Raw genomic sequence first — 109,529 nt, forward strand, 5'->3', positions numbered from 1 at the left:
ATCTAATAGTTATTATTAAAAATAATAAAAATATGAAATTTGTTTGATTTATATATAAAAACAACATATAATTCTTATATGATTATAGGGCAGTGATAACTATTAGCAAACTGGTTGACGTTGCGAAACTGAGAATCTAATTGAAATGAAAATCACCTGCGTTTTGATTCTTAGTTAGAATTTGAGTACACCATACCTAATAAGTTATAGCTATTGATAGAAGGTCCATAAAGCGCCCCTAATAATTTAAATAGATTATTGCGAAGTCTTAACATGTACATAGTTAAAGATAATTTAGGGAATCTTGTGGTACCGGGCACACTGGGCTTGTTCTATGAATGTTACGGGTGCTGCGGGCGCATTAATGAATCTTTGTGATACTAGAGCTAAAGATAAATGGAATTCGTGGTTTCCTGTTTTAGGCGATAAGTTTAAACTATTTCAAAAATGTTAGGCAATATTCACGGAGATTTTCATATGAAAGAAAAGTTTTATTCACTATACAAGATTTTCCTTATTAACTCTTTTAGCAACAAGGTTGCATTAATGTTTAACATTATATTTCCGGTCATCTATTTTGCTATGTCTAATGCTCCAGTCTTGACTAATAACTATACTGTCGGCAAGAATCAGCTAATTAGCGGAAGTGCATATTACTTTGCCTACATTGCTTTAACAACCATTCTAAATTCAGTGATTATGGCAATGATTGAGTATCGTGATTATGGCTATTATAAAATCATTTACATGGTATCTAATTCCAAGTATTTGGTATTAATCAGTCAATTTTTGTCTCAATGGACGTTTTTAATAGTAGAATTGGTCCTTTTCAATTTAATTGTTACACTATTTTTCAAGTCTTTTTCTTATCTAGGTTATTTGCTGTTGACCACAACAATAGCAGCACTTGTATTAGTTTTGCCTTTAACTATGGGTTTGTATTTTTTGCTGACGGTAAAGTTAAAGTTACAGACTTACAGTATTGTTAATACATTAATTGTTTTTGGATCATTCATGTTAGTAACTGTTGAAACGAAAAATAAATTGTTGAATTTATTATTGCTGTGTACACCGATTAAATACCTAATGACGGGGTATGAAGTAATAATGCAATTCCTGTTTTATAAAGTAGATTGGACTACTCTTATTAACCTGTTGATTGTTATTGTATTTTATGTCTTGCTGGGAGTGATTTTTATTGCAAAACAAAACATTTCGACAATTTTTGCAAAATAGTTTTAAGGAGACAATATGGAAATTAAGCATTTGGACTTTTCTTATAAAAACAAGGAAATCTTTGCTGATTTTAACGCAAAATTTGCTGACGATCAGTTAAATGTAATTATTGGAAGCAATGGTGCTGGTAAGACGACCTTGCTTAATATTATTTATGGCTTTACTAAGGCCAGCTCTGATTCAGCTATGACTGATTTCCCTGCTATGCCTAATATTATTTATAAATTTCAAAATATGACTTTCTTTGCTGAATTGACGGTAAAACAAGCAATAAGTTTTTTTAAATCAATGAATGATCATGCTGTTGCAAGCACTGATGCGCAAATGCGCTTTTATAATGAGATAATAAAAGAATTGCTGAATACCAAACTAAGGCTGTTATCAGGTGGCGAATACCAGGCTGTTATGGTTTATTGCACTTCCATAATGGAGCGGGAATTATATCTGTTCGATGAACCCCTTAGCGGAATTGATAGCTATATTGAAAATTTGCTTTTAGAATTAATTGTGTCTCTGGTCGTCGAAAAAAAGAAAAAAGTTATTATGACCTTGCATCAATTGACTAAATTAAAATCATTGCAGGCACACATTGTATTCGTTGGCAACAAAAAATGTGTGTTTCAAGGCAATTTCAGCCAAATGCTGCATGCAACAGATACAGATGATATTGAGATTGCGTTTAAAAAAATGCATCAGGCCATATCTTGTTAAATCAAGGATATTACGCTCATACCTATCCCACCAAGAAGAACATTATATAATGTATTTTGTGTGGCAACCGGCGTACAATAACAGTAAGGATAGGTGAAAAATATGGATAGAATTGAAGCTAGAATCGATTCAGCAACTAAAAATAAAGCAAAAGAAATCCTTGCTAATCATGGTTTGACCATTTCAGAATTTGTTCGAATGACGATAACTACAGTGGCTAACAATGGTTTACCTAAATATTATTCTTTACCTAACCAAGAATTAAGCGTCTCTTTACAGGAAGTGGCTGATGATTTGTCTGGAAAAGAAAAGCTGCCGGAGGCTCATAGTTTTGAGGAATTAGAAGAAATGCTCAACTCGGATGAGTAGCCGGAGCTACAAGATAAATGAAGAAAACAATCAAATACACTAAAGGATTTAAAAAACAACTAAAAAAGCGAAGACAGGATCCGAAATGGCATTCAGTATTTAATGGGACACTTCCCCAGGAACTCGATAATCAAGAACGAAGCCCTTGGGAATTCATTATTCAATGTTTAATTGAAAATCATAAAATACCCGATTATTTTCACCCGCATGCTTTAGAAGGTTTAAACAGCATAAAAAAGCAAGTCAAAAGCAGCTAAATGATGCCAAAGCAACGGTAATTGTTCTGGAGCTTCATTTTGATGGTCACAGTGGTAATCATTTATTAGTTTACGTGCCCACACAAGAAACAGTTTTTTTAACTGGAATAGGTACGCATAGTGAATTATTTAAATAAATTATTTGCAAAAAGATATGCAATTGAAATGAGTCCCGAAAGTTAGACAACTTTCGGGGCTCATTTCACAAAGAAGCCAGTCTTTTTGTTCATAACAATTGCTGGTCGATTCAAAATGAGGCCAATTCATTCGAGCCGCTTTTTTAAAAAACTTTTGCCCCGCTGCTTGGGTTAGCATCAGGCATTCCTTTTATTCGTATATACCAATTTTGACAATTTAACTTGACCAATTATTATTAATAGCATATTATTTCCTGTATGATTGTAAAAATAATTTAGCCCAGTTAAATTTAATTTAGCTATACCAAAGGAGAAAAATATGTGTGGAATTGTTGGAATTGTTGGTAAATCTGCCCGGGAGATTGTCCTCAGCGGCCTGTCTAACCTTGAATACCGCGGGTATGATTCTGCCGGTATTTATCTGAATGACCTGCAAGGCAAAGAATATTTGACTAAGACCGCGGGTCGCATCCAGAACCTGCGCGCCAAGATGACGCCCGACGAGCAGGGAATGGTGGGTATCGGGCATACCCGCTGGGCCACTCACGGCAAGCCCACTGAGAACAACGCGCACCCGCAGTTTGACGAGACGAACCGCTTCTACCTCGTTCACAACGGCGTGATTGAAAACTACCAGGAAGTAAAAAATGAGTACCTGCAGGGCGCGCATTTTAAGTCCGATACCGATACGGAAGTAATCGTTCAGCTAATCAGCAAGATTGCCCGGGAAGAAAATGTTGATGCGTTTGCCGCCTTAAAGAAGGCCCTGACCCTGATCAGGGGGTCGTATGCACTCCTGCTGGTCGATAACACGGCGCCCGCGCACATCTACGTGGCCAAGAATAAGTCGCCGCTAATGCTTGGAATCGGCGACGGCTTCAACGTTGTCGCCTCGGACGCACTCTCTGTTCTGGATCAGACCAAGCTTTTCGTGGACCTCAAGGACGGTGAGGTTGGCGATATCACCAAAAATGACTTTAAACTTGAAACGCTTAGCGGCGAAAAAATTGACCGCAAGGCGCATAAGGTCGACGTTGACCCGAGTGCCGTGTCTAAGGGGACGTATGAATTCTACATGCTCAAAGAAATCTGTGAACAGCCAACGGTGCTGCGGCACTTGGACCAATTTTATTTGGATGACAACGGCGAGCCGCAAGTTGACCAGAAGATTATTGATGCACTGGTGCAAGCCGACCGGCTCTACATTTTTGCGGCCGGAACCAGCTATCACGCCGGCTTGGTTGGCAAGGTGCTGTTTGAGCACTTGAGTGGTATTCCAACCGAGGTGGGTTTTGCGTCAGAAGCCGGCTACCACTTTCCGATGATGTCGGCCCACCCCTTCTTTATTTTTCTGTCACAGTCGGGAGAAACCGCCGATTCCCGCGTGGTTTTGCAAGAGGCAATCAAGCGTGGCGTTCCGAGCCTGACCCTGACCAATGTGCCCGGGTCTACGCTGGCCCGCGAGGCCGACTATGCACTGGCGCTTGAGGCCGGACCGGAGATAGCGGTGGCCTCAACCAAGGCCTACACGGCGCAGGTTGCACTTGAAGCGATTTTGGCCAAGGCACTGGGTGAAAAAGCGGGCAGAAAAGCAGCAAGCGACTTTAAGCTGCGGGAAAATCTGGCACTGGCGGCCGAAGGAATTGAACAGGTGATTTCAAATCAGGACACAATTGCGCAACTGACACAAAAATATTTGGTTCCTTCGCGCAACGCCTTTTACATTGGCCGCGGACTTGACTATCCGCTGGCACTTGAGGCCTCGCTTAAACTAAAGGAAGTTTCTTATATTCAGACCGAGGGCTTTGCCGCAGCCGAACTTAAGCACGGCACCATTTCCCTGATTGAAAAGGGCACGCCCGTTATCGCGCTAATCAATGATCCCACAACCAGTGACCTATTGCGCGGCAACATCCAGGAGGTGGCTGCCCGTGGTGCCAGCGTGATTACAATTGCACGCAAGGACTTGGCCTGGGAGGGTGACGATATCGTCCTTCCCCAGATTGATTATTACCTCACGCCGCTAATTAGCGTTGTTGTGGCCCAGTTATTTGCTTATTTTGCATCTAAAAACAAGGGCCTTGATGTTGATAAGCCCCGCAACCTGGCCAAGAGCGTGACGGTTGAATGATTTTTTAGCAGGAGACCTCAGGCAGGCTGGGGCAGAGCAGTTTGCTTGTGCATTAATTCACCGTTATGCTGCCTATAATAAAATAATTAGTGAAAAAGTCGTATCTTATTACGACTTTTTGTATAATAAAGAAGTGAGGTAGCAAACTAGGGGGGAAATATTTTGGCAATCAAATTAATCGCAGTTGACCTGGACGGAACCTTGCTCACCAGTTCAAACCAAATTCTGCCGGAAACAGAAAAATTATTAAAGCAGGCCAGCAGCCAGGGCATTCAGGTAGTCTTAGCCACCGGGCGTCCATTGTCGGGCGTGATGCCGTTTAATGAACAACTGGGTTTAACGGGCGCGAAACAATATAATATTGTTTTTAATGGTGCCGTGATTCAGAACGTTGCGGGCAATGTCCTGATGAACCAGGAAATGGGTTACCGTGATTTTACCAGTATGAGGCGGCTACAGCGGCTTGCACACGTGAACCTGCACTTTGAGACGCCCGAATGCTTTTGGACCTGTGACCGTGACCTGGCAACCAATCTTTGCGTGAATGCTGCGGTAAACAACAGCATGATTAAGGCCCGCAAGTTCGAGGAGATTCCGCAGGACTTTTCATTCAACAAGGTAGGTTTCAGCGTGATGCGTGATCTGCAGGAAGTGGACAAGTTTTGGAACAATATTCCAGAATGGGCCTTTGCCAAGTATGATATTGTGCGCAGTTTTCCTGAAATTATTGAAATAAACATCATGGACGCCTCCAAGGGCAATGCACTCGTGCAGCTAGCCGACCGGCTCGGGATTGCACAGAACCAGGTGATGGTTTTTGGCGACCAGGGCAACGACGTCTCCATGTTTGCCAATCCTGATTTTAAAAAAGTTGCGATGGGCAACGCCATCGGCATGATTAAAGAGAGCGCAGACTATGTGACTGATGACAATGATCACGACGGCATTGCCAAGGCACTGAAGAAATTTGTGCTCTGAGGAAATGAGTTGAATATTATGACCAATAAAGTTAAGGACCAGAATATTTCTGACGCCGAATGGGAAGTAATGCGCATTGTCTGGACGCTGGGCGAAATCCATGCGGGGGACGTGATCGACCAGCTCCAGGCCAAGATGGGGTGGTCCGAATCGACCATCAAGACCCTGATGGGGCGCTTAGTTAAGAAGGGCCTGCTAAAAACACGCAAGGATGGGCGTCGTTTTGTTTACACGGCTACTGTCAATCAAGTGCAGATGATGATTCAGGTCACCAGTGAAATGATGGGCCACATGTGTGACATGCACAAGGGCCAAGTGATGATTGAAATCTTGAAGGAGATGCCCCTATCAAAGGGCGATATCACGACGATTGAAGCTGAGCTTGACCAAAAGAAGGCGGATGCACCGGCAATGGTTGACTGCAACTGCTTGCTAGCAAAACAACACGAGTGTAAGTAATAGTTATTGGGGGGATTATTGATGAAGAAGTTTGCTAGTTTTTTATTGCGGCTTATTTTTGTTGCGCTGGTCTTGTTGTCCGGCTTTTTGCTGCTGAAGAGTCCGGTAACCATTAGCCAGCCCAACGTGCACAAGATGGCCCGGACAACGCTCAAGGAGAATATTGCCAAGAGCGGGGATGTGCGCCTGAAGGCTTCGCTGGAACTGGCCCAGAGCCTGGGTCTGGTCAGCAAATTGGTTGACCAGCTGCCGGCGGAGTACCACTATGATGCGTCCTATGCCAGTCTGTACGACCTTAGCACTAGCTACCAGGAAAACGGCGAGGTAACGGCTAAGAACTTGAAATTACCGGAAAAAAATGCGGTTCAAAAGGCAGTTGCCACCGGGATGCTGGAGAAGATGAATGACACCCTGAAGCAAAATTCCGCCAAGATCAAGAAGAGCATTGATATTTTTCACTACTTCTGTTTCGGTGCACTAGTCGTCTTTGTCCTAGCTGCCCTCTTGGGCCTGTTTGGCAAGTACCTGGCTGCGGCCTTTCTTATTCTGGGATCTATCGGCACGTTTGGCGCCCTGCAGTTTTATGCGCACAACTACGTCCGCTACCTGCAAGAAGAGCTCGGACACGGTACCGTTTTAACCACTTCGCCGCTTCTCTGGGTGGGCCTGGCGATTGGCGTGTTGACGGCGCTGACCTGGGTGCTGTACTTGAAGCAGACCAAAAAGAATAATTAAGCGCTTTGAAGTGCTCCATAATAGTTAGACATTAATCTGACTATTAGGAGCACTTTTTTCATGACTAAATATTCAAGTGATTACAAAATTGAAATTTGCAGTAAATACTTATCTAATATCTAACCAAGAAACTTTAGCTAGTCTAGACCGGGAATATGGCGTTGATTATACTTGAATCAAGGCCTGGGCAGAACGAGCCTGCGAATACGGCTTAATCGCTTTGAAGGTTAAACAGGCCTGGCCAACTTATCCTCCTGAATTCAAGCTGACTTCAGGCAAAAAAGTTTATATTTCGCCGGTCATCGATGAAACTGGATTATGACATGCTGGCAGAGCTCAAGCACAAGCTGCCTGAGACGCTCAACCTATTTTGCACTCGGACCAAGGCTTGCAATACTGCCATTGCGGCTATCAATCTAAATTAAGGCAGATGAAGATTAGACAGAGCATGTCGCGCAAGGGCAACTGTCACGATAATGCATCGGGAGAAACACAACCGCATTAAGATTAATTCACTAGCAGAAATGCGAGTAGTACTGCGCGATTACGTGTACTGGTTCAACCACATCAGACGATCAAACAAACTAAAATACGCGACTCCAAGCAAATATCGGAATTGTGCATTGGGTCCTGCTTAATGATAAAATATCTAACTTTTTAGTTGCGCTTCACTTTTTATCTATAGTTTGATAGGAGGGCTTTTTTATGCTTTTTATGTAGGATCTTAAGTAAATTAAGCTTATATGCCAATATTTTTTGCATTTTCAAACCAATTGGTTTAATATGTTTAATTGGTTAGCTTACTAACTAATTGGAGGTTCAAAATGGAAAGAAAAATAGATGCAAAGCTGATATGCTCAATCTTTGCAGCCGGATTAATGTCCTTTTCGGGTGTTTTGATTGAAACTGCGGGCAACATTACTTTCCCCGTGTTGATGAAGGAATTCGGCGTTAACATGACGGCGGTACAGTGGATGACCACGGGCTACCTCTTGATTGCATCAATCGTGATGCCACTTTCGGCCTACCTCAAGAAGAATTTCAACTCACGCCAGCTATTCATTACGGCGGCCGGCTTCTTCATCTTAGGGCTGATGATTGATGCTGTGGCCAAGTCATTTGTGGTCCTGGTAATTGGTCGTATTGTGCAGGGTGCGGGTGCCGGAATTGCGATTCCACTGATGTTCAATATTATCTTGGAACGGACGCCGTTGGATAAAATTGGCTTGCTCATGGGCATTGGGACGATGATTACGGCGGTGGCACCCGCATTGGGACCGACGTTTGGCGGTCTGATCGTCAACCTGCTGGGCTGGCGCTACATTTTTATTTTTATGCTTCCGGTCATGATCGTTTCGCTTATCATGGGGCTGGTTTCAATTACCAAAGATGCTGACCAAAAGCAGCGTATGAAATTGGATGCAACAGGCTTTATCTGCATTGCTATTGCCTTCATTGGGCTGATTCTGGCTTTCAGCAATCTGGCCGCCGTCCTGCAAAAGCCATTAGCTTTCTGTATGCCCTTGGCTGTTGGTGTGCTTGCGCTGGTGTTCTTCATCAAGCATTCGCTGAAAGTAGAAAACCCACTGATTAATATCCGTGTGCTTAAGATTAGCAAATTTACCTTGGGCCTGTGCGCCTACTTCTTGTTCCAGATTAACACGCTTGGCTTGTCCTTCATTTTGCCAAACTACGTGCAGATTATTAACAAGTCGACCGCAATGACGGCGGGTCTGCTGCTTCTTGCCGGGGGACTAATCGGTGCGATTGCATCACCAATTGGGGGCCGGCTGCTCGATAATTACGGTGCACGCAAGCCAATCATGACGGGGGCGGTCTTGGAAATAAGCGGAGGCTTCCTGTTCTGCAGCTTTGCCTCATCCTTGACTTCAGGGAAAATTATTTTATTCTACATCATTACGATGCTGGGGATTGGCCTCATCATGGGCGATACGATGACCGCTTCCATTAACGAACTCGACCCAAGCGAAAATACGGATGGCAATGGCCTGTTCAACATGGCCCAGCAGTTTGCCGGAGCCGTGGGAACCGCAATTGTGTCCGCAATTATGCAGTTCACGCAGCAGATTAGTACAAGGGCTACTGCCGCCGGCAAACTAATTGATGGTGCCCGGAGCGGATTGATTTTTTTGCTGATTTTGGTGATTATTGGTGTATACTTGCTCTATAGGGCAACAAAGCCAGTAGCAAAGAAGGACTAGTGAATGGACAGGTTAGGGTTGGTTCTGCAGCGGGTGCAAAATACGTTCAACCGCAACGTCGACCGGTACGCAAGGAGTCTCGGCTTGACGGGGACGCAGATGCTGATAATCGAATATTTCAACTCGTTTGCATCCAAGGGTTCAATCTATCAAAAGGACATCGAGCGCGAGTTTAACATCAGGAAGTCAACCGCAACCAACATCCTGCGCTTGATGGAACAAAATGGGCTGATTGTCAGGAAGGTTGATGCGCGCGACTCGCGCTTGAAGAAGATATTGCTGACGGATAGGGCTAAGGAGCTTGAACAAGAGATTACTACGTATTTTGTTAATTCGGAAGAAATGACGGCCCGCATCTTGGGTCAAACGATCAAAAACGAATTAATGGCCAACCTGCAGAAGCTTAACGAGGCCTTAGCCGAAAAGTAGATTGATAAAAAACGCCAGTTGCCGCTTTGGTTAGCGGAACTGGCGTTTTTGCTGTGCATTAAATTATTATCTCTCGTAGTTCGGTGCCTTTTTGGTGATCTGAACGTCGTGCGGGTGGGATTCGCGCAGACCCGCATTCGTGATCCGGACGAATTGCGCTTTTTCGATTAATTCGGCGATTGTGGCTGCACCGACGTAGCCCATGCCGGAGCGCAGGCCGCCGATAATCTGGAAAATGATATCGGAAACATCGCCCTTGTACTCAACCCGGGCCTCGACACCCTCCGGTACCAGCTTGTTGGCCTCGTTCACGCCGCCCTGGAAGTAGCGGTCTGATGAACCGTGGGCCTGCGCCATTGCGCCCACCGAGCCCATGCCGCGGTACGTCTTGTACTTTTGACCGGCACTTTCGAAGATTTCACCCGGCGCTTCGGTCGTACCCGAGAGCATGCTGCCGAGCATCACGGCGTTGCCACCGGCGCCGAGGGCCTTGACGATGTCGCCTGAGTACTTCATCCCGCCGTCGGCGATGATGGGCTTGTGGTATTCACGGGCAGCCGTGGCGGCATCATAGATGGCTGTGATCTGGGGCACGCCCACGCCGGCCACCACCCGTGTCGTGCAGATTGACCCGGGACCGATGCCGACCTTGACCACGTCAACGCCGCTGTCAAAGAGGGCGCGGGCCGCGTCGCCCGTGGCAATATTGCCAGCGATTAGCGTGACGTGGGGGAAGTGTGCGCGGATCTCCTTGATCTTGCGCAGGACGCCCGCAGAGTGGCCGTGAGCCGTGTCGATGACGATTGCGTCGGCACCCTTTTCAAGAAGGGCTTCCGCACGCTCGAAGGTATCGCTCGTGACGCCCACAGCGGCTGCGACTAACAGGCGGTTCTGGTCATCGACTGCCGCCCGGGCAATATTTGTGGGCACGACAACGCTCTTAACGTTGGCCACTTCGCCGGCCTGCGCGCTAATCGACATGTTCTTGTGAATCACGCCGAGGCCCCCCTGCAGGGCCATGGCGATTGCCATCGAACTTTCGGTGACCGTGTCCATGCCCGCACTGATCAGCGGAATATTCAGTTTGAGGTTTGGCGCCAACTCCGTCTGCAGGTCAACCTCATTGGGTAAAACGTGACTCTCAGCGGGAATTAACAAAACGTCATCGAAGGTCAATCCTTCTTTAGAAAACTTCGTTGTCCAACTTGCCATCTAATGCACTCTCCTTGCTAAAACATCTGACGATAAATTTATTCCACTTTACTAGTGATTGGGCCGGTGGTCAAGGGTGAAATATATCATATTTTTCTGGAGGGGATAAAAAAGCTGTGGCAGCGGCAACTAAAATACACGAACTATTTTTGATTTAAAATAAAATATTGTAAAGATTAATAAAACTTGCTATTATTTATTTAAGCACTAAAGCGGCGCACTGGTTAAGCAATCAATGCATAATGTTCGTGTTTATCCAAAAGGATAGTAAAGCGGTTTTCTGGTGCCACTTAGCATTTGCGATCTGAGGAAACCTGAATTAAGTGAAGGAGTACGTGATGACAGAAAAGTCCCTACATCAATTTATCGCCGGCCTGCCCAAGGCCGAATTGCACGTGCACGTTGAGGGCACGCTCGAAGCAGAATTGGAATTTGCCTGCGCGCAGAGAAATAACATCGACATTGGTGCCAATTCGCCGGCGGATGTTGACCACAGCTACGGGTTTGGCCTGACGGAATTTTTGAAGGCCTATTACAAGGGGATGAGGGTTCTGCGGACCGAGCGCGACTTCTACGAGTTGACCTGGACTTTTTTGCAAAAAATGGCCCAAAGCAACGTCAAGCACGTGGAATTGTTTTTTGATCCCCAGGCCCACACCAGCCGCGGGGTGGCCTTTGAAACGGTAATTGCGGGCATTCACGCCGCAATTGTGGACGCCCGCGCCCTCGGCGTTGATACGCAGCTGATTATGTGCTTCTTGCGTGAGTTTTCCCAGGAAGCAGCCCGAAAGACGCTGCTTGCGGCTCAGCCTTATCATGAAAAGGGCTGGATCTTGGGCGTCGGTTTGGATTCGGCCGAGCATCACAACCCCCCGCTCAAGTTCATGCAGGTTTTTGCAGAAGCCAGAAGTCAGGGCTACTACCTGACGATGCACTGCGATCCCCAGCAGGTTGATTCGGTGGAGCATATCAAGCAGGCGCTTGAGGTGATCGACGTTGACCGCCTGGACCACGGCATGAATATCATTGATAATAATGATCTGCTGGATTACTTGGTTGACCAAAAAATCGGCATCACGGCCTGTCCCATTGCCTACTACTACACCCGCAAGGACATGGAGCAGGATGCAATCACCCAGCTGTTCGACCGGGGCGCACTGGTCAGCCTTAATTCGGATGACCCAGCTTATAAGGGAAATACCTACATTAATGATGTTTACTATCAGTTCGCCTTGAAGTGTGGCTGGGGTGAAAAAGAACTGACGCAAATCGCGCGCAACTCTTTTGCCACTTCCTGGATCAGTGCAAACGCCAAACGGGCTTACCTCGAGCAAATAGATGATTATGTGACTAATTTCAAATAATTGGTGGTCGACCTTTAAAAAGCATAGCTGCTGAATTTGCGTCTAGTACGCAGATTTAGCAGCTTTTTTTGAGCTTTAATGTTTACAAAAGTAAACAAAGACGGTATACTGACTTTAGTTTACAGATGTAGACGTAGACTGAACTTGTTTAAAAAGGAGCTTGCGGTTATGACTAAAATTATTGTTTTGCTGGCTGGAGTAGTTGCTATTGCCTTTATTGCTTGGTGGTTCTTTACTAAGCACGAGGTGCAGGCGGCGCGTGCGGATGTAAAGTCCAGCGGCCAATCCATTGACATCAAGGTCAAGGGCGGCTACCTGCCCGAAAAGGTTGTCTTAAAGAAGGGCGTTCCGGCCACGCTGAACTTCAAGCGGGTCGATTCTTCCACCTGTCTTGACCACGTCATTTTTTCTGACCTGGGCGTCAATGAAAAGCTGCCGCTGAACCAAACGGAGCAAATCAAGATTGATACCAGCAAGCCGGGTGAGTACGACTGGGCCTGTGGCATGAACATGTTCCACGGCAAGGTTATTGTTAAGTAGTTGGGCAGAGGGAGAACGGGGACAAGACTAGAATGAAAACTGCTACGCGTTTTTGGATATCACTACTGTTATCTCTGCCGATGCTGGTCGAGATGGTCGTTCACCCGTTTACGGGCTGGATACTGCCCGGTGGTGCACGGACAATGTTTGTTTTAACCACGATCATCATGCTAACGTCGGCCGGTCCCTTCTTGACCAGCTCGTGGTCCGCATTTTTAAAGCACCATTCCAACATGGACACCCTGGTGGCCCTGGGCACCTTGACGGCTTACCTATATAGCATTTACGCAATGTTTGCGGGCAAGCCGGTCTTCTTTGAGAGTGCGGCCTTTGTCATTACCTTCGTGCTTTTGGGACAAGTATTAGAAGAAAAAATGCGCAGCAACGCCTCGAGCGCCATGAGCAAATTGCTCAACCTGGGCGCGAAGAATGCACTGGTCAAGCGGGGCAACGATTTTTTCGAAGTGCCAATTGACCAGGTGGTCGCGGGCGATCTGATTCAAGTTAGGCCCGGTCAGAAAATCCCGGTCGACGGCAAGATTGTCTCTGGTACTACCGCTATCGACGAATCGATGGTCACGGGCGAAAGCCTGCCGGCAACGAAGCGGGCCGGCGATCAGGTGATTGGCGCAACCATCAACCAGTCGGGTTCAATCGTCTTTGAAGCCGAAAAGGTGGGCAGCGACACGATGCTTTCCCAAATTATTGCGATTGTCAAAAAGGCCCAGAGCAGCCACGCCCCGATTCAGAAGCTGACCGATAAGGTTGCTGATATCTTCGTGCCGACCGTCCTGATTATTGCGATTATTACATTTCTGGTGTGGTATATTGTCCTGGGCAAGAGCCTGCCCGGCGCTCTGATTTTTGCGGTTTCTGTGATGGTGATCGCGTGTCCGTGTGCACTAGGCCTGGCCACGCCGACCGCACTGATGGTCGGGACGGGCCTCGGTGCCAAGAAGGGCATCTTGATCAAGAACGGTGAAATTCTCGAGGCCGCAAATAATCTTGATACCATTGTTTTTGACAAAACGGGTACAATCACTGCAGGCAAGCCGCAGGTAACGGATGTAGTCGGCGAAAAGCAGCAAGTTCTGCAATTGGCTGCCAGCCTGGAAAGCCTGTCTGAACACCCGCTAGCGCCCGCCATTCTGGCTGCTGCCAAAAGGGCAGGGGTTAAGAATCTGCCAGCGGCCGACTTTAAGGCGGTTGAAGGCCAGGGCATTCAGGGCAAGATTAACGGCAAAGAGGTCTTTATCGGCAAGCCTAAGCAGAATTTAGCGGATGATGCTGATTCTGAACTGCAGGCGAAAGTTGCAGCCTTGCAAAAAGAAGCCAAGACCGTTGTGCTTGTAACGGTTGGACAATCGGTTGCGGGCGCAATTGCCATTCAAGATGCGCCCAAAGCGGATGCACGCAAGGCCCTGGCCGATCTTAAGCGCCGCGGACTGGAAACCGTGATGCTGACGGGCGACAACAAGCAGGTTGCCCAGTCAATTGCCGCGCAGGTCGGCATCGACCGGGTGATTGCGGAAGTCTTGCCGATTGACAAGGCCAACGCGATCAAGGATTTGCAGAAGGACAAGCATGTTGCCTTTGTCGGTGACGGCATCAACGATGCGCCCGCCCTGACCCAGGCCGACGTCGGGATTGCAATGGGCTCGGGCACCGACGTTGCCATCGATGCCGGGGGTATTGTCCTCATCAAAAACAACCTGGAAGACGTGGTGCGGGCACTGGACCTGAGTCAAAAGACCTTCAAGCGGATAAAGCTGAACCTGTTCTGGGCGTTCATCTATAATGTCCTCGGCATTCCGGTAGCTGCCGGCCTCTTTGCCGGCATTGGTCTGATACTAAGTCCCGAGATTGCGGGCCTAGCCATGGCCTTCAGTTCGCTGTCGGTCGTAACCAGCTCAGTGCTGCTCGGCAAGGCGAAGATTAACTAAAGGTTACCAACAAGAAAAGACAGCCGCACTGCGACTGCCTTTTTGTTTTGCCTAAACCCGTGCCAAATTTTTGAGTGGCCTAAAATTTAGTTGCTGCTTATCCTTATAGTGGTTAGCAATAATTATTAACATGAGTAGGCAAAAGCTGACGACAAATCTGATCTCGATTTTGGACGTCCTACTGTGTGAGCTCATTTTTGATAAATTAAATGCGGTTTTATCAATTGTAGTTAGTTGTACTTGTGCTGCCTGGTCTGCAGGACGTGCTTGATCTGCAGAACGTAAGCGGCGATCCCGACGATCAGCCAGACTGCGGTAACGAAAACGCCGCTGGTCAAGTCGGCGTGGCCGAACTTGATCAGGTTGATGGGACCGTAAAACGGGAAGAGCAGCGCAATCTTTTCCAGCCAGCTCGGGTAGGCCGTGATAACGACCAGGACGCCGGCTGCGAGGCTCATCACCGCCTCGACGATGTTCGACAGGAAGTAGGGGTCGTTCATCTCCCAGCTAACCGCCCAGGAGGTGAAGCCCAGGACGAGACCGAACAGGCACAACAGGGGCAGGACGATGATCACGCGCCCGATAATTGCAATGGGTGCACCGAAGAGCAGGGCCAGAAACAGGTTGGTTGCTGCCAAGGTCAGTCCGGCCAGGAGTGCGACGAAGACCTTGTCGAGCCAGTAGCGGGGGCTGAAGGGCCGCTTGGCGATCAGCTCGTAGTCAACGCCGAGCGCAGCGTCGTTGATTAGCGACTGCGTCATTGTGCTCAAGGAGAGACGGGCAGCGTCAATAGCGATTGACGCGAGGACCACGTACCAGTCGAAGCGGCCGGTGTACTGGGCATCGATCAAAACGAGCAGTGCCATGTCGACCACGGGCGTAATGAAAAAGTAGACCAGGATCGTACGCCAGTTGGATAAGAACGATAGTGAAGAAAATTGTGTTTTAAGCATCAGATTAAGTTTAATTCTCCCTTCTTGCGTGCCAGCTGGTTGATTTTTTTGACCATTAAGGTAATTAATAAAAACCAGAGCAATAAGCTGCACAGGTAGGCCGGCCAGTGAAACGTTGGGTTGCTTCCCGTTAGGTAGGTAATCGGAGTCGTCATCGGAATAAGCCACTGCGCAACGGCAATCAGCGGTCTTAAAAGGCTGGGATTGCCAAACAGTCCCGAGAGCAGGACAATCGGCGTTCCGATCAGTGCCTCGTAGGTAATCGCGTTCGGCGTCAGCGTGAAGAATGACGCAATGAAGATCCCCATCGTCGCCATGGCCAGCCAGAGCAGGACGGTTATCAGCACGAACTGAGCGCTAATGGGGCCGGTGGCGCCCCCCAGAATCTTGGCCAGCAGCCAAGCCAGGGGAAAGGCGGCCAGGCCGTAGGTGGAGGCGGGCAATAGGAGCGCAATCAGCGATAGGCGTTCGTCGTAGGCGTTGTTGATCAAGTAGGGCAGGGTGCCCTTTAAGCGCTCAAAGCCAATGCAGCCAGCCGCGGTGGTACACGAAGACCACATGCCAAAGATGGCGCTCTGAATCCAGATGCTGGGGTTCGATAGACTGTGATTGGCGTAGGCCAGCGTGTACTGCACCAAGAAGATGGACAGCGTGCTGGATAGCGTTAGCACGACAAAATACTGATCGGAGAGGTATTCTTTAAAGTGAAACCAGAAGAGACGGAGAAAGGTCATGGTTATTTCCTCCGCAATTCTGGGGCGAGCGCCAGGTACGACTCCTCCAGCGTGGCTGGGCGGTCAATGTGAGTCACTTGCGACTTCTGGACAATATCCTTGACCGTACCGGACGAATAGACCCGACCGGCACCGATCAGGATGATGTTGTCGGCCAGGACCTCGACTTCGGACATTGTGTGGCTGGTCAGCAAAATACTGATGCCGAGGTCTGAGAGGTTTTTAATGGTATCGCGAATGCTCTTGGCAATCTCAACGTCAAGCCCACTGGTTGGTTCATCCAGTAAAAGCAGCTTGGGCTTGCCGAGCAGGGCGCGTGCAATGTGCAGCCGCTGCTTCATGCCCTTGGAAAACTGGCCGACTCGTTTGTCGGCGACGTTGCTCAAACTAACAACATCAAGCACGCGATCGATCTCGGCCTTCTGCTTGCGGTAGGGGACACGGGCCAGGTCAGCGAAGAAGGCCAGGTTCTGCCTGGCCGTTGCCCGCTGGTAGAAGCCAAGGTCGCCGCCAAAAGAAACGCCCATTTGCGGGTGCTTGGCGCTACCCACGATGTCTTGTCCGTTGAGCAGAACATGACCCGTGTCGGGCAAGAGGTAGCCGCCAATAATTGAAACAATCGTCGTTTTGCCGGCACCGTTGGGGCCGAGCAGGGAGACAATCTGCCCCTGCTTAATACTAAAAGAGATATCATCGAGGGCGTGAAATTCCGTATCCTTACTGTGATAGGTCTTTTTAATGTGTTTTACTTCTAAAATATTTTCCAAATTAATTCTCCAAAATTAAGTGTAAGTGGTGCCACTAAAAAGGAAGGTGTGGCTGAAATTATTACAGGTTAATTTGAAGATCTGGTTAACGTTGGACATTAAATCTATGAAAGTAATATATCATATTTTTATTATTATGTTAATATTTATTTAAGTAAATTACTGAACATTTTGAGAAGGGAAAAATTATGACTTCATTTGAGCACTTGCAAAAAGTGACGCTTGGCCCTGTAAGCCAAAACCAGCCGATCAAGCTGGCTGGATATGATCCGCGGTGGCCGCAGCTTTTTCAAAAAGAGCGGGCGAAGATTGAGCAGGCACTGGGAAAAACGGCGCTAAAAATTGAACACGTGGGGTCGACCGCGATTCCCGGCCTCAGTGCAAAGCCAATCATTGATATCCTGCTGGTTGTCCCGCAGCCCGCAGACGAGCGGGCGTACGTGTCCCAGCTTGAGGCGGCGGGCTACGTCCTGCGGATTCGCGAGCCCGACGAGGAAGAGCACCGGATGTTTATTGGCAGTCAGCGGCAGCTGCATATCCACGTTTATGGTCCCGCAAGCCGCGAGGCCTGCGACCTGGTTCTCTTTCGCGACTGGCTGCGCGCAAATGAACCAGACCGGGTAAAATACCAGGAATTAAAAAAGCAGCTGGCCGCAAAATCCTGGCGCACGGTCCAGGACTACGCGGACGCCAAGGGGCCGCTGGTTGCGGAGATTAAGGCGCGTGCCCAGGGCGCTTCTGCCAATAAAAAGTAGCCGATTGACGCGCACTGAAAAGATGGCTAAACTAATTGGATAGAATAACTTGACCTTGAATTATAGGAAGAAGTGAAGACTTTGTTTTTGGCATTGATGGTTGTACTTTTTATCAGTGGCGTGGTTTGCCTGGTGCTTGGTTTTAAAGCGCGCTTTGCCCCTAAGACTAACAGCCTGCTCATCTGGGGCGGTCTGATTGTGGCAATTGGGGCACTCTTCGTGATTACCGGGCTGGGGAAAGACCTGGCAAGCTCGGTTGCTGACTTCATCAGCGGCTTTCAGCACGGTCTCAATGCCCGTAATAGGTAAGCGGGGAACCTTAGTGCATGAGGTCTTAATCCGTAAAGCCCAGTTGCTGTCTCAATCCTCTTAGGCACTTGTTTAAATTTGCTTAAAAAAGCGCTATCTTTAGTTTTAGTCAATGGTCTACAGGTTAGACTAGGTGGTAAATAAGTTAACCTTGTATTTACGTTAGCGGGAGGAAATGACGCCATGGGGTTTGTTATCATGATTTTAAGTTTGTTGGTTGGTCTCGTGCTGCTGGTTGTGGGGTATGAAAACAAGAGTAGGCGCATGCTTTTGAGTCTGGGTCTGGTCCTCGTATTGTTCGCCGTTTTCCTGGCAAGCCCGCAGGGTTCTGACGTTGCCCACGGCGTTTACGATGGCCTGTGCGCATTCACGGCCACACTAAGGTAAGTTCTTAAATAGCAAAAGCTCAACTTTAGGCGTCAGGGCAAATCAAAAAGGCTGCCTTGGAGATTGATTCTTCAAGGCAGCCTTTTAACGTGGGCTGGAAATTGTCCAGCGGCTATTTTAATCAACGGACTTGAGTGCCTCCAGCATGTCCAAGTCGCGCAGCTTCTTATTGACGATGAAACCGAGCACGATGGTGATGAGCCCGATTACGCCAAGCGGCCACAGGAAGCTGGACGCTGACAAGGCCGGATTGAACATGACGTTGTCCGGCGGCACAACGTACAGGATATAGCGGTAGAGCAGATCACCGGTCAGGTAACCAACCAGAATTCCGAGTCCGGTTAATAAGATTGTCTCGCGGTAGATATACATTGTGACCTCCCCATCATAAAAACCGAGCACCTTAATTGTTGAAAGTTCACGAATCCGCTCCGCAATGTTGATGTTGGTGAGATTGTAGAGAATAACGATGGCGAGCAGGCCCGCAACAACAATCAAGACAACCATAATCAAGTTGAGCGACTGGACAACCACGTCAAGTTCCTGGCTGATTGCCGTGTTTTGAACCACGCCCGCAACCCCGCTCAGCTTCATGTATTGCGCAGCTGCCTTCTTGGTATTCTGGGCGCTGCCGTCTGCTAGGTTGACCAGGTGGGCGTTCGTCCTGTATTTGCGGTGAAAGACACGCTGGTACTGGTTGCTAGTCATGAAGGCGAAGTGTCCCATGTACATTTCGGTGATGCCGGCAACTTTCATTGAACGCCTGTGGTTGTTTTGGTCAGTCAAAGTAATCTGTCCGCCTGCTTGGACGTTTAACAGCGTGGCCAGCCGCTCTGAGATCACGACACCGTCATTGTGCAGGGCAATTGCACGCTTAGTCCTGCGGTCGTTCAGGTGAACATAGTGATCAAGCTGCTTGCTTGAACTAGGGACGATCAGGGTAATGTCTTGGGTATCGCCGGTTTTGCCCACCGTCTTGGTCATCGATTCATAGTAAACGGGCATTGTCTGCTTGACATCATCCCGGTGCAAGTTAGTGGCAAGCGCCTTTTTTTGTTTAGCCGAAATTGGCGTCTTTTGGGCAACAATTAGGTTGTAGTGGATCAAGTCGGAAAATTGCCGGTTGTTCATCGTGCTAATGGAGTTCTTAACGGCAAAGCCTGCAAAGAGCAGGGTCGCGGCGCCGCAAACACCGAAGATCGTCATCAGCATTCGTTTCTTGTAGCGGAAAAGGTTGCGGGCAGTAACCTTGTGGGTAAAGCTCAGGTGATTCCAAATAAAGGGGATTTTTTCGAGCATGATTTTTGAACCCGCTGCTGGAGGCTTGGGCAGAAGCAGGGCCGCGGGCTTTTCCCTGAATTCGCTCTTGGCAGTGAGGTAGGCCGGCAGAACGGAGCTGACCCAAGACAAGACCAGGGCTGCCAGGCTAATCTGCCACTGGAAGTGTTCTTCAATCGGCGGGATGGTCAAGGACTGGTAATAGGCGTGGTAGACAATCTGCGGCATTAAGGTATGCCCCAGGAAGATGCCGATAATAGTGCCGATGGTGCCCGACAGAAAACCGTAGAAAATAAACTTGTTGATAACAACAAAGTCATCATATCCGAGTGCCTTGAGCGTTCCGGAATTGATCCGCTCTTCATCGATAAAGCGGTTCATGGTGGTAAAGGTAACCAAAGCGGCAACAAAGTACAAGAAGATGGGAAAGACCTTGGCAAGGTCTTCAACCACTTGCGCGACCGTGGTATAAACCAGGTTGCCTTCGCCGCCGGGTACTTCGCGCCGGTTATAGACGCTGTAAGAAGGGCGGGGCATTTTTTGAACCTGCTTTTTAATCCGGGCAATCTTGCGCTCGCCGGCACTGATTTTGGCCTCGGTTTTAACCGCTTTTTGCCCTAAAAGCTCTTTTTTACCCTGCAAAATCTTTTCCTGGCGCGCAAGTTCTGCTTGGGCCTGCTGCAGCTGAGCGTTAAGTTCAGGAGACGTGCCTGCAGCCTGCGCTTTTTGGGCAAGCTCTTCCTGCTTATTTGCCAGTTGACGTGCGGCTTTTGTCAGGTCCTGCTTACCACGCTGCAGTCTCCGTTTGGCCTGTCTCAGCTTTTCTTCTTGCGGGTGCAATTTCCGGTTGACCGCCTGGTTGATCCGCTCCTGACGGTGCCGGGCGTTTTTCTTCAGCAAATCCTGCAGGTCTTTTTTGTGGCTGCTGACCCTTGCGGTATACGTTGACCCATAAGAATCGAGTCCGCGTAAGTTGCGGTAGGTCAAATTGGCTGCGGTATAGACCGTCTGGTTGAACGCACGGGATGCGACGACCGCATAGCCCTTGAGCTCACCGGTACCGCTATTGCTTTGGCCTAAGTTGACGCTGGACAGTATCTGACTGGAGCGGACAAAACCGACCACCCTAAACTTCTTGCGCTTGAGCAGGGTGGAGCCAAGCACGTTTTTCTTTTCGGTAAAACTAAGGTGCTGGCCCAGTTGATACCGCTTATGGTAATGATCAGCCAGGGCAATTTCATTTTCGCGCTGGGGCAAGCGTCCCCGTCTGAGTTCATACTTCCCGATAGTCTTCGGTTTTGAAAAGATCCGCACGCTTTCATGGCTGTTTTTGAAAACCGTGTCGGTCATATAGCCGAACTCGACCTTCTGCAGCCCCTTGGCCTGCCTGATCAGCTTAACGTCCTGCTTGTCAAAGCCATAATTGCCAATGACAGTCAGGTCAGCCGTGTTCAGCCGCTCAGCATAGTGGTTGCCCGTGGCGCGCATATCTGGTCCGGTAACCATTAAACCGACCAGGGCAAACGCGCCAATCATCATCAAACCAAGGATGGATAAGAACTGCCCCTTAGTGTGCCTGATTGATTGCCAAAAGTCTTTCCAAATTATCTTATTCATTTGTCCGACCTTCTTTACCACTTAATGCTGGTGATGTCTTCGGGGTGGTCATTGTGCTCGATCTTCGTTACCTGACCGTCATGAAAATGAATTACGCGGTCGGCGATGGGGGCAAGTGCGCCGTTATGGGTAACAATGACCACGGTCGTACCATTATTGCGGCTGCGGTTTACAATGGTCTGCAAAACGCTTTTGCCCGTTTGGTAGTCGAGGGCGCCGGTGGGCTCGTCGCAGAGCAGGATCTTGGGATTTTTGGCAACTGCGCGCGCAATTGCGACCCGCTGCTGCTCACCGCCCGATAGTTCGGCGGGAAAATTATTGATGCGGTTTTTCAGCCCGACGTCAATCAGTGTCTGTTCGGGATCAAGGGCATCGGAAACAATTTCCGCTGCCAATTCCACGTTCTCTTTTGCCGTCAGATTTTGGATTAAATTGTAAAACTGGAACACAAACCCGATATCATAACGGCGGAAACGCGTCAGCTGGCGCTTGTCGTATTTGGCAATATTTTTGCCATCAATGATGACATCGCCGGAAGTGTTGGTGTCCATGCCCCCCAGAATATTCAAAATAGTCGACTTTCCCGCCCCCGAAGCGCCGAGAATAATGGCTAATTCACCTTTTTCAATCGTAAAATTAACGTCATTGTTGGCCAGAACCTCGGTCTCGCCCGTGCGGTAGCGCTTAAAATTATGCCGTACTTCAATATAACTCATAAATGTCCCCCTGCAATTTGTTTTGTTCATGGCTGTTCTAAGCCAGATAGCGCTCCAGCACCGTCAATACTCCCATGTCATTGTTGCTGGGTGCTTCGTACCTGGCAATCTTTTTTAACCGGTCATCACCGTTTTTCATCGCGTAGCTATAGCCGGCCAGCTCAATCATTTCCTGGTCGTTCATGCCGTCGCCAAAGGCAATCAGCTCTTTCGGCTTAACGTCAAAGTAGCGCAAGAAATACTTGATGCCCTGGCCCTTGTTGACCCCGGCGGGCATGACGTCGATATTGTCGAAGCCGCTGGTTGTGCAGTGAATGCTTTCGCCGTTGTTCTGGTTAAATTTGCGCTCGATTTCCTTGGCGAGGTCAGCTGAGCAGTTGAGCGTCAGCTTCGTGAGGCTATCGCTGGTCGGAATGTCAACAAGGTTGGCGATCTCAACCATATCGGGGTAGAAGAAGTGCATGGTGTTCTTGAACTGTGCCGGAGCCCGCTTGCTGACGTAGGAGCGGTCGAGTCCGCTTGCAGCAATCCTGGTTTCAGGGTAATTGTTCTGAATAAAGCTGATCAGCTTGATGCCGGTCTTGTAGGTGAAGACGTGGCGCACAATAATCTTGTTGTCCTTGGTCAAAATGGAGCCGTTGTCAGCAACGATGTCGATGCGGTCCAAAAAGTCATAAAAGTCCTGACGTAGCCGGGATAAGGGCCGCCCGCTAGAAACGATGAAGTGAACGTGCTGCCTGCGCAGTGCGGTTAAGACGTGCTCAAAACGCTGGTGGTCAAATTTTTTGTCGTCATTTTCAAACGTGCCGTCCATGTCAATGGCGACTGCTTTAAAAGGAATAGGTTTCATTTTGTTCTCCTTTGCAATCTACTATTATCATTATATAGTACTGGACCTCTTGGGGCCAAAAACAAAAACAGACTCATGCTAAGCATGAATCTGTTTTGCCATGACGCCGCTAATTTGCCCCTTGCACCGGCTTCTTTCTGCCGACTAGCCAGCAGACCAGCACGGCAATCAGGGTCTCAAGCAGAATTAAAACGATGTTCAGTCCCAAGTGGACCTGACCGAGATTAACCATTTGGTTATGGAAAAGCTGGTTCTGTTCGCCCAGATACAGGTCAAAGATGATCGAACCGATCACCAGGGTAAACATGACGGCCCACTGTCCGCGGCTGAATGCGATGCCGTATTTTTCCTCACGCCGTCTGATGCTTGGCAGAATTACGCCAAGGCCGATCAATACGACCACCGCGACGATATTGATGATTAATTCGTACCACCAGTAGCCGCTAAAGGGCTTAATATCCTGGGGCGCAATCCCCAGAATTGTTGCGGCGGCGGTGACAAGCAGTAAAACGAGTCCGGCAAAGTAGCCGACGCGGTCGTTTTTCAGGAAAACATAATCGGAATGGAATTTTTGGGGATTCTTTCTGATCTGCATGAAGGAGAAGAAAATCCAACACGTTACACCGGGTGAGATGATGCCGTTCAAATTTAACAGCCAGTTGAAGATGTCGTTCATGTCCGGCAGGAAAATTCCTAGCAGCATGATGAACGCCGAGAGGGCAACGGTCAAAATGTAGCCGTTGATTGGCAGCCCGTTTTTGTCCTTCTTTTGCAGAAAACGCGGCATGTACTTGTCGCCCGTGTCAGAAATCAGCATCCTCGTCATGGCATCGAGCAGGACCGCCAGCAGCGCAGCATTGTAAAAGACCGACGTCCAGGCCCAGACGTACAGCAGCGTCTTGCCCCAGCCGTACTGGTGACCGACCATGTCAAAAACGTAGTAGGCGCCGTTCATCTTAAGGTCATTCGGGATGTGGTAGCTGTTAAAGTAGATTCCAAGTGCGAAGGAGCCAAAAACAGTCAGAAAAATGGTCATTACGGCTAGTGCGACCATTGCTTTGGGGAAGTCAGACTTGGGCTTTTTCATTTGGGTTACATACGGCGCGACAAGCTCACAACCGTTCAGGGCGAAGATCAGCATGGCAATCGTCGTCCAGTAGTGCATGTTGAAGTCAGGCACTAGCGTGTGCCACGTAAATGGCTGGGTGGCCATGTGCCCGCCTGATTTTGCCAGGCCCAAAAAAGCCAAGAAGACAAACATTAAGGTCATGATCAGCATTAAGCCGCCACCAATGGTCGACAGCACTTCCATCGAGTGTGAGAAGTAGTGTTCAATAATAATGAAAAGGATGAACATGGTAAAAGTCAGGAGTGCAAACTTAGTGTTGGAAATCTGACTCTGGAATTTTTCCGAACCGGTCAAGGCCCACCCAATGTCAACGATGATTTCGTTAGCCGAGTCGACTGCATAGGGAATAGAAGCCGCCCAGTACGTCCAGGCGGTGAAGTAGCCCAGAAACTCACCGTTGGTTCCGCGCACCCAGGATGAAAGGCCACCGCCGTCATCATTAAAGACGGAGCCCAGTTGGCCCACCATTAACGAATAAGGGATCACGTAGAAAAGACACATGATGATCCATGACGTGACGACGGGCATGCCCTGATTCTGGAAGTTGTACATAATATCATCGAGCCCGATGACCGTGCAGAAAGCCATCAGGGTCAACACGGGCCACGAAAGATACTTTTTCTTCGAATTCAATTCTTCCACTAAATTTCTCTCCTTTAAAAAATAATTGCAATATACATTTTACTAATTTACCGGGTCCATGACTAGGGGAAAGACCAATTTGTTTTGCTCGTGCATTAAGTAACGGCCCGGTCGGTTTCACAATCATAGGCGCTAAATGTTGATGAGTATTGAATTTTTTGTACCTGTGCGGTAAGATTAATGCGTTAATATCTTAAACTAGAGAAAGAAGGATTCTTATGTCAGGACATTCAAAATGGCACAATATTCAAGGCCGCAAGAATGCGCAAGACGCAAAAAGGGGTAAAATTTTCCAAAAGTTATCTCGTGAAATATACATGGCTGCAAAAAATGGTGGTCCTGACCCCTCTGGGAATCCTAACTTACGAATGGTAATGGACAAGGCGCACGCCAACAACATGCCGAAGTCAAACATTGACCGGGCAATCAAAAAGGCCGACGGCAATTCCGAAGAACACTACGATGAGATTACTTACGAGGGTTATGCACCTGGAGGCGTTGCGGTTTTTGTGGAGGCCTTAACCGATAACAAGAACCGCACAGCGTCGGCCGTGCGCGTTGCTTTCACCCGCAACGGCGGCTCACTGGGCGCAACCGGTTCTGTTGCTTACATGTTCAACCGGCGCGGTTATATCGTTATCGACCGGGCAACGACCGATGCCGATGAGGATCAGATGCTGCTTGACGTCATGGACGCAGGCGGCGATGACTTGCAGACCAGTGACGATGCCTTTGAAATTTATACTGACCCCAAGCAGTTTGCGCAGGTGCGCGACGCTTTGGAAAAGGCCGGCTATAAACTAGCAAACGCTGAGTTGACCATGATTCCGGAGAACACCACGCCGGTTCCTGAAGACAAGAAGGAGCAATTTGCCAACTTAGTGGATGCGCTTGAAGATGATGATGACGTGCAGAACGTCTACACGGCTGCAGCCGACGAAGACTAGATTAATTAAAAAGAATCACCCAAATTATTTTGGGTGATTTTTTTATGCGCAAATTTGCTGTGAAAGGCCCGGTTTGGGGCAACCGCGGGGAGGACACGGGGCGTTTTTTAGAAACCAACTGATACTTTTCAAAAAAACCGCCCCTTTTTTGCGTACTTAATATTGGCAGCAAAAAAACAAAGGAGGGGTTTTATGCGAATCAAAGATGTGGTTGGTTCCCTAATTGAAGATGCAATTGCCGCGCGTGCGAGCGATATCTTCTTTTTGATGCAGGGTTCTGTAGTAATTGTGAACCTGCGTGTGTTGAGCGGTGTTGTCAAGCGGACCGAGTTTAGCAGCAACGAAGGTAAAGAAATCATCAATTACTTGAAGTTTGCGGCGCAGATGGACATTGCGGAACACCGGCGGCCGCAGGTGGGTGCATTTGAATACCGCTACAAGGATGAGAATTATTACCTGCGCCTGTCCAGCATCGGTGATTTTACCGACAGCGAGTCCTTGGTGATTAGGATTATTTACCGGGTGGAGACGGGCACCTACTTTTTAACCGAGCAGGTAGAAAAAATGCGCCGGCTGACGAACAAGCGCGGATTAATCATTACCAGTGGCCCAACCGGCTCCGGCAAGACGACGACCATGTACAAGCTTGCCAAGCGTGTCGGCCACAAGCAGGTGGTGATGACGATTGAAGATCCGGTTGAAATTCACGAGGCGGAATTTTTGCAGACCCAGGTCAATCTGGAGGCTGACATCACGTATTCGCGCTTGCTTGAGGCGGCGCTGCGCCATCGTCCCGATATTTTGATTATCGGTGAGATTAGGAATGAATCGACTGCGCGGCTGGCCGTTGACGCTGCCCTAAGCGGCCATCTGGTGTTTGCAACCGTGCACGCGAAGAGCACGCTGCAGACAATATCGCGGCTTGAGAGCCTGCACGTGAATGCCAATGAACTGAGTAACTGCCTGACCGCAATCTGCTACCAGCGGCTCTTGCCCACCAATGGGGAACTTTCCTGCCTCATGGATATTGCCAGCGGCACGCTGCTGCAGGACAATATTGCCCAAAAAATACGGGGCAATTACGTTGATTGGGTTGATAACTTGGTTGCTTTAAGGAAGAGGGGTGCAATCAGTGCGCAAGTATTTGAACAGTTCCAGGAAGGGTAAGTTTACAAGTCAGGAGCAGCTGAATTTTCTTGACTACCTGCAGAACAGCCTGGCTAACGGCTTTTCCCTCAACGCCAGCCTGGAATTAATGCCAATCCTGTGGCCCAAGCGCAGAAACTTGATTGCAAGGCTCAGTGCGGGCGTTCAAACCGGGAGGAGCCTGGGTGGCGCAATGCTCAAGCTGGGTTTTGCCAGGACCATCACCACGCAGATTGACCTGGCTATGGAGCAGGGCAGCTTGGTCGAATGCTTGGCGCAGCTGGCCACCTTGATTCGGCTGAAGAACGAGCAGATCAAGAAGCTGAAGGCAGAAATGTCTTACCCAATTGTTTTGGCGGTTATGATGATGGTGCTGCTGCTTTTTATGCAGTCCTTCGTCTCCAACCAGTTCGCGGGAACGGGTGAACACAGCGGCGATATCATGCTGCTCGGCTTGCTTCTGCTGGCCTTTTTAATCACGTACTACTTGGTGCGCGTGCTTGGTCTGCTCAAGAAGCAGGACTACCAGTCGCTCAAAAGGCTCGCCCGTTATCCCTTGGTGGGGCCGCTCATTAAGCTGTACGTCAAGTACTTGCTGGTTTATGACGTGGGCCTCCTTCTTGCCAGTGGCTTCTCGCTGCAGAAGATGTGCGAGTATGCTTCCCGCCAGGAAGAGGGCTCGCTGCAGCAGTTTATCGGTGCAATGGTGGGTAGGAAGCTGGCCGCGGGCCAAAACTTGACCGCAATAATCAAGGGGGAGGCTTTTCTTCCCGATGAATTGCTGCTTTTGCTCCAAGCGGGTTCAAAGAAGGCCGACCTCAGCACGCGCTGCCTGCTTTTAGGCAAAACTTTGTTTTCGACCCTGGCCGGCAGAATTGAAAAGTTAATCGTCAACGTGCAGCCGTTCTGCTTCATTTTAATTGGACTGGGAATCGTGGGGATGTACCTGAAGCTGCTGCTGCCAATGTACGCGATGATGCAAAGTATTTAAGTCAAAGTATTTAAGTGAGGTATTTCTAAATGAAAAAGAGAATGAAAAGATATTTGGTCAAGATAATTGCTAAGACAAGGAAGGCACAGGGCTTTACCCTGATTGAGATGGTTGTCGTTGTTGCAATTGTTGTGATGCTGCTGCTTATTATTGCGCCTAACCTGACCAAGCAGAAGCAGAGTGCCGGCGAAAAGACCGATAACGCCTTTCAGACGACCCTGCAGACGCAGGTCAGCCTGTACGAAGATGACAAGGATCGAAAGGGCAAAGAGGTCAACTTTAAGAACATGTTTGACGACGGCTACCTGACCAAGCGGCAACTGGACAAGTCTAAGAAATATACGGTAAATAAAGGTGTGGTTGAAAAGGGCACGAATTAGGCCGCGCGTGGCCGGATTCACCGTGCTGGAGATGGTAATTACGCTGGCGATTGCGACTGGGTTGTTGTTGTTGGGTTCAGTCCAGCTTGGTACTTATAAGGAAAAATTGATTCTGAACAACACGACCCAGCAAATAAAGAGTTCGCTTGAACAGGCGGCTAGAATCTCAACGATTCGTCACAGGGCGGCACTGGTCAGGTACTATCCGGTGTCGAAGAGAATCACGATCATTGGCAACGGCTATTCACGGACGCTCAAGATTGATTCCGGGTTAGAAATTTACAATCTGGAAAATCTGAAAATTTCGGCCAGCGGCTCCATGCCGCCACATACAATCGTAATTACGAACCATAAGAATACTAAAAGGGTTAAACTGCAAATGACCTGGGGGCGTGCAATCGATGGTACTTAGCAAATTGAGGGGCTTTTTAATGGCGGAAAGCCTGACCGCACTGGTCATAGCACTATTCGGGGTGCTGGTGATGGCACTGGTTGTCGGCGAGAGTCGGGCAACGGAACGAACAATTGAATTGAAGACCGACCGTGCATACGCCTGGCACGTGCTGAAGAAGAATAGCCTCAGCGAGGTCAAGGTTCACGATCGAATTTACCAACCGCGAGGTGAGAAGGGGGTGTATGATGCGACGGCTAAAAAAGCCTACCGCGTTAAAAACTAGCGGATTTATGATTGCCGAAGCAGTGTTTGCGGTTTTCATTACCCTCCTGGTGGTCCTGATTTTACAGGGGCTGCTGAAGAGTCTGACTACGGCAGACAAGGCGGGGCACCGAACCGATGACGTTGTCTTTGCGTACGTTCAGTTCAACCGCTTCTTAAAAAATGACGCGGCTAAGGCTTACGTTTTTCCCAAGGCATCCAATTCCAGACAGGCGGCCATAATTAAGGTTGACAAGGATGACAACGAGAAGATGTACCTTTTGAATTTTTACAAGAATATGATCCGCGTAACCACGCCGGAGGGTGGGCACATGCCCCTTCTGCTCAATGTTGCCAGGGCAAGTTTTGTCACTAAAAAGTGCCAGGTTAAAATTGCGGTAACGGAAAAGGACGGGCGTGCCTCGGAAATTTGCTTTAAGCTGGATCCCAGACCGAAGGAGAAGAAAAAGAATGAAGCCAAAAAAACCGTTAAGGCTGAAAGCTAGTGCATTGCTAAGCAGCGTTTTGGTCCTGATGACCTGCTTAATCTTTCTGCAGTTTTACCAGACAATCTACCGGGACAGCATGCAGAATGACTTTTTGCTGATTGAGTACCTGGTTAACAACTGATTTTCTTGCGTTGACTGCCTTACTTCTATTAAAATGTCTAAGAAGATAAGGGAGATAAGCGATGGATAAAATTGTAGAATTGTTTAACAAATTTCTGGACTGTGTTACTTGCCTGCAGGATGCCTTGAACGTGTCCTTTGGCGAAGCGCTGACCGAAACGTTTGATAACCTTGAAAAGGGACAGATAAAGGTTGAGTTGGGGGCCCCCGATAAGAAAACCGTTGGCAAATTAAGTCAAAAATACGCGGGCTTGAACTACGCTGAGCTGGCACCAAAAACCAAAGTGCAAATTTATACTTACCTGACCCTCAAGGCTGTTACTGAGGATGGCTTGGATGTCAACAAGATGCCGACACCGTCGGTTGTAGCAACCATTATTGCCATGTTCATGCAGAAATTGCTCCCAACTGACCGGGTCGCAATTGCTGATCCGGCAATTGGTACAGGCGGCTTGCTATATACGGTTGTCGACCAGCTAAAAAAGGCCAATCACTCTAAGGGCGACTACCGGCTAGTGGGAATTGATAACGATGAGGAAATGCTCAATTTTGCCGACGTTGGCGCGCACCTGAACGGGCTGGACGTTGACTTGTACTGCCAGGATGCACTGACCCCCTGGCTGTTTTCCAGTCCGGATGCGGTGGTTGCCGATTTGCCGGTCGGATACTATCCGCTCGATGAAAATGCGGCTAACTTTGCCACCAGGGCCGTGAAGGGGCACTCCTTTGCACACCTTTTGTTTATTGAGCAAATAATTAAAAACCTGCAGCCGGCTGGGTACGCCTTCTTAGTCGTGCCCCGGGCGATACTTGCGGGTAAAGCCGGAAGCGACATCATGCCCTGGATATCAGAAAAAGTTTTCCTCCGTGCAATCGTTGAGCTGCCTGATAATTTGTTTCAGAACAAGTTTAATCAAAAAGCCATTTTGGTATTCCAAAATCACGGCGAGAATATCGGCAGCAGTGAGGTCTTGCTCACAAAGTTGGATACTTTTAAAAAAGAAGAAGATCTAATTGAGCTTAATGTTAAACTGAATGAGTGGTATACTAAAAACATTCATTAATTTGTGAAAAAATAAAAATCATGTGTACGGAGGAAACTAATTTATGAAAAAAGTTTTAGCGATTAACTCGGGGAGTTCTTCTTTTAAGTATAAGCTTTTTGCCTTGCCGGAAGAGAAAGTCTTGGCAGAGGGGATTGCAGACCGGGTTGGCATCGATGGTTCTTCTTTTGAAATCAAACTGGCTAACGGTGAAAAGCATTCCCAAGAAATTGCCATTCCCGACCAAGAAACTGCGGTCAACTTATTGCTCGAAGCTCTTAAGAAATACAAGGTTATTGATGATCTGGGCGAAATTGTTGGTGTTGGACACAGAATCGTTGCCGGTGGGGAAGACTTTGCTGATTCGGCCATCATCGACCGGGACAAGTTGCAAAAAATCTATGACCTGAAGGAATACGCACCCCTTCATAACCCGGCTGAGGGCAAGGGCATTGAAGCCTTCATGAAACTGCTGCCTGACGTTCCAGAAGTAGGCGTTTTCGATACTTCCTTTCATCAGTCCTTGGATCCTGTACACTACATGTACTCGATTCCTTATAAGTACTATAAGGAATACGGTGTGCGCAAGTATGGTGCGCATGGTACTTCGGTGCGCTACATTGTTGGTCGTGCTGCCGAGATGCTGGGCAAGGACGCTAAGGACTTGAAACTGGTTGTTTGTCACTTGGGTTCGGGTGCTTCGGTGACTGCTGTTAAAGGCGGTAAGTCATACGATACGTCAATGGGCTTCACGCCCCTTGCTGGTATCACCATGGGCACCCGTTCAGGTGATGTTGACCCATCCGTATTGCAATACATTATGAACAAGGATAACCTTGACATCAACCAGATGATTGAAATCCTGAATGACAAGTCCGGCCTTTTGGGCATTTCAGAAATTTCCTCCGACATGCGTGATTTGGAAAATAACTCCGATAAGAAGGCCGACTTGGCACGGGCCATTTTTGTCAACCGCGTGAGACAGTACGTGGGCTCTTACGTTGTTGAGATGGAGGGTGTTGACGCCATTGTCTTTACGGCTGGTGTTGGTGAACACGATGCTGATGTCCGTGAAAAGATCATGAAGTCATTTGAGTTCATGGGCTTAGAAGCTGACTATGAGGCGAACAAGTCAAATGGTGAAAAGTTCGTTTCAAAGCCTGATTCCAAGATCAAGGCAATGATTATCCCAACTGATGAAGAATTGATGATTGAGCGTGACGTTGTGCGTCTGGCTCATTTGAACTAAAGTAAATTTTAAATTTAGACTGTTAAGGCATGGCTCTTAGCAGTCTTTTCTTGTCTAAAAAAGGATTGAAATATGAAGGATTGGCGAACTGATCGGATTGGTGCTGCAATTGCTGGTAATAATCCATTGGTAATAGCAGAATTAAGTGGTGGCTATGCTGTTATCGGTGACACACAATTTTTGCCCGGATATTGTGTACTATTGCCTAAAAGAAAGGTTGCTACTTTAAACGATTTAGAGCTAGCAGAAAGAGTAAAATTTTTAAAAGATATGACTTTGCTGGGGGATGCGATATTATCAGCATGTAGCCCGGCAAGAATCAATTATGATATTTTAGGTAATACAGATCACTTCTTGCATGCGCATATCTTTCCGCGATACCAAGCGGAAGCACCAGAAAGATTGGTTAAGCCAGTTTGGTTATATGATTCTCATTTTTGGACAGACGCAAAATATCAATATGATGAAAAGAAGCATGGCGCGATCAGGAAGGCCATTACGGAAAATTTGAAGAGCAGAATGAGTGATTAAATTGGTAGCAATTGGTGTTGTTGATACTTTATTAAACGGCATAAAATCCTGCTTGAGACAACTAAACGCGTAATCAAACAGGCGATTGCGCAAAAAAGCGAAGTGGTCTTGTGTTCTGATTGCCCGCTAGCTGGCGGTAAACATTTTTGCAGGAGCTGGCAATCGAAGACGCTGACCAGTATGTGATTACCTTTAACGGAGCAGTAAGTAAGTCAGTGTTTGGTCAGGTACTGAAGAAAAACGAATTGAGTCGGTCAACTTACGAAAAAGTTGAACAATGTGCTAATGACCACCGGCTGGCATTTAACTTTGTTGATTCTACAAGTCGCATTATCACGAGCAATCACAATATTGGCTGGATTACGGTAGTACAGGCTTGGCAGAACAGTGCTGGCCTTTTTGTGTGAAAAGCCCAAGAGTTGGTCGAAGATAAACCTGCTATCAAGGTGGTCTTTGCCGACGAAAAGGAAAAGTCAGATGCCCTTAAAAGTGAAAAATATCAATAAGAGGGTAGCGTTAGAATTTTTGGCAAAAAATTAGCGAATGTGCCTGGCGTAGTATTGGCAATCGGCGATGAACAAAATGATGTTCCGCTGTTTAAATTTGTCGGCACTGCCGTGGTAATGGATAATGGCTCTGATTTGGCTAAGGAACATGCGAACTATGTCACGGCAGGCAAAGATGCTGTCGACATTGAGCAATCCTTTAAATTTACTTTTAACTAAGTGGCTTTGGGGTGAGATCTGGTTTGTAGTAAGTGAATCTCAAATATGTTATAATTATATTGTCTTAAGGGGATGTTTTGGGATTCGACAGGCGTAGATTCGCATTGACTGCAATTTGTAGGTCACGTCTACATAAAAACGTCACAGTTTTTCTAACTGCAAATAAAGAAAATTCATACGCATTAGCTGCCTAATTTAGGCCATGCGTTGCTTGCTACCGGATTGCTCACGTCTAGCAGCAAGTATCAACTTAGTGAGCTACGTTTAACTACCTCATCTGAATAGTTAAAAAGAGTCATTTCAGGTTAGCTAGTCCATCCTAGCCCTGTTATATGGCGTTTTGGACTAGTGAAGTTCAAATAGTATAACTATGATTGTAGATGTCAGTGACGGAATGCGTCTGGACAGGGGTTCAATTCCCCTCATCTCCATTAATTAAACCCTGTAACTATTGTTGTTACAGGGTTTTTATGTGTATAAGGTATCCAAAAGGTATCTAAGGTGCTAAATTTCGTCAAGTATTTTGACGATTTGGTTATCTGATTTTTGCTTCAATTCATCTAACATGTAAGCGTAAGTATTAGCTGTTATGCTCATATTTGAGTGCCCTAGGCGCTTTGAAATAGAGTAGAGGTCAACTCCCTTGAATAGTAAAAGGGCCACATGTGTGTGTCGCAGACTGTGGAAGTGGAAGCCTTTATCTTCAATGCCCAGTTTATCTAATTGCTTCCTTAATGTTTTATTGACGGCATTAGAAGTAGGTATAGTACCCATTTCATCAATAAATAATCTTTCGTGACTATTAACTTTAAGCTGGTTTAAAATATCCAATAGTTTCTGGTCAACCTTGATCACACGTGTCGATGTCTTATTCTTGGTTTCTTTATTAATCTCATCAGAATCATAGTCAATAACTTTACGATTATCATAATCCCAAGACTTCGTGATATGTATTTCGCAATTTTTAAAATCAATGTCGTGCCAGGTTAATACCCTAATTTCACCAGGTCGCATCCCCGTGTAGATGATGGTTAGCAACATGTATCTACTAATATACGTCGGCTTAATATCATTAAGTAGCAATTCTTTCAGCTGCTGAACTTGCTTAAAATTAAGATATTCAATCTTACGCGTTTTATCATCATTCCAAATTAGATTTATTCGTTCAGTAAAATTAATTCTGGCTAGTCCATCACTTACTGCATCTTTAACGCAACTTCGAATGGTACCGTTAGTTTTTTGAACGGTGTCTTTAGCATGAGTTTTACCATATTCGTTGAGAAAGTCTTGATACTTGGCACGTGTCATTTTTGATAATTTAGTATTCCCGAAGCTGTCTTTTAAAAGAGTATAAATGTGTGCATACCTGCTTTTGGTATTATTAGACTTGCTCGGAGCTTTATATCTTAAATACCAGTCTTTAAAATAGTCAGCAAAGACTGGATCTTGATTTGAAATTAGGTTCTGGTCCTTGGCTACTTCAATTTCATTGGCCCACTTACGAGCCTGCAATTTAGTAGCAAAGCCACTCTTAACTTTAAATTTTCGTTTGCCTAAATTGTCATACCACGATACCTGTGCACGCCACTTATCGCCGCGTTTTTCAAAATGTGCCACTGTTTTATACTCCAATATGATAAAATTAAACAGAGTAATAGCTTTGCTATAGCTCTTATGATTAGCCCTTAAGAATTAGTTTCTAGACGATTTCTTAAGGGCCTTTTTGTTTTGCTTATTTCAATGTTATCTGTAAAACTTTATTATTTGAACGCAAGTTAGTCTTATCTGATGAAGAGATTTTTAATGCAGCACCTACCTGATAAGCAGGTGAAGGTGAACTAACTAGCATAATACCGGATGACTTTCCTGGTTGAATGTTTTTTTTATCTTCAGGACTAAAAGCTATCGTTGTGTCAGATGTTGTTATTGAGAAATACTTTTTAAGAAAATCAGCAATATTGATTGGATGCTTTGATTTATTAGTAAAGCTGCTAAACAAATTGATTTGGTGATTCCAAACAACGGCGTCTCCAAAGGAAAACTCGCCTTGATTCTTTATATAGAAAGTTTGATTTTTTAGGAAAATATCATACTTTTTATACTTTGCAGCTATAAGCTTTTGCTCTTTTCTTTTTTGCCTTTGGAGTTCATCTTGGATATATTCTGATTCTGTTTCAAACCAGTTTGTCTTTTTATGTGGATATGCCCAGTTATAATATCCTTTTCCCAAGAGAGCCCAATAATAATTGTGCGGAGAAGTTGCAGTTATTTTAACTTTAGTTCCTCTTTTTAGTTTTTTCTTTGTATTGCTTAAGTAATGGGTAACACTATTTTTTAACCAACGTATCTTACGAATGGTAATGCTCCTTGTTATAATTACCGTTCGTGGCTTAGTTCGATAATTGTCTCTTTTATACCAATAAGAATACGGTTTATAATTTGTAGCATTAACAGTATCTGGTTTTGCAAAGGTAAATAAGCTTACTAATAGTATTAATGCTAAAAAAATAATTGGTGTTTTGTGTTTCATTGTAATCACTGCTTTTCAAAAAATCATTTGACTAGTTTATACCAACCTTTAGGAGTTGGACATTGCCAAAAGTATTTACTATTACGCTTGAAATAGCCATTTGCCCAACCTTTGTGAGTAACAATCCACTCATAACTTGCAACATCCTGTATATAGACCTTTTGTCCCTTTTTCAAGATTTTAGAGCCGACTGAATATGTTCGATATAAAGGATATCTTTGTTTCATTTTATATATTTTTATAGGCTTGATTACTTTAACTTTTCTGGGTTGATAATAGTATTCTTTCCAATATTTTGCTGAAGTTTTTTGTTGTGTTAATCCAAGTGAACAGATTAAGCATATAAAAGCAACCAAACCAATGACTATTGATTTTTTTCTCATAATAAACCTCCATAAATGCCTTAGGTTTAGCGTAGCTAGCGTGGTGGACAATCTCGGCTTTATTTACCTTTGTATCTAAATTTCTTGCCACAGTCCATACAGATCATATCTACTTTTTTGGTGTTTTTGCCGGCAAAGCCTGCTATTGCACCTATACCGCCGGATAAAAAAGTTCCAGCTGCAGCCTTGCCGACTGAAAACCCCTTGCGATGCTGACCTACAACTTGTATGTTTGTGGATCTACAGTTTGGGCAATGTGGCTGGCGCATAGTGTTTATTAGAGAACCAATCATGCTTGTAACTTCTACAGCCTTTTCCAATTTGCTTGTTTTTTCTACTTGTGCTGGCTCTTGGGCAACGCTAGGAACTTCTTCAGTTTGAATATCGTTGGTAGTTTCATAATTCTGTTCATTGATAGCACCACCTCCAGTTTCAGTCTCTGGTTCAGAAAAAGTAGCTGCCTTTTTAGAAGTAGGGGCAATAACTGTTTCATTCTTGATTAGTTCAGATTGCTGCCTTAATTGATTTAAAGCTTTTTGATGTTCAAGGGAATCCTTAAGTTTTTGTTGCTCAATTAAATTTTTTGCTTCTTCAAAAGGTAATCGTTCTCTGGCAAACTCAGCCTTTATAGTATCTTTTATACCCAAAGGTAATTTGTAACCTAATGCTCTGAGCAAATATCCGTTGTCGTCAGAACATATTTTTTCTTTGCCAATAGGATATCCTTGATTATTAAATGTTAATTTTTGACCGCATATAGAACATACTTTATTTTTATTCATGATGTTTCCTCCTCACTAAAAAGCTATATTAATATAGCGCTTACATTATTTGCTAAAAAAGAAGGTCGTTTCTTCTTTTATACAGCTTAACAGTATCATCAAACATCCGGTAGGGGATGCCGTATTGTTCCATAAAAACTCCCGGTTCGTTGAAAGTGTTGAATTGTTGGGCAGCGTAATCAAAAATTAGATTTAATGAATACAAATCAGCCTTGCGTTCTTCTGAAGTCAGAGGATTACCACAATAGTAGGCAACGCCATTATCGGAGTCGCCGTTCATTATGTGGCCAATTTCATGGCCGAGAACAAAGTCAAACTCATTCGAATTCTTCATGTCATAGTTGACTGAGATTTTCCTATTCTTGAGAAACGCAACTCCAGTTTCTGCTGGTTCTGCATGAACCCCTCTAACTCTAATGTGGTGTTGGCTGGCAAAATCGAGCATGTACTTAGTTAAGCCACTCTCCATTATCATCGTCTTCATCAATATCAGCATCCATCAATTCTTTAACCATCTTCAAATACTTTTCAGGAACATGCCTGCCGCGGTACGAGAATACTTGGTCATGATCCAAATCTACAACGCCAGAATTCTTCTCTTTGGAAACAGGCGAGGGATCATCAGTATTGCCCAGCAGGTAGTCTGCAGAGGTATGCAGAACTTTAGCGACTGCCGTCAAGCTGTCAGATTTTGGTACTTGATTTTTCCAGTGGTATATAGTTCTGGTCCCTAGTCCAGCTTTGTCATTTACTTCAATCAAGGACAGTCCTTGCTTACGAGCTAATTCTTTAATACGTTCAAATGCTGTCATATCAAGCTCCAAGATAAATATGACAAAATAATTCGCAAAATTCGCAGAAATATGTTGCATATTTCGCACTTATGCGTAATAATATATTTGTCAGTTGAATTACTTACGAATTTGAGTAAATAAAAACATTGAATTTGTATGGGGAATACCGTTCAATCGCTTATTTACTATGCTTTTATATTCGCACTTGTGCGAATAAAAGTCAATGGAATTACGTAATTTACTGACAAAATTATTTACAGTTTTAGCAAAATCAAAGGAGGTGAGAGTATGCCAATTGAACAAGTTTTAGCTGAGGCAAAAGAAAAAATATTTAGCGACATTAAAATCGAAATGATTCGTCAGGGCTACACGGTTTCTAGCTTAGCCGAGTTGCTGAATATTGGGCGGCCTGCAGTGAGTTTTGCAATTCATGGTGGGACTACGCCACGCGATGTTGAGGTCCGAAGGAAGATCTATAAGGTGTTAGGAATGGAGGATTAAAAAGGAGATGAATAACATGGTTGAGCCAACAATAAAGAAATGGAATGAACGTGAAGAGCAAATGTATCACGAAACTTTATGCAAAGCGTGGAAATTCTGTTCGGAAGCTCTGCAAGATCCTAATACAAAAAATAATCCTGAATTGGTCAAAGCCACCACAGAATTATTAAAAGTGACAATTACTTACTAATTGCAATACCTGAAAATTGAAAGTGAGTAAAAAATGGAAATACAACGCATTCAAAAAGAAAGTAATTATATTTATTTTTACTTCAATAAAAACGGTGACAGAGTTCCACTAATTGCAGGTGCGTCTTTGGGGCAATCATTTAATTTTATAATCCACCCAAATGATGACATGAAAAAGCTGCTCTTAGATATATTACCTGATAAACAGCTTTCAATGGATATATACATTTGGGTAGATGGCACGGAATTTAAGATAGAGCAAAGTGATTACCAAAGAGACAAAAAATAATGTTAAGAATTTTAATAATGGTTGCCTCATTATGGATGTTAGAATTTTTGCTTATTTATCGCTCAAAGAAAGAACAAACTCGTGTTTCGCTTTTATGGGTGAGCTATCTAACACTAATCAATCTTCTTGAAACAATGTATCTAGTGCTTTCAGAAATTTTTGGTTAGTAGCAAAAAATCATGGCTAACAAAAAGCCATCCCCGAAAGGATGACTATGTTGAATGAATTACCGATAGTATCTACTGCTGACTTACTTAATTTATTAATTCTTGACGTATGCTCAACTCCTTCTTTTACTTGGTAAATGGCTGCTAATGCAGGATTGGAATTGTTGAGTTTGTTTGCGAAATTGTCACGATTATTCAAAATTTGCTTAAGAGCAGGAGATACCAGGTTGTTAGAATGCAACTTTGTTACCGTTAAGGCTTTTTATCCTTAACTTCTACTAGTTTCCTGGTAGTTCAGCATATATGTTCAACTCTTGCGAGTTGCCGAGCGCTCGTGGGACATGGTCCTATGCGTTGCACCTTCAATTAAGCTTGGCTCAGGGTTGCCATATCAATGACTTAGGCTTTCCCTGAATTCACTCGGTTCACGAGGTATATCGCTATACCAGGGGGCAATTCTATTTAATTATACCATATATTGTAGATTGATAGAAAGGGGAACACAAAATGCAGTGGTCTATTGTACAGGAAATTTTAGATAAAAAACGTTGGTCGCAAAGGATACTATCAGAAAAGTCTGGGATAGCTGTTACGACTTTAGATAAATACAAGTTCTATAACAGCGAACCGTCCTTTACCAATGTTTGTAAAATCGCTGACGCATTGGGAGTCAGCTTAGACGATTTGAGAGAAAGAAGGAAATATAATGCATGACATTCAATTGTTCAACTTTAATGGACAAGAAGTTTTAGACAGTCGAGACGTGGCCAACATGATTGGCAAGCGACATGATCATTTAGTAAGAGATATTAAGAAGTATTCTGAAGATATCTCAACCACCCCAAATTTGGGGGCGTTAGATTTTTTCATTTCATCGACGTATAAGGACAGGAAAGGCGAAATCAGAAATAATTATCTACTTACGCAGCACGGATGCGAATTTGTAGCTAATAAATTGACTGGTAAAAAAGGTAATCAATTCACTGCACAATACGTTGAGTTGTTTAACCGAATGAAACAACAAATAACTAATCCAATGGAGTTGGTTTATCAACAATGGGACATCCCTCGGACGTATGGTGGGGCTCTTAAATTGGCAGCCGCTCAACAGGAGCAGTTGGAGAAGCAAAGGCCCAAGGTCGAATACTACGACTCACAGATGCACAATCCTGGACTTATGACGACGACGGAGATTGCCAAGGACTACGGGTGGAGTGCTCACAGGCTTAACCAGGAGCTTAAGCAGCGCGGCGTCATCTACGAGCAGGGCAAAGGCAAGCGCAAGGTCTGGGTCCCGTATCGTCAATATGCTGGCAAGGGCTACACCCAGTACGAGCCGTTTGCTTATGACAGCGGTCAGCAAAAGGGACTGCACAACATTTTAAAGTGGACTCAGCGCGGCAGAAAGTTCATCTATGACCTGCTGGCAAAAGATGGCATCCGTCCAACACTGGAGCAGATGGACTTATTAGAGGGGTAGAGAGGTGAAAGTAAATGGCTGACGTAATAGACCTGCCAATTCCAATTGATGCGCTAACCACGGTGGTGGACAAGATTATGCAGAAACGTGGCTATGTACCTGCCGAGTCACTTGAAGGTAAGACCATCAAGATGAAAGAATTTTCGAAAAAGTATTGTGGCAGTAAGTCGGACAAATGGATTAGGTTATTCATTTTTGACGCATATCCTGAAGTCAATGTAAAAAATGGCGGCTGGGTGGTCAATCCACGCAAGACTGAGGAGGGAAGCCGGACATTTATTTTTGAAAAGCCGGCACAAGAGTGGCTAGACAAACACAGGTGTGAAATAGATTGGAACGCGAAACTGCCATGATGGAGAGGATACTGAAACAATGGGAATACTTTTTAAACGAATACACCGACATCGAACTGAAGACGAGGAAATCACTTCTAATCTCATTGCTGCTAGCAATTGTATTTGTGGTATTGATGATCTATGTGCTAAGTATGCCAGAGTTTCTGCCAGGAACTTAAGGACAACAAAAAAGCCCGACGGCAATCGGACTTAAAAATATAACATAAGAAAATTATACCTACAGGAGATTATACCATGAACGATGGAAGAATTAAAAAGATTGCTAAAACAGCAATAATGTTGGCTATGTTGACTACGTCAATACCTAAATTAGAGATTGAAGGCGAAGTTCTTGATAAAAAAGATATAACAAACGCTATTACGACTTTAATGGTTAGCTTGATTGAGGAGCTTGGCTTTGATGCTGAAAAAGAGTTTGAAGAAGCATTGATAAAGGGCGGTAGGTTAGCTGGAATCAATCCAATATTGGTATCTCTTTTCACTAAGATGGTAATTGGAGACAAAGCGCTCAGTAATATTTCTAACAAGGCTAATAAGTTAGTCGCTTTCTATGACAGCGTTGAGGAGGACTAGGCACAATGACTGAAGATTTAATAGCATTAAGCGATCCAAAATACGATATGGCCTTTACAGCGGCAAAAATTGACTTTCCTGCATATGACAAGCTGAAAGACCAGGTTGACTTGATTAATAGTGAATACTCTCAATATGCTGTTACACCGAATAACTTTAAAGCTGCTAAAGAAACCAGAGCACAACTTAATCATTTAAAACAAGATCTAAATAAAAGAAAAATCAGCATTGTCAAACAGGCAAACAAGCCAGTTAATGACTTTCAAGCAAAATTCAAGGTTTTATTAAATGAGATTGGTGCTGCTTCTGACCATATTAGTCAGCAGATAAAAGTATATGAGGAACATGTAAGACGTGACCGTGAAGAGCAAAATGACAGACACATCACTGAATGGTGCAAGGAAACAGGTGTTGACCCAAATGAGATTGAACGTCAAGCACAATGGTCTAATAAGACGTATTCCTATGTTGCATTTGAAAATGATGTCAAACAACAAATTTCTTTGCTGCTCGAACAAAAAAGGCAGTTTGCCGAGAATGTCAAAGTTGTCACCTCAAGAGCGCACGCACTAGGCCTTCCATATCAACATTGGGTTGAGCTGCTAAATAGCAATTCTTTGAGCAGCATTTTGGAGCAAATGGACCATTATGCTGAAGAAGTAAAAATAGCCGTTGAGCGGGAGCACAGTGAGCAAAAGCAACAAAATAAGGTCACTAATCGGGGCGGCAAGGCTGTTAATCCTGAAACGGGAGAAATCAAAGGAAAATACTACATTGCAATGTTGACCACTAAGACTGACAAGATAAAAATTGGCGGTTCTGAAGGGCAATTTAAGCGCCTGTTCCAAATTTTAGAAGAAGAAGGCTTCAAAGTAGAAAGGTGTAAATAACATGGCAGAGGAAGTCAAAGCAAGGCCCAAGGACTATGTGTCATTGGCAATTAAGATTGCCCGGGCTAATAAGGAAATTGGCACCATTGCCAAGGACGGTAGCAATCACTATCAACACTATTCATTCCAGTCGGAAGCGGCAATCAAAGCAGCTGTTCAAAAGGTTATTTCGGAAAATGGCTTTGCGATAATCCCAACGTTTGAGATTGTCGATCGTGAGCAGCAGGCTACCAAGAGGGATGGCGTTAACAACTTTGTCTACGTGCAGGGCACATTCACCATCACTGACGGCGTTGAAACCATAGTAGGGTCAATGCCAGGTGCAGGTGCAGACACAGGCGAGAAGGCCACGCAGAAGGCATGTACGAGTGCCCAGAAGTATTTCTACAAGCAGTTGTTCAATATCACTGATAGGGATGAGGACCCCGATGCAGAAGACAGCAATCCTGGTGGTGGTTATACGCGCAGCAAGCCTGCGGTTAAACAGCAGCCAGCAAGGAAGGCCCCAGTTGCAAGACCATTTACCGACCAGCAACTGCTGAGTTATCCAATTACTGACAAGAAGGGCACCGTGAAGCTGGTCCAGGTTGTCTCAGAGGCCTTGAATGGCAACGAGGAGAGCCAGGCCACAATCAAGAGCTTAGCGGGAGAGAGCCGTGAAGCTTACAAGCAGATATACGCTAGGAAGCTATATGAAAAATGGCTGGATGTTCCTACAAAGGCAGGTGCTTGATATGGCACGACTAATCAAAAGAGATCGCGGCAATTACACCAACACCAGCAACAAGTTGGTCAGAGATGCGACTTTAAGCTGGAAGGCCAGGGGAATTTTTAATTATCTGTGGAGCCAGGCCAATGAGTGGCAATTCTATGTTAGCGAGATCGCCAAACATTCTACAGATGGCGAGGAAGCATTGCGGACAGGTTTACAGGAATTAGAAGATCATGGCTATCTGAAACGGGTTAACCGTCATACAAAAAATGGTAACTTTAATGGATTAGATTGGATTCTTGATGATACAGCCGGTCTCAACCGGCAACCACAAAATACCGTCGACGGTAAAAAAGGTGAAAATGTACCAAAAAAGGAAGATTATCCGTCCGCCGAGAAAACCGTCCAACGGGAAAACCACCCGCCGGAAAATCGTCCACTAAGAACTAACAATAGTAAGAATTATCAAGAGAAAGAATTAACAACAAAAAGAAATAAAGAAGAGATTGACTCTGCGTTGATCAAAAGATTTGAAATAATTTGGGAGGAGTATCCCAAAAAACAGGGTAAGAGGGATGCCTTTCGCCACTATAAGACGTGGATTAAAGAGTCTAGCAAGCATACAGACGAGTATTTACTAGATAAGCTCAAGCAATACAAGGTCTATTTAAAGGCTAACAATACCGAATTTAAGTTCATTCAGAAGGGCAGCACGTGGTTCAATGGCAGCTTTGACGATGACTGGAGCATCAAAAAGCCAGGCAGCAACTATCAGAATGTGCCATCGATAGCACAAGATGCCTTCACTAATGGTCAAATCGAGGGCGTTGATGAAGAAGAACTACCGTTCTAGGAAGGAGGTTTTTATGACCGGAATAACAAAGCAAATGGTTAAAGCAATACAAATAAGGCGCAGGGAGACCACTGAGACGTGCCCTAAGCATCCCGACTGCCATCTGACCTACATAGAAGGTTTAGACAAAGTTAAGCCCTTTTGTGAGCAATGCAGAATCGAAAAGAACCAGGAGCAGAATCGTCGGATGCACGAAGACTTGAAAATTAAGCAGACCAAGGGCTTTCTCAGGCGCGCATCCCTTGTCGACCGCAGTGAAGTATTTGGATATACCTTTGACGGGTTCAATGCTGAGCCAAATAGTAAGGAGGCCGCAGCCAAACATGATGCCAGGCTGATTGCCGGCGCCTACCTAAAGTATCCGGATAAGAAAGGCAACACGCTTTTCTATGGTGCTGCTGGTGCGGGCAAGACGCACCTGGCGATGGCCATTCTGAATGCCGTCAACGACAATGCGGATCCGATGGAACGTTGCCTGTTCATTAGCGTCAATAAGTTGATCAGGGAGATGAAGAACTGGTTCAGCGACAAGATGGGATTGTGGTCACCGAAGCACGTAACTGATATTGTGCACGACGCCAATTTAGTCGTCTTAGATGACCTGGGCGCAGAAAGTGCCAGCAACATGGCCACATCATTTGTACAAGACACCATCTTTGACATTTATGAAAGCAACCAACGCATTATCACAACGACTAATTTGAGTATGGACGAGCTGTACAGAACATACCATGAAAGATTAGTCAGTCGGATGCAGGAAGGAGACAGAGGGCGTGTAATTGATTTTACAAAGATTCAGGATAAGAGGATTAGGATATGAAAATAACGATGATAGTTTTAGGATTTTTATCCTTGGTCATTATTTTTGGGGCCTTAGCCGTTTTAAAAAGAGAAACAAAATATAGCATAGCAATCGGAGTCACTTTGCTGGTTGTCGGTGGTGCAATGCTGCTGATAGCTTGCGTGTTGCGGGTGTATATGTTTTGGACAGCATTGGGGTGGTAAGAATGAAAATTACTTTATCAGACGGAAGAGTAATCCACGAAGATGACTATTTTGAGTTAAGCCTCAATACGAGTGAAGACTATTGGTACCTGATTTATGACGACAAAGCTGGGGCTATGGTTGACCGCTACTGCAGCAAGGAGGATTACGACAAGCTATTAGCGTTCATCGATAATCCCAAGAGAAAAAGAATTGACGTGAATGGAGAAAGTTGGATGCAGAATGATTAATAGGACAGTTTTAACCGGGCGGCTTACACGTGACCCGGAGCTCAAGGTGACAAGCAGTGGAATCTCGGTTGCAGTGTTTACACTTGCTGTTGGTCGCCAATTCACCAACGCTCAAGGCGAACGCGGAGCTGATTTTATCAGCTGTGTCATTTGGCGCAAGGCCGCGGAGAACTTCTGCAACTTTACGTCTAAGGGGTCGCTTGTGGGGATTGATGGCCGCATTCAGACCAGGACATACGACGACAAAGACGGCAAACGCGTGTACGTCACGGAAGTTGTTGCTGATAACTTTGCGCTACTTGAGTCGAAGAAGGACCGCGAGGCAGGAAATAACAATAATACCAGTTACGATAACAATAGAGCTGGAAATTATAACTCTAGTGGGGCTAGTAATAACGCCACTAGTGGTGGCTCAAGCAGCAGTAGTCGGCAGGATCCATTCAAGAGCCAGGGCGGCTCAATTGAAGTAACGGACGATGACCTGCCGTTCTAAGGAGTCGTGAATGGAAAATAAGATAGAATTCACGGTTCCGGGAGAACCACAGGGTAAGGCCAGACCGCGGTTCACTCGCGGCAAGGTAGTCAGAACATATACGCCCAGCAAAACGCACCAGTACGAGGATATGGTCCGCTACTGTGCGATGGCGGCCAGGTCCAAGGGCAAAATAAAAAAGCCAATATCCAAGGATATGGCGTTGAGTATCAAAGCATTTTTCCCGATTCCAAAGTCTTACTCGAAGAAGCGCAAGCAGGGTTGCTTGAATGGGGATGAAAGGCCAAGTAAGAAGCCTGATAGCGACAACATCGCCAAGATTATCCTGGATGGGCTTAATCCCAAGATGAAGCTGAACCACGCGCTGCACAAAGCAGAATGCGTGCATGAAGGCCTGTACAGGGATGACAAACAGGTCGTGTGTTTGCACGTTGAGAAGTGGTACGCAGAGAAGCCACGGGTCGAGATTACGGCAGAATGGTAGAAATAATTAGGAAGGATATATAAAATAGACGATTAAGTAATGATTGCATCAATAAATCTTTTTCCAAATGTAGTAAATTTAATACAATCTTTTTCAATATCAACTGTAAAATTTTTATTGTTATGTAATTTTAGATATTCTTTTTCAATAGCTTTTTTAGTGGAAATAAAATCTGAAGAATTTAAAAGATAGTCAAAAAATTCATTATCTTTGATTTGCCATTCGCCATTTTTAACGTTAATAATATTTGATGCAACTAAATTATCTAGGGCAAGTTCATTGCAAGCATAATTTATCGCTACATAATCGTCGCCCTTATCGAAATTTGTAGCTATATGATGATCATTTAAGGTTGCTTCACCTTTACCAGGACCCAAATCAATACGAAAGCGATAAGCTGGTTTATCAGAACTATCAACCGCAATTTCTTTTAAAAATTTGGCATCTTCTGGACTAAATTGGCTTAAAACTGTTGAAAATCTAGGAGATAAATATTGATTTCGGGTTTTATCTAAGGAAGACGAAATCAAAGTAGCAAACATTTGTCTTAGATTATCATCACTTATTTGATATTTCGAATCCTCTATGGTTTTTATGGCTAGGTTTAGTTTAGAAGGATCCCTATTTTCTTCAGGAATTTTATTTACGTTATCAATAATTGACTGCTTAAATTTTCTTATATGTGCGTTAGCCCATGTTGTTCCTATGTTTACCGGTGATAATAATAATTCAGAAATACCACCTAAGGTGTCACCAATATTTTTAGCTGTTGGGTTAAATAGATATTCCAGTGTACGTTGAGGTAATTGACTATAAAAATCATTAGGATCCATATAATTCTCCAAAAAGCAAAGATTACATATATGTATTATTATACACGAAAGGTAAAAAATGTTGTGGTTAAAGATACAAAAGCATTTAAATATTAAACATTGGACTTTAGTAAGACTCGCAAAAGAATCAGGTGTAAATTATGAAACACTAAAAAAATATAAATATGCTGGCCAAGAGCCCACATTTGGGAAAATTTGTAAGATTGCGACTGCATTAGATATTAGCCTAGACGAATTAAGGTACTAATAAATAAATTTAAGTTGCTAGAAAGGAGAGAGTCATGAGTTTCCCTTGGAAAGAATTACACGCACTTGAAAATAAGTGTGGGACTGCTGCTGTTTCTGACGATAATCCAATGCTAGTAGAGTTGCATAAAAAGCTCGGGGTAAAAAAGGTCAAGAAACGTAAATCTAAAAAAGCTGTTAAATTGAAGAAAATACCACCAGATGATGAACTAGAAATAGTTAATTTGATTAAGGATGGATATTCATTCAGAGAAATAGCTAAAAAAACAAGCTTTTCTAGAGTAATAATTTCTAGGATAGCTAAAAAGCATGGTTTAGAAGTGAAGTATCCGTTTAAGTATAAATTTAATAATGTGTATTTATCATCGCTAGACAATCTCAAGCATTGGGACATAAATGCCAAAAATACAATTGTTGCAAAACGTAGAATTAGAGAGGTAGATGATGAGTTTATCTCCCAAAAATATCATTGGGGTGACTTAGCCGATGGCGACCAGTACATGATTCTTGGCGATGACAGAGAAGTCTTTACGAAGCAGACGAAGCAGGCTAAGTAGGTTGAAAATGATTGGAGTTGTAGCATTGAGTCTTTTTGAAAAAGCAAAACTGAATAGGATTGCGACAGCGCAAAAGGTTAAGGATTTCTTTGCCGACGACTTCAAGCACTATTTAAACCTGGCCAACAAACATCTGTCCGACATCTCGAGTCCAACACTGGATGCAACGGGTATCATGGTAAACGATGGAGCCAATCATATAGACGAGCGGATGGCGGTTAACATTGATGCGCAACTGTGTGTGGCAGCCGTTGACCATGCGATTAGTAGTTGCAGTAATCCAAACAATATTATACTTTACCTATATTTCATTCAGAAAAAGACAAATGACGAAATTGGCGCAAGACTAGGCTATCAAAGCACCAGGCTTAATGAGTTAAAAAATGAAGCGTGTGTGGAGTTTGCCGAGCGTTTGGATTACTGGCGCAAAACCGAGGGTGCATCCCTGGATGATCTGCGCGTGTTTGAGAATGAAGAAATAGCAAAATGAAGCTTGAAAAAGCGGTCATTAAGCGGAAAAAGAGCGATGCTCAAGCGGAGAGGTTACGTGCTACTATGATAGTGTCGAAAGACTAGGATGATTCCTAATGGCTATTACGTCCGCAACGACGCTAAACTATTCCTCCTTTCATACAATTTAGAACAATTTATATGATAGAGGCTGCGGCACTGGTATCTTAGCAGGTTCGATTCCTGCTGCCGCAATAGACATAATATAAATTTGGATATAGTCTAAGCTTAAAATATTGCATGAGTATAACTTTTTTTAAAATAGAATAAATTGCTATAATTGAGTATATAGAAAGAATAGAGGATATTTTCATATGAATAATAAGTTTTCTAGGCCCTCAAAGTTTTTAATGGGTTTTGTATTTGTAGTGATTTTTGCAACTGGTTTTCTCCTTTCTAGTAAGAAGTTTGAAAACTGGAGTATTACATTCGCATATTGGTCACTTGCTATTTCTTATTTTTTCCCACTATTTTTAGCTATGGATAGCAAAGATCAGTGGGTTCTTGAAAAGGAATATAAGTGCTTCAATAATATTATTTATGAAGCTAACAAATATAGTTTTTCAATAGATAATTATATTAGAAGTGGCGAAGGGTTTGATTCTTTGATTAATGTCAATAAAATTGAACTCCTTGCAACATTAAAAAGTAATATAAACGATATAGAAAATATCAAAGCAAATTTTTTATCGAAAGATTATAATGATTCGCAGAAAGATATGGATAAAATTAATTGTTATTATAGAGAATTAAAAAGATATTTATGCAAATTAAGTAAAGATAACTCAACTAGGCAGACATATATTATTCTAAAGGATATAGAGTTCCTTATTTGTAAGATAGTTGATAATTGTAATCAGCAAATATCTAATTCTCGTTTTATAAAATCTCGTGCTTGAAGCCATGCACTCACATGAGTGCTATTTTTATGCGCAAAAATCAGGAGGTGGTGAAATGATGTGACTGATGCAGAGAGACGAATAGCTGCAGAGCATGACTATGTGCTAGGTATGAAGTACAAAGACATTGCTGAAAAGTACAGTGTGTCGATTAATACGGTCAGGTCATGGAAGACCCGCTACAAGTGGAAGCGAAAAGGGACTAAAAAAGATGTGCACATCATTTCGAAAGATGTGCACACAAATACGCCAACTGAGAAGGCTATTGCAGAGCTAAATAATAGCGAATTATCAGACAAGCAAAAGGAGTTTGTCCTTGAGTATCTAAGGATTTACAACGCAACGCAGGCTTACATCAATGTCTATGATGCTGACTATAAGGTTGCAACAGTTAATGGGCCCAGGCTGCTAGGAAATGCTAGGATTCAAGAAGAAGTCAAGCGCATCCGTGAGGCCCGACTAAAAGAACTGGCGATTGAACCATTTGACCTGATTAAGGATGTCGTTAAAGAGGCCAAGGCAGACATTGGCGATTATTTGGAGTTTGGCAGCTGGCCGGAAGAATTAAAAGATAGAGAAACAGAAGAAACTGTGACTGATGCAGACGGAAAGCCCGTTATTATCCACCACAGTTTTCTTTATTTCAAGGATAAGTCTAAAGTTGACACGTCCGTAATCAAGAAGATAACCAAGGGCAAAGACGGCGCAACCATTGAGTTGTTTGACAAGACTAAGGCACGTGACAAGCTACTGGAGTGGCTCAAGGACGAAGCGACTGACAAGGATACATCAGTCAACATTAATTTCGACATCCCAAAGGAGGGCAGCAATGCAAGTAAGTCTTAAACAGAACATTTCGCCAGCATTCTATGGACTGTTTTGGGATATTCACAATCGCAAACATGCCAATTATTGGCTCAAGGGAGGACGTGGTAGTACCAAGTCCTCTTTTATTTCGCTGATGATTGTGCTGGGAGTAATGCAGGATAAGGACGCTAACGCCATTGTTTTGCGTAAGGTGGCTAATACCCTGCGGGATTCAGTTTATGAGCAATATCTGTGGGCAATTGACCTGCTGCACGTTGATGAATACTGGCAGTCGTCAGTGAGTCCAATGCAGCTGACGTTTAAGCCAACGGGCCAACAAATCCGGTTTAAGGGTGCAGATGACCCACGCAAGATTAAGTCGCAGACGTTCAGGCAAGGTTACACGAAGTTCAAGCATTTCGAAGAGGTGACCGAGTTTAAGGGGATGGAAGAGATACGGTCGATCAACCAATCTCTTGGTCGTGGTGGCTCCGGGATCATTACCTTTTATTCGTACAACCCGCCGGCAAGGCAGTCTAATTGGGTGAATCAGGCAGTTGATAAAGAGCAGATGCGAGACGACACATTAGTCAACCTATCAGACTATCGGGCAGTACCGAAGTCATGGCTTGGAATTGAGTTTTTAGCAGATGCCAAGCAGCTACAAAGAGACAACGAGAAGGCATACAGACATGAGTACCTAGGCGAGGTCACAGGGACTGGCGCAGAAGTATTCAACAATATCACCACCCGCGAGATTACGGACGAGGAGATTGCTACCTTTGACAAGGTGTACCACGGTTTGGACTTTGGTTTTGCGAAAGACCCGACGGCTTACGTGAAGATTTATTGGGATTCGGCCAGACGCCGAATTTTTATTTTCGACGAGTTTGAACAGGTGGGCCTGAAGGTGCGTGATGCGGTCGCAATGATTAAGCAGCGCAACCCGCACAACGAACCGGTGACTGCGGACTCGGCCTCCCCCGACATGATTGCTGAATACGGCGACCAGGGCCTGAACATCTACGGCGCGATCAAGGGACCAGGTTCCCGTGACCACGGCTACAAGTGGCTGGAAGACCTGCGCGAGATTGTGATTGACCCCGTGCGGTGTCCTGATGCCTGGCGTGAGTTCACGAGCTACGAGTTCGACATTGACCTGAACGGCAATTACAAGTCGGGCTACCCGGATGGCAACGACCACACGATGGACGCCACTAGGTATGCCCTAGAAAGTTTGATTCGGAGAGGAGGTTTTGTTGAGTGGACATAACAGCAATGAAGAAGCTGTTGAAGGATACCGAAGGCCAACGCATGGCGTTCGACAAGAAGTATCAGACCTCGCAGCATTATTATAAAAATGAGAATGACATTACCAGGGTCAACAACGGCGAGTCCAAGACCAAGGAAGATGATGAAGGTAAAGCCAAGAAAAACCCGCTGCGGCGAGCCAACAACCGGGTAAGTTCGAACTTTCATCAGTTATTAGTGGACCAGGAGGCAGGTTATCTGGCAACCAAACCACCGTCGATTGACGTGGGCGACGATAAGCTTAACGTGCGGATTAAGGACACGCTGGGCGATAACTTTGCCCTGCGGCTCAATGAGCTGGTCGTGGATGCAGCCAATGCGGGGGTTGCCTGGGTGCACTACTGGATTGACGAGGATGGCCAATTTAGGTATGCGTTGGTGCCGCCTAGTCAGATTGTGCCGATTTATTCGACCGAACTCAACCGCAAGCTGGTAGCGTTGCGGCGGTCCTACCTAGAACTCGACCCAGAAACAGCCAAGAACTACTGGGTACACGAATATTGGGACGACCAGGCGTGCTACACCTACAAGTCAAAAGGAAGTGACTCAGAATACGCTAACCTGCAAGCGATTGATGACCGCTTTACCATCTATGACATGACGACTAACATGGAGACCGGTCAATCCAACGTTTACAAACACAACCTGGGCCGGATTCCGTTTATTGCGTTTCCCAAGAACAAGGAAATGCAGCCGGACCTGTTCAAGTACAAGGGTCTGATTGACGTCTACGACAAGGTCTTCAATGGCTATGCCAACGACCTGGATGATATTCAGCAAGTCATTCTAATCCTGAAGAATTACGAAGGTCAGAACCTAGATGATTTCTTGGAAAAACTCAAAAACAAGAAGGCCATCAAGATTAGGAGCATGGGTGCAGGCGATAACTCGGGCGTAGACCAGTTGACGATTGACATCCCGACCGAGGCCCGCAACTCAATGCTGGAGACGACCAAGACAAACATCTTTGTCCATGCCCAAGGCATCGATCCAACCGACTTCGAGACCAATAACGCCACCGGTACAGCCATTAAGATGCTGTATTCGCACCTGGAGCTCAAGGCAGCCAAGACGGAGGCCTACTTCAGGGATGCATTAACCGAGTTGGTTCGGGCAATCATGCGTTGGCTGGGCGTATTAGATGCAGACAGCCGGCGGATTAACCAGACCTGGACCAGGACGGCTATTCAAAACGACGTGGAACGGGCACAGGTGGTCAGTCAGCTGGCTAACTGGACCAGTAAAGAAGCAATAGCCAAGGCCAACCCAATTGTGGAGGATTGGCAAGAAGAATTGCAAGACCAGCAGCAGGACTTGAAGGACCGCAGCGATCAGTATGGTCAACCTGACGGCCTGAACGGCGATGATGACGATGGCGAAGCTTAATTACTGGCAGCGGCGGTTTTTGCAAGAAAAGGACCAGCAACTGACTAATGCGGCCCAGTATGAGGCTGCGATGCGGGCGAGGCTAAAGGAGGCCGAGCAGGCACTGGAAAAGGAAGTTGACCATTGGCTCAAGCGCTATGCTGCTAACCAGGAGATTGACATCCAGGAAGCCCGTAAGATTTTGCAGACCATCGGAACCCGTGACTGGCACATGACTCTCAAGGAGTTTGAAGCCAAGGCGAAGGCGGGTGGATACGACAAGGAGTTGAATGCGGAATACTTCCGCAGTCGGTTATCGAGACTCGAAAACATCAACGAGCAGCTAACTCAGTTAATGGCGCAATACGCTGAGGATGAAAGCAATCATTTACAGCAAGGTTTGTCGAACCAGTACCAGGATACATACATGCACACCGTCTACAATACGCAGATGCAGAGTGGGCAATTGTCGAGCAACTTTGCCAACGTCAATGCCTATCAGGTGCGGGCAATTGTCAACAAACCATGGCGTGGCAGCAACTTCTCTAAAAGGATTTGGCAGAATTACACAGAGGTCTTACCAAACGAGCTAGGTGATGCCCTGCTAAGGGGTACCGTCCTGGGTTATTCGCATAACAAGATCTATGAGATGATGCGTCAGCGTCTGAAAGATGTTGAGGACTACCAGCTGCATCGCTTGATTATTACTGAGATGGGCCATGTGGCCGAGTCAGCAACAGCTGATGCTTACAAGGAAGAGGGTATTGAGCAATACCAGTACCTGGCAACACTTGAGTCGCATACCTGCGAAGAATGCGCACACCTTGATGGTCGGATTTTTGACCTGAAGGACCGCAGGGACGGTATCAATTATCCCTTGATCCACCCCTATTGCAGGTGCACGACGATGCCATACAAGGAGGGGTTAACAAATAGCAAAGAACGCTGGGCAAGGGACCCTGAAACGGGCAAAGGCTATTATGTTGATGATATGGACTTCCAAACTTGGAAGAATGCCATTGATCTTCAATTAAAAAGTAAAGATTTACCTAATAATGCTGAAAGATATGTGTCAAGTGGTAAATATGACTGGAATGAACTTAATGCAGAGCAGTATAATAAACATGTAAAGGGAACGCCCGAATTTGATAACTATAATAAAGGGCGTAGTCGACCAATAAGTGAATTAGTGATTTCGCCTACTGAGACACAAGCGTTAATTGACAAATACGGTAAGAAACGCAAGAATACGGATAAACAAAGGATATTGTTCAATCATGATTCTTATATAGGCTTATGGGCAGACATCAATGGCAATTATTATCCAACTAAGCAAGGACGTATCGGCTACAGTAAGAGGGGCTGTCATGTCACACCTCAGAAGCCAGATTATTTAAAGTAAGGAGGACAAATCATGAACCCACAAAAAATGACGATTAAAGAAATTGATCAGCATTTCTACGGCAGGAATGTCGAGTTCACTTTAAAGAATGGTAAACATAAGACGATATTTGTCGAGGACATCTTGAATGAAGATGATGATGAGCCTGAGCTTACTTTCATTGGCGGGACTTTAGAAGATGAGATAGGCATTTCTGATATTGTTAGTGCAGAACCAGCATAAGGAGCATGAAGATATGCATAAAAATGATTATGAAACTATTACTTATAAAACTTTGCAATATTTTAAAGAATGCCACGACAATGTGGAAGGTATTGATCCTGAACAACTAGGAAAGATAATGGCCGATGTAAACCCAGATAAATTTAAAAATGTCTTGAAAGATTTAATGGAAAAAGGTTATGTTGACAAAAAAGCTTTTGCTATAGATTTTCAAAATAACATGACAGTAAACATTCTAGGAACTAGCCCCATAACAGATGAGGGCTTACGTTATTTATCTGAAAATTCTGATATGACGAGGTTGTACAAGACATTAAAAGAAGTCAGAGATTGGCTTCCATTAATGAAGTAAGTTTAAAGCTAATGAAGTAAGTTTAAAGCAGCAAAACAGCTGCTTTTTATTTTGCCCTGAGCATGGCGTAAAAAGGCTTATTTTTTATACCTTGGATGTGGTCGCCCCACGTAAAAGATTGCGAGAGAGGAAACAAAATGAAAAGAGAAGATTTAAAGAAGTTAGATTTAAGCGATGAACAGATTGACAAGGTCATGAGCCTACACGGCGCTGATGTTGAGGCGATGAAGGCCAAGACTGACGAACTGGGTAAGACTAACGAATCCTTGCAAGCCCAGATTAGCGAGCGAGACAAGGACCTGCGGAGCCTGAAGAGGCAAGCCAGCGACAACGAGGAGCTATCAAGTAAGTTTCAGGAGCTGCAGTCCAAGTACAAGCAGGACACGGAGAACCTGGCTAAGGAGCTAGAGCAGACCAAGCTGAACAGCGCTGTTGATACTGCTCTGACCTCGGCTAAGGTGCGCAATACCAAAGCTGCCAAGGCCCTGTTGAACCTCGACGAGGTCAAATTCAACGACAAGGGCGAGCTGACAGGGCTCAATGACCAGATAAGTTCGTTGCAAAAGTCAGATGGCTATCTGTTCGATGAGGGCAACAGGGAACCCTACCACCCGCAAGGTGGTAATGGTGGCACTAACCCTAATCCGGCAGATGTCATGAAAGAAGTTTTTGAAAAAGGAGAGAATAATAAATAATGCCAACAGTTAATTATGCAGAAGCGTACCAGAAAGCGGTACAGGAGGCGTTCTATGACGGCTACCTCTACACCAGCAACTTATGGAATTCGCCATCAAATGGCCTGATTCAGTTTGACGGTGCTAAACACATCAAGCTGCCCAGATTAAATATTTTAGAAGGCCGTAAGGACAGAACTAGACGAGAAATTACCCAGATTGCTGCCAACTATTCCAACGACTGGGACTCATACGAGCTGAAGAATGAAAGATACTGGAGCACGCTAGTTGATCCGTCGGACATTGATGAGACCAACCAAGTAGTGTCGATTGCCAACATCACGAGGCAGTTTAACATCCAGCAGAAGATGCCGGAGAAGGATCGCTATATGTTTAGCAAGCTGTTCAAGGAGAAGAATGACAAGGACAGCGGCAAGGGTATTGCAACGGATACGCTAGACGAAAAGAACATCCTGACGGCCTTTGACAGCATGATGGTCGACTTTGACGAGGCGCGGATTCCCAACCAGAACCGCTTCCTCTATGTGACGCCGAAGATTAATGCAATCCTGAAGCGCGCTGAAGCCATGAACCGCGCCCTGTCGCTGAAGGACCCGAACAAGATTGACCGCAGCGTCTATAGCCTCGACGATGTCAACATCATTGTTATTCCGTCAGACCTGATGCAGACCGAGTACGACTTCTCGGATGGGTCCAAGCTAGTTGATTCGGCCAAGCAGATTCAGATGATGCTGATCTATAACGGCGTGCAGGTCGCACCGGAGAAGTACCACTTCGTCGGCTTTGATGCGCCAACTGCAGCATCTAGCGGCAACTACCTCTACTACGAGCAGTCTTACGATGACGTGCTGCTGCTCAGCACTAAGACAGCTGGCATTCAGTTCGTTGTAGCTGACAAGCCGAGTGCACCAGCAGCACCTAAGAGTGGGAAGTAGCAATGAATGACGAACGCAAGAAAGAGATTAAGGATAAGGTCACCCAATTGCTGGGTGATGAAGTCGATGACGTTGTAGTTGACTTCAACTTGGATAGGGTAATCCAAGCGGTGTCCAATTACACTAACGTGCCGGTCAAGGAGTTGCCGGTTGAGATTGACACCACCATCGTGGCGATGTGTATCCGGCAGGTTCAGACTCACGATTGGCTTAAGGGTGATGCGGTCAACTCAATCAGTGAAGGCGACGTGTCGGTTAGCTACGGTTCACCAGTTGACCTATACGCTAAAGTGCAGCAATTGAACCCGGTAACAGACAACTTCATAAACGAGTTGAACCACTTCAGGAGGCTGCCTGATGATTGATGTCTTTAACAAGCTAACAGTGGCAGCACCTCAGCTGTGGAATGACAAGGTAACCATTTACGGCACCAAGAAGGTGACTAATGCCCACCACATCGTCAACAATGAGCCCGTAGAGCTTATCAGAGACGAACCGGCTAAGGTTATCCTCAAAGGGTTAAAAGCTAGTGAGCAGTCCTTTTTTGGGACTGACGAATACGATGCCAAGCTATTGATTCGTACTGGGATTGATATTCCAGCCGGGGCCAAGATTGTGGTGACCGATGTCAATGGCAAGACAGTCACATACAAGCGGGCCAGCAAGGGCTATTCTGGCTATGTGAGCCATCAAGAAGTAGCTATGGTGAGGGATGAGAAAGCATGACAGCATTTGGCGACTTTGACGACAAGGAACTGCAAGAATTTGCGGACCACGTCCACGAGACCATCGCTGGTGGTGTGCTCAAGCAGGAGCTGACCAAGAGCACTAAGCAGTTGGGCCAGCAGTACAAGCGCAATGCCCAAGAGCTGACACCGGTTGCGACGGGTGACCTGCGCAGGAGTTGGCAGCTTAAGGGGCCGTTCTTTTCAGGTTCAAATATTTCGATTGAGCTCAGAAACAACAAGGAATATGCATCCTTCGTTGAATACGGTCACCGGCAGACGCCGGGCAGATATGTGCCGGCAATTGGCAAGCGGCTCAAGGCCAGCTGGGTGCCAGGGCAGCATTTCTTGGAGAAGGCGACAAGTGCAACCAGTAACCAAGTGCCGGAGCTGCTCACTCCGGTTATCTGGGACATCATGAGGAGGTTGATGAACGAGTGACGATTATCGAACGGATAGCGGATGAACTAGCCAGGATTTTTCCGGATGCCATCATCTACACCGAAAATCAAACAGGCGGTTTTGAAGAACCGTCTTTTTTTATCGAAAAAATCGGGACTGATGTGGCCAGTCAGATGTTCGACCGGCAAGCACGAAGCTACAAGTATCAAGTGATTTACTTTCCTGACCCGGAGCATCCCAAGACTGACATGGAGCGGGTGGAGGACTATCTGCTCAGTGGCCTCTTGGAGCTGAAGGACTATGCGCTCTTGCGTAATAAGGAAATAACCCAGCAGGAGGACAGCACTCTGGTCTATCAGTTCGAGGTCTGGGGCCGCTTTTACCCCGAAAAAGACGAGATTAAATTACAAAACGAAGAAGTGAAAGGAAGTTTCAAATGACAGTTTGGAAAACACAAAATAAACGCCGGCCAGGTGCCTATATCAATGTGATTGGCAAGGGCAACGGGCGGCTCAACACCGAGATTGGGCGAACACTGTTGCCAATCAACACACAGCTTGACTGGGGCGTTAAAGGAATTATCAAGCTAGACAGTGAGTCCAACTTCGAGGCCAAGCTGGGCCACGACATCAATGCCCCAGAACTGCAAACCCTGCATGAGGTACTCAAGGGTGCCAATACGGTGCTGCTTTTAAATAACAACGATGGCCAGGCGGCGACTAATGCTGACCCAGCCTTACCCTGGACCTTTAACGCCCAATATCCGGGCACGTTGGGCAACAGGTTACATGTAAGCGTCAAGAAGGAAGACGACAAGGTGACTGTATCAACGCTGTTTGGCACCAAGATGGTGGACCAGCAGATTATCAGCGTCACCAAGCCTGGTAACCTCTTTGACAACGACTACATCAAGGTCAAGCTCAACGGCGAATTGGCACCGCAGCCTAGCGGCCAAAGCGATGACAGTAAAGGTCAGCAACCCAATGTGTCCGGTTCAAAGCTGGAACAGCTGAAAAATGATATTACCGTCAACCTGACGGGTGGAACCACGGTACCAAGTCCGATGACCGACCTCTTTGGAGATGCTTTAGAGAACGAGGACTACGATGTGGCCACCACGGCCGGCTTTGAGCTCGATGACCCAATCCACCAGATTTTGATTAACGAAATCAAGCACTTGCGTGAAGACATCGGCGTCAAGGTACGCGGAGTGATCCCGGCAATCAAGGACAAGGTCAACTATGAGGGAATCTCAACCGTGGCCAACGGCGTAGTCTTAGGAGACGGTACAGAATTGCCAGCAACAGTAGCAGCAGGCTTCTTTGCCGGTATGTCAAGCTCAGCTGATGCGGCCAAGTCACTGACCTACGTGGAGTACCCGGATGCAATTAGCGCATTTCCGAAATTCAGCAATGACCGCACAATCGAAGCCCTGGAGAAGGGTCAAATTGTCTTTACGACCAAGCGCAACGAGACCGTGCTGATTGAACAGGATATCAACTCTTTGACCAAGGTCACCGAGGAGAAGCCAGTCTTCTTCAGCAAGAACCGCGTTGTGCGGACGATGGACACCATTGTTACCAACACGGAAGAGACTTTCAATACCATGTTCATCGGTAAGGTCACTAACAACGCTACCGGTAGGGATCTTTTTAAGGCTAACCGAGTAAGTTACCTGCAGGGACTCATGGATGCAAATGTGATTGACAACTTTAAGTCGGACGATATCACGGTGGAGCCAGGTATTGACCGGGACTCAATTGTGGTCAACCTGGCCGTGACACCGCTGGACTCGATGGAAAAACTCTACATGACGATGGTCGTGCAATAAATTTAGGAGGAATTTAAATGGCAGACGAAACAGTAAGCACAGTAGGTAGCTTTTTAAATGGCCGTGACACCATCTCTACCAAGGATGCTAAGGTATATGTCACGATTAACGGGAAAGTTATCCCGCTGATTGAATGCAAGAAATTTAGCGCCAAGCTGGAGAAAAATAAGGAAGACGTACAGACGCTCGGTAGCCGCTGGAAGCACAAGAAGGTCACGTCCGTGGAAGGGACCGGTACCCTGGGCGGCTACCTGATTTCATCCAACTGGACTAAGTATGCTCTGCCCTACATCGACGGCGGCAAGGACCTCTACTTTGAGATTACGATGACAATCAATGATCCAACAAGCCGGGCTGGAACGCAGACCTTACATTTCGGCGAGGTCAACCTGGACGATGTACCGTTTGCAGACTTTGAAGCTGACGACGGCGTGATGGACTGGGAATCAGACTTTACCTTCGAGCAAGTTAACCTGGTTACACCTTTTACTGGTTTTGATTTATAAAGGAGAAAAATAAATGGCTTATAACGTGGATGATTTTTTAGCAGAAAACGTCAAAAAGGAAACAGAAACTCAGGAGGTCAAAATCAAGGGCTTTAAATCTCCTATTGTCATTAAGGCCTTGTCAGCAAATGAATTTAATGAGATTCAAAAGCAAGCGACAACGAGTTACCTCAACAAGAAGACCCACCAGCGGGTCCAAGAAACCGACCAAAACAAGGTCGTGGACCTGATGATGGCAGCGGCTGTAGTTCAACCTGACCTAAACAATGAAAAGCTGCAGAAATCCTGGGGCTGTATTGCAGATCCAGCAGGCGTTCTCAAGAAGATGCTTAACGCCGGTCAATACACTGACCTAGGCCAAGCAATTCAAGAGCTGTCGGGCTTTGATATTGACAACATTGATAACTACGTTAAGCAAGCAAAAAACTAATAAGTGAGTCCTATGGCGACTTCAGTCTGTACTACTACGTTCTGAATGAATACCATTGGACTCCCCACCAGTACGCCAAGTTATCGCTTAAGGAAAAGGCATTGGTGATGGCGGCGATTGAGATTAGGCGTAAAGAAGAGGAGAAGCAGGAGCGTGAGGCTAAGCGTAAGGCGCGTTCAAAGCATATTTAGTAAGGAGGATAAGTAATGGCAACAATTAGCAGCACGCTCAAAATCAATGATGCCTTCAGCAACACGCTCAATAAGTTCAACGCTGGTGTGCAGCGCAGCGTAGGCCTGGGCAACCGGTTGAAGAATGCAATGAATGGCGGTAGCAACAGCATGCTCTCGCTCAGAAATGGTGCCAGTTCTGCTGGGGTCGGCTTAAAGCAAATTATTGCTGGTTCGGCCTTTGGCGGCATGATTAGCTCTGCAGCTAGTGCGGCTACCGCTGGAATTCGGTCGATGGTGGGCGAACTGAACGAAGCGAGCGTATCATGGCAGACGTTTGACGGCAACATGCATCAACTGGGTCGGTCACCGGCGCAGATTGCAGCTGCTAAGGGTGAAATGCAAAAGTTTGCCCAGGACACGATTTACTCAGCCTCTGATATGTCGTCAACCTACAGTCAGCTAGCAGCAGTTGGTGTTAAAAACACCACCAAGCTGGTTAAAGGGTTCGGCGGCTTAGCTGCAGCAGCGACTGATCCTAAGCAGGCGATGAAGACTCTTAGTCAACAAGCGACACAAATGGCAGCTAAACCAACGGTGCAGTGGCAGGATTTCAAGCTGATGCTGGAACAGACGCCCGCTGGTATGGCAGCCGTGGCAAAGTCGATGCACATGTCGACTCAAGACCTAGTCAAAAATGTTCAGGCCGGTACGGTCAAGACGCAGGAATTCCTTAGTGCGGTCGCCAAAACTGGTACTAACGCTAACTTTACCAAGATGGCCACACAATACAAGACGGTTGGCCAAGCAATGGACGGTTTGAAAGAAACCTTGGCAAATGGCCTGCAACCGCAATTTCAGAAGCTTAGCAAAATTGGGATTAGCGCGATTGAGGGCATAACCGATAGTCTGGGAAACCTAAACTGGAATGCCTTTGGCGATGGCATTATCAATGCCATCAACTACGTCAAGCCGATAATTGACAAGTTCAAGCTAGGCTTGATGGATGTCTTTGATGGCTTCAAGAGCTCAGGCGCAGGTAGCGAAATTGGCAAGATGTTTCAAACAATTGCTGATGCGGCTAGCAACCTGACCGATACCATGAGTACCGGAACGGGTGGCACTAGCTTCTTCACCATGATTGGGTCAATCTCAGGCAAATCAATTGCGGGATTGGCCAAGGCAATAAGTGCGATTGCAACGGTCATCGGCAAACTAAGTCCTGGCAGCCTTAAGGCGCTGGGCGCAGCCTTCTTAATCCTGAAAACAGGAACGAAAGGTCTGGTTTTCACTGCCGTTGTTGCGGGGCTTAACAAACTGAGTGAGCTAAAACCGGGAACCTTGAACAACCTTGCAGAAGCAATAAAAAATCTAGCTATTGCATTTGCTGTGCTCAAAGTGATTGGCACAATTGGCAAGGGATTATCAAGTGTCTTTGGCTTTTTCAAAAAATTAAAAAGCATGAAAACGCCTAAAGTACCAACGCCTGAAGTACCTAAGACAGGTGGTATTCTTCAAAGTGCAGGAGCATTTATGAAACTCGGTGCAGCCTTAATGGCAGTAGGTGTTGCAGTCGTGCTAGTTGCTAGTGGCTTCTGGATACTAGCCCAGGCCGTAACATCACTAGCAAGCGGTGGCGGCACTGCCATTGCCGTATTCTTTGGAATGATTGTGGCAATTGGTGCTCTAGCAGTTGTTGTTAAGCTATTAGGACCAGCCTTTATTAGTGGCGCAGCGGGGTTTTTAATTTTTGGCGCAGCGCTATTGGTAATTGGTGCTGCCATCTTTATTGCCACCGCTGGGTTGGCACTGCTAGGGATGCAATTGCCCAATATAGCAAATTATGGGGCTCAAGCAGCGCTGAATATTCTCTTGCTTGCTGGAGCCATCGCGGTGTTTGGCATTGCGGCAATCGTGGGTGCCGTCGGAGTAATTGGTCTGGCACTCGCAATTGTGGTTTTAGGCGTTGCAATGATAGTTGGCGCCGTTGGTGCCGCACTGTTGGGTGCAGGACTAATGATCTTGGGTATCTTTGCAATTGTAGCAGCCATCGGGGTAATGCTGCTGAGTGTGGGAGTGGCCTTACTAGCTGCCTTCTCATTGGTGGCCGCCGTCGGTCTGATTTTAATGGGTGTTGGAATTGCCTTGGTTGCGGTAGTTGCAATGATTGCGGCTGTTGGAATGCTGCTCTTTTCAGTTGCCCTAGCGGTGGCCACGCCACTTATTTTGGTGGCCGCCGTTGGTGTTTTACTTCTAGGTGTAGCAGCCATTATCTTAGGTGCTGGCCTAATGGTGGTTGGCGCTGCTTTGATGATGGTTGCTGCCGGTATGGTAGCAGCAGGTGCAGCTGCAATGATGATGGTGGCCATGTTCATTATGGCAGGCACAATGCTAGTTGCTGCAATCACGGGTGCTATGCAGAATGTGGTTAGTGCGGTACGTAACGGTGTGCAGAACGCGGTTAATGCAGCCAAAAGTTTTGGCAGCGCATTGGTAAGCGTTGGTAAAGACCTGATTCAAGGCCTTATAAACGGTATCACGTCAATGATCGGTTCAGCTGTTAGTGCTGTCAGCAACGTTGCCGGCAAAGTAGTCGGTGCAGCTAAGAGTTTCTTCCACATCGGCTCACCGTCAAAGCTGTTCAACCAGTATGGTCGCTGGCTAGACCAGGGCCTGGCGATTGGCCTGAACCATGACGCAGATGTTGCTGCTAACGCTTCAGCAAGTATGGCTGCAGGTGTAGTTGCTGCTGCATCAGATATGACGCCAACGCTTAATCCACTAGCAATCAGTAAATCTAATGCTGGTGACATGCTAGCTAACGGGTTTAATCGGGCTTACGACGCGATTAATCAAGTTGGTGGCGCATTAAGCAGCCTTAACGGTGCCAGTGCAGGTATTGGCATTGATGAGACTGACCAAATTGACACTTCATACAGCGGTGATGATAACAATCCTAATAGTCTGATTGGCGCCAAGTTTGGCGGCTTCGGTAGCAAGTCAGACGACCACAGTGCCACCGTAACCATTGAGAACGGGGCAATCCAGATCAATAGCTCTGGGGATGCTGAATACGATGCTGAAATGCTAGTAGAAAAAATTGAAAACTATTTGCTTGCAAAAAGAGACAAGTCTTTAAGTTAGAGGGTGATATGAATGGATGGCTTCGGCGTTTTTTTGACAAACTATAAAAACAACAAGACGATCCAGTTGCCGGTCAACCCGGCTGAGTTGAAGCTCAAGTACGAGGGCGATGACAAGAGTCAGACCGTCGTTAACTTAGGTGAAGTCAACCAGCTGGGTGAACTGAAACTGGTTGAGACTACGATTGAAAGTACCCTTCCGGCTGCTGAGACAACCTACCTGGCAGTCGATGACCTGAAGGAGCCAGACTACTACATTGACTTCATCAAGAAAATCCAGAAGGCCAAGGGCCACCTGCAGCTGGTTGTGGCTAATACTAAAATTAGCCTGCCAATGACAGTATCAAGCTTTGAGTATGGCTTTGAGGGTGGCTACGACGAGGAGTACAAGTACACGCTGACGCTCAAGCAGTACCGTAAGTTTTCCGCCAAGAAGATGGGTAAAAAGTCCAAAAAGAAGAAAAAGTGCAAGCCCAAGAAGGGCAAGAGTCGGATCTCGCCACCCAAGAAGTTTGGTGTTGGGTCTAGCGTAATTGTCAACGGACGACTGCACATGGATGCCACTGGTCGGGGACCGGGTGCGTACGAGAAGCACGCCAAGCGGCAAGTGATTAACATAGCGACCGGCAGCAAGTATCCGATTTGCGTGGGCATCAACGGTGTGGCCCGCGGCTGGGTGAAGAAAAGCGATGTGAAGAAAGCATGACAGCAACAACGTTTAAGCTCAAGCGGCGCAGCAACATGTACCGCAATTCTAAGTCTAACCCCGCTGGTACAACCTATGACCTGCGCGAGGTAGTTGCTAATATCAAGTGGACTACGGACCTGAATTTTTCGGCCGGCGAATTGACCTTTGACCTGATTCAAGGGCCGCACCCGATAATCCCCTACACGGGCGATATCATCACCTTTAGGTGGGATCACCACAAGATTTTCTACGGCTATGTTTTTAAGTATGAGGTCAAGGAAGACAACACGGTCAGCGTGACGTGCTACGACAAGCTGCGTTATCTGAAGAATCAGGATGCAATCGTGTGGAAGGCCGGCACCGTGGCGGACCGCTTCAACAACGTCTGCAAGCGTGCAGGCTTGAAACACAAGGTGGTCAAGCCACCAAGTCACAAGGTGGCAGCGGAGGTGTGCGATGGCAAGACTTACTTCGAAATGATTAAGAGTGCCGTCACTAAGACACTGACAGCTACCCAGCACATGTACTACGTGTACGCCAACTACGACGTGGTGGAATTGCGACGGGCACCCTACAAGAAGTTGAAAATCATCATAGGCAGCAAGTCGGCGATGACCGGCTTTTCTTATGCGGTGGACATCAACAGCACGGCCAACGTAGTGAAGGTAGTCCAGAAGGACACCAAGAAGTCGCAGGCTAAGTCGGCCACAGCCAAGCAGGATGATCCTAAGCGGACGTCGTTCAAATCAACGAGTGCCCAGGGTAAGTCCACCAAACAGTGGGGCAAGCTGCAAGTCACGGTCAACAAGAAAAACAAGGCTAACCACGCCCAGATGGTCCAGCAAGCCAAGGACGAGCTGCGCAAGAAGAATAAGGCCAACAAGGAACTTACGCTTGATTGCATAGGGCACGTGGACTTGGTTGCTGGCAATGCAGCCACGGTCGAGATTACAGACATCAATAAGACTTTGAAGAATTGCCCAATCCTGAAGGTCGAACACAATTTTGGCACGGCTTACACGTGTCACTTGACGATGAAAGTAGGTGCAGCATGGCTGGCGAACGCTTAACAGAATGGATTTCAGGCCGTGGCGGCAGTGATAGCGAATATACCGACGTGATCTTTGGACTGGTGACATCGGTTAAGCCGCTCAAGGTGCAGCTATCCAACAGCATGGTAATTGATGATAGCTTCCTTGTGTTAGGCAAGCATATCGGTAAGTTCAAGCTGCCGGGCAAGGCCACCATTGAGGTTAAATCGCACGGCGACCAAATTGGCAACGTGTCGGGCAACAGGCCCACGGTGAGCGAGAAGATTACCTTCAAGGAGATGGAGTTCGATAACAGCCTCAAAAAGGGCGATAAGGTGACCATGATCCGCATGGACGGTGGGCAGCAATTTTATCTATTTGAAAGAAAGGGGGAAGACGATGGATGAGGATGACATTATCGTCACAGAGGATGATGATGGCGAAGCGGAACTGGAAGACCAAGATATCGACACCGATGGCGATGACGATGAAAGTTTGGACGATGAGCCAACACTGACCTTTAAGGTCGAAAATGGCCGCATCAGGTCCAAAATTGATGAGCAGGTGGCGATGATTCAGGCCGTCGATAAAATCCTGCAGACCGGGCGCCTGGTCTATCCCATTTACTCCGACCAGTACGGTAACGACCTGAACGACTTAATTGGCAAGGACATGGCTTATGCCAGAGTTGAGGTTGAGCGGATGCTCAAAGAGGCACTGCTGGCCGATGACCGGGTGACTGACGTGCGGGTTGACGAGATTAAACAAGTCGATAAGGACAAGCTGGCCGTTAAAGGAGCGTGCACAACGGTCTATGGCCAGATAGCAGTAGAAAGTGAGGTGAACCTCGATGAATCCAGATGAGTATGCAGCAGAATATACGAGTCGCGACTTCCAATACTGGCTAGATAAGATGCTGGACGAGGTACCAGACGATATTGACCAGCGTGAAGGCTCAATTGTTTATGACGCACTAGCGCCGGCCGCAATGGTTATGGCCCAGCAGTCGCTAACGATGGCCACAATTGTCCGGCAGTCCTACATCAAGACGGCTCAGGGTGAGTTTTTGGACTACCGGGCAACGGAGCACGGCACGGAGCGCTATGCGGCCACGCACACGGAGGTCAGGGCCAAGTTCCTGGACTCAGACGGTAAACCGATTGATAACGTGAGAATAGGCGATAAATTTGCCAGTATCGGCGAAACGCCTATTTTTTATACCGTGCAAAAGATCAATGATGACTTGACGGGCGAACTAACCGCTGACGAAGTAGGTACAGGCGCCAATTCATACATCGACCAGATTCTGCCGGTAACCTCCAACGATGCCTTATCGTGGGCCGAGATCATTGAGATTGTGGCCCCGGCCAGGGATGCCGAGACAGACGATCACCTGCGCCAGCGGCTACTGAGAGCCGATGACTGGGTAGCTTATGGCGGCAACTTGACTGACTACTTGAGCATGATCAGCAAGATTAGCGAAGTCGGTGCGGCCCAGGTCTATCCCATCTGGAATGGTCCGGGTACCGTGAAGTTAGTAATTGTTGACAACGATTTGATGCCAGCAAGTCCCACCTTGATTAAGAAGGTCAAGGATACGATTGATCCGGTGGACCGGGAGGCTGAAGGCTATGGTCTAGCCCCAATCGACCATCAGGTAACTGTTGTAGCCCCGACGTCGCTAACGGTTGATGTGACTACCAAAGTAATAATTGACAGTAGCCAGAACGTAGCTACTGTGAAGGCTAAGATCGAAGATTCGATAAATGAATACTTTAAGTTATTGCGGCATAGCTGGAACATGGTCGACCCGCAAACGGGACGAGGCTACTCACAAACGATTTATCGGTCAAAAGTCCTGTCTCAAATCATGCTGACGGAAGGAGTCATCAACGCAACGATTCCTTTACTTAATGGCCAGGATGAAGACATCAAGCTGGTCTACAACAATCAGACGTCGCAGCTACCAATCTTGGGTGAGGTAGTAATCAATGATTAAACTGATGGACTATCTACCAGACTACTACAACGGCGTCTACGAGATGGAAGTAATCATGCGGGCCCAAGGCGGCGTGCTGGATGAGCTGGCGGCCAAGCAGGTACGAACACTGCTTAATGAATTCGTTACTCAAACGGATGCACGCGGTATTGCGGTCTTTGAAGACCAGATCGGCGTCAAGCCCGAATCCGGTGACGATTTGCGGACCAGGCAGAATCGGGTGCTAATGCACCTGTTGCCGCCGCGGCCAATCACTATCAGGTATCTGCGCGAATTGTTCCGGACACTGCAGCTGCCGATAACGATCAACGTCGACTACCCTAAGCGCGAAGCCATCGTAGAGGCAAAAAGAAGCGATATTAACGACCGGCAGATTGGCAGCCTTAAGTACATTTTGAACGTCTATTTGCCAGCCAACATGGCCTACCAGGTTGTGATTGCGCTGCAAGATGCGAAAGTGACCAACGACCTAAAAGTTGGGATTGGTATGTGGACCGGAGCACAGGCAATAGCGCTAGCTAACCGGGACTATATCATAATGCTGACGCAAAGCGGCACCAGAATAGTACGAAACGTCAAGCTTGGCATCGGTACTTGGGCCAAGGCTATTACTGTAGTCGCAGCCAATTTGGCGCAGTTTGAAAATGAAGGAGTGTGATAAAAATGTCAAAATATAACAAGACGGTTTTAACCGAGCAAGGACTTGAACTTGCGGCTAAGGCCGCCAAAGGCCGGGCTAAGTTTACGATTTCAAAAGCAGCTGCTTCAGATGAAAAGCTGACAGGCATAGGCATTGATGAGCTTGAGAAATTAACCCAGCTACCTGGTATCGTGCAGTATGGTCAAATTAAAGACGTAGCAAATTCGACGCAGGATAAAGACGTAGTTATTGGGGTAAGTCTTCTATTTGATAACCAAAGTCTGGACCAGAGCCACGATTTAAACACAATTGGGCTGTATGCCAAGGAAGAGGGCAGCGATGAGGAAATACTCTATGCGTTGACTACAGCAGTCGAGCCTGAAACACTGCCTGACTATCAAGATGAGGTCTTGTTCAAGTTCAACATCACCATGTTCGTGGTGGTGGGACGCGCTGACAACGTGACCGTGAAGGTGGTCGAAGATGGCGTTGTTACTGAGGACAAGCTTAAAGAGATAATTAAGACTCTACCATCCAAGAAGGACTTGACAGACCTGTCGGACAGTTTGGACTCTAAAATTAGCACGGTACAAACTGACTTAAATGAATTTAAGACCAGCACCAATCAGGCACTGAAGGATAAGGCAAATGCCGCCGACGTCTACACCAAAGCAGAGGTCGACAAGAAGCTGACAGACGTCGACGATGCAATCAAGACTGTTGACGGGATCAAGCCAGACAAAGATGGCAACGTCCAGACGGACCACTACACCAAGGCTGAGGTCGACAAAAAAGTTACGGACCTCAACTCTGCTGTTGAGGCTGAAGAGCATCGTGAGTGGACGCACCACGCGGATACTTATGAGCTCGGTGTAGCTTACTCGAAGGCACACCCAGATGTACTGGTGTCAACTCCATAAAAAGGAAGGAGAAATAAATGTTAGTTAATGGCGAAAAAGTGAACAATCTTATTTTGGGTGGAGAGACCTTCATTTCAAAGCGAGCGTTTCCGGCGTATTATGATTTCCCTAACATGAAACATACAATAGAATACTATCCAACATATGATATTAGCAGTTGTGATAAAAATACAGGCGTAAAGTTTGAGCAAAGTCATATCGCTCAAATTGCAAGTCTTGATTTAAGTGCTAATCATACTTTAGTATACGCGCAGATTCTGAGCGCTGGTGATAAGTATCTTTTACTAAAGTCTTTAGATGGTAGCGTTACTACAGGAGTGACTGGTTCTAATGTCTGGGTAAGAGGGCTACCATTGTGGTTTAAGCTATCAGAGCTAGGCGGCGAGATGATCCCCGTAAACGTTTGATGACTATGTTGCACCAACTGAAGAGTAAAATTTGTTGGATACGGAGAAATCTTGATGCTAATTTTGAGCAAGCACTCGCAGGAATAAGTTTAATTGCAATTGCTGCATCCCTATGGCTTGATCGTACCTACTTCTTTTGGCCACCTGGAATGGTCAAGATAATGAATGATCAGCGACTGGATGTGGTAATTTTTGTTTTAAGCTTTGGCTTGTTAATTAGTGCGATGCTAGATAATCCAAGCAAATTTTGGCAGAAGTTTTTTATACTAAGCTGTAACGCAGTTGTCTGCATGCTTGCGGCTACGCAACTGTGGCACGCAATTTTTGCAGGCCAACTCAGGATGGCTCACAGTGTTATTGGGGATTTGATTATTTTTATTTTGATCTTCAGATCTGCATATAAAAGTTAGAGAGGTGGTCACTTGCATGACTTAGTTAGCAATATACAAGTGATTGCTGCAGCGCTGGGAACTTTGGCCACGGCTTGGGCAGTCTTCCACAAGTCCAATCGTGAAGACTATACCAAGATAATCGATGAGGTTAGCAGCGAGAAGGACGAATACAAAAGCGAGCGTGATAAGTACAAGAGTGAGTTAGATGAGTACAAGGACAAATACTACGCTGAACATGAGCAGCGCTTAAAGCTAGAACAAGAAAATGAAAGACTAAAAGGACACTAGGCAGACAAGCTAGTGTTCTTTTTGTATGGAGGAAATTTTAAAAATGAATCAAATTGTAGGTTATTTTAATATCGCATGGCCGTACATTGTACTAGCGGCGGTCGGCATCGTAGCAATCTATTCATACGCCAAGCAACACAACCCAGCTTTTGCTGAGAAAATGCAGTGGCTATACAACGTAGCACAATACATTGTTACTCAGCAGGCAACGCATGACAATAAATCTGGCAGCGACAAGAAAAAAGATGCTACGGCAGCATTGCTTGAACAGGCCAAGAAGGCCAAGGCTAAGATTACGCCTGAAACAGCAAAAGGCATGATCGAAAAAGCTTATCTTGATACACAGAAAAACGATGTTGATTCCGATATTTCAGATATTCAAGGCATAGTTGATGATGAAGAGCTAATTGAAAATCCTAGAGCTAACACACCAGTTGAAAATGTAGAGGTGGATAGCGATGACACAGACACTCAAGAGTAGAAGTTACTTAACTGACGTATCAATGTTTCAAGGCAATAATGTTGCCTATCCATACTCTAAAGCAACAATTATCAAGCTTTGCCAGTACAACTATCCGAGTTATAACTATGCTCGCGCTAAGGCCCAAATTGCGTCTAGTAAAGCTCACGGTTTACTGACTATGGGTTATTTCTATGCAACATTTTCAAATAATGCTGCCAGAGCCAAAATAGAAGCTGAATTTGCTTGCAAAAAGGCCAAAGAGCTAGGATTGCCTGATGGTACTTACTTAGCTGTTGACTGGGAAAGTGGTAGCGGCAATGTGATAACTTGTGGTGTATTAAGTAGCACAACGGCTATTTTAGCGGCAATGGCTGTGATTAAGGGTCACGGTTATATACCATTGCTCTATTCTGGAGCTTCGGCTATGCGCAACAATATGAATATTAGGAGCATAATTAGGGCTTATGGCAATTGTCTGTGGGTAGCCAGCTATCCAACAATGGCAGCTGTTAACACCGCTAACATGGCATACTTTCCATCAATTGAAGGTGTGGCAATTTGGCAATTCACACCCAACTACCGGGGACTAAATGTTGACGGCAATATTAGTGTTTTGCCACTAAAAAATGGGGCAGGTAGTACAGGAGGAGCAAAGAAGGAAGATGATGACATGAATGTACATCCCGTTGCCAAATGGGACATTGAACGTGTCTTTGTGGTAACTAATAAAAAAGGCTGCGGTTTATATAACAGTCCTGATTTAAAGCATAAGATTAAAACCTTAGCAAAAAGTAGCATTTATAAAGTGTTTGATGAAAAGGGCGGAGCAATTGAGGTTGGCAAGAATCAATGGGTTGACGGTCGCGCTGGTTTTACCAAGTCAAATCCGATTGCGACACACGATAATATTAGCGGTCGTGTTAAGATTGTTTTGCCAAACACCCACGCATTATATAGTCCGACAGCTAACAGCAAGAAAGCTTACAAGCTAACAACTAATGCAATCTACCGCATAGTAGGGCGAAGAGGTAGATTCTTAGAGCTAAAGGACAAGTACAAGGGCAAGACTGTCTATGTAACAGGCAATCGAGCTTATGTATTATTTTAATTAACAAAATAAAGCCACTCTGGGGATTGATCTCTAGGTGGCTTATTTTATTTGAAAAAATATCAATAATTTTTCAAAAATTGTTGATAGTCTACTTATATATGTAAAGAGATGAAAAAACGAAAAAAGAAAAAGCTAATCTCGAATTCCACTTCAAAATAAATCTCGAATTAATAGCTTTTAAATTCATCTATAAAAGATGAGCCAACTATAGTTCAGCCCTTCTCTATTGTGTATAAATCAAGTATAATACTAATAGAGGTAAATATCAATGAATAACAAAGTATATAATCTTAAAAAGCAACTGAAGAAGATTTGGATACGATGCAAGAATACTTTGAGCAACGTAGAATTGAATTAAAAGGATAAATAAGGTATCCAAAAAGGTATCCAACCTCAACCTTGAATAACTTTAATAATCTATTAAATGCCCAAAAATTAGTGTTTTTGTTTAAAAAACATCACTAATTATTATAATTCTCTCCCCTCATCTCCATATATATGGCATAAAAAGCCTGTAAGATCAACTCTTACAGGCTTTTTTAATGCTTTCGCACGGCAAATGTTCGCCGACTAGTTAAATTTCGTCAAGTATTTTGACGATTTGGTTATCTGATTTTTGCTTTAATTCATCCAACATGTAAGCGTAAGTATTAGCTGTTATGCTCATATTTACGTGGCCCATGACTGCCTGAACGTCTTTAATGCTTTGACTCTTATTGAGAGTGGCGGAGGCGTGGCAAAAGCCGTGGACGGTTAATTCGCGCAGACCTTGCTTGTAAATGTTTTTTTGTCACCGATTGGATTTTAAAATTGTGACGTGCTTTGTTGCCAGGCCCCCTGAAAGGCAAGAGGTCATTGTTTTTGACAATTCCGCACTATTTCACTGGGAACAAAGAATGTCGCACAAAATTTCTCACGCGGAAAACAAACTTATTAGTTTGCAATTTTCCTGATTTCCTGTTTGATTCCGTCTTCAACTTATAACTAAATGTTATTAAAATTTAAAACATTTTCGTAATACTTATATAACTAATTTGATAGTCCTTTATCTAAAATATGGGCGATGGCCGGATTTTTGTAGATGGCCACAACGTCATATTTTAATGATGGCAATTCAGGCATGTAGACCAGGTGATCCGCATATATCTGGGGAATCGGCAATTCGCGGGGGTAAATTGCCATTCCCTGCCCCAATACAACATTTGCAAGTGCCGCATCAAAACTGTCCCGGTAGCTGACCTTTCGATAGTCAATTTTCATATTTTGCAAAACGCTTCTGATTTTTGTTTGAACGTCATTGCTATCGGTCGCAGACCATTTTTGCAAAAACAGGGGTTGCTGGGCAAGCGCGCACTTATTAACCCGGCCGTCTTCTTCAAGCATATCCGGATTGAGCAGGATGCCAAAATTTGCGGTATCGATTTTCTTTTTATGGATACTTTTGATTTTGCTGACGGCAGTTGAAAAGCCGATTAAGACATCATAATCGTCCACGTCGAGCTTGGGGATGCTATCGGAAAACTTTTCGGTGTCCAAATGCAGGTGCAGGTCCGGATTTGCTTCTTTTAAGCAGTGTGCAAACTTGATCGTCCAGTACCCGAATCCCCGCAGGTAGCGGATGCGCAAGATGCGGTGCGCGTTATCTAACTGGCCCACCTTTTGACTAAATTCATAATATTGCTTCATCAAAGGCACCGCATAATGGTAAAGGTTGATGCCGGCGACTGTTACCCTAAAGTGAGAAGTAGACCGTTCAATCAACTGAACGTTTAACTCCTTTTCCAAATTTTTGATGGCGTTGCTGATCGCCGTTTGGGAAACAAAATTTCTCTTGGCCGCTGGGGTGAAGCCTTGCGTTTCGACTACATCCATAAAGTATTTGAATGTTAGCAGGTTATATTTCATATTAGTTTGTCCTTTGCTTATAACTTTACCTAATAAGTTATTACCATTATATGTTAGCGCTTAACTGAAAGCGAGCGTAAAATCAGGTGTGTAAGAAATATTGCGGTTACTTTAAATCTAAATCAAAACCAAAAAGGAGAAATAGAAATGCTTGAAAAGTATATTTTAGCGATTGATGAGGGTACAACTAGTACGCGTGCAATCATTCTCGACCACTCTGGGAAGAAAGTAATTGATTCGCGTAAGGAGTTCAACCAATATTTTCCTAAGCCAGGTTGGGTAGAACATGATGCCAATGAAATTTGGAATTCAGTTCTGTCGACCATTGCCAATTCGTTTATTAATTCGGGCATTAAGCCGGAGCAAATTTCTGCAATCGGAATCACTAACCAGCGTGAGACAACGGTTATTTGGGATAAAAACACGGGCCTGCCGATTTACCACGCGATTGTGTGGCAGTCGCGTCAGACTTCAGACTTAGCTGATAAGCTGATTGCGGACGGGCACCAGCAGCTAATCCACGAGAGAACGGGCCTGATTCCCGATGCATACTTTTCTGCAACTAAGATTAGGTGGATTCTAGATCACGTGCCTGGTTCGCAAGAACGCGCTGAAAAAGGTGAGTTGTTGTTTGGAACAATTGATTCATGGCTGGTGTGGAAACTTACTGGTGGTAAGGTTCACGTGACTGATTATTCCAATGCCAGCCGGACCATGCTCTTCAACATTACCAAGCTGGACTGGGACAATGATATTCTCAAACTTTTGAACATTCCGCGGCAAATGCTGCCTGAGGTTAAATCGAACTCGGAAGTCTACGGTAAGACCGCTGAATACCACTTCTACGGCAGCCAGGTTCCGATTGCTGGCATGGCCGGTGACCAGCAGGCCGCACTCTTTGGGCAATTGGCTTTTGAACCGGGGATGATTAAGAATACCTATGGCACGGGTGCCTTTACCGTGATGAACACGGGAAAAAATCCGAAGTTCTCGGCTAACAACTTGTTGACGACAATTGCTTATGGCATTAACGGAAAAGTCAACTATGCCCTTGAGGGCAGTATTTACGTGGCTGGGTCCGCAATTCAGTGGTTGCGCGACCAGTTAAAGCTGATTGATGATGCACCGCAGTCGGAAGAAGCAGCCAAGCGGTCTAAGGATAGCAACGAGGTCTTTGTGGTTCCGGCCTTTACCGGTTTAGGCGCACCGTACTGGGACTCAAACGTGCGTGGTGCAGTCTTCGGACTGTCCCGTGGTACTTCCAGCGACGACTTTACTAAGTCGACGCTGCAGTCGCTTGCTTACCAGAGTCGCGACGTAATTGATACCATGTACAAGGATACCAATATCAAAATTCCGAAGCTCAAGGTTGACGGTGGGGCTGCTAACAATGACTACCTGATGCAGTTCCAGGCCGATATTCTTGGCATTGACATTGAACGGGCAGAAAACCTCGAGACCACGGCGATGGGTGCAGCCTTTTTAGCAGGTCTAGCAACGGGCTTTTGGAAGAATGTTGATGAGATTAAGAAGATTCAAAAGGTGGGCAAGACCTTCAAGCCAAAGATGAGCGCCAAGGAGCGTGACCACTTGTATGAAGGGTGGAAGTCTGCGGTTAAGGCAGCCCAAAGCTTTGCATACAAGCCTTATCAAAAGTAAATTGTGTATTATAGAAAGAGTGTAAACAATGGCATTCTCAATTAAAAGCCGTAAAGATGAAATAAAGCGCTTGAAAAATGAAAAATTAGATGTGCTCGTTATTGGGGGTGGCATTACCGGGGCGGGAATTGCCCTGCAGGCCAGTGTTGCCAATATGAAGACGGGGTTAATCGACATGCAGGACTTCGGTGGTGGAACTTCATCCCGGTCGACGCGACTGGTTCACGGCGGCATTCGCTACCTGAAGACTTTTGATGTTCAGGTGGTTTCGGATACCGTCAAGGAACGTGCGGTTATCCAGCACATTGCGCCGCACATGACACAGCCGGATCCGATGATTTTGCCCATTTATGACGAGCCGGGAACGACATTCACGATGTTTTCGGTTAAGGTTGCCATGGATCTCTACGACCACTTAGCTGGTATCGAGGGCGATTCGCCGCTGATGAAGTATGCCAACTACACCATTGATAGGGACAAGGTCCTAAAGTGGGAGCCACAGTTAAATCCGCATAACCTGAAGGGGGCCGGGGTTTATCTTGATTACCAGAATAATGACTCGCGTCTGGTTTTGGAAAATATCAAGAAGGCCCATGACTTTGGCTGCCTTACCGTTAGCCGCCTGAAGAGCATTAAGATTTTGCACGACGACAATAAACAAGTTAACGGCGTGCGCGTTCACGATAACTTGACTGGTGAAGAGTTTGACATCCACGCCAATCTTGTTACCAATGCTTCTGGTCCGTGGTCTGACATCGTCCGTGAAGAAGATGACACGATCTACAAAAAGCCGCGTTTGCGTCCGACTAAGGGGGTTCATCTGGTTGTTGACCAGTCTCGCTTAAAGGTCCCGCAGCCGACCTATTTTGGCTCAGGTACCGCCGATGGCCGGATGATCTTTACCATTCCGCGCGAGGGCAAGACGTACTTTGGAACGACTGATACCGATTTTACGGGTGATTATGCACACCCAACAGTTGAGCAGTCCGACGTAGACTACCTCTTGAACATCATTAATAAAAAATATCCGAGTGCTCACCTCACGATTAATGATATTGAAGCCAGCTGGGCCGGGGTTCGTCCGTTGATCGAGCTGGAGATTGAAGATAACACGGCCGCGGATGCGACTTCAGGCGCCAGCGTATCGGACAGTACCTCGGCTCCTTCAGCCGTATCGCGTGGCAGCTCGCTGACCAAAGCCGATGACGGCCTGATTACGCTAGCGGGTGGCAAACTGACCGATTACCGGATTATGGCCAACGGAGCGATGGCTATGATTAAGCAGGACCTGCATGATAAATTTGGCAAGGACTTTACACTTAGGGATTCAGCCAAGATAAAGGTTGCTGGTGGTGACTTTGATTCTGACAACGCCGAGGAAGAACTGGCAAATATTGCTAAGCGCGGCGTTGATGCTGGCTTAAGTGCGGATGACGCTAAGGAAATTGCCAACTTGTTCGGCTCAGAAGCAGATCAGATTTATGATAATGCAAGAAAGATTAACCCGGCCAATGGTTTAAGCCTGGGCGAAACCGCAGCATTAGACTACTCGTTAGCTGAAGAAATGGCTCTAACTCCGGTTGATTACCTGCTGCGCCGGACCTACCACGTCTTGTTTAAGAGTGATACCCTGGACCGGGTTAAGACTGGCGTTATCAAGCACATGGCGGATTACTACGGCTGGGATAAGGCCCAGACTGAAGAATACGAACGTGATTTAGAAAACGAGATTGCGGAATCACGTCTGGATAAATTGAAGAAGCAACAGTAATTGTAGAAGTAAGTAGTAAACTATCTCCCCCTAAAAGCCTGCCGGATATCCGGCAGGCTTTTTAATGGGGAAATTTATAGAGCACAAAGCAGCTGAAATTGCAACCAAAACAATATTATGATTATTCAAAGTCAGTTGGCAAAAAATCGTTTTAATTTTTGCCGGCAAAAGTTTAAACTTAATGTGAGGTGAGATACAATATGGAACCAATTTTTTTGACACCCTACTTTAGAAACAAGATCTGGGGTGGACGCAAGTTAAAGACGATTTTTGACTATGATATTCCCGATGGCAAGGTGGGCGAGGCCTGGGTCATCTCGGGCTACAAGGACGATGCGTCAACCGTTAAGGCGGGGGCCTGGAAGGGGAAGAGCCTGCGGGAGGTTTACCAGGAGCACCCGGAATTATTTGGCAATCCCAAGAGCAAGGAATTCCCGCTTCTGGTCAAGTTTCTCGATGCCAACGACAACCTGTCCGTCCAGGTTCATCCGGATGATGACTACGCCCGCAGTGTTGAAAACGATAGCGGTAAGACCGAAAGCTGGTACGTCTTGCAGGCGGATCCGGGTTCTTACCTGGTTTACGGCCACACGGCCAAGACGCGGTCTGAACTTGCGGATATGATTCACAGCGGCGACTGGGACAATCTTCTGCGCAAGGTTCCGGTCAAGGCAGGCGACTTTTTCTATGTTCCTTCGGGCACGATTCACGCACTGACCAAGGGAATCCTCGTGATTGAAACCCAACAGTCGAGCGATGTTACCTACCGTTTGTACGACTACGACCGCATCGACCAGAAGACGGGTAAGACGCGCGAACTGCACACGCAAAAGTCGATTGACGTAACGACGGTGCCCCACGTTGACCCTAAGATTGCCATTCAGTCAAGAAGAGAGCAGGATGCAAGCATCAAGACCCTGGTCAAGCCGCCACTGTCACCGCACTTTTACCTGTGGCAGGTTGACCTAGACGGAACGTGGAAGACGGGGCTAAAAGAGCACCCGTACCTGCTAGTCACGGTCATTGCCGGTTCAGGGCAGCTCGTTGCGGGTTCGCAAACGTATGAATTATCCCTAGGAAGCAATTTGATTGTTCCAAATATGATGAAGAATTTTGCGTTCACTGGTAAAATGAAAATAATAATTTCTGCACCGGGAAATGAGGACTAGTTCCCAGGAGAAAGGAAGGACGCATGATTTATATTGCTTGTGGTTCGGTTATTGCGGTTGTTGGGCTATTGTGGGTAATTTCGCCGGCTAAGAAGCCCAATCCCTTTTACGGCTACTATTCGTACCTGGCCCGGGTCAACCACGCCAGCTTTCGCTTTGCACAAAAAAGGGGCAGTTTATACTTTATTCTGTTCGGCGTGCTTCAGCTTGTGATAGGGGTTATGGTTCACCTGCTAGACTGGGACCGGTACTTCTTGCTCTGGCTTCTGACGTTTTACCTCTTCATTATTTTTCCCATTATGACAACCGAAAAAAGTTTGAAGAAGTTTCTGCTGGACCGCCACGAATTGCCGGTCGATTACGTTGATCCCGACCAGGTAAAGCATGAAAAGACCAGGGGATTCAGAGACCATAAGTAGCCATAAGCAAGAATAAGGCCAATGACGCGTAAATAAAAAGCACTTCACTAGTGAAGTGCTTTTTTGTGTACCGTTATTATAGGCTAGTCTGTTTCTTCTGTGGCCTTATGCCAGACCTTGGAAGCAGCCGGAAGCGTTCCTAAGCTGGTCATTTCATCCTTGCCGATAACAATCAAGTTATTGGGGCCTGCCGCCAGCTTGTTGAAGCTGTCCAGGCTTTGGTTTTTGAAGTAGCCTTCGCCAGCCTGGGAGAGGGAGTTTTGCAATTGGTTAATACGGTATGCCTCGGCATCCGCCTCTGTTTTTACCGCCGCGGCTTTGGCCTTAGCAGTAGCAATAAGTGCATCGTTCTTGGCCTTGGTCGTCAATTCAATGTTTTTGGCTTCACCTTCAGCTTTTTCAATGGCCGCAATTTTTTCCCGGTCGGCAGTTAGCTGCTTGTCCATTGCCCGTTGAATCTCGACGCTCGGCAACAGTTCATCGATGTTGACCCGGACCACACGGATACCGTAGAGGTCAGTTAGATCTCCGATGGCTTCGGCAAGCTGGGTATTAATACTGCTGGTTGAACCCAATGCGTCGTTCAAGTCCATGCGACCGATAATGTCGCGTAAGTGGCCACGAATCAGCTCGACCATGGACTTAACGGAATCAGTATTGTTGTAGAAGTACTTGTAGGAGTCCGTCACCAGGTAATTTAGCGTCAGGCTCGTGGTGATCTCGGCGTTATCCTTGGTAATGATTGAGTACTTGGAAATCTCGGCCGGAAACATCGCTAGAGAAACGCGGCGCATTTTCTGGACCACCGGGATAACCAAGACCAGACCAGCCTTCACGGTCCGGGAGTATTTACCCAGTGTTTCAATCAGGCCCTCATTGTTTTGCGGTACGACGCGGCAGCAAGACAAAAATATTAGGATAGCGAGAACAAAAATAATCAGATAAAGCATCAAAAACAACCTCCAGTGCAAATTATTATTTTAATAAAGTTATTTGCTAATTATAGGACGTTTTTTTATTTTTGCCAGCTTTATTTTTCTTTTCGCTTAAATGATTTTTGGCGACAGATTCCGGTATGGCGGTTATTTCATCGCGGCGCCCCTTCAATTCGGGCGCGTCGGTTCTGTAAAGTGCGGTCGTGGACTTGCGGTACCTATTGATCAGTGCGCTTGACCTGCCTTTGAGCGTGCTGCGCAGGTCTTCCATTTGCTGGAAGTTGGTCAGGTAGTCAAACTGATCCGGATCAACCGGCTTAAAGCCAGTTGGCGTATAGAAGCGCAGGAGGTTGTGGTTGTTGAGCAAGTCAGAATACTTGAGCTGCTTTTTCCCCTCCCGGGCTAGCTGGGCGATTTCCACCTTTTCGCGCTTAGTATAGTTAACAATCTCCTTGCCACTTTGCCGGTCGTAGACGATGCCTTTTCTGCCCTTGCCACCAATAATAACGTATTTCTGGCTGACGATTGTGCCGTTGCGAAATACGACCCAGGGCTGATAGCGCGGCGACAACAGATCGGTGCCAAACTGAATGTAGTTGTGGTTGTCAATGCCCAGAAGGTGCAACAGGGTGGGCAGGACATCAATTTCTCCGGCCACGTCCTGCCTGATTCCGCCTTTTAGCTTGGGCGAATATATCATGAACGGGACCCGCTGCATCTGGGCGTTGTTGAAGTTGTTCCAGGTATCTGAACTTTCGCCAACAACTGGTGCCAGGATTTCATTTTCAGAATTGGTCAATCCGTAGTGGTCGCCATAGATGACCACCATCGTGTCGTTGATCAGGCCAGATTTTTTTAGGTAGGAAAAGAACTCGCGGACGGCCTGGTCGAGGTAGTGGGCCGTTTCAAAGTAATTGTTGATGGACTTGTCAGGGGTGGTCGTTGTCTTAAAGCTGGGATCAAGGTCCTCATCGTCCATGTCGAAGGGCGTGTGATTGGTCACCGTAATGAATTTTGCATAAAACGGCTGCTGCATCCGTTCCAGATACTTGATGCTTTCAGCGAATAGCAGCTTATCCTTGATGCCGTACCCAATGCGGTCGTTCTTACTGGCGCTGAAGTAGTTCTGATCAAAAAAGTAATTGTAGCCCATGTTCTTGTAAACTTCGTCGCGGTTCCAGAATGAGGCAACGTTGCCGTGAAAAACGGCAGAGGTGTAGTGGCCCTTTTCCCTTAGGATCTGGGGCGCCGCCTGGAAGGTGTTGGAACTGCCCAGCGCGGTAAAAAGGGAACCGTCCGAGATGCCATAGGTACTTGTTTCCAGCATGTTTTCGGCATCGCTGGTACGGCCAATCCCCACCTGGTGGTAGAAGTTGGCAAAGCTCAGGGTGTGGCGATCGTGGTAAAGCGAGTTGAGGAAGGGCGTGACTTCCTTGCCGTTGACTTTTAGGTTGATAATGAATTGCTGGAAGCTTTCCAGGTGAATCACAATCACGTTTTTGCCCTTGGCGACGCTGAAGTATCTGGCGTTTTTAGGCAGCTTGTTTTTCTTAGTGTAGGCTAGGATCTTATTGAGGTCAGCCGTGTTGGCATTGCGATTTACTTGTTCGGTCTGTTCATTTTTAATGCCATCGTAGACCGTGTAGGCATCGATGCCGAGGTACTTGACGATATAGGAGCGATCGAAGGTGGTACCGAGCAGACGGGGACGGGATGTTTCGGCGAGAAAGACGTTTAGCACTAAAACAAGCATGCCAAAAGAAATGACCGCAAACGGGGTGAGCAAGCCGTACGCCTTCGGATCAATCGTGATCTTGCGGGCAATAAGCAGGGCAATAACAATGATTAGATCCAACCAGATAATCATGTCGGTTGGCTGGAGCATGGCTACGGCACTTTTGCCTAATCCCGGTGCGACCTTGCTGGTGTTGGCGATGGTCTTAACCGTAATGAAATCGGCAAACTGGCGGTAATACAGGACGTTGGCGAAGAGCAAGCCGGTGTTGACAAAGTCCATGAAGAGCATCACGCAGTAGGACACGATGGGCTTCGGAAAATAAAAGCCGATGCCAAAAAGAAGCAGGGCACTTCCAATGGGGCTGATCCACATAATCAGGTGCTGGTAGGGGTCTGAGAGCCCCAGGTTAAAGTCGTGGTAGGCAACAAAAACATACTTCAATGTAAATAACAAAACTAGAAGACAAAGAAAGCCTGTGCGGGTCTGAATGAACTTGGTCAGATTCTTTTTATTCAAAGTGAACGCTCCTTAGTCTTTTATTTTAAAAGTTTAAGGTGGCTTAGACAATCTTTTTGGTATTGTTAGTCATTTTTTAAGAATTAAGCGGGCAACATTGAGTATAATTTAGGTAAATACTATTTTAGGAATTGAATAAGACATGATTTTTTTAGGACCGCTTTATAATTTGCTCGCGCAGCTTTATGCAACCAGGATAAACCACTTTGCACTTATCAAGCTCGTAATGCTGGCGCTCGACAAAACAATTTTTTACTTCTTGGTTTTCATGGTGCTGCGCCTCTTTTGGCTGCTGGCGATTAGACGGCGCCGAACGGTTAAGTCCGAGGCCATGGTTTGGCTGTTTGCCTTCTACCTGCTTCTGCTGCTCATGCTGACGACCTTCCGCAGCGCATACTTTCCGTGGGCCCTCAATTTCAACTGGCACCGGCCCCTGAGTGATATCAACCTGGTTTTCTTAAAGGAAACCTGGAAAATGATTTACGCCCAGAGCAGGCTTGACTTTATTTACAACTCGTTTGGCAATGTTCTCTGTTTCATACCGTTTGGCTTCTTGGCACCGTTTGTTTTCTCTAAGAAGCAAAACTTTTTCCGCATCATCCTGGCAGGTGCCGTCTTTTCGGCTTTCATTGAGGGGATGCAATTTTTGCTGGAGACCGGGATCAGCGATATTGATGATGTTTTCTTCAATGTTTGCGGCGCAGCTTTAGGCTACCTGCTTTTTTGGGCGTGCCAGCGGGTTCGGGGTAGGTTATAATACAGTGAACGGGCACTGGTATTTGTGCCGTAAGATTGCTAAAATGGTCTTGTGAAATAAATATTTAATTCTGTAAAGGGAGCGTATTATATGAGTTTAATTAAGTTTGACAGCACGAAGTTGACGCCGTTTGTTCACGATAATGAACTAGGCGAAATGCAGGCCATGGTTGATGCTGCAAACAAAGAATTGCGGGACGGAAGCGGCGCTGGGAGCGACTTTCTGGGCTGGATTGACTTGCCGGTTGATTATGATCAGGATGAATTTGCCCGTATCAAGAAGGCCGCCAAGAAGATCCAGAGTGACTCTGAGGTTTTGGTGTGCATCGGTATTGGGGGCTCATACCTCGGTGCCCAGGCGGCCATTGAGTTCTTGAACGGGGCCTTTTATGGCAAGGGCACAGAAAAGTACCCCACCGTTGTTTTCTGTGGCAACTCGCTTTCTGGTTCATACCTGCATGACCTGGTTGAATGGCTGGGTGACAAGGACTTCAGCGTCAATGTTATTTCCAAGTCGGGGACGACGACCGAACCGGCCGTTGCCTTCAGAATTTTCAAGGAAAAGCTGATCCAAAAATATGGTGCAGAAGAAGCGCAAAAACGCATTTTTGCGACTACCGACCGGGCCAAGGGGGCACTGAAGACCGAGGCCGACGCCGAGGGTTACGAGGAGTTCGTTGTGCCTGACGATATTGGTGGCCGCTATAGCGTCTTATCCGCCGTTGGCCTTCTGCCAATCGCTGCAGCTGGTGCAGACATCGATCAGTTGATGAAGGGTGCAGCCGATGCCCGGAGCGACTACCGTGACACCGACTTAAAGAAGGCAACGCCATACCAGTATGCAGCTCTGCGCAATATTCTTTACCGCAAGGGCTACACGACCGAAATTGTCGAAAACTACGAACCAACTTTAAGGATGTTTAGTGAGTGGTGCAAGCAGCTGATGGGTGAGTCGGAAGGCAAGGACAACAAGGGTATTTGGCCAGCCAGCGCCAACTTTACCACAGACCTGCATTCCCTCGGCCAATACATCCAAGAGGGCATGCGCAACCTGTTTGAGACCGTGATCAGAGTCGAAAATCCTGCACATGACGTCGAAATTCCGGCCGATGACCGCAATCTGGACCAGCTGAACTTTTTGGCCGGTAAGAGCCTGAATTACGTCAACGAGCGGGCGTATGAAGGTGTTGTCTTGGCCCACACGGACGGCGGCGTGCCCGTTATGACGGTCAACATTCCCGACCAAACGGAACATACGTTGGGTTACCTCATCTACTTCTTTGAACTGGCAATTGCCATTTCGGGTTACCTGAATGGGATCAACCCGTTCAACCAGCCTGGTGTTGAGGAGTACAAGCGGAATATGTTCGGCCTGCTTAACAAGCCGGGCTATGAAGAATTGCACGATGACCTGACGAGCAGGTTTGGCAAGTAGGCAATGTATTATAGGCCATGCTGCTTTCGAAGAGTGTATCTGCTTGAATTTTGGTTCGATAATCTTAGAATATTAGAAAAATATAGCACGCTATCGTGATAAAATGTGCATGATAGTTATACAATTAAAAGGGTAAAAGTTAATTAAACTTTTTGCTCTTTTTTTATCAAGGTGATTTTATGAGAAATAAAAGTGTTAATACAAAATATATCTTAGCAATCATTAGCTGTGCGTTGATGGCCTTCGTGTCAATCCTAACCGAGACTAGTTTGAACGTTACTTTCCCCGTTCTGATGAAGCAGTTTCACATTGGGCTAGGATTGGTCCAGTGGACAACTACAGGATATCTTTTGATGATTGCGATTATCATGGTTTCAAGCTCATACCTCAATGAGCGCTGGTCAGCGCGACAACTATTTTTGACCGCTGCGCTTTCGTTCATTGTTGGTTCCGTTGTCGCCGGCTTGGCGGTAAATTTTTGGGCTTTGCTTGCTGGTCGTCTAATTTCTTCAATCGGTGCAGGTCTGTCGATTCCATTAATGTTTAACCTGGTAGTCGAATTAATGCCGCAGGAAAAATGGGGCTTTTACATGGGCCTGACCGGACTCGTTATTATTCTTGCACCTTCGCTTGGACCAACGTTTGGCGGAATGGTGGTTTATTACTTTAGCTGGCCGCTAATCTTTTTTAGCGTGGGACTATTGGCCCTAATAATTCTAATTATGGGTTTCTTGACGATTGAACAGTACCATGAAAAAACGCACCCGCAATTTGACTGGGTAAGTTACGGCGTGCTTGCAGCCGCAATGGTGATTTTTAATCTCGGGTTTAACCGCGTCAGCAATGGGTTAAATGACTGGGGCTTTTGGATTAGCATGATAATGGTAGCAATACTAGTGACGGTCTTCATTAGATTAGGGCGTTCTAGCCAAAAAAAGCTAATTAACCTCAAAGTCTTTAAAAATAAACCGTTCATTTTTGCCATGATCTCGTATTTGCTACTGCAGTTTATTAACATTGGTACCAGCTTTGTGGTACCTAACTACGTTCAGATTGTTAATCATGCTAGTTCCCTTGCTGGCGGATTAGTATTGCTGCCGGGATGTGTTTTGAGTGGGGTTTTAAATCCTTGGTTTGGTCACATCTATGATAAAAAGGGTGCAAAATTGCCGTTGCTGACCGGAACAATTTTCTGTTTAACAGCATGCATACTGTTTGCTATTTTTAGCTTGCACATCCCTACTGTAATAGTTGGGTTTGTATACGGCATCATGATTATTGGCCGCCAACTGGCCTTCAACAACACGATGGCTGAGGCCTCTAAGCTCCAACCCGTGGAATTGCACACGGATGCAACCGCCATTTTTCAGACGGGTCAGCAGTATGCAGGTTCTATGGGCACAACCGTAACGGCTGCAATTATTTCAGCCTGGCAAAAGCACCCCGGCAATTATGTGTTGCATACTGCACAGGGTACAAGAGTAGCATATCTTTTTTTGAGTATCATCAGTGTGGTGATCTTGGTCAGTTACCTGAATTTATTTAGACTTGAAAAAAAGGCACGGAATAGTGAGTAGAGGTGTCAATAAATTACATAACACGCAATTTGCTTGCAATTCTTTCTTGCCTTCAAAAAAGTTTGCAAAAAATTTAGCAATGCTTACGAATGTAAACATTTTGCCATGACGGTTTTTATAATAATTATCTTTAATGCAATGCATCCTGCCTGATTAAATAACCAAAAAAGTACCCCATTTTGCCCCTAAAAACGGTATAATTTGGGTAATTGAAGGGAGTTTTACTACAATGATGTGTGACAACTTGTTTTTTAAGATTTTATGGGTAATTGTTTATGGCATAACCGCTTATTACACCTTTACCGGCAACATGATGATGGGAATGTACTGGATGGCAGGCGGCATGCTTGCTCAAGCTGTGGTCGACCTGGTTTACCACTTCATGCCCGGACATCATAAGAAATGCTAAAAAGAGCAGCTTCACGTGAAGCTGCTTTTTTAATGGTCGTTTTCAGCCAGGAAACTCTGGATTATTTTTTCACGGACAGTCAGAAAGATTTGGTTGTGGCCGGTCGGGTGAATGCGGTTGGTTAGGAGAATTAGGCCGGACTTCTTGACACGGTCAAAGAGAAGCAAGACGCCCGTGTAGCCGGTATGAAGAATAAGCGGGTAGTGGAACTCGGGGTCAAAGCGCAGATCCCAACCCCAGGACCGGGGCTTAACGCCGGCCGGATTTTTGTTGTCAAAGAGCCTGGTGACGACATCCTGACCGTAGGGCAGGATATGCTGGTTGAGGCCCAGATAGCCCCGCGCAATCTTAATCAGGTCTTCCATAGTTGAAAAAAGCCCCGCTGAACCGCAATCGCTGCCCAGCTGGCGCGCCTTCGGGTCGTGGGGGATGCCCTGGAGCACCCCGCCTGAGTTTGCCGTTGTGGGAACGCAGCGCGCTTTTTCAGGTGTGAAGGTCGTATCTTGGAGGCCCATCGGCGTGATGATCTCGGTTAAGCCGACGTCCTGAACGGGGCGGCCGTAGATGGCCTTGACCACCAGCCCCAGCAGGATAAAGTTGGTGTCGGCGTAGCGCATCCGGTGCTCGAATTCGTTTGTCACGGGCAGGTGAATGATGGCGTCAAGCAGCTCGTCGTGGTTCAGCTGGTCACGGTGGTCAATCCAGCCGCGGATGCCGGATGTGTGCGTGAGCAGGTGGAAGAGGCGCACGCGCTCGTCCTTAAAGTCGGGAATAAAATCGTGGACCGGTTCGGTAAAGTTGATCTTGCCCTCACCGTAAAGCTTGAGCAAAATGTTCTCAGTGATGAGCACCTTGGTCAAGCTGGCCAGGTCGTATTCGGCGAAGGGACTGAGCTGCGTGACCTCCGGGTAGCTGCTGGCGAAGCCGACGGTCGACGTGAAGACCTGCTCGCCCTTGATGAAAGTATAGTTGACGCCCGGAACGATGCGCTCGGAGACCATGGCCTCAATTAAATTTTGGGTATTTGAATAAGCAATCATGAATTTTTCCTTGGTAAAAAACTGTCTAGCTATATTATATCCGAATGGGACGTGCTTTGGCCCTTGAAGTGATTTTGCCGGCAAAAAAAAGCCCTGCTAGTCGTTTGCCCTGCGGGGCTGAAAATGGGCTTGAAATTTAGTTTTTAGGGAAAGCTGATGGGCTTACTTGCGTATCTTCTTGTTCATCTGCGCAACCGTTTTGCGGGCAAGAATCATGGAAACAGTCCAAGTAATTAAGTAAATAAAACAGTAGGTGATGGTAAAATCCGGGAGGAATTTAAGGCTTAAAGGCATCCAGCCCGCAATTATGGCTAACAGTGTATACGAGATGTAAGTAATGAAGAAGTGGGTAACGGTTTGCCTGGTAATGCTCCACCTTTCCTGGACAAAGCACACGCTGCTGCCGCCATAAAGCATGCCAATCAGCGCCCACAGGAACATGGAGGCAAGAAACGCTTGGACGGGGGTGGCAAACTGGCGGATGAACTGCTCGGTGGAGGGTTGAACGTGCTCTGAATGGCTGGCCAGACTATAAATAATTGCAATTGCCAATCCGATTGTGACACCGATTGGTGCACTCATAAGGGAACGGGTGATAATGTCCTTAAAATTTTTCATGATAAGTATTCCTTTCTGATTTCTTGCATGTAACGGCGCGAGGTGTAGGTCGTCTTGCCGCTTTGGAGGATGACCTGGTAGATGCCGTTGCGCGTCAGTGCAAATTCCTGAATGCAGCTGAAGTTGACGATTTCAGAACTAAAAATCTGCACGAACAGGTGGCTGGGCAATAGTTTTTTGAGCTCGTAGAGCCGCTTCTTGAGCCGGTAGGCGCCGTTTTTCGTCTCACAGACAACCTCTTTGCCTTGGGTATGAATTGAGACAATTTCATAATAAGCGATAATTTTCTTGCGCCCCTCGCGGTAACCGATTATGGTCTGCTTGTTTAAGAAGTAGTCCAGATTGTCCCGCAGGTTGGTGCTGCTCTCATCAATCTCCGGCGTGTTGACGGTGACGAAAAGCTCCTTGAGGCGGGCAAGCGCTTTTTGGTTTACTAGCATAAGCATAACTTCCTTTCTTTGAAACTAAGATAGCAGAGCGACCTTAGTTTGCCAATAAAATTTGGATAACTGGTCGTTTTGCGGTCCTAAATGGCAAAAGGCAATTTTTTTGCTAAGCAAGAGAAATTTACCGTTGCATTAAAAATGCAGGTTATGCTATAATAATTTTTGCTTAACCGGTTAGCGGAAAGCACACAGTAAAAATTAAAAAACCAGGGGAAAAAGCACTTGACATTATCTGCTCTTTCCGGCATAATAATTACTGTTGATTTTGCCCGTTGGTCAAATGGTTAAGACGCCACCCTCTCAAGGTGGAGTTACGAGTTCAATTCTCGTACGGGTGATTTTTAACACTGGGATATAGCCAAATGGTAAGGCACAGGTTTCTGGTTCCTGCATGTTTCGGTTCGAGCCCGGATATCCCAATTTTTGTGATTTGTCTTAGTTTCAACTAGCTTCAAGTGTTGATACTAAGGCATTTTTGTTTTCTGTGATTTTCTGAAACTAACTGAAATTAGCCCAATAGTTTACAACATTCGGTTACAACATTTTCGCAAGGATGAATCTATTCTCTTAAATAACCGTGCACTTATTATATAATTGTCTGAGCAAGCTCATATTTGCAATACTAGCTCGCTTAAACAGGCCTAGCTTGCCTTTGCGTTTTAGTTACAAGTGTTTATGGCATAAATAATTAAAATGTCGAGAGGACGAAGTATGACGCATCTGGTGGGGCATAACTTGGAAGCTGATGAAGTTTTATAAATTCTTAGAGCTACGGTCGATTATCCTAAGATATTCGGATTTCGGATGTAGTTAGTGCGGTGCCAGCATAGACTAAAATTAACCACTATAGCAGTCTAAGTGTTAACTATTACATTTAAATAAAACCTACAAGAGGGTGTTTTCATTCAAGAAAGCAGACAGAAAATTTCTAGGGAAGTGAGGCACAGATTAGCCTTTATTTCTTATATTCCCAAAGGAGGTTGAAGCATGAAAAAAGTTGTCGCGTATCCGGTTATTCTGCACCCTGAGGAAAGAGGCTATACCGTCGAAATTCCCGATATTGAAGGTGGTTGGACTCAGGGCGAAGACATGAAAGGCGCCTTGCTAATGGCTAAGGATTTAATTAGCCTGGCTCTTGAAGATCAAACAGAGTACCCATCAGCGTCTGATCTGGATTCCATTAAAAGCGGTAAAAATGATATTAAAACGGTTGTCAGTGTTGACATGGAAAAGTATCAGCACAAAATTCAAAAAGCCGAAACAAATGATAGCAAAAGGAGGTAATTAACATGTTAATAGATCCTAAGGGACTTAGGTATTGGCGTGACACAGATGATGAAACTTTCATCGACCCTAAAGCACCGCAATGGGCCAAAGATGAATTTAAAGAATATATGAAAAAATTGGAGCAGTATGGCAGACCTGATAAAGAGGGCAGAGCAACTTATTTTAAAGCAGCACGACCGGCTGCTTTTTTGTTTTGCTAGGGACATGGCTAAAAATTATAAGGGCACAAAAAGGCAAAAGATTGACTGCTTTATTGCTTTGCTTAGAGCACAGCGTAAAAATTTGGCACTACCGAATAAAGAATTGTTTTTATTAATAAAAAGCAGTACACTTATAACCACCGGTTAGTAACCGGTGGTTATATGAACGAAGGTGAAAATATGTCAACCGCAAAAGAAAAAATTATTGATGCCGCAAGAAAGCTGTTTTCGGAAAAAGGGGTAAAAGACACGTCCATACGCGATATCGCAAAAGAAGCTGGATACTCTCACACCATGATTTACTCTTATTTTGATAGCAAACAAGAACTATTTGCTTTGATAGCGATAGAACCGCTAAATATTCTTTATGATCAGTTTAGGGCAATTTACGACTTAGACGTAACGTATAAAGAAAAGTTAAGCTTGCTTTGCAACGAGTACATCCGCTTCGGGATTGAGCACCGCAGCATTTATCCGCTGATAAGCGTGTATGAGGGCGAAAGAATCGATCAAAACAAATTTAGCAATGAAGTAAACACCGTAAGAATGAAAAGCCTCAATATTTTAGAAGAAGTATTAGACCGAGTTTCGGAAAAAGGCCTTGCAAAAGAGGTTAAGACGAATTTGGACAGGGGAATTTTTTACCTCTTACACGGGGCTATCTCGACCTATGTTACGTCCTCTGAACCAAATGAGTCACTGATACCGCGGGTTCAAAAAATTGTTGATGATATTATTGATTACACGATTTTACGAGGAAGCGAAGTTAACGGCAGGGCTTAGTTCAACTGAGTTTAATTTTTAAATTAACAAGAGGAAAATTATGTCGCAATTTTTGATAGCAGTAAATACAATATTGAGGTTTTTGATCGAAGTATTTACAGTAATATTATTTGTTTCAATTGGATTTATGAAATTTAAATTTCCGGTGAATCTATTAGTTGGGCTGGTTTTGCCGGCCATAATTGCCGTCGTGTGGTCGATTTTCGTTGCGCCCATGTCCACTAGGAGGGCATCCGTAACCGTGCGCATACTGATTGAGCTCATTATCTTTGCAGCGGCAACCTTAATGATTGCGAATAGAGTATCGCCTAGGCCTGCAATTGTTTACGGGGTGATTGTTCTTGTAAATACCATTTTTACACACATGTATATTCCGGAAATATAAGATGACCTGAATTCTGGCTTTGCCGGTGTGCGGCATAAGCGTTATGACAATTAAAATGTCTTAGTTCCAATTAGTTGGAGCTAAGACATTTTTTGCTTTTTCAAATAAAGGGTCCGTTAAATTGGCCATGAGAAAAACCGCGGAATTGTCTTAACTCCGGGGCTTGTATTTTTCTAATCAGCTTACTTTAGAGATTTTTTGTTCTTACGCAGTTTCTTCAGCGCCCAATCGCAGTGACTTGAAGTAGCAGAGATGCAGTATGATCCGAGCGTATTGTTGCCTGTCCACTGGAAAACGTTCATCGTTGGTAAACGTGTCAAGCAGCGGCATAACTTGCTCATGACTTTTAGCCAGCAGGCCTTCAATTTCTTTAAGGCTAGTTGATTGGCGTTTTCCCATAGTTTATTGCTCATCTCACGGTAATTGCGCAAATTTATAGCCTTGTGGTAGAAAACTTTGCGCGCTTGGTTATTGTTAATCCGACTTAGCAGTAAATTCTGCCATTCGTATAAATGCACCAAAACGTCACGCACGTTACGATTGCGCAGCCAATGTGTCGCCTTTAATGAACTAGTATTTAAAGCGAAATTAGCACTACGGGTTTCTTCCGATAATTTTATTTATCGTCAACTTACAACAAGGGCTTTTGCAACAGATAATAACCTTGTGCCAATAAAGGGCAGAAACTGCAATCAATTATGTCCACCGAAAATAAACATCAGGCCGGCGCCAAAGCCGCGGTTTGCGAACTTGGGGTCGAGCATCTCGCGATAAATTTTCTTGCCGTTGGCCGATAGCTGCTGCCTGATTGCCAGCGGGTTCAGGCCAAACTTAAGGTCGCTCGCAATCCTGGGCAGGTACACCTTCTTTTCCAGCTGCTGTTTGGCATAAGCAAAAATTTCCCTTTCGGCGGGCGTGATTTGATCACCCTGCAGCATTTTCGTCAGTTCTTGCAGGAGGATGTCTTCCTTCTTTTCTCTTTTTCTCATTGCAATCACCTAATTTAATTTTAAATAGCTACATTATAAATGGTTTTTAATAAAAAGCAAGCGGAATTATTATTTTTTGCTAATATTGGTGCGAGCAACAATATCGCATAAGTAAAAGCTATTTTGGCTGTCTGATGGTTGACTCAAGACAAAAATTAAGCTTTAATGAAATATACTATAAAAAGTTGATTAAATATGCGCTTTAAAACTAATCTGGTTGGTTTGAAGCCAAAGAGGTAACGGGTGATAAGGTGAATAGGAAAGTGATTGAAGCCCACCAGCTCACGAAGGAGTACAAGGTGGTTGACCGTAAAAGCACGTTGGGCTCGGCGATCAAAACGCTTTTTAGCCCTAAGACGGTGACGGTCAGGGCGGTTGACCGGTTGAACGTCACCATTGATGAGGGTGAAGCCGTTGGTTTCATCGGTCAGAATGGTGCCGGCAAAACGACGACGATCAAGATGCTCACGGGCACGCTGTTTCCGACGTCGGGCTACAGTCGGGTCACTGGTTTTGATCCGGTTAAAAGGCAGAAGGACTTCAAGCGGTCAATTTCCGTTGTGATGGGGAACCGCTCGCAGTTGTTTAGCGACCTGACGCCCCGCGACTACCTGGACTTCCTGCAGGCGGTTTATGACCGGGATGCAGCTGAATTCACCGCGACGGTTGACCAGGTTGCATGGGTGCTCAAAGTTGAGGACAAGCTGGACCTGCAGACTCGCAAGCTTTCCTTGGGGGAACGGATGAAGATCGAGTTCCTGGCTGCGGTATCCATCAGGCCCAAAGTGCTTTTCCTGGATGAACCGACGATTGGCTTAGACGTTCTTGCCAAGCGGGACATCCGGCAATTCTTGACAAGGCTGAACAAGGAATCCGGCCTCACGATATTTTTGACCTCCCATGACATGGAGGACATCGCGGCCATCTGTGACCGACTGATAATTGTTAACCGGGGCAAGCTTATCTGGGACGGCCAGACGGCGGACCTGATCGAAAAATTTCAGCAGAACAAGTACATTACCTTTAATAAGACGGCCGACTTTCGAGCGTCTCGTTTGGGTGCCACCGTTGTCAGCCAGGACGAAGTCAGGGTCACCATCAAGGTTCCGGCCAATCGGGTTGACCAAAAGCTAGGCGAGCTGACCGAACTTAAGCAGGGGACGGACTACCGCATTCAGGACCTCAAGCTTGATGACATCATCTACGAGTTGTTTTCAGGAAGGCAGCGGTAGCCATGCGTGCTTATTTTGCAATTATGAAGACGGCGCTGAAATCGATTGTCAATAATAAAAGCAGCGTGGTCATCCTGCTGCTGCAGTCGCTCGTGCCAATTGTCGTGATGGGCTACCTGTGGTCAAGCATCCTGGCACCCGGGCAAACAATTGGTGGGTTGACGCGAAACCAAATGATTGTTTACTACTGCGGCGTCAACTTCATCAACTTTTTCGTGTGGTATGCGATCGACTGGGACCTGAACAACGACATCCACTCGGGTGAATTATCCAATATTTTGCACCGACCGGTTTCAATTCAGACGTATTACTTCTGCCGCATGCTGGGCGACCGTGTAGCCAATTTCCTCCTGCTGGCACCGCTGCTCTTAATCGACCTAGGCTGCCTGCTAACGCACAACGCCATGGACATTTCCCTTGCAGCGGTCGCTAAGTTCGTGGTCAACATAATTTTGACGGCAGTTTTATGGTTTCTTTTTTCCTATCTTGTGGGCAGCCTGGCGTACTGGTTCGAAAACCTCTTTTTCGTCTTGCTGGTCAAGGAAGTGGTCGTTTCGCTGCTTGCTGGCTATTATTTTCCCTTGTCAATCTTGCCGGCGGCTTGGCGCAGGGTGCTAGGGTGGCTGCCGTTTCAATATTTTGGCGATTTTCCGGTTACTTCGCTAATCAAAGGCAGCACAACCGCCTTTTGGCTGCAGAACATCCTGCTTGAACTGGTTTGGCTGGTTATTTTCTATTTATTGGTGCTGGTGGTTAACCGCCGTGGGCTGCGCCGGTATTCGGATGTGCAGGGGTGAAGTTTAGCATGAAGCAAAATTTGTTGATGATTAAGTCACTGGTTAAGGTCTCATTTCTAAAGACGATGTCATACCGCCTGGACGTCCTGTTTGGACTGCTCTCGTCAGCCATCTGGCTGGGCGTGCCGATTATTTTTTTCAAGGTGCTCTACCTAAACGTCGACCAAATCGCGGGCTGGACGTTCAGGGCAACGCTGTTATTGGTTGGCGTTTATACCCTAATTGACGGCATCATGATGGCCTTCCTGGTCAGCTCGATGCCCAGCTTGGAACAAGATATTCGCGAGGGGACGCTTGACAACATTCTGCTTAAGCCGATTAACCCGCAGCTTTATTATTTTTTTCATTCGATTGATTTTACCCAGTTTTTAAATGCGCTGCTGGGCCTAGCTGTGATTATTTATGCTTCACGGGGGTACAGTTTTTCGCTTGCGCAAATTGGCCTCTTTGTTATTTCGTGCCTGGCTGGCGGCACCCTGTACTACTCACTCTGGTTTTTATGGACCATCTCGGCCTTTTGGTTTCCGACTAACTTTGGCCGCTCCGACCTCTTCCTCAGCATGGTTCAGATTGGCCGCTACCCCGCCAGCATTTTCCGGGGTGCCGGCAGCATCCTGTTTAATTTTTTGCTGCCCTTTGGGATGGTGGCAACACCGGCAAGCGTCGTTCTACTAGAGCACAACACGAGCGTTCTGCTGGTGCAGCTCCTGGTGGCGGCTGTTTTCGTGCTGCTGGACGTTGTCTTCTGGAAGTTGGGCGTTAGGAAGTACGATGGTGCAGGTCGCTAGCGCGCATAATTTAAAATTGAGTGCAAAAAACGCACAAGTCATTTTGACAACTTGTGCGTTTTTGGTTTCTACATTCCTGCTTGAATAATGTTCTTTTCGGCCATTGCCTTGCGCAAAGCGAGCATGGCGGTGTAGGTCGATAAAATATAGACCTTCCTCGTGGGCAGCTCTGCCACCTGGGCAATAACCTGGTCGTAGTCGCTGCATGAAGACATTTGCCCCGGATCAAAGCCCGCAACTTCCAGCCGAAAGCCCATGTCGTGTTTACGTTCGCCGCCGACCACAACCTTCTTGATTTGATCATGGTTCAACGCTTCGAATTGCCCGTCCCAGATCCAGGACGTATCGATGCCGTCCGCGTGGTTGGCGTTGAGCAAGGTAACGAGAGAATAGTCCTCCCGCTCAGTGCCCAGCATGTGCAAGACTTCGTCTAAGCCGACCGGGTTTTTAACCAAAATCAAGTTGATTTCTTTTCCGCCATAGTTAATCAATTCCTGCCGGCCAAAGACGCGCTTGTTCTTGGCGAATGCACGGGCAACCTCATCATCGCTCAAGCCGAAGTGGCGGGCAACTGCATAAGCGGTCAGCGCGTTATAGATGTTGTAGGTGCCGCCAATGTTGATGCGGTAGGTTCTGGAGCCCATTTGAAATTCCAGCTGATTGGGCGTCTCACGGATAATCTGGTTGACGGAATATGACAAGTGGGGGCGCTGGTAGCCACAGTTGGGACAGAAAAAATCGCCCAGGTTGGCATAGATTCGCTCGTGGTAGTGCAAGATATGATTGCAGCGCGGGCAGAGCACGCCGTCCGTGTTGACGGGTGCCACGCCGTCGTTTTCGGGGCGGTCGTCTGGCAAGGTGAAGCCGTAAAAAAGCTTGGGGTTAGGCAAGTTGATTGAGGAAAAGATGCTGGCGTCGCCGTTGGCAATAACGGTTGCCTTAGGTGCAAGCTTGATGCCGTCGACAATCTTTTCGTACGTGGTGTAGATCTCGCCGTAGCGGTCCATCTGGTCGCGGAAGATGTTGGTCAAGACAAAGCAGCTGGGGTGGAGCAGCTGGGTGACCATCTTCACGTTGGCCTCATCAACTTCTAAAACAGCGATATGCCGCTTGGCCGTGCCGTTTTTATGCGCCAAAAAGGCCGTGACAATGCCCTGCTGCATGTTGGAACCGGATGGGTTGGTCAGCACGTCGCCGTACTTTTCGCGCAGTGCTTCGACAATCAGGGCCGTGGTCATGGTCTTGCCGTTGGTTCCCGTAACGATCACGGTTTCGTAGTCGGCAGCCAGGAAAGACAAGATTTCCGGGTCAATTTTCATTGCCAGTTTGCCCGGAAAACTGGTCCCGCCCTTGAGGACGTTATGAAGGAAGCGGTAGCTTGCTTTTCCGGCAAAATTGGCGATTCTAGATTTTAGGTTCATATTTTTCCCTCGCTTTAAAATCACTAACAACTATAGCATAGCCGGCAAACGAAAACGAGTTTTTGATGACGATTTAACTGCACAGATTTTGATTTTCATCTATACTAGATAAGTTAGGTGAATTTATTTAAAATAAAGGAGCAAAAATGGCACAGTTATTTTTTCATTATGGTGCGATGAATAGCGGCAAAACCATTGAAATTTTAAAGGTAGCGCATAACTACGAGGCCCAGGGCCGCAAGTTTGCCCTCATGACGAGCAGCGTTGACGACCGCAGCGGCGTCGGCACCGTTGCTTCCCGGATTGGCCTGCAGCGCAAGGCCGTGCCGATTGAGCAAGATATGGACATTTTCGCTTACATCAAGGAGCTCAACGCCCAGGACCAGGCGCGCGGCGCGGGCCCGATTGCATGCGTATTAATCGATGAGGCCCAATTTTTGGCGCGGCACCACGTCATTGAGTGCGCTAAAATTGTTGATGAGCTGAAAATTCCGGTGATGGCGTTCGGTCTCAAGAATGATTTTCAGAACAACTTGTTTGAGGGCAGCAAGAACTTGCTGATTTTTGCCGATAAAATATATGAAATCAAAACAATCTGCCATTATTGCGGGCGCAAGGCCACGATGAACCTGCGGGTTCATAACGGCAAGCCCGTATATGAAGGTGAACAGGTTCAAATTGGCGGCAACGAGAGTTATTACCCGGTCTGCCGTTTTCATTATTTTCACCCGAACCAAGCACGATAGAAGGGAACAAAAACAAAATGGATAAAATTATGGCACAACTTGAGGGTCTAGTGGCTCACTACGATGAACTGCAGGAAATGATGGCTGACCCGGAAGTTATTAATGACACCAAGCGCTACATGGAGATTTCCAAGGAGGAAGCGGACCTGCGCGAGGTGGTCGAAAAGTACCGTAAGTACAAGGCCGATAAAAGGGAAATTGCGGATAACAAGGAAATGATGGCGGGCGAAGATGATACTGATCTCGTCAACATGGCAAAAGAGGAAAATAATGAACTAGAGCACGAGATTGTGGACCTGGAAGATGAGATCAAGATTCTGATGTTGCCCAAGGATCCCAACGATGACAAGGACATTATCATGGAAATCCGGGGTGCAGCGGGCGGCGACGAAGCTTCGCTGTTTGCCGGTGATCTGCTTAGAATGTACGAAAAATACGCTGAGCGGCAAAACTGGCAGGTGTCGGTGATTGACAGCGAACCGACTGAAGTCGGAGGCTACAAGCGGGTCGCCGTCATGATCACGGGCAGCAAGGTTTATTCCAAGCTGAAGTACGAAAACGGCGCGCACCGCGTGCAGCGCGTGCCGGTAACCGAGTCACAGGGACGCGTGCACACGTCAACCGCAACGGTGGCAGTAATGCCCGAGTACGAACAGGTTGACCTTGAACTCGATCCCAAGGATATTAGGGTCGACGTGTACCGGTCAAGCGGTGCCGGCGGGCAGCACATCAACAAGACGTCCAGTGCGGTGCGCATGACCCACCTACCGACTGGCATTGTGGTTGCCATGCAGGATCAGCGCAGCCAGCAGCAGAACCGGGAAAAGGCAATGCAAATCTTGACGTCGCGGGTCTACGATTATTATGAAAGCCAGAACCGGGACAAGTATGACGCAAAGCGCAAAAATGCGGTGGGGACTGGTGACCGCTCCGAGCGGATCAGGACTTATAACTACCCCCAGAACCGGGTAACTGATCACCGTATCGGCCTGACACTCAACAAGCTCGACCGCGTGATGAACGGGGAATTGGATGAGGTCATTGACGCGCTGATCGTATACTTCCAGACCAAACAGTTAGAGGAGTTGGCGGGACAAAATGACTAAGATTGCTAATTTAAGGGACTTAACTATTTGGGCAGCTGACTACGCACCGGCTGCGCGTCCCGAAGATATTGCTTTCCTGCTGTCCGAACGACTGCAGCTTACCCCGAGCGAGTTCCAGCTCAAACAAGATTTGAAGCTGTCACCAGAAGAGATCAAAACGGCGCAAAAAGATATCCGGCAGCTCGCTAAGGGGACTTCGCCGCAATACATTCTGGGCTACTCCTGGTTCTTGGGCTACAAAATCATGGTTCAGCGCGGCGTTTTGATCCCGCGTTTTGAAACCGAGGAACTGGTTGACTGGACACTCGCCCACCTCAAAACAGGCGACAAGGTGCTGGATCTTGGTACCGGGTCAGGCTGCATCACGGTGGCCTTGGCAAAAGAAGCCGCTAAGAGGGGAATTGGCAGCCTTGATTTGTATGCTTCGGATATCACCGATGCTGCCTTGAGGACCAGTGAAGAAAACTTTTTAACCTATAATATTGATGTGACCGTGCGCAAGGCCAACGTGCTGATCGGTCTTGAAAAATTTGACAAGATCGTTTCTAATCCACCGTATATTAAGGAAACGGAAAAAGAATTAATGGACCAAAATGTTTTGCAGAACGAACCTAAAGAAGCATTGTTTGGTGGTCAGGATGGTCTGGGTTTCTATCACAAGTTCGTCAAACAGGTGCACGAACACCTAAATCCTGGCGGCGAGTTCTTTTTAGAATATGGATTTAGCGAAAAAGAGCAGCTGCAGGAGCTGTTTGCAGCGCAGCTGCCCGACTTTACGGTTGAGTTTAGAAATGATTTAGCCGGCAAACCACGCATGGTAAGGGGGAAGTGGAATAAGTAATGGAAACAAGAATCTATACGCGTGAGCAAATAGGCGATGCAGTCAGGTTATTGGCCGCCGGTGAGCTGGTTGCGTTTCCCACCGAAACGGTATACGGGCTTGGTGCGCTGGCAACTAGCGAAGAGGCCGTCAAAAACGTATATGCGGCTAAGGGGCGACCGAGTGATAACCCGTTGATTGTGACCGTTGCTGATGAAGCGATGGCGGCACGGTATGCACAGGCAATTCCTGACCGTGCGCAAAAACTAATCAAGCATTTTTGGCCGGGTCCGTTGACTATTTTATTGTACGTGAAGACCGGGAGCCTGCCCCCAGCCGTCACGGGTGGACTGGACACCGTGGCCTTTCGCTGCCCTAAGGATAAGCTAACGCATGAGTTGATTGCCCGCCTCGGCTACCCGATTGTTGGTCCGTCAGCCAACACATCGACCAAGCCCAGCCCAACAACGGCCCAGCACGTCTACCATGACCTGAAGGGCAAGATTGCGGGAATAATCGATGGCGGTGAGGCCCAGGTTGGACTTGAATCGACGATCATCGATTTGTCAGTTGAAACGCCGGTCGTTTTACGGCCGGGTGCAATTACCCCCCAGCAGCTCAGCGAGGTTCTGGACGAAGAGGTCCTGCTCAACAGTGGCAAGGTGGCCGACAAGGATATCCCCAAGGCACCCGGAATGAAGTACAGGCACTACGCGCCCAGTAGCCCGGTGACTGTCGTCGATGATGCCCGCGACTTTGCCCAGATCGACTTCGATAACGAGACGGGCGTAGCTGCGCTGGGGACAGAATTGGCTGCACTGGACCTGCCCGATTGTAACAAGTTTGATTTAGGCAAAAGCCTCGCGGATGCGGATCATAACCTCTTTGCTGGGCTGCGCTACTTCGATGACAGACCGGACATTAAGCAAATTTTTGTCCAGGGCTTTCACGGCAGCGAGGAGACGCTGGCCTACATGAACCGCCTCAACAAGGCGGCAGCGGGGCACCATTTTACCGCAAAATAAAAAATTGCTTGCAAAGGACTTTAAACCCTTTGCTTTTTTGATTAGAATAGCACTAAGCACATTTGTATTAGGAGGAAGATAATGGGCAAATTTACGGTATTGAATCACCCGTTGATTCAACACAAGTTAACGATCATCAGACGCAAGGAAACAAGCTCGAACGAGTTTAGGCGGATTGTTGGAGAAATCGGTGGGCTCATGACCTACGAGATTACCAGGGACCTCCCGCTGCAGGACGTTGAGATTGAGACGCCGATCGGCAAGACCACCCAGAAGGAAATCGCGGGCAAGAAAATGACCATTGTGCCTATTCTGCGCGCTGGCATTGGGATGCTCAACGGCGTAATGGAAATGATTCCATCGGCCAAGGTCGGCGTGATTGGGATGTACCGCGATGAGGAGACGCTGCAGCCGCACGAGTACTTCTGCAAGATGCCTAAGGACGTGGCGGAGCGCAATTGCTTGATCGTTGACCCGATGCTTGCTACCGGGGGCTCAGCCAATATGACGATCAGCGCTCTGAAAAAGCGCGGCGTCAAGAACATCCAGCTGGCCGTCTTGGTTGCCGCACCGGAAGGCGTTAAAGCGGTGCAAAAGGAGAATCCCGATGTGGACATTTTTGCGGCGGCAGAAGACGATGAATTGCTGCCCAACGGCTACATTGTCCCCGGCCTGGGCGACGCTGGCGACCGTTTATTTGGCACTAAATAAGTCCGTGAGAAAATTAATTGCAGAATTCGCTTACAATCTTACACAAAATTATTGAAAGGTGTTAACATTGTATGAGTGTTCGATAATTGGGCACAAGAAGGGAGGTCACGGAGTATTGGAGAAACCATTTGTTTTTAAATTTTTAGGTTTAAATTTTGATCTTGCCGGGGTCATCGGCTCAACATTGATGGCAGCTGCTGTGTTATTCATCTGCATTTGGCTATCACGCACGGTTGAAATGAAACCGAACAAGAAGCAAAACGTATTGGAATACCTGCTCGACTTCACTGACGGTATTGTCAAAGACAACGTCGCAGATGTCGATGCACGGAAGCACCTTTCGCTTTACGCGTTTGTTCTCTTTCTTTTCATCTGGTTTATGAACCAACTGGGCTTGTTTTTGGAAGTCAAGGTCGGCGACTTTATGGTTATTAAGTCGCCAACAGCTGACCCAGTAACGACAATGTCGTTTGCAATGATGACCTTGCTTCTATCATTCACGTTTGGAATGCAAAAATTTGGCACTGGTGGTTATTGGCGCAATTATGCTGAGCCAGTCAGCTTCTTATTTCCCATCAATATGATTGAGGAAGTAACCAACTTTCTGACGCTGTCTTTGCGTTTATATGGTAATATCTATGCGGGTGAAGTTTTGTTGACATTAATTGGGAATAGCTTTGCACCTAGTTTCGGCGTTCCAACACTGATTCTGGCTGCGCCGCTTGCCATGATCTGGCAAGGTTTCTCTGTCTTCATTGGCTCTATCCAGGCATATGTTTTCGTAACTTTATCGATGGTTTACATTGGTAAAAAGGTTACAAAAGAATAATTTTTTTGGAGGTTTAAATATGTCACAGGCTTTTAAGTATCTTTCTGCAGCACTCGTTGCTGGTATTGCAGCGCTCGCTGCTTCTTGGGGTAATGGTAAGGTTATCACTAAGACGGTCGAAAGCATGGCTCGTCAACCGGAAAGTGCTGGTAATTTAAGATCAACCATGTTTATCGGCGTTGGTCTGATTGAAGCTGTCCCGATTTTGGCGATTGTCGTTGCTTTCCTGATTCTCTTCTTAAAATAATTTGCTAAGAAGTATTGTTAAAAAGAGAGAAGGGCAGTAAATGACATTTCAAACTTTATTTGCAGCCTCGTCCAATCATATATATCTTGGAAATACCCTCTGGTATTTGATTGTTTTTGCAATTTTGCTTCTCTTGATTAAGCATTATGCCTGGGGACCAGTCTCCGACATGATGGAAAAAAGACGGCAAAAAGTAATCAATGACTTAGATTCGGCTGCGGATAACCGCAAAAAAGCCGAGGTTTTGGCTAATGAACGCGAAGCGGCCTTGAAAAATTCACGGCAAGAAGCAGTGCAAATTCTCTCTGGTGCCAAGGCTAACGCCCAAAAGACGAGCGACCAGATTGTGGCCCAGGCCAACACGAGTGCCGCTGAAATTCATGAAAAGGCTAAGGCGGAGGCTGCACAAGCAAAGGCTGATGCGTTAAACGAAGCCCGTGCACAGGTAGCCGATATTTCGGTAACAATTGCGGAAAAGGTAATTGCACGGAATTTATCTGCTGATGACCAAAAAGATTTGGTTGATCAATTTATTAAGGGGCTGAACAAGTAATGGCCTTAAGTAAAGAAGAAATTGCTGCACGTTACGGTACTGCGCTGTTTGATTATGCACAGGACATGAAGGCTTTAGATGCTGTTCATGCGGATCTGGGGGAATTGGGCAAGGCTCTTGCTGAATACCCGCAGATCCTCAAAGTTTTTAGTGATCCGATTCTTGACAGTAATGAAAAGAAAGCGTCCCTGTCCGCTATTGAACGGGGACTGATTAAGGAAGTTCAAACCTTTTTGAACCTGCTTTTGGACTATAACCATTTTGGGGAACTGCCTGGCATTATTGATCACTTTAATTATTTATATAATAAGAATAAAAAAATCATGGTAGGGACCGCAATTACTTCGATCAAACTTGATGAATCACAATTGTCTGCCCTAAGTGCAAGTTATGCGCAGAAGTACGGGCTAAGTGCTGTCAACCTTGTGAATAAGGTTGACAAGAGCATTATCGGCGGCGTGATTTTACGGGTAGGCGATTGGGTAATCGACGGCTCCGTTAAAAACAAGCTAAAAAAGATTCGTGCGCAATTAATTAGTAAAGATTAAAAGAGGTGAAACCATTGAGCATAAAAGCAGAAGAGATTAGCTCTTTGATCAAGCAGCAGCTTGAACACTATGATGACAAGCTCGACATTAATGAAGTCGGGGTTGTGACTTACATAGGTGATGGTATCGCCCGGGCTCACGGATTGAACAATGTTTTGGCTAATGAACTATTGGAATTTGACAATGGTTCTTATGGTATTGCTCAAAACCTTGAATCAAATGATGTTGGTATCATTATTCTGGGCAATTTTGATGATATTCGTGAAGGTGACCAAGTCAAGCGTACTGGTCAGATTATGCGGGTGCCAGTTGGTGACGAGTTAATCGGCCGGGTTGTTAATCCTTTGGGTCAACCCGTTGATGGTTTGGGCGAAATTAAGACAAGCAAAACGCGTCCAATTGAGGATAATGCGCCAGGCGTAATGGAACGCCAGTCCGTTAACCAGCCCCTGCAAACGGGAATCAAGGCGATCGATGCGCTGGTTCCAATCGGTCGTGGTCAGCGTGAGCTGATCATTGGTGACCGTAAAACAGGCAAGACCAGTCTGGCAATTGATACCATCTTGAACCAAAAGGGACAAGACGTAATTTGTATTTATGTCTTCATTGGACAAAAGGAATCAACGGTTAGGACGCAGGTAGAGACGCTGAAGCGCTTCGGCGCAATGGACTATACCATCGTCGTTGAGGCGGGACCAAGCGAACCGGCCCCGATGCTGTATATTGCACCGTATGCGGGTACCGCAATGGGTGAGGAGTTCATGTACAATGGCAAGGATGTGTTGGTGATCTTCGATGACCTATCCAAACAGGCCGTGGCTTACCGTGAACTTTCCTTGCTTCTTCGTCGTCCGCCTGGTCGTGAAGCGTATCCCGGCGACGTCTTCTACCTGCACTCACGCTTGTTAGAGCGTAGTGCGAAGTTGAGCGACAAGCTGGGTGGCGGTTCGATGACGGCTTTGCCGTTTATTCAAACCGAGGCCGGGGATATTTCGGCTTACATCCCAACGAACGTGATTTCAATCACGGATGGCCAAATTTTCCTGCAGAGCGATCTGTTCTTTGCCGGGACACGGCCGGCAATCGACGCGGGCAACTCCGTTTCTCGTGTTGGTGGTAGTGCCCAGATCAAGGCAATGAAGAAGGTTGCCGGTACCTTGCGTACTGACCTCGCCGCCTTCCATGAACTGGAGAGTTTTGCGCAGTTCGGCAGTGATTTGGACCAAGCAACACAGGCTAAATTGAACCGGGGTCGCAGGGTTGTCGAAGTTTTGAAGCAGCCTTTGCACGATCCCATTCCGGTTGAAAAACAGGTTATTATTTTATATGCCCTGACTCACGGCTATTTGGATGCTGTTCCGGTTGAAGATATTGCACGCTTTGAAAAGGAACTGTACGATAACTTTGATAATGCTCATGCGGACCTTTTGGAGCATATCCAAAAGACGGGCGAGCTGCCTGATGAAAAAGAGTTACAAGCTGCAATTGCGCAATTTGCAGATAGTTTTTCACCAAGTAATAATTAGGAGGTAGTTTATGCCTGCATCGTTACTTGAGTTGAAGAAAAAAATTGCTTCGGTTAAGCAGACTGGCAAGATCACGGAAGCCATGCGGATGGTTTCCGCGTCAAAATTAAATCAAACGGAAAAACGCGACAAGGGCTACACGGTTTATAATGAGCACGTGCGCAAGACCCTCTCGCGTCTGATGAGTGCTGAGGTTGTCAACCACCTGCATAAGGAAAATGTTAAAGTTGACGAGGAGAGCATCGGCAAGCTCGATTACGAAAACGTATTTGGCTTGGGCATTGTTTCCGATATGGTGCAGGCACGCAAGGAAATCAAGTCAACTGGTTACCTGGTTGTCACCGGTGACCGGGGCCTGGTCGGTTCCTACAACAGTGCCGTCATCAAAAACATGATGGGCCTGGTTGAGGATTCAAGAGCGCAGCACAAAGACATCAAAATTTTGGCGGTCGGGTCTGTCGGCGCAGACTTTTTCAAGAAAAATCGCCTTAACGTGGTTTATGAAAATGATGCAATCAGCGATGTTCCCACTTTTGATGAGGTTTTGCCCATTGTTTCAACGGCAATTAAGATGTATCTGAATGGCGTATACGATGAACTGTATGTTTGTTATACGCACCACGTCAACTCGCTCTCATCTGCGTTTAGGGTTGAAAAGATGCTGCCAATTGTCGGGATTGACATTGGCGTCAAAGAAGCCGAAGCCCACAAAGATTTAGAATATGACATTGAACCGGATGTTAACGCCGTTTTAACCACTCTGGTGCCGCAGTATGCCCGTTCGGCAATCTATGGTGCAATCCTAGACGCCAAGACCGCTGAACATGCAAGTTCGATGACGGCAATGCAGAGTGCGACGGACAACGTTAATGATTTGGTTTCTAGTCTTACTACGAAGTTAAACCGTGCAAGACAAGCAGAAATCACTACTGAAATCACTGAAATTGTCAGTGGTGCAAATGCTTTGAAATGATTAAAGAAAAGGAGGTAGATATTTTGAGTGAAGGTGAAGTTGTTCAAGTAATCGGCCCCGTGGTCGATGTGAAATTCCCGCTTGATAAAAGCCTACCTGATATTAGTAATGCTTTGCGTGTAATTAAGTCAGAGGATGAGGCTGTCGTCCTTGAAGTCACGCTTGAACTTGGTGATGGTGTCCTAAGGACAATCGCCATGGAATCTACCAATGGTCTGATGCGCGGAATGAAGGTCCAGGATACTGGCGGACCAATTTCAGTACCCGTTGGCAACGATACCCTTGGACGTGTTTTTAACGTTCTGGGCAACACAATTGATAACGGTCCCAAGTTTGATCAGGATCATGCCCGCGAAAGCATTCATAAGGAAGCACCTAAATATGACGAACTGACCACGAGTCAGGAAATACTTGAAACGGGGATCAAGGTTATCGACCTGCTTGAGCCCTACGTTCGGGGCGGCAAGGTTGGTCTGTTCGGTGGTGCCGGAGTCGGCAAAACCACGATCATCCAGGAATTGATTCACAACATTGCCCAGGAACACGGCGGCATCTCTGTTTTTACCGGTGTTGGTGAAAGAACGCGTGAGGGTAACGACCTGTACTTTGAAATGAAGGCTTCAGGCGTCTTGAGCAAGACCGCCATGGTCTTCGGACAGATGAATGAGCCGCCTGGTGCCAGAATGCGGGTTGCGTTGACCGGCTTGACGCTAGCGGAGTACTTCCGTGACGTTGAGGGCCAGGACGTGTTGCTCTTCATTGATAATATTTTCCGGTTCACGCAGGCGGGATCAGAAGTTTCCGCGCTGCTTGGCCGGATGCCAAGTGCCGTTGGTTACCAGCCCACGCTGGCAACGGAAATGGGTCAACTGCAGGAACGGATTACTTCGACCAAGAAGGGTTCGATTACTTCAATTCAGGCCGTTTACGTGCCCGCCGATGACTATACTGACCCGGCACCAGCCACAACCTTTGCCCACCTTGATGCTACGACCAACCTGGAGCGTAGCCTGGTGGAACAGGGAATCTATCCGGCGGTTGACCCGCTCCAGTCGACGTCTAGCGCGCTGGACCCAGAAGTCGTTGGCAGCGAGCACTACCAAGTCGCTACGCAGGTGCAGCATGTCCTGCAGCGTTACCATGAGTTGCAGGATATTATTTCTGTGCTGGGCATGGATGAATTATCCGATGAAGAGAAGGTTATTGTTAGCCGTGCTCGTAAGATTCAGTTCTTCTTATCGCAGAACTTCTTTGTTGCTGAGCAGTTTACTGGCGTTCCTGGTTCATATGTTCCAATCAAGGAAACCATTAAGGGCTTTAAGATGATTCTAGAGGGTCACCTTGATGACCTGCCAGAAGATGCTTTCCGGAGTGTTGGTCCAATTGAAGACGTCTTGAAGAAGGCGCAAGAGATGGGTGTAACCGCTAGTGATCCGGAAGCTCAAGCATTGTTGGAAAAGTAGGGTGATGTCAAATGGCAGAACCAGAAAAACTTTTTAAGGTCAATGTGGTAACTCCAGACGGTTTGGTTTTTTCCCACCGCTGCAGCTTGGTTGAGATGCGGGCGATTGATGGTCAGCGTTCGGTGATGTATAATCACTTGCCAATCTTAACGCCGCTCGCAATTGGTGAGATTAGGGTCAAGCGTGGCCGCGAGGCAAACAATGTGGTGAATCACATTGCCGTCAGCGGCGGCTACTTCGAATTTTCTGACAACGTTGCCACGGTTATTGCTGATAGTGCTGAACAATCGAGCAATATCGACGTTTCGCGGGCCGAAGCCGCCAGAAGGCGCGCGCAAAAGGCCATGGAAGAGGCCAAGGCCTCACATGACGAGCGTTCCTTAGAGCGGGCTCAGGTTGCATTAAGAAGAGCCGTCAACAGGATCAGTGTTTATAATTCAAGTAATTAAGTCGAGCTTAAACGGATGCACATAAGTGTGTCCGTTTTTGGTTAACAGTAAAAAAGAAAAGCGAGAGATAAAATGTTTCAACTCGGTGTTCATGCTCTAATCAGTATTGTGATCTACCTGATTACGATTGGCCTGTCGTTTCAGATAATGAAAAGCGTGCAGGTCGAAAAGATTATTCGCAAGAATAGGACGTTTGAGGCCCAGCTGCTGCTGATTTTTACGGCCATTGCCCTGGGCTACCTGGTCGGCAATTTCTTCATCGCCCTAATCGATATGTCCCTGCAACTGAGCAATTTCTTTTAAAACTTGGTAAAGTGGGCGAAATGGGCGGCAAACCAGAGACCCTTTATGGTAAAATATACAATGAATATTTATGGAGGATTATCGTGGCACGAGATATAGGAATTGATCTAGGAACAGCAAATGTGCTCATCAACGTCTCTGGAAAAGGGATTGTGCTGAATGAACCGTCAGTAGTTGCTGTTAACACTAGCACAAACAAAGTAGTAGCAGTTGGCACCGAAGCATATAGGATGGTTGGGCGCACGCCCGGCAATATCCGCGTAATTCGTCCCCTGAAGAATGGCGTCATTGCCGATTTTGATATCACCGAGGCGATGCTGTCGTACTTTATCCAGAAGTTAAACGTCAAGGGGCTCATGTCGAAACCCAATATCCTGATATGTGCACCGACCGGCGTTACGTCAATCGAGCAGAAAGCCATCATCCAGGCCGCCGAAAAATCTGGCGGCGGCAAGGTCTACCTGGACTTTGAGCCCAAGGTTGCGGCTGTTGGTGCGGGTCTTGATATTTTTAAGCCGCAGGGCAACATCGTGATTGACATTGGTGGCGGCACCACTGATATTGCAGTCTTGTCCATGGGCGAAATTGTGACCAGTCAGTCGCTGCGCTACGCCGGCGACCACATGAACCAGGCAGTCGTGTCTTACATCAAAAACAAGCACAACCTGCTGATTGGCTCACGGACGGCCGAACAGATCAAGATTGAAATCGGCAGCGCATTTGAACCGGATGAGGAGCAAACGATTACGGTCCGGGGACGCGACATGGTTGACGGCTTGCCCAAGCAGGTAACAGTCTCGGCGTCTGAGATTCAGGAGGCGCTGCACGATGGGCTGATGACGATCATTGCTTCAACCAAGGAAGTACTGGAAAAAACGCCACCCGAATTGTCCGCAGACATTATTGACCGGGGCATTATGCTGACCGGTGGGGGCGCACTGCTTAAGAATATCGACAAGCTGATTTCTTACTACCTGAAGGTGCCGGTTTTAACGGCCGACCAGCCGCTTGAAGCCGTAGCACTTGGTACGGGCATATTGCTCAACAACATCGAGAAACATCAGGTTCACTAATTACCAGGAGATTGCTTTGCGTAAAATTTTGATTTTTTTAGTTAGAATTTATCAGCGGTTCATTTCCCCGGCCCTGCCCAAGAGCTGCCGGTACTATCCGACGTGCTCGGCTTACATGGTTGATGCGTTGACCAGGTTTGGCCCGGTCAAGGGGCTCGTTATGGGCATATGCCGGATTTTGCGCTGCAATCCTTTTGTGCGCGGCGGTGTTGACCCTGTGCCTGATAAATTTACTATTTTCCGTAATCCTCACCCGGAAAAATACGAGGATGAAATTATCGCCAAGAAGTTTCATCCGTATGCAAAGTAGGAGATATTATGTCAAAAAAGCCAGTAAATATTAACGTTGAAATCAATGAAGTAAAGGGCAGGGAAAATCCGACCTGGGAGGTAATTATCCCGAATAAGAAGCCGATTGGGACAATTGAAAAAGTTTCGGGGCGCTACCGCGCCACGACGGGCAAGACCCAAAGCGTGCTATACGCGAAGAGCCTTGAAAGCAGCATCAATGACCTGCTCTCATATTTTGCCCTGCACGAGAAATAACGGGCAGTGATAATTAATGGTAAAAGTAGAAAACAAAACAAGCCTTTACGACCGGATTGCCTGGAACATCGTTGTTCCCATTCTGATCCTTGCAGCGGTTGGACTTTATTCAATTTATTTTGCGGCTATCGATGATCCCAGCCACATGGGCAGTCCGGCGAAGGCCGTCCTAATGCAGGGCCTGTGGTACGTCATTTCGGTGGCGATTGTGGTCTTTGTTATTCAGTTTGACGCGGAGCAGCTTTTCCGCATTGCGCCCTACGTGTATGCCTTCGGCATTGTCCTGCTGATACTGGTTTTGTTCTTTTACAACCGTGGGGTTGCTGGAGATACGGGTGCTAAGAGCTGGTTTAAGCTGGGACCGATTTCCTTTCAGCCGTCCGAGGTGATGAAGCCGGCCTTTATCCTGATGCTGGCCCGGGTCGTTCATGACCACAACCAAAAGCTGATGCACACGATCAAGGACGACTGGCTGCTGATTGGCAAGGTCGTTGCTTGGCTCTTGCCGGTTGCCGTCCTGCTCAAGCTGCAGAATGACTTCGGGACGATGCTGGTTTTTATTGCAATTGTCGGTGGCGTTCTCCTCGTGTCGGGTATTTCCTGGAAGATTATCACGCCCATGTTCATCGCGCTTTTTGTCCTTGGGGCCACCGTGATCTTCATGGTCACGACGGCGGGGGGACAGTCCTTTTTAAGCCACTTCTTCCAGCCCTACCAGTTTAAGCGGATTATGTCGTGGCTGAACCCGGCGACCGATACCTCCAAGGATGCGTACCAGTTGTGGCTCAGCATGCAGGCGATTGGATCGGGGCAGCTGTTTGGCAATGGCTTTGGCAAGTTGAGCGTCTACGTTCCGGTGCGGGGTTCCGATATGGTCTATTCGGTCATCGGCGAATCCTTTGGCTTTGTCGGCAGCGTGGCGGTTATCCTGCTTTACCTCTACCTGATTATCCAGATGGTGCGCATCACCTTTGACACGCGGAATGCATTTTATTCCTACGTTTCGACCGGGGTCATCATGATGATTTTGTTCCATGTCTTTGAAAACATTGGCATGAGCATTGACCTGCTGCCGCTGACCGGGATTCCCTTGCCCTTTATCTCGCAGGGGGGCTCGGCTCTGATCGGCAACATGATTGGAATTGGGATGATTCTTTCGATGAAGTTTCATAACAAGGACTACATGTTC

At 46.4% G+C, this 109,529-nt stretch carries 134 protein-coding genes, 2 tRNA genes, 1 other RNA gene and 1 pseudogene (1 of these 138 running past the window's edge); 114 read left to right on the forward strand and 24 right to left on the reverse strand.

The window, feature by feature from the left end:
* Positions 1-477 precede the first annotated feature (477 nt).
* The 12 genes and pseudogenes from AC2JF6_RS03380 (at position 478) to AC2JF6_RS03435 (ending at position 9,664) form a co-directional block, all read left to right on the forward strand.
* On the forward strand, positions 478-1,236 hold the full coding sequence (locus AC2JF6_RS03380) for a hypothetical protein (RefSeq protein WP_500729363.1): 759 nt from the start codon (positions 478-480) through the stop codon (positions 1,234-1,236).
* A gap of 15 nt (positions 1,237-1,251) precedes the next feature.
* Positions 1,252-1,947, forward strand: a complete 696-nt coding sequence (locus tag AC2JF6_RS03385) for an ATP-binding cassette domain-containing protein (RefSeq protein WP_500729364.1) — start codon at positions 1,252-1,254, stop codon at positions 1,945-1,947.
* A 102-nt stretch (positions 1,948-2,049) separates the two neighbouring features.
* Positions 2,050-2,316, forward strand: a complete 267-nt coding sequence (locus tag AC2JF6_RS03390) for a type II toxin-antitoxin system RelB/DinJ family antitoxin (RefSeq protein WP_500729365.1) — start codon at positions 2,050-2,052, stop codon at positions 2,314-2,316.
* A gap of 17 nt (positions 2,317-2,333) precedes the next feature.
* The gene (locus AC2JF6_RS03395; RefSeq protein WP_500729366.1) at positions 2,334-2,573 is read left to right on the forward strand and encodes a type II toxin-antitoxin system RelE/ParE family toxin; all 240 of its coding nucleotides are present in this window, start codon (positions 2,334-2,336) and stop codon (positions 2,571-2,573) included.
* Between the two features lie 456 nt (positions 2,574-3,029).
* A complete protein-coding gene (glmS, locus tag AC2JF6_RS03400) occupies positions 3,030-4,841 on the forward strand; it encodes a glutamine--fructose-6-phosphate transaminase (isomerizing) (protein WP_500729367.1) in 1,812 nt (603 codons plus the stop codon).
* Positions 4,834-4,983 (forward strand): hypothetical protein, encoded by a 150-nt coding sequence (locus AC2JF6_RS03405; RefSeq protein WP_500729368.1) that lies wholly within the window; start codon positions 4,834-4,836, stop codon positions 4,981-4,983. The genes glmS and AC2JF6_RS03405 overlap by 8 nt, the downstream gene beginning before the upstream one ends.
* 20 nt (positions 4,984-5,003) lie before the next feature.
* Positions 5,004-5,819, forward strand: coding sequence for a Cof-type HAD-IIB family hydrolase (locus AC2JF6_RS03410; RefSeq protein ID WP_500729369.1), 816 nt, complete (start codon positions 5,004-5,006; stop codon positions 5,817-5,819).
* 18 nt (positions 5,820-5,837) lie between these two features.
* Positions 5,838-6,278, forward strand: a complete 441-nt coding sequence (locus tag AC2JF6_RS03415) for a CopY/TcrY family copper transport repressor (RefSeq protein ID WP_500729370.1) — start codon at positions 5,838-5,840, stop codon at positions 6,276-6,278.
* A gap of 21 nt (positions 6,279-6,299) precedes the next feature.
* Positions 6,300-7,013 carry a hypothetical protein gene (locus AC2JF6_RS03420; protein WP_500729371.1) on the forward strand — a complete coding sequence of 238 codons (714 nt, stop codon included), beginning with the start codon at positions 6,300-6,302 and terminating at the stop codon, positions 7,011-7,013.
* Between the two features lie 373 nt (positions 7,014-7,386).
* Positions 7,387-7,651, forward strand: a pseudogene (locus tag AC2JF6_RS03425) (IS3 family transposase); the annotation flags it as partial.
* A 186-nt stretch (positions 7,652-7,837) separates the two neighbouring features.
* Entirely contained in the window at positions 7,838-9,235 is a 1,398-nt protein-coding gene (locus AC2JF6_RS03430; RefSeq protein WP_500729372.1) for a DHA2 family efflux MFS transporter permease subunit, read from the forward strand.
* A 3-nt stretch (positions 9,236-9,238) separates the two neighbouring features.
* Positions 9,239-9,664, forward strand: a complete 426-nt coding sequence (locus tag AC2JF6_RS03435; protein WP_500729373.1) for a MarR family winged helix-turn-helix transcriptional regulator — start codon at positions 9,239-9,241, stop codon at positions 9,662-9,664.
* A 66-nt stretch (positions 9,665-9,730) separates the two neighbouring features.
* On the opposite strand, the gene guaB is transcribed toward AC2JF6_RS03435, so the two are convergent.
* Positions 9,731-10,876 (reverse strand): IMP dehydrogenase, encoded by a 1,146-nt coding sequence (guaB, locus tag AC2JF6_RS03440; RefSeq protein ID WP_500729374.1) that lies wholly within the window; start codon positions 10,874-10,876, stop codon positions 9,731-9,733.
* Between the two features lie 338 nt (positions 10,877-11,214).
* On the opposite strand from guaB, the gene add reads away from it, so the two are divergent.
* The 3 genes from add (at position 11,215) to AC2JF6_RS03455 (ending at position 14,723) form a co-directional block, all read left to right on the forward strand.
* Positions 11,215-12,240: an adenosine deaminase gene (add, locus tag AC2JF6_RS03445; protein ID WP_500729375.1), complete on the forward strand. Its 1,026-nt coding sequence runs from the start codon at positions 11,215-11,217 to the stop codon at positions 12,238-12,240.
* Between the two features lie 168 nt (positions 12,241-12,408).
* Entirely contained in the window at positions 12,409-12,780 is a 372-nt protein-coding gene (locus AC2JF6_RS03450; RefSeq protein ID WP_500729376.1) for a cupredoxin domain-containing protein, read from the forward strand.
* Between the two features lie 32 nt (positions 12,781-12,812).
* The gene (locus AC2JF6_RS03455) at positions 12,813-14,723 is read left to right on the forward strand and encodes a copper-translocating P-type ATPase (protein WP_500729378.1); all 1,911 of its coding nucleotides are present in this window, start codon (positions 12,813-12,815) and stop codon (positions 14,721-14,723) included.
* 230 nt (positions 14,724-14,953) lie between these two features.
* On the opposite strand, the gene AC2JF6_RS03460 is transcribed toward AC2JF6_RS03455, so the two are convergent.
* From AC2JF6_RS03460 to AC2JF6_RS03470, 3 genes are read right to left on the reverse strand one after another with little or no spacing between them, the layout of a single operon-like run.
* On the reverse strand, positions 14,954-15,676 hold the full coding sequence (locus AC2JF6_RS03460; protein ID WP_500729379.1) for an antibiotic transporter permease: 723 nt from the start codon (positions 15,674-15,676) through the stop codon (positions 14,954-14,956).
* The gene (locus tag AC2JF6_RS03465) at positions 15,676-16,410 is read right to left on the reverse strand and encodes an ABC transporter permease (protein ID WP_500729380.1); all 735 of its coding nucleotides are present in this window, start codon (positions 16,408-16,410) and stop codon (positions 15,676-15,678) included. The genes AC2JF6_RS03460 and AC2JF6_RS03465 overlap by 1 nt, the downstream gene beginning before the upstream one ends.
* A 2-nt stretch (positions 16,411-16,412) precedes the next feature.
* On the reverse strand, positions 16,413-17,177 hold the full coding sequence (locus AC2JF6_RS03470) for an ABC transporter ATP-binding protein (RefSeq protein ID WP_500729382.1): 765 nt from the start codon (positions 17,175-17,177) through the stop codon (positions 16,413-16,415).
* 188 nt (positions 17,178-17,365) lie between these two features.
* On the opposite strand from AC2JF6_RS03470, the gene AC2JF6_RS03475 reads away from it, so the two are divergent.
* The 3 genes from AC2JF6_RS03475 (at position 17,366) to AC2JF6_RS03485 (ending at position 18,628) form a co-directional block, all read left to right on the forward strand.
* On the forward strand, positions 17,366-17,932 hold the full coding sequence (locus AC2JF6_RS03475; protein WP_500729383.1) for a GrpB family protein: 567 nt from the start codon (positions 17,366-17,368) through the stop codon (positions 17,930-17,932).
* A 72-nt stretch (positions 17,933-18,004) separates the two neighbouring features.
* On the forward strand, positions 18,005-18,241 hold the full coding sequence (locus tag AC2JF6_RS03480) for a hypothetical protein (protein WP_500729384.1): 237 nt from the start codon (positions 18,005-18,007) through the stop codon (positions 18,239-18,241).
* Positions 18,242-18,439: 198 nt separating this feature from the next.
* Positions 18,440-18,628: a hypothetical protein gene (locus AC2JF6_RS03485; protein WP_500729385.1), complete on the forward strand. Its 189-nt coding sequence runs from the start codon at positions 18,440-18,442 to the stop codon at positions 18,626-18,628.
* A gap of 117 nt (positions 18,629-18,745) precedes the next feature.
* Here AC2JF6_RS03485 and AC2JF6_RS03490 read toward each other — a convergent pair whose 3' ends face one another.
* The 4 genes from AC2JF6_RS03490 to AC2JF6_RS03505 all read right to left on the reverse strand — a co-directional run bounded on the left by AC2JF6_RS03490 (position 18,746) and on the right by AC2JF6_RS03505 (position 24,860).
* Complete coding sequence (locus AC2JF6_RS03490) at positions 18,746-21,523, reverse strand: FtsX-like permease family protein (protein WP_500729386.1); 2,778 nt, start codon at positions 21,521-21,523, stop codon at positions 18,746-18,748.
* A 14-nt stretch (positions 21,524-21,537) separates the two neighbouring features.
* Entirely contained in the window at positions 21,538-22,239 is a 702-nt protein-coding gene (locus tag AC2JF6_RS03495; RefSeq protein ID WP_500729387.1) for an ABC transporter ATP-binding protein, read from the reverse strand.
* A gap of 37 nt (positions 22,240-22,276) precedes the next feature.
* On the reverse strand, positions 22,277-23,089 hold the full coding sequence (locus AC2JF6_RS03500; RefSeq protein WP_500729388.1) for a Cof-type HAD-IIB family hydrolase: 813 nt from the start codon (positions 23,087-23,089) through the stop codon (positions 22,277-22,279).
* A 109-nt stretch (positions 23,090-23,198) separates the two neighbouring features.
* On the reverse strand, positions 23,199-24,860 hold the full coding sequence (locus AC2JF6_RS03505; protein ID WP_500729389.1) for an APC family permease: 1,662 nt from the start codon (positions 24,858-24,860) through the stop codon (positions 23,199-23,201).
* Positions 24,861-25,078: 218 nt separating this feature from the next.
* Between AC2JF6_RS03505 and AC2JF6_RS03510 the strand changes: the two genes are divergently transcribed.
* The 14 genes from AC2JF6_RS03510 to ssrA all read left to right on the forward strand — a co-directional run bounded on the left by AC2JF6_RS03510 (position 25,079) and on the right by ssrA (position 33,590).
* Positions 25,079-25,807, forward strand: coding sequence for a YebC/PmpR family DNA-binding transcriptional regulator (locus tag AC2JF6_RS03510; protein ID WP_500729390.1), 729 nt, complete (start codon positions 25,079-25,081; stop codon positions 25,805-25,807).
* A 192-nt stretch (positions 25,808-25,999) separates the two neighbouring features.
* Positions 26,000-26,974 (forward strand): competence type IV pilus ATPase ComGA, encoded by a 975-nt coding sequence (gene comGA, locus AC2JF6_RS03515; protein ID WP_500729391.1) that lies wholly within the window; start codon positions 26,000-26,002, stop codon positions 26,972-26,974.
* Positions 26,940-27,944: a type II secretion system F family protein gene (locus AC2JF6_RS03520; protein WP_500729392.1), complete on the forward strand. Its 1,005-nt coding sequence runs from the start codon at positions 26,940-26,942 to the stop codon at positions 27,942-27,944. The genes comGA and AC2JF6_RS03520 overlap by 35 nt, the downstream gene beginning before the upstream one ends.
* Before the next feature lie 29 nt (positions 27,945-27,973).
* The gene (gene comGC, locus AC2JF6_RS03525; RefSeq protein ID WP_500729393.1) at positions 27,974-28,324 is read left to right on the forward strand and encodes a competence type IV pilus major pilin ComGC; all 351 of its coding nucleotides are present in this window, start codon (positions 27,974-27,976) and stop codon (positions 28,322-28,324) included.
* Positions 28,305-28,736: a Prepilin-type cleavage/methylation protein gene (locus AC2JF6_RS03530; RefSeq protein ID WP_500729394.1), complete on the forward strand. Its 432-nt coding sequence runs from the start codon at positions 28,305-28,307 to the stop codon at positions 28,734-28,736. Before comGC ends, AC2JF6_RS03530 begins: the two co-directional genes overlap by 20 nt.
* Before the next feature lie 19 nt (positions 28,737-28,755).
* On the forward strand, positions 28,756-29,001 hold the full coding sequence (locus AC2JF6_RS03535; protein ID WP_500729395.1) for a hypothetical protein: 246 nt from the start codon (positions 28,756-28,758) through the stop codon (positions 28,999-29,001).
* Positions 28,964-29,485: a competence type IV pilus minor pilin ComGF gene (locus tag AC2JF6_RS03540; RefSeq protein ID WP_500729396.1), complete on the forward strand. Its 522-nt coding sequence runs from the start codon at positions 28,964-28,966 to the stop codon at positions 29,483-29,485. The genes AC2JF6_RS03535 and AC2JF6_RS03540 overlap by 38 nt, the downstream gene beginning before the upstream one ends.
* Complete coding sequence (locus AC2JF6_RS03545) at positions 29,451-29,609, forward strand: hypothetical protein (protein WP_500729397.1); 159 nt, start codon at positions 29,451-29,453, stop codon at positions 29,607-29,609. The genes AC2JF6_RS03540 and AC2JF6_RS03545 overlap by 35 nt, the downstream gene beginning before the upstream one ends.
* A 61-nt stretch (positions 29,610-29,670) precedes the next feature.
* Positions 29,671-30,672: a class I SAM-dependent methyltransferase gene (locus tag AC2JF6_RS03550; RefSeq protein WP_500729398.1), complete on the forward strand. Its 1,002-nt coding sequence runs from the start codon at positions 29,671-29,673 to the stop codon at positions 30,670-30,672.
* A 43-nt stretch (positions 30,673-30,715) separates the two neighbouring features.
* Entirely contained in the window at positions 30,716-31,900 is a 1,185-nt protein-coding gene (locus AC2JF6_RS03555) for an acetate/propionate family kinase (protein ID WP_500729399.1), read from the forward strand.
* 72 nt (positions 31,901-31,972) lie between these two features.
* The gene (locus tag AC2JF6_RS03560; RefSeq protein ID WP_500729400.1) at positions 31,973-32,431 is read left to right on the forward strand and encodes an HIT family protein; all 459 of its coding nucleotides are present in this window, start codon (positions 31,973-31,975) and stop codon (positions 32,429-32,431) included.
* 146 nt (positions 32,432-32,577) lie between these two features.
* Positions 32,578-32,838: an HAD hydrolase family protein gene (locus AC2JF6_RS03565; protein ID WP_500729401.1), complete on the forward strand. Its 261-nt coding sequence runs from the start codon at positions 32,578-32,580 to the stop codon at positions 32,836-32,838.
* A 153-nt stretch (positions 32,839-32,991) separates the two neighbouring features.
* A complete protein-coding gene (locus AC2JF6_RS03570; RefSeq protein ID WP_500729402.1) occupies positions 32,992-33,156 on the forward strand; it encodes an HAD hydrolase family protein in 165 nt (54 codons plus the stop codon).
* Positions 33,157-33,224: 68 nt separating this feature from the next.
* Positions 33,225-33,590: a transfer-messenger RNA gene (gene ssrA, locus AC2JF6_RS03575) on the forward strand.
* A gap of 70 nt (positions 33,591-33,660) precedes the next feature.
* Here ssrA and AC2JF6_RS03580 read toward each other — a convergent pair.
* The 6 genes from AC2JF6_RS03580 to AC2JF6_RS03605 form a co-directional block, all read right to left on the reverse strand.
* Positions 33,661-34,773 (reverse strand): site-specific integrase, encoded by a 1,113-nt coding sequence (locus AC2JF6_RS03580; protein WP_500729403.1) that lies wholly within the window; start codon positions 34,771-34,773, stop codon positions 33,661-33,663.
* 115 nt (positions 34,774-34,888) lie between these two features.
* Complete coding sequence (locus tag AC2JF6_RS03585) at positions 34,889-35,686, reverse strand: hypothetical protein (protein WP_500729404.1); 798 nt, start codon at positions 35,684-35,686, stop codon at positions 34,889-34,891.
* Between the two features lie 23 nt (positions 35,687-35,709).
* On the reverse strand, positions 35,710-36,069 hold the full coding sequence (locus AC2JF6_RS03590; protein WP_500729405.1) for a hypothetical protein: 360 nt from the start codon (positions 36,067-36,069) through the stop codon (positions 35,710-35,712).
* A gap of 59 nt (positions 36,070-36,128) precedes the next feature.
* Entirely contained in the window at positions 36,129-36,851 is a 723-nt protein-coding gene (locus AC2JF6_RS03595; RefSeq protein ID WP_500729406.1) for a hypothetical protein, read from the reverse strand.
* Positions 36,852-36,903: 52 nt separating this feature from the next.
* Positions 36,904-37,335, reverse strand: coding sequence for a M48 family metalloprotease (locus AC2JF6_RS03600; protein ID WP_500729407.1), 432 nt, complete (start codon positions 37,333-37,335; stop codon positions 36,904-36,906).
* A complete protein-coding gene (locus AC2JF6_RS03605; protein ID WP_500729408.1) occupies positions 37,301-37,663 on the reverse strand; it encodes a helix-turn-helix domain-containing protein in 363 nt (120 codons plus the stop codon). The genes AC2JF6_RS03600 and AC2JF6_RS03605 overlap by 35 nt, the downstream gene beginning before the upstream one ends.
* A 270-nt stretch (positions 37,664-37,933) precedes the next feature.
* Between AC2JF6_RS03605 and AC2JF6_RS03610 the strand changes: the two genes are divergently transcribed.
* The 15 genes from AC2JF6_RS03610 to AC2JF6_RS03680 all read left to right on the forward strand — a co-directional run bounded on the left by AC2JF6_RS03610 (position 37,934) and on the right by AC2JF6_RS03680 (position 45,867).
* Positions 37,934-38,146, forward strand: a complete 213-nt coding sequence (locus tag AC2JF6_RS03610; RefSeq protein WP_500729409.1) for a transcriptional regulator — start codon at positions 37,934-37,936, stop codon at positions 38,144-38,146.
* 16 nt (positions 38,147-38,162) lie between these two features.
* Complete coding sequence (locus AC2JF6_RS03615; protein ID WP_500729410.1) at positions 38,163-38,336, forward strand: hypothetical protein; 174 nt, start codon at positions 38,163-38,165, stop codon at positions 38,334-38,336.
* Positions 38,337-38,369: 33 nt separating this feature from the next.
* Positions 38,370-38,624: a hypothetical protein gene (locus tag AC2JF6_RS03620; protein ID WP_500729411.1), complete on the forward strand. Its 255-nt coding sequence runs from the start codon at positions 38,370-38,372 to the stop codon at positions 38,622-38,624.
* A 674-nt stretch (positions 38,625-39,298) separates the two neighbouring features.
* A complete protein-coding gene (locus AC2JF6_RS03625) occupies positions 39,299-39,505 on the forward strand; it encodes a helix-turn-helix domain-containing protein (RefSeq protein ID WP_500729412.1) in 207 nt (68 codons plus the stop codon).
* On the forward strand, positions 39,498-40,271 hold the full coding sequence (locus AC2JF6_RS03630) for a phage antirepressor KilAC domain-containing protein (protein WP_500729414.1): 774 nt from the start codon (positions 39,498-39,500) through the stop codon (positions 40,269-40,271). Before AC2JF6_RS03625 ends, AC2JF6_RS03630 begins: the two co-directional genes overlap by 8 nt.
* 14 nt (positions 40,272-40,285) lie before the next feature.
* Positions 40,286-40,624 (forward strand): DUF771 domain-containing protein, encoded by a 339-nt coding sequence (locus tag AC2JF6_RS03635; RefSeq protein ID WP_500729415.1) that lies wholly within the window; start codon positions 40,286-40,288, stop codon positions 40,622-40,624.
* Between the two features lie 237 nt (positions 40,625-40,861).
* Positions 40,862-41,200 carry a hypothetical protein gene (locus AC2JF6_RS03640; protein WP_500729416.1) on the forward strand — a complete coding sequence of 113 codons (339 nt, stop codon included), beginning with the start codon at positions 40,862-40,864 and terminating at the stop codon, positions 41,198-41,200.
* A gap of 5 nt (positions 41,201-41,205) precedes the next feature.
* Positions 41,206-42,090: a DUF1351 domain-containing protein gene (locus AC2JF6_RS03645; RefSeq protein WP_500729417.1), complete on the forward strand. Its 885-nt coding sequence runs from the start codon at positions 41,206-41,208 to the stop codon at positions 42,088-42,090.
* A gap of 1 nt (position 42,091) precedes the next feature.
* On the forward strand, positions 42,092-42,823 hold the full coding sequence (locus tag AC2JF6_RS03650; RefSeq protein WP_500729418.1) for an ERF family protein: 732 nt from the start codon (positions 42,092-42,094) through the stop codon (positions 42,821-42,823).
* Complete coding sequence (locus AC2JF6_RS03655; protein ID WP_500729419.1) at positions 42,783-43,655, forward strand: hypothetical protein; 873 nt, start codon at positions 42,783-42,785, stop codon at positions 43,653-43,655. Before AC2JF6_RS03650 ends, AC2JF6_RS03655 begins: the two co-directional genes overlap by 41 nt.
* Before the next feature lie 13 nt (positions 43,656-43,668).
* Positions 43,669-44,475: a DnaA ATPase domain-containing protein gene (locus tag AC2JF6_RS03660; RefSeq protein ID WP_500729420.1), complete on the forward strand. Its 807-nt coding sequence runs from the start codon at positions 43,669-43,671 to the stop codon at positions 44,473-44,475.
* Positions 44,472-44,660, forward strand: a complete 189-nt coding sequence (locus tag AC2JF6_RS03665; RefSeq protein ID WP_500729421.1) for a hypothetical protein — start codon at positions 44,472-44,474, stop codon at positions 44,658-44,660. The genes AC2JF6_RS03660 and AC2JF6_RS03665 overlap by 4 nt, the downstream gene beginning before the upstream one ends.
* 2 nt (positions 44,661-44,662) lie before the next feature.
* Positions 44,663-44,890, forward strand: coding sequence for a hypothetical protein (locus AC2JF6_RS03670; RefSeq protein WP_500729422.1), 228 nt, complete (start codon positions 44,663-44,665; stop codon positions 44,888-44,890).
* Positions 44,883-45,383, forward strand: coding sequence for a single-stranded DNA-binding protein (ssb, locus tag AC2JF6_RS03675; RefSeq protein ID WP_500729423.1), 501 nt, complete (start codon positions 44,883-44,885; stop codon positions 45,381-45,383). The genes AC2JF6_RS03670 and ssb overlap by 8 nt, the downstream gene beginning before the upstream one ends.
* 10 nt (positions 45,384-45,393) lie before the next feature.
* Entirely contained in the window at positions 45,394-45,867 is a 474-nt protein-coding gene (locus AC2JF6_RS03680) for a RusA family crossover junction endodeoxyribonuclease (protein ID WP_500729424.1), read from the forward strand.
* 32 nt (positions 45,868-45,899) lie between these two features.
* On the opposite strand, the gene AC2JF6_RS03685 is transcribed toward AC2JF6_RS03680, so the two are convergent.
* Entirely contained in the window at positions 45,900-46,700 is an 801-nt protein-coding gene (locus tag AC2JF6_RS03685) for a DUF4393 domain-containing protein (protein WP_500729425.1), read from the reverse strand.
* Positions 46,701-46,758: 58 nt separating this feature from the next.
* Between AC2JF6_RS03685 and AC2JF6_RS03690 the strand changes: the two genes are divergently transcribed.
* From AC2JF6_RS03690 to AC2JF6_RS03845, 32 genes are all read left to right on the forward strand, one after another.
* Entirely contained in the window at positions 46,759-46,947 is a 189-nt protein-coding gene (locus AC2JF6_RS03690) for a helix-turn-helix domain-containing protein (RefSeq protein ID WP_500729426.1), read from the forward strand.
* A 34-nt stretch (positions 46,948-46,981) separates the two neighbouring features.
* The gene (locus AC2JF6_RS03695) at positions 46,982-47,503 is read left to right on the forward strand and encodes a hypothetical protein (RefSeq protein WP_500729427.1); all 522 of its coding nucleotides are present in this window, start codon (positions 46,982-46,984) and stop codon (positions 47,501-47,503) included.
* Between the two features lie 7 nt (positions 47,504-47,510).
* Positions 47,511-47,993 carry an ArpU family phage packaging/lysis transcriptional regulator gene (locus tag AC2JF6_RS03700; RefSeq protein WP_500729428.1) on the forward strand — a complete coding sequence of 161 codons (483 nt, stop codon included), beginning with the start codon at positions 47,511-47,513 and terminating at the stop codon, positions 47,991-47,993.
* Positions 47,994-48,327: 334 nt separating this feature from the next.
* On the forward strand, positions 48,328-48,912 hold the full coding sequence (locus tag AC2JF6_RS03705) for a hypothetical protein (protein ID WP_500729429.1): 585 nt from the start codon (positions 48,328-48,330) through the stop codon (positions 48,910-48,912).
* Positions 48,913-48,972: 60 nt separating this feature from the next.
* Positions 48,973-49,758 (forward strand): terminase small subunit, encoded by a 786-nt coding sequence (locus AC2JF6_RS03710; RefSeq protein ID WP_500729430.1) that lies wholly within the window; start codon positions 48,973-48,975, stop codon positions 49,756-49,758.
* A complete protein-coding gene (locus AC2JF6_RS03715; RefSeq protein WP_500729431.1) occupies positions 49,742-50,992 on the forward strand; it encodes a PBSX family phage terminase large subunit in 1,251 nt (416 codons plus the stop codon). Before AC2JF6_RS03710 ends, AC2JF6_RS03715 begins: the two co-directional genes overlap by 17 nt.
* Entirely contained in the window at positions 50,983-52,416 is a 1,434-nt protein-coding gene (locus AC2JF6_RS03720) for a phage portal protein (RefSeq protein ID WP_500729432.1), read from the forward strand. Before AC2JF6_RS03715 ends, AC2JF6_RS03720 begins: the two co-directional genes overlap by 10 nt.
* The gene (locus AC2JF6_RS03725) at positions 52,403-53,797 is read left to right on the forward strand and encodes a minor capsid protein (protein ID WP_500729434.1); all 1,395 of its coding nucleotides are present in this window, start codon (positions 52,403-52,405) and stop codon (positions 53,795-53,797) included. The genes AC2JF6_RS03720 and AC2JF6_RS03725 overlap by 14 nt, the downstream gene beginning before the upstream one ends.
* Before the next feature lie 12 nt (positions 53,798-53,809).
* Complete coding sequence (locus tag AC2JF6_RS03730; protein ID WP_500729435.1) at positions 53,810-54,019, forward strand: hypothetical protein; 210 nt, start codon at positions 53,810-53,812, stop codon at positions 54,017-54,019.
* Between the two features lie 13 nt (positions 54,020-54,032).
* On the forward strand, positions 54,033-54,371 hold the full coding sequence (locus tag AC2JF6_RS03735; RefSeq protein WP_500729436.1) for a YjcQ family protein: 339 nt from the start codon (positions 54,033-54,035) through the stop codon (positions 54,369-54,371).
* Positions 54,372-54,508: 137 nt separating this feature from the next.
* Complete coding sequence (locus AC2JF6_RS03740) at positions 54,509-55,066, forward strand: phage scaffolding protein (protein ID WP_500729437.1); 558 nt, start codon at positions 54,509-54,511, stop codon at positions 55,064-55,066.
* Positions 55,066-56,001, forward strand: a complete 936-nt coding sequence (locus AC2JF6_RS03745; RefSeq protein WP_500729438.1) for a capsid protein — start codon at positions 55,066-55,068, stop codon at positions 55,999-56,001. Before AC2JF6_RS03740 ends, AC2JF6_RS03745 begins: the two co-directional genes overlap by 1 nt.
* Before the next feature lie 2 nt (positions 56,002-56,003).
* Entirely contained in the window at positions 56,004-56,366 is a 363-nt protein-coding gene (locus AC2JF6_RS03750) for a head-tail connector protein (protein ID WP_500729439.1), read from the forward strand.
* The gene (locus AC2JF6_RS03755) at positions 56,362-56,727 is read left to right on the forward strand and encodes a hypothetical protein (protein ID WP_500729519.1); all 366 of its coding nucleotides are present in this window, start codon (positions 56,362-56,364) and stop codon (positions 56,725-56,727) included. Before AC2JF6_RS03750 ends, AC2JF6_RS03755 begins: the two co-directional genes overlap by 5 nt.
* A complete protein-coding gene (locus AC2JF6_RS03760) occupies positions 56,724-57,167 on the forward strand; it encodes an HK97 gp10 family phage protein (protein WP_500729440.1) in 444 nt (147 codons plus the stop codon). The genes AC2JF6_RS03755 and AC2JF6_RS03760 overlap by 4 nt, the downstream gene beginning before the upstream one ends.
* Complete coding sequence (locus tag AC2JF6_RS03765; protein WP_500729441.1) at positions 57,164-57,568, forward strand: phage tail terminator family protein; 405 nt, start codon at positions 57,164-57,166, stop codon at positions 57,566-57,568. The genes AC2JF6_RS03760 and AC2JF6_RS03765 overlap by 4 nt, the downstream gene beginning before the upstream one ends.
* On the forward strand, positions 57,565-58,959 hold the full coding sequence (locus AC2JF6_RS03770) for a phage tail sheath family protein (protein ID WP_500729442.1): 1,395 nt from the start codon (positions 57,565-57,567) through the stop codon (positions 58,957-58,959). The genes AC2JF6_RS03765 and AC2JF6_RS03770 overlap by 4 nt, the downstream gene beginning before the upstream one ends.
* 17 nt (positions 58,960-58,976) lie before the next feature.
* On the forward strand, positions 58,977-59,465 hold the full coding sequence (locus tag AC2JF6_RS03775) for a phage tail tube protein (RefSeq protein WP_483562390.1): 489 nt from the start codon (positions 58,977-58,979) through the stop codon (positions 59,463-59,465).
* Positions 59,466-59,478: 13 nt separating this feature from the next.
* Positions 59,479-59,895, forward strand: coding sequence for a phage tail assembly chaperone (locus tag AC2JF6_RS03780; protein WP_500729443.1), 417 nt, complete (start codon positions 59,479-59,481; stop codon positions 59,893-59,895).
* 206 nt (positions 59,896-60,101) lie between these two features.
* Entirely contained in the window at positions 60,102-63,209 is a 3,108-nt protein-coding gene (locus tag AC2JF6_RS03785; protein ID WP_500729444.1) for a tape measure protein, read from the forward strand.
* Between the two features lie 12 nt (positions 63,210-63,221).
* Entirely contained in the window at positions 63,222-63,914 is a 693-nt protein-coding gene (locus AC2JF6_RS03790) for a hypothetical protein (protein ID WP_500729445.1), read from the forward strand.
* Positions 63,911-64,966 carry an XkdQ/YqbQ family protein gene (locus AC2JF6_RS03795; RefSeq protein WP_500729446.1) on the forward strand — a complete coding sequence of 352 codons (1,056 nt, stop codon included), beginning with the start codon at positions 63,911-63,913 and terminating at the stop codon, positions 64,964-64,966. Before AC2JF6_RS03790 ends, AC2JF6_RS03795 begins: the two co-directional genes overlap by 4 nt.
* Positions 64,948-65,334 carry a DUF2577 domain-containing protein gene (locus AC2JF6_RS03800; RefSeq protein WP_500729447.1) on the forward strand — a complete coding sequence of 129 codons (387 nt, stop codon included), beginning with the start codon at positions 64,948-64,950 and terminating at the stop codon, positions 65,332-65,334. The genes AC2JF6_RS03795 and AC2JF6_RS03800 overlap by 19 nt, the downstream gene beginning before the upstream one ends.
* On the forward strand, positions 65,327-65,791 hold the full coding sequence (locus AC2JF6_RS03805; RefSeq protein ID WP_500729448.1) for a DUF2634 domain-containing protein: 465 nt from the start codon (positions 65,327-65,329) through the stop codon (positions 65,789-65,791). Before AC2JF6_RS03800 ends, AC2JF6_RS03805 begins: the two co-directional genes overlap by 8 nt.
* Positions 65,778-66,926: a baseplate J/gp47 family protein gene (locus tag AC2JF6_RS03810; protein ID WP_500729449.1), complete on the forward strand. Its 1,149-nt coding sequence runs from the start codon at positions 65,778-65,780 to the stop codon at positions 66,924-66,926. Before AC2JF6_RS03805 ends, AC2JF6_RS03810 begins: the two co-directional genes overlap by 14 nt.
* Positions 66,919-67,584: a putative phage tail protein gene (locus AC2JF6_RS03815; protein ID WP_500729450.1), complete on the forward strand. Its 666-nt coding sequence runs from the start codon at positions 66,919-66,921 to the stop codon at positions 67,582-67,584. The genes AC2JF6_RS03810 and AC2JF6_RS03815 overlap by 8 nt, the downstream gene beginning before the upstream one ends.
* 5 nt (positions 67,585-67,589) lie before the next feature.
* Positions 67,590-68,486, forward strand: coding sequence for a hypothetical protein (locus AC2JF6_RS03820; protein ID WP_500729451.1), 897 nt, complete (start codon positions 67,590-67,592; stop codon positions 68,484-68,486).
* 17 nt (positions 68,487-68,503) lie between these two features.
* Positions 68,504-68,893, forward strand: a complete 390-nt coding sequence (locus AC2JF6_RS03825; protein ID WP_500729452.1) for a hypothetical protein — start codon at positions 68,504-68,506, stop codon at positions 68,891-68,893.
* Between the two features lie 5 nt (positions 68,894-68,898).
* Positions 68,899-69,303, forward strand: coding sequence for a hypothetical protein (locus AC2JF6_RS03830; RefSeq protein WP_500729453.1), 405 nt, complete (start codon positions 68,899-68,901; stop codon positions 69,301-69,303).
* Between the two features lie 12 nt (positions 69,304-69,315).
* Entirely contained in the window at positions 69,316-69,573 is a 258-nt protein-coding gene (locus AC2JF6_RS03835) for a hypothetical protein (protein WP_500729454.1), read from the forward strand.
* A gap of 43 nt (positions 69,574-69,616) precedes the next feature.
* Positions 69,617-70,054, forward strand: a complete 438-nt coding sequence (locus AC2JF6_RS03840) for a phage holin, LLH family (protein ID WP_500729455.1) — start codon at positions 69,617-69,619, stop codon at positions 70,052-70,054.
* Positions 70,032-71,144: a GH25 family lysozyme gene (locus AC2JF6_RS03845; RefSeq protein WP_500729457.1), complete on the forward strand. Its 1,113-nt coding sequence runs from the start codon at positions 70,032-70,034 to the stop codon at positions 71,142-71,144. The genes AC2JF6_RS03840 and AC2JF6_RS03845 overlap by 23 nt, the downstream gene beginning before the upstream one ends.
* Before the next feature lie 1,032 nt (positions 71,145-72,176).
* On the opposite strand, the gene AC2JF6_RS03850 is transcribed toward AC2JF6_RS03845, so the two are convergent.
* Positions 72,177-73,052 (reverse strand): LysR family transcriptional regulator, encoded by an 876-nt coding sequence (locus tag AC2JF6_RS03850; protein ID WP_500729458.1) that lies wholly within the window; start codon positions 73,050-73,052, stop codon positions 72,177-72,179.
* 147 nt (positions 73,053-73,199) lie between these two features.
* Here AC2JF6_RS03850 and glpK point away from each other — a divergent pair, with 147 nt between their 5' ends.
* The 4 genes from glpK to AC2JF6_RS03870 all read left to right on the forward strand — a co-directional run bounded on the left by glpK (position 73,200) and on the right by AC2JF6_RS03870 (position 78,070).
* A complete protein-coding gene (gene glpK / locus AC2JF6_RS03855; protein WP_500729459.1) occupies positions 73,200-74,711 on the forward strand; it encodes a glycerol kinase GlpK in 1,512 nt (503 codons plus the stop codon).
* Positions 74,712-74,739: 28 nt separating this feature from the next.
* Positions 74,740-76,482 (forward strand): FAD-dependent oxidoreductase, encoded by a 1,743-nt coding sequence (locus AC2JF6_RS03860; RefSeq protein ID WP_500729460.1) that lies wholly within the window; start codon positions 74,740-74,742, stop codon positions 76,480-76,482.
* A 200-nt stretch (positions 76,483-76,682) separates the two neighbouring features.
* Complete coding sequence (gene manA / locus AC2JF6_RS03865) at positions 76,683-77,651, forward strand: mannose-6-phosphate isomerase, class I (RefSeq protein ID WP_500729461.1); 969 nt, start codon at positions 76,683-76,685, stop codon at positions 77,649-77,651.
* 23 nt (positions 77,652-77,674) lie between these two features.
* Entirely contained in the window at positions 77,675-78,070 is a 396-nt protein-coding gene (locus AC2JF6_RS03870) for an SdpI family protein (protein WP_500729462.1), read from the forward strand.
* Between the two features lie 83 nt (positions 78,071-78,153).
* Here the strand turns inward: AC2JF6_RS03870 and AC2JF6_RS03875 are convergent, their stop codons facing one another.
* Both AC2JF6_RS03875 and AC2JF6_RS03880 read right to left on the reverse strand, forming a co-directional pair.
* Complete coding sequence (locus tag AC2JF6_RS03875) at positions 78,154-79,020, reverse strand: SPFH domain-containing protein (protein WP_500729463.1); 867 nt, start codon at positions 79,018-79,020, stop codon at positions 78,154-78,156.
* A gap of 46 nt (positions 79,021-79,066) precedes the next feature.
* On the reverse strand, positions 79,067-81,259 hold the full coding sequence (locus tag AC2JF6_RS03880) for an LTA synthase family protein (protein ID WP_500729464.1): 2,193 nt from the start codon (positions 81,257-81,259) through the stop codon (positions 79,067-79,069).
* Between the two features lie 142 nt (positions 81,260-81,401).
* Here AC2JF6_RS03880 and AC2JF6_RS03885 point away from each other — a divergent pair, with 142 nt between their 5' ends.
* From AC2JF6_RS03885 to AC2JF6_RS03900, 4 genes are all read left to right on the forward strand, one after another.
* Positions 81,402-82,016, forward strand: coding sequence for a VanZ family protein (locus AC2JF6_RS03885; RefSeq protein ID WP_500729465.1), 615 nt, complete (start codon positions 81,402-81,404; stop codon positions 82,014-82,016).
* Between the two features lie 90 nt (positions 82,017-82,106).
* On the forward strand, positions 82,107-83,450 hold the full coding sequence (locus AC2JF6_RS03890) for a glucose-6-phosphate isomerase (RefSeq protein ID WP_500729466.1): 1,344 nt from the start codon (positions 82,107-82,109) through the stop codon (positions 83,448-83,450).
* Between the two features lie 179 nt (positions 83,451-83,629).
* Positions 83,630-85,027, forward strand: a complete 1,398-nt coding sequence (locus AC2JF6_RS03895) for an MFS transporter (RefSeq protein ID WP_500729467.1) — start codon at positions 83,630-83,632, stop codon at positions 85,025-85,027.
* Positions 85,028-85,256: 229 nt separating this feature from the next.
* Entirely contained in the window at positions 85,257-85,436 is a 180-nt protein-coding gene (locus AC2JF6_RS03900) for a hypothetical protein (RefSeq protein WP_500729468.1), read from the forward strand.
* Positions 85,437-85,465: 29 nt separating this feature from the next.
* Here AC2JF6_RS03900 and AC2JF6_RS03905 read toward each other — a convergent pair whose 3' ends face one another.
* The 3 genes from AC2JF6_RS03905 to AC2JF6_RS03915 form a co-directional block, all read right to left on the reverse strand.
* On the reverse strand, positions 85,466-86,476 hold the full coding sequence (locus AC2JF6_RS03905; RefSeq protein WP_500729469.1) for a serine hydrolase domain-containing protein: 1,011 nt from the start codon (positions 86,474-86,476) through the stop codon (positions 85,466-85,468).
* Between the two features lie 162 nt (positions 86,477-86,638).
* The gene (locus tag AC2JF6_RS03910) at positions 86,639-87,094 is read right to left on the reverse strand and encodes a DUF3021 domain-containing protein (protein ID WP_500729471.1); all 456 of its coding nucleotides are present in this window, start codon (positions 87,092-87,094) and stop codon (positions 86,639-86,641) included.
* Entirely contained in the window at positions 87,091-87,534 is a 444-nt protein-coding gene (locus AC2JF6_RS03915) for a LytTR family DNA-binding domain-containing protein (RefSeq protein WP_500729472.1), read from the reverse strand. Before AC2JF6_RS03915 ends, AC2JF6_RS03910 begins: the two co-directional genes overlap by 4 nt.
* A 272-nt stretch (positions 87,535-87,806) precedes the next feature.
* On the opposite strand from AC2JF6_RS03915, the gene AC2JF6_RS03920 reads away from it, so the two are divergent.
* The 6 genes from AC2JF6_RS03920 (at position 87,807) to AC2JF6_RS03945 (ending at position 90,195) form a co-directional block, all read left to right on the forward strand.
* A tRNA-Glu gene (locus AC2JF6_RS03920) sits at positions 87,807-87,878 on the forward strand.
* Positions 87,879-87,888: 10 nt separating this feature from the next.
* Positions 87,889-87,960: transfer RNA gene (locus AC2JF6_RS03925), tRNA-Gln, on the forward strand.
* A 567-nt stretch (positions 87,961-88,527) separates the two neighbouring features.
* Positions 88,528-88,824 carry a type II toxin-antitoxin system HicB family antitoxin gene (locus tag AC2JF6_RS03930; protein WP_500729474.1) on the forward strand — a complete coding sequence of 99 codons (297 nt, stop codon included), beginning with the start codon at positions 88,528-88,530 and terminating at the stop codon, positions 88,822-88,824.
* Positions 88,825-88,829: 5 nt separating this feature from the next.
* Positions 88,830-89,027 carry a hypothetical protein gene (locus tag AC2JF6_RS03935; RefSeq protein ID WP_500729475.1) on the forward strand — a complete coding sequence of 66 codons (198 nt, stop codon included), beginning with the start codon at positions 88,830-88,832 and terminating at the stop codon, positions 89,025-89,027.
* Positions 89,028-89,189: 162 nt separating this feature from the next.
* Entirely contained in the window at positions 89,190-89,810 is a 621-nt protein-coding gene (locus AC2JF6_RS03940; RefSeq protein ID WP_500729476.1) for a TetR/AcrR family transcriptional regulator, read from the forward strand.
* A 40-nt stretch (positions 89,811-89,850) separates the two neighbouring features.
* Positions 89,851-90,195 carry a DUF2568 domain-containing protein gene (locus AC2JF6_RS03945; RefSeq protein ID WP_500729477.1) on the forward strand — a complete coding sequence of 115 codons (345 nt, stop codon included), beginning with the start codon at positions 89,851-89,853 and terminating at the stop codon, positions 90,193-90,195.
* A 182-nt stretch (positions 90,196-90,377) separates the two neighbouring features.
* On the opposite strand, the gene AC2JF6_RS03950 is transcribed toward AC2JF6_RS03945, so the two are convergent.
* Both AC2JF6_RS03950 and AC2JF6_RS03955 read right to left on the reverse strand, forming a co-directional pair.
* Positions 90,378-90,815, reverse strand: coding sequence for a ClbS/DfsB family four-helix bundle protein (locus AC2JF6_RS03950; protein ID WP_500729520.1), 438 nt, complete (start codon positions 90,813-90,815; stop codon positions 90,378-90,380).
* 72 nt (positions 90,816-90,887) lie between these two features.
* Positions 90,888-91,184 carry a bacteriocin immunity family protein gene (locus AC2JF6_RS03955; RefSeq protein ID WP_500729478.1) on the reverse strand — a complete coding sequence of 99 codons (297 nt, stop codon included), beginning with the start codon at positions 91,182-91,184 and terminating at the stop codon, positions 90,888-90,890.
* A 251-nt stretch (positions 91,185-91,435) separates the two neighbouring features.
* Here AC2JF6_RS03955 and AC2JF6_RS03960 point away from each other — a divergent pair, with 251 nt between their 5' ends.
* The 3 genes from AC2JF6_RS03960 to AC2JF6_RS03970 are packed head-to-tail and all read left to right on the forward strand — an operon-like array spanning position 91,436 to position 94,001.
* Entirely contained in the window at positions 91,436-92,416 is a 981-nt protein-coding gene (locus AC2JF6_RS03960) for an ABC transporter ATP-binding protein (protein ID WP_500729479.1), read from the forward strand.
* A gap of 2 nt (positions 92,417-92,418) precedes the next feature.
* Positions 92,419-93,213, forward strand: a complete 795-nt coding sequence (locus AC2JF6_RS03965; RefSeq protein ID WP_500729480.1) for an ABC transporter permease — start codon at positions 92,419-92,421, stop codon at positions 93,211-93,213.
* 8 nt (positions 93,214-93,221) lie between these two features.
* Positions 93,222-94,001, forward strand: a complete 780-nt coding sequence (locus AC2JF6_RS03970; RefSeq protein ID WP_500729481.1) for an ABC transporter permease — start codon at positions 93,222-93,224, stop codon at positions 93,999-94,001.
* A gap of 68 nt (positions 94,002-94,069) precedes the next feature.
* On the opposite strand, the gene AC2JF6_RS03975 is transcribed toward AC2JF6_RS03970, so the two are convergent.
* Entirely contained in the window at positions 94,070-95,422 is a 1,353-nt protein-coding gene (locus tag AC2JF6_RS03975) for a MurT ligase domain-containing protein (protein ID WP_500729482.1), read from the reverse strand.
* Positions 95,423-95,568: 146 nt separating this feature from the next.
* Between AC2JF6_RS03975 and AC2JF6_RS03980 the strand changes: the two genes are divergently transcribed.
* The 18 genes from AC2JF6_RS03980 to AC2JF6_RS04065 form a co-directional block, all read left to right on the forward strand.
* Complete coding sequence (locus AC2JF6_RS03980) at positions 95,569-96,168, forward strand: thymidine kinase (RefSeq protein WP_500729483.1); 600 nt, start codon at positions 95,569-95,571, stop codon at positions 96,166-96,168.
* Between the two features lie 17 nt (positions 96,169-96,185).
* Complete coding sequence (prfA, locus tag AC2JF6_RS03985) at positions 96,186-97,274, forward strand: peptide chain release factor 1 (protein WP_500729484.1); 1,089 nt, start codon at positions 96,186-96,188, stop codon at positions 97,272-97,274.
* Positions 97,267-98,115, forward strand: a complete 849-nt coding sequence (gene prmC / locus AC2JF6_RS03990; RefSeq protein WP_500729485.1) for a peptide chain release factor N(5)-glutamine methyltransferase — start codon at positions 97,267-97,269, stop codon at positions 98,113-98,115. Before prfA ends, prmC begins: the two co-directional genes overlap by 8 nt.
* Entirely contained in the window at positions 98,115-99,119 is a 1,005-nt protein-coding gene (locus AC2JF6_RS03995) for an L-threonylcarbamoyladenylate synthase (protein WP_500729486.1), read from the forward strand. Before prmC ends, AC2JF6_RS03995 begins: the two co-directional genes overlap by 1 nt.
* Positions 99,120-99,200: 81 nt before the next feature.
* Positions 99,201-99,830, forward strand: coding sequence for a uracil phosphoribosyltransferase (gene upp / locus AC2JF6_RS04000; RefSeq protein WP_500729487.1), 630 nt, complete (start codon positions 99,201-99,203; stop codon positions 99,828-99,830).
* 115 nt (positions 99,831-99,945) lie between these two features.
* Complete coding sequence (gene atpB, locus AC2JF6_RS04005; RefSeq protein WP_500729488.1) at positions 99,946-100,659, forward strand: F0F1 ATP synthase subunit A; 714 nt, start codon at positions 99,946-99,948, stop codon at positions 100,657-100,659.
* Between the two features lie 19 nt (positions 100,660-100,678).
* Positions 100,679-100,906, forward strand: a complete 228-nt coding sequence (gene atpE, locus AC2JF6_RS04010; protein ID WP_500729489.1) for a F0F1 ATP synthase subunit C — start codon at positions 100,679-100,681, stop codon at positions 100,904-100,906.
* A gap of 40 nt (positions 100,907-100,946) precedes the next feature.
* Positions 100,947-101,459, forward strand: a complete 513-nt coding sequence (gene atpF / locus AC2JF6_RS04015) for a F0F1 ATP synthase subunit B (RefSeq protein WP_500729490.1) — start codon at positions 100,947-100,949, stop codon at positions 101,457-101,459.
* On the forward strand, positions 101,459-102,007 hold the full coding sequence (atpH, locus tag AC2JF6_RS04020) for an ATP synthase F1 subunit delta (RefSeq protein WP_500729491.1): 549 nt from the start codon (positions 101,459-101,461) through the stop codon (positions 102,005-102,007). The genes atpF and atpH overlap by 1 nt, the downstream gene beginning before the upstream one ends.
* A gap of 14 nt (positions 102,008-102,021) precedes the next feature.
* Entirely contained in the window at positions 102,022-103,533 is a 1,512-nt protein-coding gene (gene atpA, locus AC2JF6_RS04025) for a F0F1 ATP synthase subunit alpha (RefSeq protein WP_500729492.1), read from the forward strand.
* Between the two features lie 10 nt (positions 103,534-103,543).
* Entirely contained in the window at positions 103,544-104,506 is a 963-nt protein-coding gene (locus AC2JF6_RS04030) for a F0F1 ATP synthase subunit gamma (protein ID WP_500729493.1), read from the forward strand.
* A gap of 23 nt (positions 104,507-104,529) precedes the next feature.
* Positions 104,530-105,969, forward strand: a complete 1,440-nt coding sequence (atpD, locus tag AC2JF6_RS04035; RefSeq protein WP_500729494.1) for a F0F1 ATP synthase subunit beta — start codon at positions 104,530-104,532, stop codon at positions 105,967-105,969.
* Between the two features lie 11 nt (positions 105,970-105,980).
* Positions 105,981-106,418, forward strand: coding sequence for a F0F1 ATP synthase subunit epsilon (locus tag AC2JF6_RS04040; RefSeq protein ID WP_500729495.1), 438 nt, complete (start codon positions 105,981-105,983; stop codon positions 106,416-106,418).
* Between the two features lie 72 nt (positions 106,419-106,490).
* The gene (locus AC2JF6_RS04045) at positions 106,491-106,721 is read left to right on the forward strand and encodes a DUF1146 family protein (protein ID WP_500729496.1); all 231 of its coding nucleotides are present in this window, start codon (positions 106,491-106,493) and stop codon (positions 106,719-106,721) included.
* An 83-nt stretch (positions 106,722-106,804) separates the two neighbouring features.
* Positions 106,805-107,794, forward strand: a complete 990-nt coding sequence (locus AC2JF6_RS04050; RefSeq protein WP_500729497.1) for a rod shape-determining protein — start codon at positions 106,805-106,807, stop codon at positions 107,792-107,794.
* Positions 107,795-107,810: 16 nt separating this feature from the next.
* A complete protein-coding gene (gene yidD, locus AC2JF6_RS04055; protein WP_500729498.1) occupies positions 107,811-108,104 on the forward strand; it encodes a membrane protein insertion efficiency factor YidD in 294 nt (97 codons plus the stop codon).
* A gap of 8 nt (positions 108,105-108,112) precedes the next feature.
* Complete coding sequence (locus tag AC2JF6_RS04060; RefSeq protein WP_500729499.1) at positions 108,113-108,340, forward strand: DUF2969 domain-containing protein; 228 nt, start codon at positions 108,113-108,115, stop codon at positions 108,338-108,340.
* A 16-nt stretch (positions 108,341-108,356) separates the two neighbouring features.
* Positions 108,357-109,529: the 5' portion of an FtsW/RodA/SpoVE family cell cycle protein gene (locus AC2JF6_RS04065; protein WP_500729500.1), read on the forward strand. The gene runs 21 nt beyond the window's last position; 1,173 of the gene's 1,194 nt are visible here — the first part of the coding sequence; it begins with the start codon at positions 108,357-108,359; the stop codon falls past the right edge of the window.

The organism is Lactobacillus sp. XV13L (assembly GCF_059900875.1).

Excerpts from the sequence above, each read along its gene's own strand:
- AC2JF6_RS03870 (WP_500729462.1), top strand. The coding sequence starts at position 77,675 with ATGATTTATATTGCTTGTGGTTCGGTTATTGCGGTTGTTGGGCTATTG.
- AC2JF6_RS03775 (WP_483562390.1), top strand. The coding sequence starts at position 58,977 with ATGGCAGACGAAACAGTAAGCACAGTAGGTAGCTTTTTAAATGGCCGT.
- AC2JF6_RS03790 (WP_500729445.1), top strand. The coding sequence starts at position 63,222 with ATGGATGGCTTCGGCGTTTTTTTGACAAACTATAAAAACAACAAGACG.
- AC2JF6_RS03420 (WP_500729371.1), top strand. The coding sequence starts at position 6,300 with ATGAAGAAGTTTGCTAGTTTTTTATTGCGGCTTATTTTTGTTGCGCTG.
- upp (WP_500729487.1), top strand. The coding sequence starts at position 99,201 with ATGGGCAAATTTACGGTATTGAATCACCCGTTGATTCAACACAAGTTA.
- ssb (WP_500729423.1), top strand. The coding sequence starts at position 44,883 with ATGATTAATAGGACAGTTTTAACCGGGCGGCTTACACGTGACCCGGAG.
- prmC (WP_500729485.1), top strand. The coding sequence starts at position 97,267 with ATGACTAAGATTGCTAATTTAAGGGACTTAACTATTTGGGCAGCTGAC.
- AC2JF6_RS03895 (WP_500729467.1), top strand. The coding sequence starts at position 83,630 with ATGAGAAATAAAAGTGTTAATACAAAATATATCTTAGCAATCATTAGC.
- AC2JF6_RS03995 (WP_500729486.1), top strand. The coding sequence starts at position 98,115 with ATGGAAACAAGAATCTATACGCGTGAGCAAATAGGCGATGCAGTCAGG.
- AC2JF6_RS03725 (WP_500729434.1), top strand. The coding sequence starts at position 52,403 with ATGGCGAAGCTTAATTACTGGCAGCGGCGGTTTTTGCAAGAAAAGGAC.
- guaB (WP_500729374.1), bottom strand. The coding sequence starts at position 10,876 with ATGGCAAGTTGGACAACGAAGTTTTCTAAAGAAGGATTGACCTTCGAT.
- manA (WP_500729461.1), top strand. The coding sequence starts at position 76,683 with ATGGAACCAATTTTTTTGACACCCTACTTTAGAAACAAGATCTGGGGT.
- AC2JF6_RS04060 (WP_500729499.1), top strand. The coding sequence starts at position 108,113 with ATGTCAAAAAAGCCAGTAAATATTAACGTTGAAATCAATGAAGTAAAG.
- AC2JF6_RS03670 (WP_500729422.1), top strand. The coding sequence starts at position 44,663 with ATGAAAATTACTTTATCAGACGGAAGAGTAATCCACGAAGATGACTAT.
- glpK (WP_500729459.1), top strand. The coding sequence starts at position 73,200 with ATGCTTGAAAAGTATATTTTAGCGATTGATGAGGGTACAACTAGTACG.
- AC2JF6_RS03825 (WP_500729452.1), top strand. The coding sequence starts at position 68,504 with ATGTTAGTTAATGGCGAAAAAGTGAACAATCTTATTTTGGGTGGAGAG.
- AC2JF6_RS03885 (WP_500729465.1), top strand. The coding sequence starts at position 81,402 with ATGATTTTTTTAGGACCGCTTTATAATTTGCTCGCGCAGCTTTATGCA.
- AC2JF6_RS03620 (WP_500729411.1), top strand. The coding sequence starts at position 38,370 with ATGGAAATACAACGCATTCAAAAAGAAAGTAATTATATTTATTTTTAC.
- AC2JF6_RS03700 (WP_500729428.1), top strand. The coding sequence starts at position 47,511 with ATGATTGGAGTTGTAGCATTGAGTCTTTTTGAAAAAGCAAAACTGAAT.
- AC2JF6_RS03540 (WP_500729396.1), top strand. The coding sequence starts at position 28,964 with ATGCGACGGCTAAAAAAGCCTACCGCGTTAAAAACTAGCGGATTTATG.
- AC2JF6_RS03395 (WP_500729366.1), top strand. The coding sequence starts at position 2,334 with ATGAAGAAAACAATCAAATACACTAAAGGATTTAAAAAACAACTAAAA.
- AC2JF6_RS03380 (WP_500729363.1), top strand. The coding sequence starts at position 478 with ATGAAAGAAAAGTTTTATTCACTATACAAGATTTTCCTTATTAACTCT.
- AC2JF6_RS03735 (WP_500729436.1), top strand. The coding sequence starts at position 54,033 with ATGCATAAAAATGATTATGAAACTATTACTTATAAAACTTTGCAATAT.
- AC2JF6_RS03935 (WP_500729475.1), top strand. The coding sequence starts at position 88,830 with ATGTTAATAGATCCTAAGGGACTTAGGTATTGGCGTGACACAGATGAT.
- AC2JF6_RS03595 (WP_500729406.1), bottom strand. The coding sequence starts at position 36,851 with ATGAATAAAAATAAAGTATGTTCTATATGCGGTCAAAAATTAACATTT.
- AC2JF6_RS03435 (WP_500729373.1), top strand. The coding sequence starts at position 9,239 with ATGGACAGGTTAGGGTTGGTTCTGCAGCGGGTGCAAAATACGTTCAAC.
- AC2JF6_RS03820 (WP_500729451.1), top strand. The coding sequence starts at position 67,590 with ATGTCAAAATATAACAAGACGGTTTTAACCGAGCAAGGACTTGAACTT.
- AC2JF6_RS03845 (WP_500729457.1), top strand. The coding sequence starts at position 70,032 with ATGACACAGACACTCAAGAGTAGAAGTTACTTAACTGACGTATCAATG.
- AC2JF6_RS03680 (WP_500729424.1), top strand. The coding sequence starts at position 45,394 with ATGGAAAATAAGATAGAATTCACGGTTCCGGGAGAACCACAGGGTAAG.
- AC2JF6_RS03610 (WP_500729409.1), top strand. The coding sequence starts at position 37,934 with ATGCCAATTGAACAAGTTTTAGCTGAGGCAAAAGAAAAAATATTTAGC.
- AC2JF6_RS03630 (WP_500729414.1), top strand. The coding sequence starts at position 39,498 with ATGCATGACATTCAATTGTTCAACTTTAATGGACAAGAAGTTTTAGAC.
- AC2JF6_RS03785 (WP_500729444.1), top strand. The coding sequence starts at position 60,102 with ATGGCAACAATTAGCAGCACGCTCAAAATCAATGATGCCTTCAGCAAC.
- AC2JF6_RS03805 (WP_500729448.1), top strand. The coding sequence starts at position 65,327 with ATGGATGAGGATGACATTATCGTCACAGAGGATGATGATGGCGAAGCG.
- AC2JF6_RS03685 (WP_500729425.1), bottom strand. The coding sequence starts at position 46,700 with ATGGATCCTAATGATTTTTATAGTCAATTACCTCAACGTACACTGGAA.
- AC2JF6_RS03740 (WP_500729437.1), top strand. The coding sequence starts at position 54,509 with ATGAAAAGAGAAGATTTAAAGAAGTTAGATTTAAGCGATGAACAGATT.
- AC2JF6_RS03830 (WP_500729453.1), top strand. The coding sequence starts at position 68,899 with ATGTTGCACCAACTGAAGAGTAAAATTTGTTGGATACGGAGAAATCTT.
- AC2JF6_RS03640 (WP_500729416.1), top strand. The coding sequence starts at position 40,862 with ATGAACGATGGAAGAATTAAAAAGATTGCTAAAACAGCAATAATGTTG.
- AC2JF6_RS03715 (WP_500729431.1), top strand. The coding sequence starts at position 49,742 with ATGCAAGTAAGTCTTAAACAGAACATTTCGCCAGCATTCTATGGACTG.
- prfA (WP_500729484.1), top strand. The coding sequence starts at position 96,186 with ATGGATAAAATTATGGCACAACTTGAGGGTCTAGTGGCTCACTACGAT.
- AC2JF6_RS03910 (WP_500729471.1), bottom strand. The coding sequence starts at position 87,094 with ATGAAAAATTTTAAGGACATTATCACCCGTTCCCTTATGAGTGCACCA.
- AC2JF6_RS03730 (WP_500729435.1), top strand. The coding sequence starts at position 53,810 with ATGAACCCACAAAAAATGACGATTAAAGAAATTGATCAGCATTTCTAC.
- AC2JF6_RS03705 (WP_500729429.1), top strand. The coding sequence starts at position 48,328 with ATGAATAATAAGTTTTCTAGGCCCTCAAAGTTTTTAATGGGTTTTGTA.
- AC2JF6_RS03385 (WP_500729364.1), top strand. The coding sequence starts at position 1,252 with ATGGAAATTAAGCATTTGGACTTTTCTTATAAAAACAAGGAAATCTTT.
- AC2JF6_RS03460 (WP_500729379.1), bottom strand. The coding sequence starts at position 15,676 with ATGCTTAAAACACAATTTTCTTCACTATCGTTCTTATCCAACTGGCGT.
- AC2JF6_RS03490 (WP_500729386.1), bottom strand. The coding sequence starts at position 21,523 with ATGAATAAGATAATTTGGAAAGACTTTTGGCAATCAATCAGGCACACT.
- AC2JF6_RS03650 (WP_500729418.1), top strand. The coding sequence starts at position 42,092 with ATGGCAGAGGAAGTCAAAGCAAGGCCCAAGGACTATGTGTCATTGGCA.
- AC2JF6_RS03455 (WP_500729378.1), top strand. The coding sequence starts at position 12,813 with ATGAAAACTGCTACGCGTTTTTGGATATCACTACTGTTATCTCTGCCG.
- AC2JF6_RS03905 (WP_500729469.1), bottom strand. The coding sequence starts at position 86,476 with ATGATTGCTTATTCAAATACCCAAAATTTAATTGAGGCCATGGTCTCC.
- AC2JF6_RS03660 (WP_500729420.1), top strand. The coding sequence starts at position 43,669 with ATGACCGGAATAACAAAGCAAATGGTTAAAGCAATACAAATAAGGCGC.
- AC2JF6_RS03795 (WP_500729446.1), top strand. The coding sequence starts at position 63,911 with ATGACAGCAACAACGTTTAAGCTCAAGCGGCGCAGCAACATGTACCGC.
- AC2JF6_RS03605 (WP_500729408.1), bottom strand. The coding sequence starts at position 37,663 with ATGACAGCATTTGAACGTATTAAAGAATTAGCTCGTAAGCAAGGACTG.
- AC2JF6_RS03690 (WP_500729426.1), top strand. The coding sequence starts at position 46,759 with ATGTTGTGGTTAAAGATACAAAAGCATTTAAATATTAAACATTGGACT.
- AC2JF6_RS03970 (WP_500729481.1), top strand. The coding sequence starts at position 93,222 with ATGAAGCAAAATTTGTTGATGATTAAGTCACTGGTTAAGGTCTCATTT.
- AC2JF6_RS03770 (WP_500729442.1), top strand. The coding sequence starts at position 57,565 with ATGACAGTTTGGAAAACACAAAATAAACGCCGGCCAGGTGCCTATATC.
- glmS (WP_500729367.1), top strand. The coding sequence starts at position 3,030 with ATGTGTGGAATTGTTGGAATTGTTGGTAAATCTGCCCGGGAGATTGTC.
- AC2JF6_RS03510 (WP_500729390.1), top strand. The coding sequence starts at position 25,079 with ATGTCAGGACATTCAAAATGGCACAATATTCAAGGCCGCAAGAATGCG.
- AC2JF6_RS03390 (WP_500729365.1), top strand. The coding sequence starts at position 2,050 with ATGGATAGAATTGAAGCTAGAATCGATTCAGCAACTAAAAATAAAGCA.
- AC2JF6_RS03955 (WP_500729478.1), bottom strand. The coding sequence starts at position 91,184 with ATGAGAAAAAGAGAAAAGAAGGAAGACATCCTCCTGCAAGAACTGACG.
- AC2JF6_RS03655 (WP_500729419.1), top strand. The coding sequence starts at position 42,783 with ATGAAAAATGGCTGGATGTTCCTACAAAGGCAGGTGCTTGATATGGCA.
- AC2JF6_RS03810 (WP_500729449.1), top strand. The coding sequence starts at position 65,778 with ATGAATCCAGATGAGTATGCAGCAGAATATACGAGTCGCGACTTCCAA.
- AC2JF6_RS03745 (WP_500729438.1), top strand. The coding sequence starts at position 55,066 with ATGCCAACAGTTAATTATGCAGAAGCGTACCAGAAAGCGGTACAGGAG.
- AC2JF6_RS03890 (WP_500729466.1), top strand. The coding sequence starts at position 82,107 with ATGAGTTTAATTAAGTTTGACAGCACGAAGTTGACGCCGTTTGTTCAC.
- AC2JF6_RS03590 (WP_500729405.1), bottom strand. The coding sequence starts at position 36,069 with ATGAGAAAAAAATCAATAGTCATTGGTTTGGTTGCTTTTATATGCTTA.
- AC2JF6_RS03900 (WP_500729468.1), top strand. The coding sequence starts at position 85,257 with ATGATGTGTGACAACTTGTTTTTTAAGATTTTATGGGTAATTGTTTAT.
- AC2JF6_RS03815 (WP_500729450.1), top strand. The coding sequence starts at position 66,919 with ATGATTAAACTGATGGACTATCTACCAGACTACTACAACGGCGTCTAC.
- AC2JF6_RS03415 (WP_500729370.1), top strand. The coding sequence starts at position 5,838 with ATGACCAATAAAGTTAAGGACCAGAATATTTCTGACGCCGAATGGGAA.
- AC2JF6_RS03875 (WP_500729463.1), bottom strand. The coding sequence starts at position 79,020 with ATGCTTTATCTGATTATTTTTGTTCTCGCTATCCTAATATTTTTGTCT.
- AC2JF6_RS03535 (WP_500729395.1), top strand. The coding sequence starts at position 28,756 with ATGGCGGAAAGCCTGACCGCACTGGTCATAGCACTATTCGGGGTGCTG.
- AC2JF6_RS03965 (WP_500729480.1), top strand. The coding sequence starts at position 92,419 with ATGCGTGCTTATTTTGCAATTATGAAGACGGCGCTGAAATCGATTGTC.
- comGA (WP_500729391.1), top strand. The coding sequence starts at position 26,000 with ATGCGAATCAAAGATGTGGTTGGTTCCCTAATTGAAGATGCAATTGCC.
- comGC (WP_500729393.1), top strand. The coding sequence starts at position 27,974 with ATGAAAAAGAGAATGAAAAGATATTTGGTCAAGATAATTGCTAAGACA.
- AC2JF6_RS03585 (WP_500729404.1), bottom strand. The coding sequence starts at position 35,686 with ATGAAACACAAAACACCAATTATTTTTTTAGCATTAATACTATTAGTA.
- AC2JF6_RS03980 (WP_500729483.1), top strand. The coding sequence starts at position 95,569 with ATGGCACAGTTATTTTTTCATTATGGTGCGATGAATAGCGGCAAAACC.
- add (WP_500729375.1), top strand. The coding sequence starts at position 11,215 with ATGACAGAAAAGTCCCTACATCAATTTATCGCCGGCCTGCCCAAGGCC.
- AC2JF6_RS04030 (WP_500729493.1), top strand. The coding sequence starts at position 103,544 with ATGCCTGCATCGTTACTTGAGTTGAAGAAAAAAATTGCTTCGGTTAAG.
- atpE (WP_500729489.1), top strand. The coding sequence starts at position 100,679 with ATGTCACAGGCTTTTAAGTATCTTTCTGCAGCACTCGTTGCTGGTATT.
- AC2JF6_RS03780 (WP_500729443.1), top strand. The coding sequence starts at position 59,479 with ATGGCTTATAACGTGGATGATTTTTTAGCAGAAAACGTCAAAAAGGAA.
- atpF (WP_500729490.1), top strand. The coding sequence starts at position 100,947 with ATGACATTTCAAACTTTATTTGCAGCCTCGTCCAATCATATATATCTT.
- AC2JF6_RS03945 (WP_500729477.1), top strand. The coding sequence starts at position 89,851 with ATGTCGCAATTTTTGATAGCAGTAAATACAATATTGAGGTTTTTGATC.
- AC2JF6_RS04045 (WP_500729496.1), top strand. The coding sequence starts at position 106,491 with ATGTTTCAACTCGGTGTTCATGCTCTAATCAGTATTGTGATCTACCTG.
- AC2JF6_RS03940 (WP_500729476.1), top strand. The coding sequence starts at position 89,190 with ATGAACGAAGGTGAAAATATGTCAACCGCAAAAGAAAAAATTATTGAT.
- AC2JF6_RS03485 (WP_500729385.1), top strand. The coding sequence starts at position 18,440 with ATGATTTTAAGTTTGTTGGTTGGTCTCGTGCTGCTGGTTGTGGGGTAT.
- AC2JF6_RS03915 (WP_500729472.1), bottom strand. The coding sequence starts at position 87,534 with ATGCTAGTAAACCAAAAAGCGCTTGCCCGCCTCAAGGAGCTTTTCGTC.
- AC2JF6_RS03625 (WP_500729412.1), top strand. The coding sequence starts at position 39,299 with ATGCAGTGGTCTATTGTACAGGAAATTTTAGATAAAAAACGTTGGTCG.
- AC2JF6_RS03430 (WP_500729372.1), top strand. The coding sequence starts at position 7,838 with ATGGAAAGAAAAATAGATGCAAAGCTGATATGCTCAATCTTTGCAGCC.
- AC2JF6_RS03750 (WP_500729439.1), top strand. The coding sequence starts at position 56,004 with ATGAATGACGAACGCAAGAAAGAGATTAAGGATAAGGTCACCCAATTG.
- AC2JF6_RS03615 (WP_500729410.1), top strand. The coding sequence starts at position 38,163 with ATGGTTGAGCCAACAATAAAGAAATGGAATGAACGTGAAGAGCAAATG.
- AC2JF6_RS03635 (WP_500729415.1), top strand. The coding sequence starts at position 40,286 with ATGGCTGACGTAATAGACCTGCCAATTCCAATTGATGCGCTAACCACG.
- AC2JF6_RS03555 (WP_500729399.1), top strand. The coding sequence starts at position 30,716 with ATGAAAAAAGTTTTAGCGATTAACTCGGGGAGTTCTTCTTTTAAGTAT.
- AC2JF6_RS04040 (WP_500729495.1), top strand. The coding sequence starts at position 105,981 with ATGGCAGAACCAGAAAAACTTTTTAAGGTCAATGTGGTAACTCCAGAC.
- AC2JF6_RS03465 (WP_500729380.1), bottom strand. The coding sequence starts at position 16,410 with ATGACCTTTCTCCGTCTCTTCTGGTTTCACTTTAAAGAATACCTCTCC.
- AC2JF6_RS03450 (WP_500729376.1), top strand. The coding sequence starts at position 12,409 with ATGACTAAAATTATTGTTTTGCTGGCTGGAGTAGTTGCTATTGCCTTT.
- AC2JF6_RS03600 (WP_500729407.1), bottom strand. The coding sequence starts at position 37,335 with ATGAAGACGATGATAATGGAGAGTGGCTTAACTAAGTACATGCTCGAT.
- AC2JF6_RS03840 (WP_500729455.1), top strand. The coding sequence starts at position 69,617 with ATGAATCAAATTGTAGGTTATTTTAATATCGCATGGCCGTACATTGTA.
- AC2JF6_RS03500 (WP_500729388.1), bottom strand. The coding sequence starts at position 23,089 with ATGAAACCTATTCCTTTTAAAGCAGTCGCCATTGACATGGACGGCACG.
- AC2JF6_RS03930 (WP_500729474.1), top strand. The coding sequence starts at position 88,528 with ATGAAAAAAGTTGTCGCGTATCCGGTTATTCTGCACCCTGAGGAAAGA.
- AC2JF6_RS03860 (WP_500729460.1), top strand. The coding sequence starts at position 74,740 with ATGGCATTCTCAATTAAAAGCCGTAAAGATGAAATAAAGCGCTTGAAA.
- AC2JF6_RS03975 (WP_500729482.1), bottom strand. The coding sequence starts at position 95,422 with ATGAACCTAAAATCTAGAATCGCCAATTTTGCCGGAAAAGCAAGCTAC.
- AC2JF6_RS03495 (WP_500729387.1), bottom strand. The coding sequence starts at position 22,239 with ATGAGTTATATTGAAGTACGGCATAATTTTAAGCGCTACCGCACGGGC.
- AC2JF6_RS03760 (WP_500729440.1), top strand. The coding sequence starts at position 56,724 with ATGACAGCATTTGGCGACTTTGACGACAAGGAACTGCAAGAATTTGCG.
- AC2JF6_RS03550 (WP_500729398.1), top strand. The coding sequence starts at position 29,671 with ATGGATAAAATTGTAGAATTGTTTAACAAATTTCTGGACTGTGTTACT.
- AC2JF6_RS03800 (WP_500729447.1), top strand. The coding sequence starts at position 64,948 with ATGGCTGGCGAACGCTTAACAGAATGGATTTCAGGCCGTGGCGGCAGT.
- AC2JF6_RS03560 (WP_500729400.1), top strand. The coding sequence starts at position 31,973 with ATGAAGGATTGGCGAACTGATCGGATTGGTGCTGCAATTGCTGGTAAT.
- AC2JF6_RS03665 (WP_500729421.1), top strand. The coding sequence starts at position 44,472 with ATGAAAATAACGATGATAGTTTTAGGATTTTTATCCTTGGTCATTATT.
- AC2JF6_RS03850 (WP_500729458.1), bottom strand. The coding sequence starts at position 73,052 with ATGAAATATAACCTGCTAACATTCAAATACTTTATGGATGTAGTCGAA.
- AC2JF6_RS03475 (WP_500729383.1), top strand. The coding sequence starts at position 17,366 with ATGACTTCATTTGAGCACTTGCAAAAAGTGACGCTTGGCCCTGTAAGC.
- AC2JF6_RS03545 (WP_500729397.1), top strand. The coding sequence starts at position 29,451 with ATGAAGCCAAAAAAACCGTTAAGGCTGAAAGCTAGTGCATTGCTAAGC.
- atpH (WP_500729491.1), top strand. The coding sequence starts at position 101,459 with ATGGCCTTAAGTAAAGAAGAAATTGCTGCACGTTACGGTACTGCGCTG.
- AC2JF6_RS03695 (WP_500729427.1), top strand. The coding sequence starts at position 46,982 with ATGAGTTTCCCTTGGAAAGAATTACACGCACTTGAAAATAAGTGTGGG.
- AC2JF6_RS03645 (WP_500729417.1), top strand. The coding sequence starts at position 41,206 with ATGACTGAAGATTTAATAGCATTAAGCGATCCAAAATACGATATGGCC.